The organism is Pelobium manganitolerans (genome assembly GCF_003609575.1).
Lineage (GTDB): Bacteria > Bacteroidota > Bacteroidia > Sphingobacteriales > Sphingobacteriaceae > Pseudopedobacter > Pseudopedobacter manganitolerans.
The window spans coordinates 230,687-346,029 of the sequence record NZ_MBTA01000001.1; the positions used below are offsets into that span (position 1 = coordinate 230,687).

A 115,343-nucleotide genomic window follows, 5' to 3' on the forward strand; every position below is an offset into this window, starting at 1 on the left:
GAGCCCATTGCCAGACCACTTTGTACGCCAAAAAATGTAGCTATCGATGCGTCAATGCGGCCCATCTCTGTGGCAATAATTCCTTCCATCAAAAAAGAACGGTTTGCACAGCCATAACCTTCAAAGGTTAAACCGCAGATGTTTAGCTCGGCCATTTTGGGGATAAGCTCAAAAGGGAATTCTGCGCGGTTCCAGTATCGGTTTACAATGGGTTTTACTTCGGTTTCCATAAACTGCCGAACCTTTAATTGCAAAGCGCGGTCTTCTGCTGATAAGGAACCTGAAAGCTCATAAAAATCGCCGTTAATAGGAGGCAGCTCTTTTTTACCACCGGTTCCTCCGCTCATCATTTTCATCAAACCCTGTAGCTGGCGTTCGTCTAAACGGCTAAACTGATCCATCACTTTAGGCAGATCTACTTTTTTCGAGAGCGCCTCAAGCTGGTTAAAATCTACATTTTTTAAAAGCTGATAAATGTTTTTTGCTTTGTCAAATAATCCTGCCATAGCCTAGGTTTATAGTACAATTTAGTCAATTTTCCTTTGCAAACACACTGCCACTTATACCCGGTCCTTATTTTTTTAATAAAGCATCGCCCTCAAAGGCAATCCCTAGCCATCCGTGCTTCATAAACTGACGGATGTTTTGGTGATCCTGAGCGTCAGGATGTTCTAAAACGGCTTGATAATGCTCTGCAAACAGCTTTAACGTATCTTGTTCCGCAAGCTTGTTCAGTTTAGCAAATGAAAAAACTTTTGCGCTGCCTTGGTTTTGGTCTGCTTGATTATAGGCATCACCGTTTTTAAATGCAGTTGGCTGGTGTAGATATTCTTTATCAATCAAAGCTAAAACATCAGCAAATACTTTTTTACCGGCCTCTATATCGGCAATTAATGAAGAAATTTTTGTGTCCATAGCGCTAATTAAGACTTAAATCGGCTAAAAGCCAAAAGAAGTTGACAAGAGGCGGCTATGAGTTAAACAAGTTTACGATTAAAGAGATTATAGGTTTGGCTTTTGTGCGATTTTTGGAATGTGCATGAAAGGTATAAGTTGGCCGTTAAGCGTCAAAGGAAAGAATTGAAATGCGCGGCATCTAGCTTTAGCTCTTTACTAAAAACATTGGCTTGCAACGTGTTGCGGTTCATTTGCACCTCTGCCTCTACATTAAACACGCTGTAAATATGCTCGGCATTTAGCACCTCCAGAGGAGCACCATCTTTCCATTTCTGGCCGTTTTTGAGCATCAAAATCCTATCGGCATACAAAGCCGCCAAATTAATCTCGTGCAAAATTACCACCAGCATAAAGCCTTTTTTGCACAAAGCTTTTGCAATGGCTAAGGTTTGTTGCTGATATTGGATGTCCATACTTGCTACAGGTTCGTCCATCAATATCAGTGCGCCGGACTGGTCCCAAATCTGCGCAAGCACCCTCGCAAATTGTACGCGTTGTTGCTCGCCACCAGATAAAGTTAAAAACGAACGCCCAGCCAGGTGCAATACTCCGCAAATTTTCATGGTTTCGGCAATTACCCGTCTGTCTTGCTCGGTAGGGCGATTTTTAAAATGCGGATACCGGCCCATCATCACAATCTCCTGGCAGTGGAAATCCATGTTAACGGTATTGTGTTGATTTAATACTGCCCGCTTTAAAGCCAATTCTTTCGGCGAATAGTCTTTCAATTTTTTGCCATACAGGCTGATGTGGCCTTCAGTAGGTTTGCGTTCGGCGCTCAACATGCGCAACAGGGTAGATTTACCCGCTCCATTAGCGCCAATGATGGCCAAAAGCTCGCCCGATGCGGTGCTAAAAGTAACATCGCTTACCAGCTTTCGCTGATTAACCTCATAACTAACATTTTCTACCGTTAACATATCCCAAAAATTAGCGCAGTATCTTCTTTTTGTCTTTAAACAAAATGTATAAAAATACGGGCGTGCCCAGCAAAGAGGTAATTACACCGATGGGCAATTCAATTGGGGCAACCGCCACCCGCGATACGGTATCTGCCAAAGTTAAAATTAACGCCCCAAACAAGGCCGAAGCCGGCACCACGTAGCGGTTATCCACCCCGCCCAAAAGACGGATGATGTGCGGAACCAATAAACCCACAAACCCTATTACACCGGATACAGCTACCGAAGCGCCCACCGCCAAGGTTGATAATAACACCACTTGCAATTTTACCCGGCCGGTGCGCAAACCCAACTGATCGGCCTGCGCTTCGCCCAAGGCAAAAGCGTTCAAAGATTTGCCCAACAAAGGCAAGGTTAAAACCGGCAAAAGCACAAAGGGCAAAAGCGCAGTTACAGTGTCCCAAGTTGCGCCACCTAAACTGCCCAACATCCAAAAAGTGATGGTGCGCAACTGTTGCTCATCGGCCAAATAGGTTACTAAGCCGGTTAAAGCACCGGCAAAAGCATTAATGGCGATACCTGCCAGCAACATTCCGGCAATGTTTGGCCGTCCGTCTGTTTTTGATAGCTGATAAACCAACACAGCGGCCAATGCCGCGCCGGCAAAAGCGCCAAAGGCCAAAAGGTAATATCCTAATAGCTGACTTAAACCTGCCAGCAATGCCGTTTCCAAAGCAATGATAATTACAGCAAATAAGGAGGCTCCGGCAGATATGCCTATTAACCCCGGCTCGGCCAATGGGTTGCGAAAGATACCCTGTACTGCCGCCCCCGAAACGCCCAAAGCCGCGCCCACCAACAAGCCCAATAAAACGCGAGGTAAACGGATTAAATTTATTACGCCTTCAAAAGTTTCATCAACGGCTAAGGAGCTAAACAAGCCCAGTTTCTTGGCTAAAATCAAGCTCACGTCTTTTACTGGGATTTCAACAGCGCCCAATGCCAAAGCAACAATTACCGATGCAACAAGCAACAGGCTTAAGATGAGATAAATGAAAAAACGCTTCCAGTTGCGATGTTGGGTTGTTAACAAGATTTTAAGGACTTAGTTCACCAGTTTTTGGTTCAGTTGTGTAATGGCCTCATCTAGGCGTACGCCAAAATTAATTAAAAGAGGGCCATCCATCGGTACAATGCGATTGCTTTTACCAGCGTTGGTAAGCTTTACCCCGGGCATTTTTAAAATAGCATCGGCACCACCCAAACTGCTCATCCCAAAATCGAACATTAAAATCACATCTGGATTAGCCTTTACTAGGGCTTCGGTAGTGTAGGGTTTAAAATCACTGAATTCTTGAATGGCATTTTTGCCTCCGGCCAGCCGGATGATCGCATCAATGTTGCTGCCTTTGCCGGCAACGCTCATGGTGCCGACGCCACGCGCATAAATGAACAATACTTTAGGCGTATGTTTAGTGCGCAATTTTGCCGCTTGTATTGCTCTGGCAATACTTTTTTCTTCTGCCCCGGCAAGGGCTGCGCCTTTTTGAGCTATATCAAGTGCGTTGGCTACTTGTTTAATAAAGTTGCTAGCTCCTTTAGGCGAATACTCTTGGTCGAACTCAAAGAATTTGACACCGAATTTTTTTAGCTGTTGCTGGATTTGCACGGATACATCGCCTTTTGGGGCCAATACCACCTCAGGTTTAAAGGCTAAAAGTGCCTCTGTAGAAACAGAACGGTTGCGGCTTACCTTAGGTAATTTATTAGCGTAAGCCGGATATATGCTGGTTATATCTGTAGCCACAATGTTTTTGCCTAAGCCCAAAGCATCTACGGTTTCCGTTATAGCCGAACTTAAGGTGATGATGCGCGAAGGTGCCGCTTTTGTATCAAGGGCAATAAACAAGACAAACGCCGCTAAAAAACCTTTAAAACTCCCTATTTTCATTTCGGCTACAAAATAACGTTTTATTTAGACTAATTACAAGCAACGAGTTTATTAGCGACTGTAAAAGAATTATGATGATTGATATATGTTTGTAAACCAAAAGTATAAGCAAATAAAACTCGGGAGCATGACGGCTACATAAACCAAGTGGCAAGATGTTAAAAGACAGCTTTTAAGCCGAAAATCGATTTTGAAAATTGCTGGCTTAACAGGGTTCTGTTTAAAAACAAAGAAAGGCGCCCTCTCGGGCACCTTCTTTCCTATTCTCTAATTAAGAGAATTACTTTTTTAGTCCTATTTCGCGTAAGCGCTCGTCTAAATATTCGCCCGCAGTAATGTTGTTATAAGCTTTAGGATGGGCATCGGTTACACAAGACGGCAAACAGCTTAAATCCATTTTGGCTTTAGGATGTAAGAAAAACGGAACCGAATAACGTGACGTTTTCATAAGCTGGCGCGGTGGGTTAACTACCCTGTGGGTTGTAGAGCGAAGTTTGTTGTTTGTTAAACGCTGCAGCATATCGCCCACGTTTACCACAATATCTTCTCCCTGGGCTTTAATGGCAAACCATTCTCCTTCGCGGGTAAGTACCTCTAAGCCATCTGCGCTGGCACCAATTAAAAGGGTGATTAAGTTAATGTCTTCATGCGCGCCTGCACGCACGGCATCGGCAGGTAAATCGTCTGGGTTTTCTATTGGGAAATAATGTATGGCACGCAAAATGGAATTGCCGTTGTGCACTTTATCTTCAAAATAATCCTGCGACAGGCCCAAATAAACAGAGATGGCGTTCAGCAAGTGTTTGCCTGCTTTTTCCAGTTGCTGATACACCTTTTTTGTAACCTGATTAAACCCAGGGTATTCGCTTACCTCAACGTTATCAGGATAGCTGTTTTTTACCGGATCATCGTCTTCTACAAACTGGCCAATTTGCCAAAACTCTTTCAAATCTGGCGTCTTAGCATCTTTAGCTTTTTCTCTTCCTTTTGAAGTGTAGCCTCTTTGGCCGGCTAACTCAGGTTTTTCGTACTTAAGTTTGGCTTCTTCTGGCAGTGAAAAAAAATTTTTCACCTCAGTGTAAAGTTCCGATATCAGTTCTTTACTTAAGCCGTGGTTGGTAATGGTTACAAAACCTGTTTCATTAAAAGCTTTGCCGATATCGTCAGAAAAGCGTTCTTTCTGCTCTTCAGAACCGTACAAATAATCGTGCAAATCTAAACGCGGAATATTAACCGAAGCAACCATCTGATTTTCAAAATTTAAATAAATGTAATTTAAAAATGTGGATAAAGTAAAACTAAAAATTGAGACAAAGAGGTATATTGCTGACTATTAGTGTCTTGTAATTATTAACATTTTGAAGATACGGTATGGATGGTTTTAACTATTCCCTTTGTTGTTGCCTACTGTTTCAATAAAAAGCAAAAAAGGGACACAGTAATTGCGTCCCTTTCTTATAAGCTTCTTTTTAGCTTTTATGATTTAATCAGTTCGGCATTAAAGAACTCGCGGTTCATGCGGGCAATGTTGGTTACCTTAATTTCTTTAGGGCACTGCGCTTCGCAAGCATAGGTGTTGGTACATCCGCCAAATCCTTCTTCGTCCATTTGCAAAACCATTGCTTCTGCACGTGCGTAACGCTCTGGCTGGCCTTGCGGCAATAAAGCGTATTGCGAGATTTTTGCAGAAACAAACAGCATTGCCGAAGCATTTTTACAGGCGGCTACGCAGGCACCGCACCCAATGCACTCTGCCGAGCTGAAAGCTTCGTCTGCCACTGGTTTCGGTATAGGAATTTCATTGGCATCCGGCACACCACCCGTGCTGATGGACACGTATCCCCCAGCTTGCTGTATGCGCTCGAACGCGCTGCGATTGGTTACCAAATCTTTTACTACCGGGAAAGCTGCCGCTCTCCAAGGCTCAATTACAATGGTGTCGCCATCGGCGAAACTGCGCATGTGTAATTGGCAAGTTGTGGTTGCGCGTTTTGGTCCGTGCGGTTCTCCGTTTATCACTAAAGAACACATCCCGCAAATACCTTCACGGCAATCGTGATCAAAATGTATAGGGTCTTCGGTTTTTTTAACCAAATCCTCGTTTACCACATCTAGCATTTCCAGGAAAGACATGTCCGGAGAAATGTCATTGGCTTTGTAGGTTACAAATTTGCCCGGTGTAGTGCTGTTTTTTTGACGCCAAACTTTAAGCGTCAGGTTCATGTGTCCACTCATAATATATTAGATTTGAGACACGAGATTTGAGATATGAGATTAGCCAAGTTCTAGCTTCTCACATCTCACATCTCACATCTTTACTTATAACTTCTCTGTGTTAATTTAACGTTTTCAAAAACCAGTTGTTCTTTGTGTAGCACTTCCGGCATATTGTTTCCTTTAAACTCCCAAGCGGCTACATAAGCAAACTCGTTGTCGTTACGTAAAGCTTCGCCTTCTGGTGTTTGGTATTCTTCTCTGAAATGGCCTCCACAAGATTCTTCACGGTTTAAAGCATCGTCTACCATTAATTCGCCTAACTCTAAGAAATCGGCAACGCGACCAGCTTTTTCTAACGATTGGTTCACCTCTTCGTTCTCACCCACCACAATTACATTTTTCCAAAATGCGTCGCGCAACTCGGCAATCATGCCTTTTGCTTTCTTTAAACCTTCGGCATTCCGAGACATTCCACAATATTCCCACATAATATGACCCAAATCACGGTGGTACTCGTCAACGGTTTTTGTTCCTTTTAAAGACAATAATTTGCTGATTCGTTCTTCTACCTCTGCCTTTGTTTGTGCAAACTCTGGACGGTTGGCGTCAATTGGCGCAGGGCCGATGTTTGCCAAATAATCGCCTACGGTATAAGGAATTACAAAATAGCCGTCTGCCAAACCCTGCATCAACGCCGATGCGCCCAAACGGTTGGCACCATGGTCAGAGAAATTAGCCTCGCCCAAGGAATATAAGCCCGGCAGGCTGGTCATTAAATTATAATCAACCCAAAGACCGCCCATGGTATAGTGCACCGCAGGATAAATGCGCATAGGAACTTGGTAAGGGTTTTCATCCGTAATTTGCTGATACATATCAAACAAGTTACCGTATTTTGCCGCTACCGCCGGTTGCCCTAAACGGCTAATTGCATCCGCAAAATCTAAATAAACCGCTAAACCAGATTTACCCACGCCACGCCCTTCATCACACACTTGTTTGGCGTTTCTAGAGGCTACATCTCGCGGCACCAAGTTACCAAACGATGGGTATTTACGCTCTAAATAATAATCACGGTCTTCTTCTTTAATATCGCGTGCTTTCAGCTCGCCTTTTCTTAGCCTTTCGGCCAGTTCTACGGTTTTAGGAACCCATACTCTACCATCGTTACGCAAAGATTCCGACATTAAAGTCAGTTTTGATTGATGGTCGCCCGTTACCGGGATACAAGTTGGGTGGATTTGCGTGTAGCAAGGGTTGGCGAAAAAAGCACCTCTTTTATGCGCGCGCCATGCCGCAGTAACATTGCTGCCCATTGCATTGGTAGATAGGTAAAACACGTTTCCGTAGCCACCGGTGCACAATAAAACAGCGTGCCCGCTGTGCGTATCTACCTGGCCGGTAATTAAATTACGGGTAACAATCCCTTGCGCTTTACCATCAACAACAACCAAATCCAACATTTCTGAGCGGGTGTACATTTTTACCTTACCCGCTTGTATCTGGCGGTTTAAGGCCGAGTATGCTCCTAACAATAACTGTTGGCCGGTTTGGCCTTTGGCATAAAAAGTACGTGAAACCTGCGCACCACCGAAAGAGCGGTTATCCAATAAACCTCCATACTCGCGGGCAAAAGGAACACCTTGCGCCACGCACTGATCAATAATGTTAACCGATACTTCCGCCAAACGGTAAACGTTGCCTTCGCGAGAACGGTAATCACCACCTTTTATGGTATCGTAAAATAAACGGTAAACGCTATCACCATCGTTAGGATAGTTTTTTGCAGCGTTTATCCCGCCTTGTGCGGCAATAGAGTGCGCCCTACGCGGGCTATCTTGAAAACAAAAAGCTTTTACATTGTAGCCCAGCTCGGCCAAAGTAGCCGCTGCTGATGCGCCCGCTAATCCTGTTCCTACTACAATAATGTCGTATTTACGTTTGTTGGCCGGGTTAACCAACTTTAAATTGAATTTATGTTTGTTCCACTTTTCGGCTAATGGGCCTTCTGGAATTTTAGCATCTAGCATCATCTTCTCTTAAATTTTATATAAAGCCTCAAATGGGCTGCTATCCAATTATAAATTAGTTAAAAACACGTACAAAGGCATGGCCACATAAGCCAAAGGAATTAAAATTCCGAAGCCCCATAAACCCACAAATTTTGCTATTGGGAAGTATTTGCGATGGTTCCATCCTAAAGTTTGGAAAGCACTTTGGAAACCGTGTATTAAGTGGAACGCCAATGCTGCCATTGCTATCACATAAAATAAAACCAACCACCACTGCTGAAACGCAGTGTAAACTTCTTTATAAAGATCTTCTGATTGGGTGATTTGTATGCCGTTATCTACGTAAGTTACGTACTCTTTAAATTCGCTGGCGTCTAAAACACGGGTAGTGGTTTCGCCGGTTTTTAAGTTGGTTTGATATTCTACAAAGGGGGTGTAGCCTTGGTGGTATTTAAACCAAAAGTTGCTCATGTGCACCACAATAAAAATAAAAATAATGGTGCCTAAAATGCCCATATTACGCGAGGACCAAATGCTGCCATCCTTAGGTTTTATGGCATAGCCGATAGGGCGTGCCGCTTTATTACGACGGGTTAAGATTAATGCCCATACTGAATGCACGATAATGGAAAGGTAAAGCAGGTATGATATGATTTTGATTGGCGGAAAATGCGTCATAAAATGCGCGTACTGGTTAAAGGCCAAGCCATCATCAGCTTTAAAGATTTGCAGGTTTCCGATAAGGTGAACAATTAAAAACACACACAAAAACAAGCCCGTTAAGCTCATAACCAGCTTCTTCCCGAGCGTCGAGGAAAATGTTTTCGAAAAATTACTCATTATTTATTTTAAACTTTTTGGTTTTACGGCTACAAAAATATCTATTAAATGACAATTTAACCGGAAAAGCAAGTGCAAGCCAAGGCTTTTTAACTATTTAGAAACGTTCTAACTCCGTCGGCTAGGTTTTATACAAAAATCCCCGACCTTTTCGAGGCCGGGGATTTTTAAAAACACGGGATACTTTAGTTTTATTTAGCCGGGAAAGTAACCCTAAAGCGGCTGCCATCTGGCACAAATCCTTGTAAAGATACCATCTTGCTATCCTGTTTTAAGGCAGCAATTACTTGGTCATTATTATTAACCGCACGTCCGTTTACGCTGGTAATTACCGTTCCTTTAGGCATATCGTACATATCAAATACTTTACCCGGGGCTACGCTGGTTACCACAACGCCAGAGCTTACGCCGTATTTCTTTTTAGCGGCATCTGTAAGCGGAGAGAAGGTTGCGCCCAAACTGTTTACCACTTCGGTAACCTCTTTGCCTGTGCCTGCCAATTTGTTGCCTTCATCGCCCTTTAAGGTAATATTAAAGTCTTTTAGCTTGCCGTCTCTTAAAACGGTTAACGTTAATTTATCGCCAGGGCGCATAGTGCCCACGCGTTCTTGCAAACGGGCAGATGAAGTAATCTCTTGACCATCTAATTTTTTGATGATATCGCCTTTTTTGATGCCCGCTTTTTCAGCCGCACCACCTTCTAAGGTAGAGTTTACGTATAAACCGTCAATTTCACTTACATTAAGTTCTTTAGCACGGTCGGCATCCAGTTCTTGGAAAGTTACCCCAATATAACCGCGTTTCACCTCGCCGTATTTCAAGAAATCGTCCATTACTTTTTTAGCTAGGTTTACCGGGATGGCAAAGCCGTAACCTTCATAAGTTCCGGTTTGTGAGGCTATGGCCGAGTTGATGCCGATAAGCTCTCCGCGGGCGTTTACCAAAGCGCCACCGCTGTTACCGCGGTTAATTACCGCATCTGTTTGTATAAACGATTCGATAGAAGAGTTGGTGGGTGGATTCTCGGGATCGTAATTTCTCCTGTCAATATCTGGTGCTAAAATACCAATCTGACGCGATTTTGCGCTTACAATACCTGCTGTTACGGTTGATTCCAGTGTTAAAGGATAGCCAACCGCCAGCACCCACTCGCCTACGCGTACATCGTCAGAGTTTCCTAGTTTCACCACCGGTAAATCTGTAGCGTTAATTTTAATCAGCGCTAAATCTGTGTTTTTATCACGCCCTATAACCCGTGCCTGTAACACTCTTTTATCTGATAAAATAACTTCAATTTTCTCTGCATCCTCTACCACGTGGTTGTTGGTCATGATGTAACCATCGCCGGTAACAATTACGCCCGAGCCTTTGCCCATAGGTGGCGGGGTGTTTTGCGGTACAGACTGCCTTCTGCGGCCAAAGAAGTCTTCAAACATATCGCCGAAAGGATCATTAACCTGCGCCTTTGAACGGCTGTAGGTGGTGCGCACGTGTACAACACCTGGCGATACCGCCGCCGCTGCCTGCGTAAAATCTATCGCCCCGGTAGAAGCGGTAATATCTGAAGGGTTGTTAGTAAAATAAACTTTCTGCCTTTCATCTAGGCTTAAGCCAGAAAGATTGTTTGGCTCCATTAATTTGTAAGCTCCAACTGCTACTGCACCGCCAACAAATGCCACTAACAAAGTATAGCCTACTTTCTTGATATTACTATTCATGTTTTTTTGGATTTTGAATGTGAATAAACAATGATGTTCAAAAATAGTACCATTAAGACGCAATTTGCAAGTGCTTGTTGCGTTGCATCTTGTTAAAAATTGTTAAATCTAAGCTACTCAAAACAAGTCTTTTCGCGTTAAAATCAAAATAATGTAACTGCTATTGCTAAATATTGCTTTGGCCAGCTATTTTTTCCACTTTTGCCACATGGCTACAAAAACTAAACTTCCGTTTTACAAATACCAGGGTGCGGGCAACGATTTTATATTGGTAGATAACCGCAAACTGCAATTTTCGCATGCCGATGCCGACAAATTGGCAAAGCTGTGCGACCGCCGTTTTGGTATAGGTGCAGATGGAATCATGTTTTTGGAGCCAGCAAACGGATACGATTTCCGCATGGTATATTACAATGCCGATGGAAAGCCGAGCAGCATGTGCGGTAACGGCGGGCGTTGCATTGTAGCTTTTGCCAAGTTTTTAGGTGTGATAGGCGACAGCACTAATTTTATTGCCGTAGATGGGCCGCATTACGCCAGCGTAAATCCTGCCGGAGATTGGGTTAGCCTGCAAATGATTGATGTGAACGAGATTGAGAAAGACGGGAAAGATTTTGTGTTGAACACCGGATCCCCACATTATGTCAAATTTACGGAGCAAGTAGCCGATAAAGATGTTTTTGCAGAAGGCCGCGCCATCCGCAACAACAGCACTTACCAAAAGGAGGGCATCAATGTCAATTTTGCCGAACCTAAGCTGAACCACTTATTTGTACGCACCTTTGAGCGAGGCGTAGAAGATGAAACTTTTGCCTGCGGAACCGGGGCAACAGCGGTTGCTTTGGCAAATGCTTATGTGAATAACGCGCAAGGTCATAACGTAACACCAATAAAAGTATTGGGCGGCGATCTTAAAATTGTTTTTGATTACGATGGCGAACGCTTTAGCAATATATTTCTAGAAGGGCCAGCAAACCAAAGCTTTAAAGGTGAAGTCGATTTTTAAGCCAAGGCTTATTGTTGTGTAAAATCGTCTTTGAAGTTGAAGGTTCCCGAGCCTTGTTTAATCTCGTAATAGGTAAAATCTTCGTTGGACCAAAAGCCAGGCCCGGTTATTAAATTGGTACCGGTATTAATAGTTACAAGCTGATTAGAGTAAAAACGTTTTAAATTTTCGTCCCAAATCAACTCTTCAGATTTGAAAGTTTTTCCCTCGGCATTGGTAGCTACCACGTTTTTTTTAAGCTCAACTGTTTTTTGGTTTTCTCTGCGGATGGCATAATCCGAAGTAACCGTACTGGTTTGCACTAAATTGGCATCGTAAAACACCACTTTAATGCCCTTTGGCATTTCGTAATACGGATTGCTTGATTTATGGTTGTAAAGGATGGGTGTAGTTAATACCGCCTTTACATGTGCCGAGTCGCTATAAATGATTTTAGCTTCCTTGGTAATTTCCACATCCTCTTTTTCTTGCAGCTCAATAGCTTTCACCTTGCTCAAGTCGTTTTCGCAAGCAACAAAAGCTAAAGCTAAAAAAAGGAAAAGAGACATTTTACGCATAATAATGCTTAGTCGTATTTATACTTCTGAAACCAGCGGTCGTTAATGGTAAAGCCTAAGTGGAAGTTGATGAAGTTTTCTTTCACCAGGTTTTGCTCCAACGTACCACGGGTACCAATTTCTGTGCTGAAGTTAATTTTGTAAAAGGCATTACGGCCAGAGATCAGCGGGAAGCCAAATCCTAAGTTTACAGATTTCACGTCAATATCTTGGCCGGCAATTTTAACATAAGTTTTATCGTAACTGAAGCCTAAGCGGTAATCAATCAGTTTAAAATAGTTGGTGACAGCGTTTACATTAGGCGTAATTTGGCCGCCTACAGAAAAGCCCCATGTGTCGTTCAGTTGGCTGGCACTGCCCGAGCGGGCAAAATCGCTCCAGTTGGCCAAGCGTAAATCGGCGCCTACTAACCATTTGTTATACTTTTCTATACTAAAGCCAAAGTTGTGGCTGGCCGGCAATACCAAATTCCCTTTTACCTCATTAATAAATCGGGTAGTATCTGCGCGGTATTCAGATCCGCTGGATTCCATATAGCGGGTAGAAAGCTGGGAATAAGTGGTGTGCAAATCTGTTTTAGCGTTACCTGTATAGCCGATGGTTATTTTAGCTTTTTTCCCTAAAGCGGCCGTATATTGTGCACCAAAATCAAACACTAAGCCGCCAACAGAATTATTATCGGCTGTTTTTGAATTCAAGAAACCTATGTACTGGTTAAATTCGGTAGTTCTAATCTCTTTTAAATTGCCAAACAAATAGCTCATGTTTGCGCCAAAAGTAAAGTGCTTACCTAAGCCAAAGCCGTAACCGATATAAGCCCGGTTAATGCCACCTTCGCCAGAGTAGGTATGTTCAATTTTAAAAGTATCTACGCTAGAGGAAACATCATCATAACTATATCCAAAATTACTGTAGGGCAATAAACCAAAGCTTAAAGCCGATTTTTTAGAAACCGGAATGCCAATAGCTAAATGGTTTAGAGAAGCGTTAAAGTTACTCTCAGATTTTGAGCCTTTTTTTAAAGTTTGCGAGTGTGTACTTGCGCCGATATCAAACACGGTTAGGCGCATGTTGGCGTAAGATGCCGGATTGGCGATATTGATGTTGTTGTAGCCACCCACTGTGCTAATGCCGTAACCCAAATTGCCCAAAGCACGGTTTTGTGGCAAATAGCTTCCGCTTAAATTGCCCACACCAAATTTAGAGTAGGGCGAATTGATGGTAGACTGCGCCAGCGCACCGTATGCAGTAAACAAACTGATGGCAAACGCTAATAAATTTTTTTTAGATATGATCATTCTGATAGTTAACAACCGAGTTTAAACCTATTAAAACCAAGTTTGGTTCGTGTAAAATCAAGTGGGCAAATATGCTGTTTTTAAATTTTGTATCAAAAAACGCTGCATCGCCACCGCAAAGTATAATTTTTCCTTCGGGATGTGTATTTAAAAAGCGCTGGGCAAAGCCCTCAGCCTCGTAATATGCGCCATTGTTTACGCCAGAGCGCAGGGCATCTTCACTATTTGCACCAAAGGACGCCGAAAAATTGGGGTCAAAATCAACTAATGGCAGCTTGGCGGTAAACTGGTTCATGGCCTCAAAACGCATACGGATCCCGGGCGAGATACTGCCGCCACGGTAAATGCCTTTTTCGTCTATCGCATCGTAAGTAATACAGGTTCCTGCATCTATCACAAAACACGCTTCTTGCGGAAACAAGGCTTTGGCGCCTACAACAGCTGCTAATCTATCCTGCCCCAATGTATGTGGAGTTTCGTATAAATTTTGCACCGGCACCGGGCTTTTAGCATTAAAGCGTACGTAGTTTACATTCGTCGCTAAAATCTCCTCATTTATGCCCGGCAATCCCCGCACGGAAGACAAAATCAAATTTTTTACCTCGTGCTTTTTAATTAACTGCAATAAATTTTCGGTGTCTAAATCGGGCTGTGCCGAGCTATACAGGATATTTTGCCCCTTAAAAACGGCAAGCTTAGCCGCAGAATTACCTATATCAACAACTAAATTAGGCATCCGCTAAATTAAAATAGGGTAAAAACGCAGGCTTAGCCAATAATTGGATGGTATGCTGGCAATTGGCACCCGAGAAAACTAAAACGCCAACTCTCATTATATTTGCTGGTTAAACAAAGGCGGTAAAAGAGCCTAAGGCTTACAAAAATATTAAAAATTAGCAGTTTGGCGTGCTTAATTCTGTTAAATTTAGTTAAAGCACTTACACAAATTGGAAGTAAATAATTACTGCAATTACGGTTAAAAAAAGTGTTTCGTAAACCCACTTCTTTTTGGCGTGCAAAAAATAATAAGCTAAAGACAGGGCCACCGGCACGGCGCATAAAATAAAGTGGTTAATGCGGAAGACCGATTTAATATAGTAGGTAAAAACGGCAATCAGCATGATGAAAATGGCCAGCTGAAAAGATTTGCGCACCAAAACGTAGCTTTTAAAAAAGTTGATGTTAAGGTAGTACAAGCTTAGTAAAACGCATATGACGATGGGAAAAAGCACCACATAATCCATCACTTGGATATTGATGTAAATAGGCATTTTAGATGATAAGGGCTCCCAAATCTCAATAAAATCCAACAATCGGTTGTTCCAATAATAATAAACGCCTAAAATAAATACGAGAGTTAGGTAGCCTACAAGCACGCTCAGCCACTCGCGCCAGTAAAAAGGCTTAAACAGCAATAAGGCAATCCACAAAAGCACCAAAAAGCCAACAAAGGGGAAGTAAAAAAGCGTACCTAAAGAAACTAAAAAACCCAAATCAAACATTGCGGCAACAGAGCTGCTGTTTTTATATTCTGATAAAATGCGGTCAAAAATATACAGCAGCATAAAATTGCACAGCAAAGGCGGGGTAAAAGACAAAAAAGGCGTAAAAACACTGCTAACGATAATATATGACGCTGCGGGCAAAAAAGTGGCTTTGCCTAAAATGGCGTGTTTGTTAATAACTTGGTTAAACCAAAGTGCCTGTGTGTACACCGCCAAAAAAGCAACCAACAGGTTTGCGAAAGGGGAGAGGTAGCTGTCTAAATCAAAATTGAGCAACAGCCTGGAAAAAAACTCGCGAAAGCCCGAGTTAACGGCTTCGGGCATAGTTGCCAACAAGCCTACCCTAAGCAACAACAGCAAAAGGAACAGATAAAACAGGTTAATAAAATTTAAGCTTCTAAACTGCTGTACCATGTGGTTTGTTTACAAAAGCACAATTATACACATATTGCTTTTATTTGTGGATGTTATCGGCGGGTCAGTTTTTTTTTGTGCCGAAGTTTTTAATGAGGCTGTCCACAACCTCGGCAGTTTCGTCTGGAAAGTGGATGTTCACTTTTTCATCACTATCTACCCAGTTGCGCAAGGTTGGCACCAAATCATCATTAATTTGGTGGATGATCGGAATGCCCAGCTCTTCGGCTGCCGCGGCGTTGCAGGCTTGCTCAAACTGGTCTTTCATAGGCATCATAATCACCTTTTTTTTCAGGAAAAGTGCTTCGGCAGGACCTTCAAATCCGCCACCGGTAAATAAGCCGGCGCTGTTGGCTAAACTTTGGTTGAAACCCTCATTATCAATATACTGCACCTTAACGTTTTTAAAGCGGTAAGGCGTGCGCTGGTGTTTGCTAAACACCTCCCACTGCACATCTGGCAGTTGGTGCAGGTATTGTACAATCAGCTTATCATCCACAGCGGGCAAATAAACGGTATAATGCCCTTTGTTTTGCGGTTGCAAACGGCGTATCTCATTACGGATCACCGGCGTGCGGATAAAACTGTCGTAACTTTTAAAGTGGAAACCTATCTGTTGCGTGGTAGGCGCATAATATTTTAAAATCAGCTCGGCCAATAAACCTCTTTTTTTGGGGCGAGGGGTATTTTTTGATAAAAACGAGGCTTGGTGACTTAAAGATACGCTGTGCAGTTTGTAGCGTTTGCAGGCCCAGGCAGTAATAGGTTCAAAATCGTTGATAATGATGTCGTAAGTTTTGAAGGGTACAGATCGCATATCGCGAAAGAAGCGCGGCAAATCCATGCTTTTAAAGGTCTTCCAAAAATCGATGCCACCCTTTTTCCCAAAAACATAGCTGAAACCGTGAAAACGGTACTTAATTTCCTGCGTTAAACTCACGTCTGCCTGCGAACCGCTGATGAGTAAATCTACCGTTCCGTATTGTTCCAATAAGGGCACAATTTCTCTCGCTCTGCTGATATGTCCGTTCCCTGTGCCTTGTATGGCAAACAATATTTTCATTAAGCTTGTTTTCTCTTAGCGCAATCTAAAACTGCAATCCAAAACATGGTCATTTACCATTCCGGTGGCTTGCATGTGTGCATAACAAATGGTTGAGCCAAAAAATTTGAAGCCTCGTTTTTTCATGTCTTTGGCAATGGCGTCAGATATTTTGCTGGTGGCCGGCACCTGTTGGCTGTCTGTAAAATTATTTACAATGGGCTTGCCATCAGGCATAAACGAGTACAGGTAGCTGTCAAAAGAGCCAAACTCTTTTTGTACCGCTAAAAATAGCTTAGCATTGTTTACGGCCGCCAAAACTTTTAAGCGGTTGCGGATAATTCCGGGGTCTTGTAAAATGCGTTCCACATCGGCCTCGGTAAAATTAGCCACCGTTTGCGCGTCAAAATCGGCAAACAGCCTGCGGTAATTTTCTCTTTTGCGTAAAATGGTAATCCAGCTTAAGCCCGCTTGCGCCGATTCTAAGATCAAAAACTCAAAAAGCACCTTATCATCATGCACTTCTTTTCCCCACTCCTCATCATGGTATTTGATGTAAAGTTCGTCTGTACCGCACCAATGGCAACGTTTAAGCTCGCTCATCGCTTTGTTTTTGTAATAAATCCCAATATTCAATAGCGCGACGGTAATGCGGAATTACAATAGAACCGCCTACTAAATTAGCGATCATAAAAACCTCATTCAGCTCGTCGCTGTTTAGTCCCGCATCAAAGCATTTGCCCAAATGGTAACGGATGCAATCATCGCAACGCAAAACCATAGAAGCCACCAGCCCCAACATTTCTTTGGTTTTTACCGGCAAGGCACCTTCTGCATAAGATGTAGCATCTAAAGCCAAAAACCTTTTGAGGTTGGTATTGGCTGTTTCCGAGATGCGCGCGTTCATTTTATCGCGGTAGCTGTTAAAATCGCTTACTAAATCTGCCATCGCCTTATTTTTTACTCCAAGTACTGCCGTCTTTGCCGTCTTTTACCTCAAAACCAATTTCGGTTAAGCCAATGCGTATTTTATCAGAAGTGGCGTAGTCTTTATTGGCTTTAGCTTCGGTTCTCAGTTGCAGAATAAAATCCATCACCGGCTCCAAATCATTATTGCTTTCTACATCTGCTTTTAAACCTAAAACATCGTGCACAAAAGTGTTTAACAAGGCAGTCATTTTTTCTAAATCGCTTTCGCTGATGTTCATTTTACCGTCGTGCACCGAGTTGATGATGCGCGCCGCGTCAAACAGTTCGGCAATTAAAATAGGCGAGTTAAAATCGTCGTCCATAGCCGCTTTAAACTTTTGCGCCATGGCCTCCACGTCTACATCAGAGCTGGCCGAAGTTTTAAGTTTAGGCAATAAGGATAAGGCGTACATCAAACGTTTGTAGCCTTTTTCGCTGGCATCCAGCGCATCGTTAGAAAAATCTAAAGTACTGCGATAATGTGCCTGCAACATAAAAAAGCGCACCACCATTGGGCTGTACCCTTTATGCAACAAAGGATGGTCGCCACTAAAAAGCTCGCGCGGTAAAAAACTGTTACCTAGAGATTTAGACATTTTTTGGCCGTTTACCGTCAGCATATTGGTATGTATCCAATAATTGGCCGGCTGACAGCCACAGGCCGCCACGTTTTGTGCAATTTCATTGGTATGGTGGGTAGGTGCTAAATCCATTCCACCTCCGTGGATATCAAATTGACTGCCCAAGTATTTGTTACTCATAGCCGAGCACTCTAAGTGCCATCCCGGAAAGCCATTGCCCCAAGGCGAAGGCCACTGCATCAAATGCTCGGGTTTAGCTTTAATCCACAATGCAAAATCCAAAGGACCGCGTTTTTCGTCCTGCCCGCCCAAATCGCGCGTGTTGGCCAATAAATCTTCTAGTTTGCGGTTGCTTAAAGCGCCGTAATTTTCACTTTTGCTGTATTTTTCTACATCAAAATAGATGGTTCCATTTACTTCATAAGCCAAGCCGGTTGCTAAAATAGCCTTCACCAGTTCTATCTGTTCAATAATATGGCCCGTGGCGGTAGGCTCAATGCTTGGCGGTAAAACGTTAAAAATATCCATCACCTTATGGAAATCTACGCTGTACTGCTGTACAATTTCCATAGGTTCTACCTGCGCTAGTTTGGCTTTTTTGGAGATTTTATCTTCACCCACGTCTCCGTCGCTTTCCAAATGCCCGGCATCGGTAATATTGCGCACGTAGCGTACTTTATAACCTAAAAAAGTAAGGTAGCGGTAAATAATATCAAAAGAGATGAACGTGCGGCAATTGCCTAAATGCACATCGCTGTAAACGGTAGGCCCGCAAACATACATCCCCACAAAAGGGGTATTTATGGCTTTAAATTCTTCTTTTTTACGACTTAACGTATTGTATATAGATAATGTTGAAGACATGGCTGCAAATTAGGAATTTTATACGTGCTGCGCTTGGCGCGATGATAAATTTAACGTGATAAGACCAGGTTCACCCTCACCGGATAATGGTCCGATAGGTTTTTTTTGATGATGCGATAGCTTTCTACTTCAAAAGAGGGCGAGGCCAGCACATAATCTATCTGGAAATTAGGAAACTCGCCGTTGTAAGTTTTGCCTAGCCCGCTGCCCTTCTTTTGAAAAGCGTTGTGCATACCGTCGCTCATCTGGGCCAAGGCAAAAGAAGCCGGCGTATCGTTAAAATCGCCTAAAATAAGGTAGGGCGTTTTGCAACTGGCCATGTGCGCTTTTAACAGTTTAATCTCGCTGCTGCGGCGCTCAAAAGCAATCTTTAATTTGCGTACAATGCGTTTAGAAGCCCGAACATCTTGTTTGCTGGGCTGCGGATTGTTTTTTACTTCGTTTACAAAAGAATAATCTTCTGGCTGGAAAGATATAGAGGCCAAATGGACTACATACACGCGGATGCTTTGTCCGCGGTAAAGTAAGTCGGCCCAGATGCCTTTATTACCGTTTTCGCCGTTTTCGAATTTAATTTCGCCGCTGCGGCTAATGGGATATTTGCTAAAAAGTACGATGCCGTTGGCTTCGTAATCATTAGAATCTGCTTTGCAGAAATAATACGAGTTAAAGTTTAGCGCGCGGTAAATAGAATCTTTAAAAGCAAATTTACCTCGGCGACGGAAGAAAAACTCTTGCATCCCCAAAATATCCGGCGATTCTTTACGCAATAAAGCCATCATATCTTTGGCTAAAGCGCTATCCAGCTGGTTTTCCTCGCTACGGAAATTATGCACGTTATAGGTCATCAGCTTTAAGCTGCTGCTATCTGTACTATTGTCGGTTTGGGAAGCTAAACGAAAGCCAAAAGTCCGCGTAAGGGGTTTATAACCTGCAATAATCAGCGCAAGCGACAATAAAAAGTAGGCGCGCCGATACATAATCCAGCAAAGCACAAAAAGAATGTTTGCCAGTAGAATGAAGGGATAGGCCAGGCCAAAAAGCGTGAAATACCAAACCTTTAGCGGGTCCACCGCCGTAGCGCAATAACTTAATATTAACGCGATAATTGCTAAACTATTTAAAAACAGAAGGAAGTTGTGCCACCAACTATTTTTCTTTCTCTTCATGCTGTGTGCTGGCCTTAAATAATGTTTCTTTCTCTTTTGCTGTTAAATTATCGTAACCGCTTGTGGATATTTTATCTAAGATAGCATCTATTGTGGCTTGGTTAGGTGTTTCGGTATTTTTTACTTTAAAATTTTGAACGTGGCTTTTAGAAACCACCTTAAGTTTGCTCTTTCTTGTAGGGCGTTGGGTAAAAGGCTTGCTCCAATCGTTGCCGTTTTGCAAAGCTTTAATAAATACGAAGCCAAAAATGGCGCCGCCCAAATGTGATAAATAACCACCGGCATTGCTTCCGGTAATGCTTAATAAATCTATCACTACATAAATTAGGGCAATCCATTTTAAGCGGATAGCGCCTAAAAACAAAAGGTGGATGCTATAATTTGGGACCAACGTTGCGCAGGCCACCAAAATAGCCGTTACAGATGCCGATGCACCAACAGCAGCAGACGTTAAACGGACATCGGCGAAAGCCGGAAACAAGTTGAAGCTGGCGATGTAAAAAAAAGCCCCTGCCAAACCGCCGGCGATGTACACAAAAACCAGCTTTTTGCTGTTTAAAAAATCTTCAAAAATGCGCCCCATCCAGTACAGCCACAGCATGTTAAACAAAATATGGAAGAAACCGGCATGTAAAAACATGTAGGTAAAAGGCGTCCAAAAGCGCGTTAAAAGCTTGGGCAGGTAAGTTGGCACCGCCAGGTACTCGCGGATAAATAAATCGACGTGGTTCTGGCGCGTAATAAGGTATTCGCCCACGTTTAACAAACCGAAAACTAAAAATACCGCCACGTTAATGGCAATAAGCAAGTTGACTTTGGTGCCACTTGCAAAAATCTTCATCTTCAGTTCATCTATGGTGTTCATGTTTTTGCGCGCTTAATAAAAAACATCGGGCCGGCGAATGTTCCACAACTTAATGAGGATGAAGCCAACCAGCATCCCGCCAAGGTGGGCAAAGTGGGCAACATTATCTGCCGGATTATTTGCCATGCCACTATATAACTCAAAAAGGCCGTACAAAATTACTAAGTACTTCGCTTTCATAGGCAAAAAGAAGTAAATGTAAATTAAGGTATTTGGGAAAAGCATACCAAAGGCCAGCAAAATTCCGAACACCGCGCCAGAAGCGCCCACAATTGGCGTGTTCAGTTTTGCGCTTAAATAGCTGTTAACGATGTTTACAGATGCCTCTTTGGCCTCGCTACTTTCGGGGTGGCTGCTCCAATAGGTGGCAATGCGGTTAAAATCGGGCTGTATACTTTCCGGAATTTCATCGCGCACAAAGTTTTGGTAGTTGCTAACGGTAGGATTGGCGGCATAAATTTCGGCGCTTTTTTGCAGAGGCGTAATTTCTAAAGCTTGCACGCCCAAAAATAAAATGGATGCGCCAATGCCGGTAAGCAAGTAATAATTCAGGAATTTTTTAGAGCCCATGAAGTTCTCTAAAACTGCCCCAAACATCCACAAAGCAAACATATTAGAAAAAATATGGCCGATATTGGCGTGCATAAACAGGTGTGTAACCAATTGCCAAATCCTAAATTTATCTGAGCTGATGTAGTATAAGGCCAAGTGCTCGGTTAAATCTAAACCAAAACTGCTTTGAAACACGTAGGTTGCAAAAAACATAATCCCGTTGATGATCAACAGGTTTTTGACTACCGGCGGAAAAAGCGTGTTTCCTAAAGGTCTAATTTCTCTCATTCAAAAGTTTTAATGCTTAGCAAACCGCTCCAGAAGCTCGTCTAGCGTAAGCTTAATTAGGGTTTGTTTACCGCTTAAACTGGCATTTGGCATGGCGCAGGCAAACAACTGATCTATTAAATTATTCATTTCCTCGGTCTCTAATGTTGTGCCAGCTTTTATGGCGGCGTTTTTTGCCAAGGTGCGCGCCAAATTTTCGCGTTTATCCAGCTTTAAAACGGTGTGGTTGTTTTTAAAACCTTCTATCAGTTCTTCCAGCATGGCCGGTAAATCGTTGTTTTCGGGCAAATCTGCGGGCACGCCTTCAATTACCAAAGTATTTTTACCAAACTCGCGGATTACAAAACCCAATGCCTGAAAATATGGCAGAAGCTCGGTAGCCAAAGCAAAATCGGTGGTGTTTAAAGTAACCGTTTGCGGAAATAAACTTTGTTGGCTAGATCCTTTATTTTCATCCAACTGCTGCAAAAAGCGCTCGTACAAAATACGTTCGTGCGCCGCCTGTTGGTCCACCATCAGCAAACCCGATTTAATTTGCGTAATGATATAGCGCTGGTGCAGCTGAAAAACTTGCCTGCTACTGATGGTTTCTACCTTTTCATCTGTGGCGCCCAGGGTATGCTGGTGCTGCAAATCAAAACTCTGTTGCTCAAAAGAAGGCTTTTGCGTAATCTCGTAAAGCGTTTCCCAATTGTTTGGGATGCTCTTGCGCTCGGCAACATCCCGTAAAAACGGAATTTCGCGCGATGTTTTTTTCTCGCTGTGGAAGGGGTTAAAGTTGGGGTTAAAATCTACCGCTGGCGGGTGAATTTCTTCCGGCGCGCTATGGCTTAGCATAGCATCAAAAGCGGTTTCGCGGTTAAAATCTAAGCTTGGCGCGATGTTGTATTTACCTAAAGAACGCTTTACCGCCGAGCGGATAATGGCGTAAATGGCTTTCTCGTCCTGGTATTTAATTTCCGTTTTTGTGGGATGCACGTTGATATCGATCTTCGCCGGGTCAATATCTATAAAAAGCACATACAGCGGAAAGCAGTCATCAGGCAGCAGCTGTTCATAAGCGATGGTAACGGCGTGGTTAAGGTAGCCGTCTTTGATAAAACGGTTGTTCACAAAGAAAAACTGCTCGCCACGGGTGCGTTTGGCAAAAGAAGGCTTGCCAATAAAACCGCGCACTTGGATAATGCTGGTGTCTTCATCCAAAGGCACCAAACGCTCGTTATAATTATTGCCTAGCAAATGCACAATGCGCTGTTTCAGCTGGGTAGCCGGCAGGTGATAAACCTCTTGCCCATCGTGGTGCAGCGTAAAAAATATATTGGGGTGCGCTAAAGCAACACGCTGAAACTCGTCTATAATATGGCGCATCTCCACCGGGTTGCTTTTTAAAAAATTGCGTCTTGCGGGGATATTGTAAAACAGATTTTTTACGCAAAGCGATGTACCGGCAGGCGTAGCGCATGGCTCTTGCGATACCACGGTAGATGCTTCAATGTTTAGGCAGGTGCCCAATTCCTCATCATGCTTGCGGGTTTTTAGTTCTACCTGCGCAATGGCAGCGATAGAAGCCATCGCCTCGCCGCGGAAACCCATGGTGCGGATGGCAAATAAATCTTCGGCTTTTTTAATTTTAGAGGTGGCGTGCCTTTCAAAACACATTCGCGCGTCGGTAGCACTCATGCCACAGCCGTTGTCCGTCACCTGGATTAAGGCTTTGCCCGCATCTTTAACAATCAGCTGAATTTTGTCAGCACCGGCATCAATAGCGTTCTCCAACATCTCCTTAACCGCAGAGGCAGGTCTTTGTACCACCTCTCCGGCCGCAATTTGGTTGGCTACAGAATCTGGTAAAAGTTTAATTATATCTGGCATGTTGCGCAAAAATAAGGAAATTTTTGAGGCATCATTTATGCAAGGGCAATTAAAGCTGAGGCACTTTTTTATTAGTTTCTACCAACAACCGGCCAAGCTGGCAAAGGGTGTCTTATTTCTTAAATCTTAGGTTTCAAATCGGGTGCAGATTGGCGGAAATATTTGGTAATGCTTTGTTATTTTAGCGCGCCAGCACAGGTTTTCCAGTTTTTTGAATGCACCTCAGCGCAATAAAGCGTAGCAGTATCGGTTTTTTATATAGTGCTTCCCGAAATTATGAACATGATTAGAAAGTTTTTGCTCCTCAACATCCTACTATTCAATATTAGTTTTATATCCTGCGGACAAGATCATGCCGAAAGCGAAAGCTGGCTGAACAGTTTTAAGCAGGCTCAAGAACAAACCGTAGTACTTAACAATCAACAGCACGAAATACCGCTACGCAAACTTGAGCAGAAGAAACTTGCTTTGGTGGATTTCGGTTTTGCCTACCACGCCGTTTTAGACAGTATGCTAAACAAATATCAGCACGTTGCTTTTTTTAAATATACCCCAGATGCCACTCAAACACAATTGAACCAGTTGCTGGAAGATTTAAAGTTTTATAATACCGTCATTATCAGCATAGCGGATACCGCTCCTTTAAGCGATGATGTTTTGGCCTTAATGAAAGAGCTGGACCGCAAAAATGAACTGATTGTTGCTTTGTTCGGCTCGGGTAGCCAGCTTACTAAGTTAGATGATATGCAATCGCCTATTATATATTCAGCAGCTACTACTTTAGAAAGCGCCAGTTTTGTAGCACAATTAATTTATGGTGGCGTAAAAACAGACGCTGTATTGGCAAACAGCTTCTCGCCAAAATATCAAGCCGGCGACGGCAGCAAAACAGAGAAAATAAGGTTGGGCTACAGCGTGCCGGAAGAGCTAGGCATCAACATTGAAGATTTAGCACCCATTGATGCCATCGCGGCGGAAGCCATCAGTCAAAAAGCTACGCCCGGACTTGTGGTTTTAGTGGCTAAAGACGGACAAGTGATATTTAACCGTGCCTATGGCAAACACACCTACGATAGCGATGCGCCCTTAGACCAGGTGAACGATATTTTTGATTTAGCGTCCGTTACCAAAACATCGGCTACTACTATAGCCGCCATGCGTTTGTACGAGCAAGGACAGCTAAATTTAGACACCGCCATAAGCACCTTTTTGCCACAGACCCGCAATAGCAGCAAAAAAAGCATCACCGTAAAGGAGTTGCTCTTGCACCAGGCAGGGTTTATTCCGTATATCCCTTTTTATGCCTCCTTGAAACCAGAAGATTACAGTCGGGATTCATCCGAAACCTACAACTTAAAGGTGGCCGACAATTATTACATCAAAAAAAGCTATTACCATGATGTAATGTGGCCGCAGATGTTGCAAAGCCCCTTAAAAACACGCGGACGCTACGTTTACAGCGATTTGAGCATGTACTTTTTAAAAGAAATTTTGGAAACTGTTACCAAAGAGCCGACAGAAAAATATGTTTCGGAGCAATTTTATAAGCCCTTGGGCATGTATACCACCGGTTTTAACCCGCGCTTCCGTTTCCCCAAGGCCAACATTGTGCCTACCGAGCTCGACAGTTATTTCCGCAATACTTTGGTTTGGGGCTACGTGCACGACCAAGGCGCGGCTATGGCCGGAGGGGTTGCAGGGCACGCGGGTTTGTTTTCTAAGGCTTCAGATTTGGCCATTTTGTACCAGATGTTGCTAAACAAGGGCACTTATGGTGGCACTAAATATTTTGAACCTGCAACCGTAGCGCTGTTTACGCGAAAACATTCGGCAGTTAGCCGCAGAGGTTTAGGGTTTGATGGTTACAATGCCGAGTCGAGCTATGGCTACCCTTCAAAATTGGCTTCTCCGCAAAGTTACGGCCACACGGGCTATACCGGCACGGCGGTTTGGGTAGATCCGGCGGAAAATCTGGTTTATATTTTCTTATCCAATCGCGTATATCCTAAAGTAACTAACAAGCTTTCCACGTTAAATATTAGGCCCAGAATACAAGACGTGGTTTACCGGGCGATAGCGAAAGGGAAGAAAAGATAGATAGCTTTAGACAAGAAGTAAACGTTGTGAATTTTAGGTAAACAAGGATAAGTACATTTTTTCGGGATAGATTTTAGCGCCAATATAGAAATATGCTAGGCGAAACTTCCAGAAGTTTAAACTCACGGGAGGTTCTCTCGTGAATCAACTTTCGCCTTCTTAGGCATATTCAAGTGCTTATGATATTCGTTTAAATGTACGTTTACCTTCCCTAGCGTAAATAAAAAAAGCAGCTGTTTAAGCTGCTCCTCTAATTACTGCCAGTAAAACTGCGATAACCGCAATTACCAGCAAAATGTGTATCAGTGCGCCGACAGAATAAACGAAAAATCCGAAAATCCAGCCAATGATTAATACAACGGCGATGATATAAAGTAAGCCTCCCATGTTTGTATATTTTAGTTAAACCATCAGCTTTCGCTGTTAAAGCCTCATAAATACAAACACTATGCCGCCAAAAACCGCCGGCTTATCTTAAGCCACCGCCCGGCATGCCTTTCATCATTTTTTGCATTTTTGCCATAGCCGACGGATCCGAGAATTGCTTCATCATCTTGCGCATATCTTCAAACTGTTTAATCAGCTTGTTAACTTCAGCAATATCGTTTCCGCTGCCTTTTGCGATACGCCCTCTGCGGCTTTGGTTGATAATTTCGGGATTCTCGCGCTCGTGCGGCGTCATAGAACGGATGATGGATTCGATACCTTTAAAAGCATCATCATCAATATCCACGTTTTTCATCATTTTGCCAACACCCGGGATCATCCCCATCAAATCTTTGATGTTACCCATTTTTTTGATCTGCTGGATTTGACCCAAGAAATCGTTAAAATCAAACTTGTTTTTACGGATTTTCTTCTGTAGCGCCGCCGCTTCTTTCTCGTCAAACTGTTGCTGTGCACGCTCCACTAAAGAGATCACGTCGCCCATGCCCAAAATACGGGAAGCCATACGGTCGGGGTGGAAAACGTCTAAAGCGTCCATTTTTTCGCCCGTACCCACAAACTTAATCGGCTTGTTCACCACCGATTTGATAGACAGCGCCGCACCGCCACGGGTATCACCATCTAGTTTAGTAAGCACCACGCCGGTAAAATCCAAACGGTCGTTAAACGCCTTTGCCGTGTTTACGGCATCCTGCCCGGTCATGGCATCTACCACAAAAAGCACTTCTTGCGGTTGTGTAGCCTGTTTAACCTCGGCAATCTCGTTCATCAGGGCGTCGTCTAAAGTTAAACGGCCGGCGGTGTCAATAATAATTACGTTGTTGCCGTTCTGCTTGCCGTGCGCAATACCTTCTAATGCAATTTTTACCGGATCGGTTGATTCGCGGTTGGTATAAACATCAGCGCCAACCTGCCCTGCCAAAACCTCTAACTGGTCGATGGCCGCGGGGCGGTAAACGTCGCCGGCCACCAAAAGAGGCTTTTTATGTTTGTGCGATTTGAGGTGCAAGGCCAGCTTACCGCTAAAAGTAGTTTTACCGGCACCGTTTAAGCCAGCAATTAAAATGACGGTTGGGTTTGCTTTAACATTCAGCTCATCAACATTGCCGCCCATTAATGCGGTCAGCTCGTCGTTCATGATTTTGGTGAGCAACTGCCCTGGCGATACGGCAGTTAGTACGTGCTGGCCTAAAGCTTTCTGCTTCACCTCATCTGTAAAAGCTTTGGCTGTTTTATAGTTAACGTCGGCATCTAAAAGAGCTTTGCGTATCTCTTTCATGGTTTCTGCCACGTTAATCTCGGTGATGCTTCCCTGTCCTTTTAAAACTTTAAACGCCCCTTCGAGCTTATCTTGAAGATTATCAAACATGTTTTAATCCTTTATTTCAAATTATTTGGGGCGCAATTTACCAATTTTTGCTTGATTAAGCCTTGTGGAAATCACGTGGATTTTTTAATGCCGCTTTCGCGGGATGGGGTAAAGGCGGGAATTGGGGGAATTAGAAATGAAAAAAAGATGTACGATTGGTTTTTATGGCCGGCGCTGGTTTGTAACCACTGCCTCCTTATGATAGACCAAAGTTTTGCTCAATGGTAGATGGTTGGTATTGTTAATTTTTCAAAAAACAATTAAAGCACCGGTTGCAAACCGGCGCTAGTTATAAAAATTTATCAATGCCTAGTTTCGTTTCCAAAGTAAATGCTCTGGTAGCTATCGTAACGGCTGGGTTCAATTTCGCCGGCTTCTAAAGCTTTTAACACGGCGCAGCCCGGTTCATTAATGTGAACGCAGTTGTTAAATTTGCAGTTGTGCATTAGCGCGCGCATCTCCGGGAAAAAATGGCTTAACTCCTGCTTTTCAATATCCGTAATACCTAATTCTCTGATGCCCGGTGTATCAATCAGCTTCCCGCCGAATGGTAAATCGAAAAGTTCGGCAAAGGTAGTGGTATGCTTTCCGGTATTGCTCCAGTCGGATATTTCTCCTGTACGCAACTCAACTCCCGGAATTAACTGATTAATCAGACTGGATTTACCCACACCCGAATGGCCGGAGAAAAGAGAAGTTTTATCTTTTAACACGGCTTTTAAAGCGTCAACGTTTGTACCTTCGGTAGCCGAAACGCTGTAGCAAGGATAGCCTAGGCTTTCGTACAAATCAGTATAAATTTGCAAAACCTCCAAGCCTTCTTCACTAAACAAATCCAACTTGTTAAAAATGAGCAAGGCCGGTACGTCATAAGCCTCGGCAGTAACCAAAAAACGATCGATAAAACCTAAAGAGGTGCGGGGCGAAGCCAAGGTAACCACCAAGCAGGCCAAATCTAAATTGGCCGCAATAATTTGTACTTGTTTAGAGAGGTTAATGGATTTACGGATGATGTAGTTTTTACGGTCATGCACGCGCGAAATAACGCCGGTCTGTAAATCGGCTTCTAAATCAAAATCCACAAAATCGCCTACCGCCACCGGGTTGGTGCTTACCAAGCCCTTCATCCGCAGTTTTCCTTTTATCCGGCAATCGTATTTTTTACCGTCTTCTGTTTCAACGCTGTACCAGCTCCCGGTAGATTTTGTGACCAATCCTTGCATCTGCCGTAAAGGTAAATATTGTTTTTGGCTGTTTGTATGCTATTTTAGCGAGATTTATGATGCGCTATTACCTTTTACCCTTTCTGGCACTTGCAGTTTTATCTGGTTCTTGCCAAAGATCAAACCCAAATAACGACCCCACCGAGCGGAAATTCCGTTTTGAACCCATCAAAGGAATTAAGTTTTATGAGGTAAGGCGAACTTTTGCATCAGGCCTGGCTTTTAACGAATTGGGATTTCAGCAAACGCCAGAGTGGGCTATACGCTTTTTATCAGACACTACGGTACAAGCATACAGCCCCATGCTAAACAAAATGCTGGATTTTGAGTTGATTTTTAGTCATGATGGCGTTTACAATTTTGCGCGCGAATGGTTTAGGGTAAAAGAAATTAGCAAAGACAGCCTGCTGTTACAAAGGTTGGAGGTGAATGCCAAAAAGATTGCAAAAGATGTGCGCTCTGAGGTGTTTATGCACTTTTACTCCGAAGATTATTTGAAAAAGACCGGTAAAACTTTGGAGCAACTGCGTAGGCCAAACCAACAGGATTCGGCTTTTGTGAAACAGCGAATTGCCGAGGCCAACGCCGCGATAATGGACAGCAGCTTGTTTTTTGCCGCCAGGAACCCGGTGGTGTTTGAGACAAAAAGTGATTTGGTTAAAATAGAAAAAGTATCAACGGTGGATAAATTAGAGAACCGAAGCGCTTCTTATGATTATTTATATCCTGAATACACGGTGAACATTGCACCGGCCTATAAAGATTTTGCTTACACTATTTCTGCCGTGGTGGACCAGTATGGCAAACTTCACGTGTACAAATTTAACGCAACAGATGATTATCGCGAAAACCGCCGTAAGGTGTTGCAAGGTATTTTAGATTTATATATCGGCCGTTTGGTTAAAGTTACGCCCGGCCATACCCTGGGCATGGCACACAGCTCTTTAGTGGTTTTAAACCTGATCGGAAAAAAATAAAGCAGGTGGTTTAACCTACCTGCTCTACATTTTTCCTGGCTTCTTGTGCTAAACTGGAAGTAGCATCTTGGGCTTTAGAACTGTATTCTGACGCTAATTTTGAAGCTTTATCTGCCAATTTGCTTCCTTGCTCAACCGCGGCATTTTTAGCTTTATCACTAAAGTCTTTAACAGCGTCAATAACGTTGCTAAGCTGTTGCTTACCGTCTTCGTTGGTCATAAAATAATAAACCGCAGCACCGGCCGCAACTCCTAGAATTAGGCCCAAAGCTATTTTAGATTTTGTTTTGCTTTCCATAATTTTTTAAATTTTAATTGTTTGCCTAAGGTTATGCCAATACCTTGCCAATATTGTGCTGTTTATCCCCAAAAAAACTCGAGGACGCAAAATAAAAAAGCCTCAAATCCGAAATTCGGATTTGAGGCTTCAATGCAGTTTACCAGAAAATTACTTCCCTGCTTTCAAGGCTGCTAAAGCGTCTTTTATCTGCTGATTATCTGGCGTTAAAGCCAAGGCTTTGTCAAAATATTCTTTTGCTTTTGCTCTATCGCTTTTAATATAATAGGCACCTAAAGAAGAATAAGCTTCTGAAAGGTTTTTCTTATTGGCATCGGTCAAAGTTTCTTTGGCCAAAGTAATCTCTACAAATTTATCAAAAGCTGCTTTTACCTTATCGTTTTCGTTTACCGGATCAAGGTAATACTCCACGCGGGCTAAATACAAGTAAGCATCTGCGTTATTTGCTTTCTCGGCAACGTAAGTAAACGCGCTGTCTGCTGCTAATAAAGTTTGCTTAATCTCGGCCGTATCTTTAGAGCCTTTATTTACCAAATTAGCGTAGTGGAAATAGTTAGAATAACCTAAATAAAACCAATCAACAAAAGAAGCATTTGGCAATTTAGATAGCTTTCCGTAGTAATCAGCCGCTTTATCGTATTGTTTAGAGGTAAAATACGTTTTTGCGATATTTCCTAAAACCTCTGTATTAGTGGTATCCAATTCGTAACCTTTGATATAATTTAAAATGGCTAAAGAATCTTGCTTTTCAGCCTGATAAGCCTTGCCTAAATAAACATAATCATCAGCAATTAAACGTTTTGCATCAACTTCTGCTATAAAGTTGTTCAAAGTCTCGATACCTTGTTGGTTGTTGTTATCTTCAATGGCCGCGTAACCTTTGAATCTTTTAGCTAGAATATATTCTTTGCTATAACCTGGTGAGCTGATAAATTCAGTGGCCGCTTTCTCTAAACCTGCGTAATCACCGGCGTTCAGCAAGAAAATAAGGTAACGGTATCTCGAGTCAACAGAACGGTCTGTTAAATCCAAGTATTTTGAGTAGTTCTCTTTAGCTTTTGTTAAAAACTCCTCTTTTCTGTTCGGCGCAGCAGAAGTCCAACGGTAGTAGTTTTCTGCTAAAGCACGGTATGCTGGGCCGTAATTTGGGTCTTTTGCAATTACGCCTTTTAAAGTAGATTCTGCCAACTCAAAATTGAAAGCCTGCGTCCAAATTTCACCAATGTTTACCTCTACGTTCAACAAATTGTCTTTTAAATTCATTGCGCGTTGGTATTCTGCAACGGCTTCACTGTTTTTGTTTTGTGCTTTGTAAGCATCGCCCATGGCAATGTGCAGTTCCGGATCTTTTTCGCCGTTTTCTTTGGCTTTATCAAACCACTCAAATGCTTTGGTTAAATCGCGAGATGGCTCATAAGTATAAGCTTTACCAATGTATAAGTACTCGGCGTAATCTTTCTTACGCATGTCATCTGTTGCTTTATTAAAGTTTGCCTGCGCTGCGCTGGCATTTTTGTTAAACAAATCTACCGTACCCAAACCAATAAGGTTTAGTTTGTATTTTCCTTTATCATCTGCAGCAATGCCTTTTTGAAAAACCGCTTTCGCCGAATCTGGCATATCCAGTTTCAGGTACAAATCGCCATAATAAAAATAGTTTTCTGGCGTAGGTTGGTTTTGTGTTAACGTAGCGAATAAAGATTTCGCTTTTTGGTACTGTTCTGCGTTTACCGCTTTTCGTGCATCCTCAAGACTTTGCGCTTGAGTGGCGGAAGCAACAAACAAAACGCTCATTGTCCCTAATGCTATCTTCTTAACTATGTTCATATGCAAATAAAAATATATTAATGTCTGATGTTAATTTTTCTGCTCGGCAAAGAATCTGGCGCTAAACCCGATTTTAGAATGATCCTTTGCCCTAGTTCGCTGGCCAGGAAAGAGGCAAATCCGGTGCCTAAGCCTGCCTTACCTTGGCAATTTATTAAATATAAATCTCTTGTCAACGGGTAAGTTTTAAGTTTTAAGCTGGTTTGCGATGGTTTTTCAAAAGTTCCTTTCTCTGTTTTTACGCTCATAAACTTCAAGTTTTCAACCTCGGCAGCAATATCTGGCGTTGGTCTTTTCATCCAGGCTACGCTCACTATCCCTATACTGTTAGGATGCTCATTAACGTAGCGGATAACTTCTTTGTTAGTTTTTAAAGCATAAACATTCTTTGGAAATACTTTAACGTTTGTAAGTTCCATTAAGTATGAAACCGTGCTGGATTTCGCATTGTCAAAAACAAAAACTTGCTCTTGATTGCCTTTGCCTTCAAAGGCCTGCTTAATTTCTTCTACCGTAATTAACGTGTCTTGGTTGCTTTTTCCCGTGACCAAAGCGATGCCGTCAATGGCAAATTTGGTACTCCTGACGATGATTTTCTTATCCTCAAAATGTTGGGCTTCCTTAGGATTTAACTCGCGCCCTAAAATTGCGATATCGATGCTGTCTGTTAGCAAACTGTTGATAATGTCTTGCTCGGGCTTATAGCTGATGTTGATTTGGGCCCTTTTGTAATTTTCGGCAAAAATCTGGTACTCGTCATCCACAATAGGGTATAAGGATTCATCCGCCAATAGCTTGCTTTCGCCAACTGTAATTTGCTCGGACGATGAGCTTTTTTGCTGTGTGCAAGAAAACAGGATGCTGGCAATAAGGCTTAAAACAGAAAAAAAAGTGAAACAACTTTTTTTATTCATCTCGTTTTTGGTTGATGAGCCTCACAAATCTAAAAAAAGAATAAACAATTAAAAGGAGGCCAAAAGCTATTTTCCATCCTTTTGCCACGCCGTACATCAGCGGAAATTTATCCCAAAAAATGATGGCCGCACCTATAAAAAAATAAAGGGCGAACATCACGAGGCCTAATACAACGAGAAATCGCCTTGCGGGCGATTTCCGTTGTCTTTCTGAAAATTTTTGGTAAACCATTTATTACTACTGGCTCAATTGGAATAAAATTGGGATGGTGTATGAAACACGTACATTTCTTCCGTTTTGTACGCCCGGATTCCATTTTGGGGATTTTTTTAACACCCTTATAGCTTCTTCATCACAACCTCCTCCAATTCCTCTAACTACTTTAATATCGGTTAGAGAGCCGTCTTTTTCTACTACAAAGCTACAGAAAACACGCCCCTGTATTCCAGCTTCGCTTGCCATTGGCGGATATTTTAGGTTCTTCTGTAAAAACTTCCCAAATTGATCTAGCCCGCCAGGGAAACTTGGTAACACCTCTACCGTTGTAAAAATCTGGTTGGTATCTTCTGTTTTCTCCTGGTTAATTGGGCCTTCACCAACGGGGGTATTAATTACAATTTCTGCATTAGGATCCCCTTTGATGGTTTTTTGTCCCGGATCTGCTTTTTCCAATTCTTTAACGGTAGGCGGTTCTTCCTCTACCACTTGGTCGTCGGGTTTTACTACCGGCGGCGGGAAACGCACTTGATCCACTTTTGGTGGTGGTGGTTCTACCGGCGGTGGCGGAGGTGGCGCTTTTTCGTCCACAGGCGGAGGTGTGGCCAACACTACTTCGGTTAGCTTCTCCTTTTTATCTGTATCCTCCGATTCTCCTCCTTGGAGATATTTTACGATGATTGGCGAGGCAATCGCTAAAGCAAATAGCGAGCACCCGATGATAATAGCTTTATTGGTGGTTTTAACATTGTCTTTACGTAGCTGGTAAGCGCCGTATTCTTTGTTTCTACCCGCAAAAACGATATCAATCCAATCTCTTTTTAAGATGTCCAGTTTAGACATGATTGTTATTTTTTTAGGTGTAAAATTAAAACGTTTTTGTTTTCATGATATTTTATTTGAAAACGCCTTGCTCTTTCATCAAGGTTAATTCTGCCGGTTCAATTTTGTTGTTGATACCGTAAGATGGTACACCTGCTATTTTAATTTCGTCTAATATATCAACGAAGTTTTTATAGTTAGATTGGTCGCTAGGTTTAATAATCACCATTAAACCTTTTTCGGGGTTTCCGGTAGTTGCCACCACCTTTTTGTTGTTATCAATTAGTGATTGGCGGATGCCTTTTTTCCCGAAATTATCTACCGTAGGCGCATTGTCTCCAATAACACCCATATACCATACAATTTTGTTGTCGTCTCCTAATAAAACCGTCATTGTTCTGGAGGCTTTCACGTCTAATGTCTCTTCAGGATTCTGCTTGTCCTTATCTGGCATAAACATGTCCATCGCCTGCGGTTTGGCCAGGGTAGTGGTAAGCATAAAGAAGGTAATTAGTAAGAAGGCCAAATCCACCATGGCGGTTAAATCCACCCGGGTTGATTGTTTCTTACTTCTTACTTTCCCGCCTTTCTTATTACCCCCGCCGGAGGTATCTAATTCTGCCATGTTGCTCTGTTCTTAATGTTAGTTAGTCCCTTCTAACGAAGTAATTAAGCTGAATTTGTTAATTTTTTGGTCCTGAAGAATATCGATTACTTTTCTTACCATCGGATATTCCTCTTTTGAATCTCCTTTAATGGAGAATCTTAAGTCCACGTTGTGCAATTCCTTAGTTGCGTAGCGTGCTTGCAAAATCCATTGCTTTAATTCGTTGTTGGCGCCAGAATCGCAAGGGATTCCAGGTTGTTGCAACTTCAATCTGTCTGATTGTTTCATGGCAATAAATTCTTTCAAACTAGCCATAGGCACGCCAAAATTCTCAATTACGGCGAAGCGTTTTTTCTCTTCGTCTGTAAAAGTCATGTTGTATTGCTCGCCCATGCGCTCTAAAGTATTAACTCTAACATCTTGCCCAACAACTCCAAAAAATACTTTTCCTTGCCCTACAGTTAGGGTAGATATATCGGTATCTGGCAATTTGAAGGTTACGGTAGATGATGGGATATCCACCTCTAGCGCTTCCGGTTGCCTTGCAGTTGCCGTTAAGATAAAGAAAGTGAGCAGCAAGAATGCTACGTCGCACATCGCGGTCATATCCGTAACCGTGCTTTTTCTTTTGATTTTTACTTTTGGCATCTTCTTTTATTTAATTGTTTGTCAATTGATTTAAGGCTGTAAAAAGCCCCCGCTTATTGGCCTCTACTATCTGTGAGTAGCGGCGTAAGTTTGTACAATTGAAAAACCAGCTTCGTCAATTGAGTAGGTTAAGCTATCAATTTTAGAAGTAAAGAAGTTATAAGAAAGTACCGCAAATAAAGAGGTAGAGATACCAGTTGCAGTGTTAATCAAAGCCTCAGAGATACCGTTTGCCAATTGTGCTTGGTCTGGTGCACCGGCAGTTGCCAAACCGGCGAAAGCTTTAATCATACCGGTTACAGTACCTAACAAACCGCCTAATGTACCTACAGAAACTAGGGTTGCAATGATGGTTAAGTTTTGCTCTAACATTGGCATTTCTAACGCAGTAGCTTCTTCAATATCTTTTTGGATAGCCAAGCATTTTTGCTCTGTATCCATAGCGGTTTCAAGCTCTACTTCTTTGTATTTTAATAAGCCCGATTTAATTACCGCTGCAACAGAACCTTTTTGTTTGTCGCACTCAGCAATAGCAGCGTCAACGTTGTTGGTAGCTAAGTTGCTTTGTACTTTTCTAACAAAAGCATCTACATTTCCGTTACCTGCAGCTTTGCTGATAACGAAAAAGCGTTCGATTGAAAAAACGACAACCATTAAGAACATAGACATTAAGAAAGGTACAATGTAACCTCCTTTATATACCATCCCGAAATAGTTGCCCGGTAGTGGGTGATTTGCATTATCTCCGCCCTCAAAGTTAGAACCGTCTCCCATCACATATAAGAATAAGAGCCATCCAATTGCAATACATATAATAATTGCTAATCCTGCGAAAATCCCTGAGCCTTTTGAGTTCTCTTTTTTAGCCGTGGTAGGTTTTGGTGCGTTTGCCATTTTTGTTTTTTTAGTTTTTGAAATGTTAATTAATGTGTGTGTTTATAATTTGCTTTTTTTTATGCGAATAACAAATTTATGATTTATCCTTTAAAATCAAATTTTTTTAAAAATTGGTTTAAATAGCTTTTAAACGACGTTTTTAGTTTGGCGTGCAATATATAACGTAAAATTTGAAAAACATTGTTTACTGTTAAACAGGCTTTTATAAAAATTGATTTTTTTGGAGCTGGTTTAACCAAATGCGCGCCAAAAAGAGCTTTACTTGTATTTTAAGCTCAAAAATATTACAATTTAACGCGCCGCAATGATAGTTTACCTATGTTAAGCCAAGATTTAGATAATGTAAAATTAGCCACCGGCGCGTTTGGCTTTGTAGCCATTGGCCAGTAAGATTTCTAATATTTTCTCCCTAAAATCCCCTTGTACCAATATTTCGCCGTCTTTTACGGCGCCTCCTACTCCGCATTTTGATTTCAGCAACTTGCCCAAAGCTTTTAAATCTTCATCTGTCCCTACAAAACCGCTCACTAAAGTTACTGCTTTACCGGCGCGTTGTTTTTTATCTAATTGCACTTTTAGCTGCTGCCGGTTGGCTGCAAGCGTTTCGGTTTCATCATTTAGGATATGATCTAATTGCTGATCCGGATTGGTTGAAAAAACCAGCCCATCAAAGCCGCTGAATTTCTTCGATTTTTTATCTGTTGCCATTAAAATCTTTTTTATATTATAATATTAAGCGCCAATTTTTTTACGCTAACATTCAAAGTTTCGCCCATGTTTAAAGGCTCGCCATCTACATGCACCGGCCCATCCGTTTGGCGCAGCACAGAAAAATCATTCGCCTTTATAATATCAACATATTTAGATTTATGGGCGGTTTTGCTAAACATCCGCCAGCCCAAAATAGGGAAAACTTTTAGCGGAAAAGGTTTTATGATACATATATCCAACAATCCGTCTTTTAAAGATGCGGTAGGCGAGATATGTGCATTATTTCCGTATTGCGATGAGTTGGCCAAGCTTAACATAAACGCATCTACCGATAGTTTCTTATCGCCGATATGGATTTTATAATGCTGTGGCCGGTAGGATGAAACCTCTTTTAAAGTAGATTTAAGGTAGCCAAAAAAACCTCTTTTTTTACTGTTGGCAAAATGGGCGCTAATGTGTGCATCAAAACCCATCCCGGCCATGTTAAAAAACTTTTTATCGTTTAATAAGCCTACGTCAATTGCGGTAAAATTTAAATTGTTGATACGCGCAATGGCTTTTGCGGTATTCAATGGTACGCCTAAGGTACGCGCCAAACCGTTTCCAGAACCGCAGGGCACAATAGCCATGATTTTTCCGGATGATTCTAAAACATCTGCAACCTCGTTAATGGTTCCATCGCCGCCCACGGCTGCCACAATATCAAAGTTTTGCGCCAAGCCTTCGCTGGCTAATTGCTTAGCATGGTGCGGAAAATCTGTGTAAATAATTTCAGCGTCAAATTTATCCAGGTCTAAGTTTTCATCTATCAAAGTTGGGATAGAAATTTTGTTTAAACCGCCCGAAATAGGGTTCACAATAAATAATATGCGTTGTTTCAAAAGAATGTAATCTGGTGGCCGCAAAGTAATTCTTATTTTCCAAGAAATAAAAATTGTATACCTTTGCCACGCAAGTGGAATGATTTGAAATGATTGCAACCACGTTAAAAAATGCTAAACCATTATCCGCAAGGTTAACCGCAATCACCCTCTTTTCTTTCTGCTGTTATTGTTAAACATTATTCATTTAATATGTCGTACTTATTCACATCAGAATCGGTTTCAGAGGGTCACCCAGATAAAGTTGCCGATCAAATATCAGATGCTTTAATTGATAACTTTTTAGCGTTTGACAAAGATTCTAAAGTAGCCTGCGAAACTTTGGTAACCACAGGCCAAGTGGTTTTAGCGGGCGAAGTAAAATCGCAAAGCTATTTAGACGTTCAAAAAATTGCCCGGGACGTAATTCGCAAAATCGGCTACACCAAATCGGAGTATATGTTTGAGGCAAATTCTTGCGGTATTTTATCGGCCATTCATGAGCAGTCTCAAGACATTAACCAAGGAGTGGACCGTGCCAAACCCGAAGAGCAGGGCGCTGGCGACCAAGGTATGATGTTCGGTTATGCATCAAACGAAACAGATAATTATATGCCTTTGGCTTTAGATTTGGCGCATAAACTTTTGATTGAACTGGCTGCTATACGCAGAGAAAACAGCGAAATTAAATATTTAAGGCCCGATGCAAAATCGCAGGTAACGATAGAGTACGATGACAATCACCAACCTATACGTATTGATACAATCGTAATTTCTACCCAGCACGATGAGTTTGACGAGGAAGGCAAAATGTTGGAAAAAATTAAATCCGACATGATATCAATTTTGATTCCGCGCGTTAAAGCATCATTAAAACCAGAATTGCGGCAATTGTTTACCGATGAAATACAGTATCACATTAACCCAACAGGGAAATTTGTGATTGGCGGGCCGCATGGCGATACCGGTTTAACCGGACGTAAAATCATTGTAGATACTTACGGCGGTAAAGGCGCGCATGGCGGCGGTGCTTTCTCGGGCAAGGATCCATCAAAAGTGGACCGTTCTGCTGCTTATGCCACACGTCATATCGCGAAAAATTTGGTAGCCGCGGGCGTGGCCGATGAAGTTTTGGTACAAGTTTCTTATGCTATTGGTGTAGCAGAGCCCTGCGGTATTTTTATAGATACTAACGGTACCTCAAAAGTTAATTTAACTGATGGGGAAATAGCTAAAAAGGTGCAGGAGATTTTTGATATGCGCCCTTACTTTATTGAGCAACGCTTAAAGCTGAGAAACCCAATTTACTCTGAAACTGCTGCATACGGACATATGGGCCGCAAAAATGAAGTGGTGACTAAAACTTTTTATGGATCTAACGGTGAAGAGAAGAAAGTGGAAGTTGAGCTGTTCACTTGGGAGAAATTAGACTTTGTAGATAAAGTTAAGGTTGCTTTCGGCTTATAAAATTACAACACTTAAATACAAAGCCGCGGTGAAACCGTGGCTTTTTTTTTGCACCTGCCATAAACGCAAACCAAATATTAATCATCAAAATTGGTGATATCAATCAACATTCTGGTTATGTAAATTCAAAAATGTTTGTGTTATCTTTAAATAAAACTTAAATATTAATTAACCTAAAATCCTTGTCATGAAAATCAATTCTAAAACCCACGCGATACTTGACTATTTATTGGTTTTATTTGTTTGGCTGGCGCCAAGCCTTTTAGGTTTGCCACATGTTGCCGCTAGTTTAAGCTATGGTTTGGGCGCAATCCATTTAGCATTAACCGTTTGCACGCATTACGAGTACGGGTTAATTAGGTTTATACATTTAAAAGTGCACGGCGGCGTAGAACTGGCTTTGGCAATTATATTGATTCCTATTGCTTTTTATCTGAATACTATTGAAGGCGAATTTGCCCGGAACTATTTCTTTGGTTTAACCATCGTTATCTTGCTGATATGGCTGCTTTCTGATTATACCAACAAGCCCGAGAGCAGCCGTGAAATCCCGTATGTAGAATCAAGCACAGACGGAGGAATGATCTAAAAAAAAGCATGAAAGAAGTTTTTAATCTGGACCGGCTTTTAATGAACGGTTTGCCTTACGCATTTTTGCTTGAGGTACTGTTGCGCTGTGTGGTGATGTACATTACGGCCTTGATTGTGCTAAAATCTGCCGGAAGAAGAGGCGTAAAACAACTTTCGGTTTTTGAATTAGTGATCATTTTAACGCTTGGCTCTGCTGCAGGCGACCCGCTTTTTTATGAAGATGTTGGCTTAATACCTGCTATATGCGTTTTTACTTTTATTTTGGCCTTGTACCGCTTTACCACCTACTTAATCTCCAGATCCGAAAATGTAGAAGTTTGGTTAGAGGGTAAGCCCATCTACTTAATCCGCAACGGGCAGTTTTCTATCGAAGAATTTGCTAAAGAACCGCTGGCTTTAGATGAATTTTTTGCCGAGTTACGTTTGCGCAATGTGAGCCATATTGGGCAGGTTGATTTAGCTATTTTAGAAACCAACGGACAAATTAGCGTGTTTTTCTTTAAAGATGAAGATGTGCGCGCAGGGCTTCCAATTTTGCCCCATCTTTTTAACAAAGAGGTAAAAATTTTTGAGCCCAATAAAGTGTATGCCTGTAAGTTTTGTGCCAATACCAGCAAAACTGCAGCGGTACAAACCGAGCTGGTGTGTAACAGATGCGAGAAAGAACGCTGGGTTTTGGCATTGGACAGCAAACGCGTTGGCTAATACGCTGGCCATTATAAACAGAAAAAGCAACTTGATAGTTGCTTTTTCTGTTTAGATAAACTTTAACTATTATACCACCAAATTAATAATACGGCCTTTCACCACAATCACTTTTTTAGGTGTTTTTCCGTCCAGATATTTCTGAATTTGTTCATCTGCCAGTACTACTTTTTCTACCTCGGAAGGCTCCATTGTTAATGGAAGCAACAAATTGGTTTTTGTTTTTCCGTTTACCGATACCGGATAGGCAAACTCATCCTCTACCAAATAAACAGGATTAAAAGTAGGGAATTGTGCAAAAGACAGTGTTCCTGGCCGGTTGCCCAGCAATTTCCAAAGCTCTTCTGTAATATGTGGCGCATATGGCGATAATAAAATCACCAGCTCTTGAAGCACCGCTTTTTTATTGCATTTTAAATCTGTAAGCTCATTTACCGCAATCATAAAGCTAGAAACCGACGTGTTGAAAGAGAAACGCTCAATATCTTCTTCTACTTTTTTGATGATTTTGTGCAGCGCTTTTAATTCGGCTTTGGTTGGCGCAGCATCGCTAACTTGGAAGTTGAAATTTTCATCGTGAAAAAGTTTCCAAAATTTACGCAAAAACTTAAATACGCCTTCAATACCATTGGTGTTCCAAGGTTTACTTTGCTCTAGCGGTCCCAAAAACATCTCGTACATGCGCAAAGTGTCGGCGCCGTAACGTTCTACCAAATCATCGGGGTTAACCACGTTGAATTTGGATTTCGACATTTTTTCTACCTCGTGCCCACAAATGTATTTGGCCTCGCCCCGGCCGTCTTCGGCGGAGAGGGAGTTGCTGCCGTCTTCGTAAATAAAGACCGCATCTTTATACTCTGGCCTGAAGTTCCTAAATGCTTCAATGTCTAGGGTGTCGTTGTTTACGATGTTAACATCGACGTGAAGTGGGGTAACGGAGTAATTGGACTTTTGCCCGTAAGAAACAAATTCGTTGGTGCCTTTTCCGTCTATATCATTTACACGGTACACAAAATTGCTTCGCCCTTGAATCATCCCCTGGTTGATCAATTTTTTGAAGGGCTCTTCCTCTACCACATAACCCATATCTTTCAAAAATTTGTTCCAAAAACGGCTGTATAAAAGGTGTCCGGTGGCATGTTCGTTCCCGCCGATGTATAAATCCACATCGCGCCAGTAGGCAATTTTGTCTTTATCAGCAAAAGCAGCATCATTGTTTGCATCCATGTAACGGTACCAATACCAGCTACTTCCCGCCCAGCCCGGCATGGTGCTCAATTCGTATTCGTATTCATCTTGGTATTTCCAATCTTTTGCTCTTCCTAAAGGTGGTTCTCCGCTTTCGGTAGGCAAATATTTGTCTATTTCTGGCAATAAAAGTGGCAATTCTTCTTCTTGAATAAGGTAAGGCAAACCGTTTTTGAAGTAAACCGGAACAGGTTCGCCCCAATAGCGTTGGCGGCCAAAAATAGCATCGCGCATACGGTAGTTTACTTTGGCGTAGCCCATGCCTTTTTCTTCAAGTGCAGCCACAATTTTTGCCACAGCCTCTTTGTAAGTTAAGCCGTTTATAATCCCCGAATTAACGTAACGGCCTTCTTTTGTGGGGTCGGCTTCGGTATCGCAAATTTGTGCGTCCAAAATCTGCACTATCGGTAAATTGAAGTGTTTGGCAAAAAGATAATCGCGCTGGTCGCCAGACGGCACCGCCATTACCGCGCCTGTTCCGTAACCTGCCAAAACATAATCAGCAATCCAAACTGGTACTTTTTCGCCACTTAGCGGGTTTATGGCATAACTGCCGGTAAATGCGCCCGAAACGGTTTTAACATCCGCCATACGGTCCAGTTCGCTTTTTTTCTTAGTCGCTAATATATAAGCGTCAATTTCCGCTTTCTGGGCTGGTGTAGTTAATGAAGCAACAAGTTCATGCTCTGGCGCAATGGCCAAAAATGAAACGCCGTAAAGGGTGTCAACTCTTGTCGTAAAAACACTAACCTGTTGGGAATGTCCCTCGAGCTCAAAAGAAACCATTGCCCCTTCGCTTTTACCAATCCAGTTGCGCTGCATTTCTTTCAATGGCTCTGGCCAGTCAATATCATTTAAGCCTTTGAGCAGCCTATCTGCGTAAGCACTAATGCGCATACTCCACTGCATCATCTTTTTTTGCTCAACCGGGTGGCCTCCACGCTCGCTAAAACCGTCTTTTACCTCGTCATTTGCTAGTACAGTACCCAAAGCCGCGCACCAGTTTACGGTGCTCTCTTTCAAATATGTCAGACGGTATTTTAACAGTTCGCTTTGCTTCTCCTCTTCGCTCATCGCGCTCCAATCGCTGGGCAACAGCGGCAAAACGTCGTCGTCGCATACTGCTTTAATTTCCGTGGCCGGGATGGTTTCCAACTTTGCAATCAAGGTAGAGATATGCTCGGCACGGTCCGTTTCTTTATTGTACCACGCATTAAACAGTTGCATAAAAATCCATTGCGTCCATTTGTAATAATCGGGCGAGCTGGTGCGCACTTCTTTGCTCCAATCAAAAGAAAAACCCAGGTTATCCAATTGCTCGCGGTAGCGGTTGATATTGGTTTCGGTAGTTTTTGCCGGGTGTTGTCCAGTTTGTATCGCGTACTGCTCTGCAGGCAAACCGAAAGAATCGTAACCCATAGGGTGCAACACGTTAAAGCCTTTTAACCTTTTGTAACGCGCAAAAATATCTGAGGCAATGTATCCCAGCGGATGCCCCACGTGTAAACCCGCGCCACTCGGGTAAGGAAACATGTCTAGCACGTAATATTTTGGCTTATTGGTATCAACTTCGGCTTTAAATGTCTGGTGCTGAGCCCAAAATTTTTGCCATTCTTTCTCTATCTGCTTAAACTGGTAATCCATCAATCAATTTTTGTGTGTTCTTGCGAAATTAAAAATTTAAAGCTTGTCTGGCTACTTTTTACCGAAAAGAGATTTTGCTATTGCCGGATAATTTTTAATATCGTAATATTGCGATGTTAAATAATCTTATGGGAATTACGAAATCAGATTTACACCCGGACGCTTACAACCGTCTGGCTTCGGTTTTAAAAACCTTGGCTCACCCTGCGCGTATTGCGATTTTACAGTACATCATTAACCAAAAAGCTTGCATTTGTACAGATTTGGTGACCGAGCTGGGTTTGGCACAGGCAACTATATCACAACATTTAAAAGAATTAAAAACCGTTGGACTGATAAAAGGAAATATAGAAGGAAAATCTGTTTGCTATTGCATTGATGAGAACGTTTGGCGCACGATACAGCAAACTATCCATCAGTTTTTTGATCAGGAAGTGAACATTCCAAAATGCTGTTAGCACATTTTTTTAACCCCAATAATCGCAATATTACGATACAAAAATATTTAAAACTTGACAATATGAAACTTTCAGAAATCAAATCTATTTTACCAACATTAGAAAATGTAGCTTTCCAGCTAGAGGATGGCACATTTGTACCCGAACATTTCCATGTTACCGAGGTGGGGCAGGTAAGCAAACATTTTATAGATTGCGGCGGGGTAATCCGTCAAGAAAAAATTGTAAACTTCCAACTGTGGGACGCCAATGACTTTAAACACCGTTTAAAACCTGCAAAATTGCTCCATATTATTGAACTGTCCGAACAAAAACTGGGGATAGAAGACAACGAAATAGAAGTGGAGTATCAAGCAGAAACTATTGGTAAATACGGTTTACAATTTAACGGGAAAAACTTTGTGCTAAAAAACAAAGCCACCGCCTGTTTGGCGTCTGATGCTTGCGGAACAAAAACAATGGCTTTTGAACCAAGCTTTAACAATTTAAGTGTAGAAAATGCAAACGCTTGCGCGCCAGGCTCGGGTTGCTGTTAATAAATGCCATGGTTTATCCAGAACTACAAAAAACCCTAGACGCATTAGATTGGGAACAGCCTAGGCGGGGCGCCCGTGCCGAAGCATTAAATAAACTAATTGGTGTTGTAAAAGATGCCGCCCATAGGGGCAGTACGCTAAATTTGAATTTCATTTGCACGCATAATTCCAGACGCAGCCATTTTTCTCAAATATGGGCCCGGGTAGCGGCAGTTTATTTCGGTTTCGATAAGGTACAATGTTACTCAGGCGGCACAGCCGAAACCCAGGTATATCCTAAGGTGTTAGATACCTTGGTACAACAGGGAATGCAGATTAAAGCTTTAAGCCATTCGTCTAACCCGGTTTACGCTGTCAAATACGAGGGCGACGCTATGCCCATGCTTAGCTTTTCCAAGCTTTACGACCATCCTTTTAACCCCGAACATAATTTTTCGGCTATCATGGTCTGTACCGATGCCGATGAAGCTTGCCCTATTATAGCAGGCGCAAACGCTAAAATCCAGCTGCCTTATACGGATCCTAAAATATCCGACGGAACGCCGGCGCAAAGCGATGTTTATGCGGCCTGCAGTTTAACAATAGCACAAGAAATGTTTTACGTTTTTTCAAAAGCGAAAACTTGATATGCAAACGCAATTAAAATTTTTAGACCGTAACCTGAGCCTTTGGATATTTTTAGCAATGTTGCTGGGTGTGGGCCTTGGATATTTTTTCCCGGACCTGGCTCGCGTAAACAGCAAACTTACCATAGGTTCGACTCATATCCCATTGGCGATAGGCTTAATTTTAATGATGTATCCGCCACTAGCAAAGGTCGATTTTTCGCTGTTGCCCGAGGTTTTTAAGGATGTAAAGGCCGTGAGTACCTCTTTGCTGCTTAATTGGATTGTGGGACCCTTTTTGATGTTTGCCCTTGCACTAATTTTCATGCCGAGGCAACCCGAATACATGGCAGGCCTAATTTTGATAGGCCTAGCCCGTTGCATAGCCATGGTTATTGTATGGAGCGATTTGGCCAAAGCAAACAGAGAGTACACCGCCCTGTTGGTGGCAATGAACAGTATTTTTCAAATGTTCACTTACGGTTTAATGGCCTGGCTTTTTATAAAAGTGTTGCCCGGCTTTTTCGGTTTGGCATCTTTCGATATTAAAATATCTATGGCCGACGTGATGTTGAGCGTGTTAGTTTATCTGGCTATACCATTTTCAGCGGCTTTTTTAAGCAGGTACGTGCTGATCAGGAGTAAGGGTTTAAACTGGTATAACAGGCACTTTTTACCCGCAGTATCGCCAATTACGTTGCTTGCCTTGCTTTTTACCATTGTTTTGATGTTTAGCCTGAAGGCTGATAGCTTGGTTGCCTTGCCTGCGGATGTGATGGCCATTGCGTTACCACTGGTTATTTATTTTGTATTGATGTTTTTTGCTAGTTTCTTCCTCTGCAGATTTCTGAAGCTGCCTTACGATAAGAATGCTTCGGTATCGTTCACGGCGAGTGGCAACAACTTCGAATTGGCAATTGCTGTATCAATAGGCGTATTCGGTATTCATTCTGGGCAGGCTTTGGTAGGTGTAATTGGTCCGCTGGTTGAAGTGCCAGTGCTTATTTTGTTGGTAAAAGCTAGCTTATGGTTAAAAAAGCGTTACTACACGGCGGCGCAACACTAGGCCAATATCTCTTTAATATCAGCTTCGCTAAGCGATTTAATAAAACTGTCTTCGGTAGTAATTAAACTGCTGGCAACCGATTTTTTGCGACTTTGTAAGGCTAAAATCTTCTCTTCCACGCTGTCTTTAGTGATGAACTTATAGATGAATACGTTTTTAGTTTGTCCAATCCGGTGCGCACGGTCAACGGCTTGTTGCTCAACCGCGGGGTTCCACCAAGGATCTAAAATAAACACATAATCCGCTTCGGTAAGGTTTAAACCCACGCCGCCCGCTTTTAAAGAAATCAAAAAAACTTGGATATGGCTTTCTTCCTTGAACTCTTGCACCACCTCGCCGCGGTTTTGCGTACTGCCATCTAAATAAGAGTAAGCAATTTTCTGCTCGTCGAAATAACGACGGTAAATTTCCAGCTGTTTCACAAACTGTGAAAAAACCAGCACTTTATGCCCGGCTTCAATCACGCTTTCCAGCTTATGTATAACGTCCTCAAACTTACCCGAATCGCCCTCGTAACCATCATCAAGCATAGATGGATGGTTGGCAATTTGCCTTAACTTGGTTAAGCCCTGCAACATTTGCACCGGCGATTTAAAGTAGTCGCCACTTTCAATAGATTTTAGCAATTCATTGCGGTAATCAGATTTGGTTTGCTCGTAAATATTGGCCTGCTCTTCGCTCATTTCGCAGTAAACCACGCTTTCTGTCTTCGGAGGCAACTCGGTTGCTACCTGTTCTTTGGTGCGGCGCATTACAAAAGGTTTAATTAATACCTGCAACTTTTGCGCGCGTTCTTCGTCTTTCTTTTTTTCTATCGGTTGCACAAAATCCGTCTGGAAAAACGTTTGTGAACCCAGCAAACCCGGGTTGATGAACGACATCTGCGTCCATAAATCGTTCACCGTGTTTTCTACCGGCGTGCCAGAAAGTATCAGCTTATATTTTGATTTTAATTGCTTAACCGCGCGGTACGATTTGGATGAAGGGTTTTTGATATTCTGGCTTTCATCCAAAATAATATAGTGGAAATAAACCTCGCTCAGCAAATCAATATCAACACGCGTAATGCCGTAGGTGGTAATGATCACATCGTAATTATGGAAATTACTGGCGTCCTTTTCGCGGAAAGCGCCTGTGTAAGTATAAACTTTTAGCGATGGTGTAAACTTTTTAGCCTCATTAAGCCAATTGTAAATTAAAGAAGTAGGCATCACAATTAACGAGGGGCTGTGTATATTTTGCGCCTCTTGCACTTCCTTGCTTTTTTGTATTAAGGCCAAGGTTTGGATGGTTTTCCCCAAACCCATATCATCTGCCAAACAGCCGCCAAAATTATATTTCTGCAAAAAGTGAAACCAATCATACCCGGCTTTTTGGTAAGGGCGTAAAGTTCCTTTAAAATGTATGGGCGCCGGAATGTCTTCCATGTGCTCAAAATCGCTCAGGCGTTGCAACTTACGGTCCATGGTAACGCTTGCCAGCTCGTTATTGGCAAAATCATGCACCAAACCAACGTGCAGTTTTTTAAGCTTTAGGTGCTCGCCACCTTCAGAAAAACTCAAGAGGTTGCCGTACTGCGAAAACCATTTTTCGGGAATAATTGCTACCTCGCCATTAGGCAAAGTAAACTCCCTTTTTTTGTTTAGGATGTGATGTTTAAGCTGTATAAAAGGAATTTTGTAGGCACCAAACTGCACGATGGCTTCAATATCAAACCAATCATTTTTCTCGTTTATGGCCAAATCAACCTTACTGCTGCCGATAACATATTTTTTAGCGCTGGTGTCCTGCTCAAATTCAAAACCTTTGTCCACCAAATCATCGTGATGTTCGCTAATAAAATCAAAAACTGAAAGCGATTTATCGGCTTCATCTGCGGTATAAGCCACTTCTAAATGCACAAACAAGTTCGATTGCTGTTTTAAGCCCATAGCCAAAAGCTCGTCCAGCTTCTTTTTTTCCCAGGTTAAAGAGCGTTTAATGCGATGGAAAGTATAATCATCGCCTTCTTTTTCCATCCGCACGGTAACGGCCAAGTCACTGCCGGCCGCAAAAACGTATTTGCCGTACCTAAAAAACAGTTGCAGTTCCGAGGTGCCTTCGTTTACGTAAACTACTTTTAAAATCGGCACGGCCTCGTATTTTTCGGTGTTTATGGTAAAACCCTCCGCATATACGTGATATTTCTCTATCAAGGGCGATACAAATTTTGAGAAATAAGTTGCTTCCGATGATTTTGGGATAGAGATATAACGTTTGTTTAAAAAAGGCTGTAGCTTTTTACCTTCCAAATCCTGCTCAAAATCGTATAAAGTGTCATCAACTAATAAATAAGCCGGTTTATTGGTAATTATCTGCGCATCTTTAAACATAAAATCAATGCGGTTGCCTTTGTATTTAATGGTTGGGAAGTAGCGGGTTTCGCTTTCATCGCGCCTAAAATGGAAAAGCACGGTAGCGGGTTCTTCGGCAAAATGAATTTCTTTTTCTACCGGCCAGCCTTCTTTGCTCATTAAAAAGAGAGATTTTCCGCGCAGATTTTTTAAAATTTCGGCTAATTTTTTCTCCAGTTTAGGCCGCACAAACTCGTATGATTTATCATCCCACAGCTTAGAAAAGAACTCGGTTGCACGCACATTTTTTTTAAATATTTTTTTGATGATATAATCCTGCTCAATTTCCTCGCACAGTTTAATAAGTTTAATATCGCTTGCGCTGATGCACTGCGGAAACTCGGTTGCAGTGTGCTCAAATACCCGCTGATGCGTTAAAGAAAAATCGCCATCGGGGTTTAGTTGCACAATATGCGGCTCAATTAAAAAACCGAAATAATCGTGTTTGGCGATAGAATACACTAGCTTACAGGGTTTATCTGTTGCAACTCTTAACATGCTTTCGAGAAAAAAATATTGAGAAGGTAGCTAAAGAAAAAATCTAAAAGTATAAAGAGATTTCGAGATTGTGAAGCGCTAAATCAAATTTGGCGGCACTAATAGCGCAAGCGCTTTAAGATTAGGAAATTATTTTTTGGATTGCCAGTGTTTAGCTTTCTTCAGCCTCGCCGTTTAAACGGTAAATATCGCAGAGGTTGCGGCCTAAGCCCTCATAATCTAAACCGTAACCTACCACAAACTCGTTCCCGATTTCAAAACCTACATAATCAATAGCAGGCAAATCAACCTCTAAAGCTTTGGGTTTAACCAACAAACTGGCTATGGCTACGCTGGCAGGGTTTAGTTGTGTTAGCTGTTGTAAAAAATGTTTTAGCGTTTGTCCGGTATCCACAATATCTTCAACAACAATTACATGCCGTCCGGCTAAATCAATATCAAGGGCAAGGTGTTCGGTAACTTGGCCACTGCTTTTTAAGCCTCCGTGGTACGAGGCAAATTTCACAAAAGTAGCTTCGCACGGAATTTTCACTTCCTTCATCAAATCGGCCATAAACATGAAAGCACCGTTTAAAACGCCTACAAAAACCGGTTGTTTGTCTTCGTAATCCACGTTTATCTCAATACCTATCAACCTTGTGCGCTTTTCAATCATGCTGTATTCGATCAGCGTTTCAAAGCTTTTGTTTTTAATTTGGATGGCCATGGTTTTTTATTGTTCTGGTTGATACAGCAAGAGGCTCAAATTTTCCGGCGCTAAAAGCTCGTTGCTGGCAGCTAATATTTCTTGTGCACTAACGGCGTTTATCTTCTCGTAAATCTCTTTAAGCGAATCAATTTTGCCGTAATCGAGCAAACTTTTTGCCATTGATATTAAAACGCCCATACGGTTTTCTTCGCCTAAAGCTATTTGACCGGTAAAGCGCTTTTTGGCTTGCGAAAGCTGAATTTTCCCTAGCGCCTGCGTGCTTAACTTATATATCTCTTTATGGATTAAAGCCAATGCTTTTTCTACCTTTTCGGCATCGGTACCAAAATAAATAGAAAACAAACCGGTATCTGTCAAAGGCGAATAGTTGGATTCTATAGTGTAAGCAATTCCGTATTTCTCGCGTATTTCCAAGTTTAAGCGCGAGCTCATCCCCGTGCCTCCCAAAATATTGTTCAATAGCAATAAGGCAGGTTTTTTTGGGCTGTGAATATCATAAGCCACCGTGCCTAACATGCAATGCGCTTGGTTAATAGGCTTATAAACGGTCTTTTGCTGTGCCAGGTTTTTGGTTACGCTAAGGCGATGTTTAACGCTGCGGTTTTCGGGGATTTGCCCAAAATACCCCTCGGCCAGTTTTTGCACTTTTGCCAAGGTGTAAGGGCCAGAAATGGCAAAAACCATTTCGTGCGTATTATAATTCTTTGCAATAAAATCCATCAGCTGTTGCCTGCGGAATGATTTTACTGATTGCGGAGTGCCCAAAATATTTTCGCCAAGGGTATGGCCGGTAAAAAGCATCGACTCAAAATCGTCATTTATGGCCTCTTCGGGCTGGTCTTCGTAGCTCAAAATCTCGTCAAGCACCACTTCCTTTTCTTTTTCCATTTCACTTTCGGGAAAAGTGGAACAAAAAGCAATATCCTGCAAAAGCTCCATGGCACGCTCTAGGTGCGGTTTTAAAAAAGAGGCCTGCAAGCAGGTATATTCTTTAGTGGTGTAGGCGTTTAAATCACCGCCAACAAGCTCTAACCTGTTTAAAATTTGCGTCGTATTTCTTTTATGGGTTTGTTTAAACAGCAAATGCTCTATAAAATGCGCTAAGCCCGGAGCCCCCACTTCCTCGTCTCTTGAGCCAGCGTTAATAACCAAGCAGCAATGCGAAATAACCGATTTTGCAGGTTGTAAAAGTATGCGGATGCCGTTGGCAAGCTGTATAATCTGGTACGATCTCATTTTGTGGGTGCAAAGATAAGCTTTTTAACAGGGCCAATATTTTAAGTGCAATGTCATATTAAAATGTTGGTGTTAGGTTGCGATGGCTCAATTTTTGCAAGTACCACACACATTATTTACTTTAGAACGTTTAACCTCTTTAATTAAGAAAAACGATGAATTTAAAATTTACGCCGCCGGTTTTTTTTGCTGGCTTAATTGCGTTGGCAAGTTTAGGCGCTTGTACGCAAAACAACAAAACCGCCAACACGCAAGATAGTACAGACAGCGCCAAAGCGGCTATGAGCATTGAACCGCTAACGGATGCGGAAGAATTTCCGAATGCGAAATTGGCCATCACAAATGTAAAAACAGAAAAAGTAGGTGCCGATTCTGTTAAGTTAAGCTACACGTTTAATGTAGAAAACTACGAACTATCTAAACAAACCATGGACGGACATTCTGGCGAATGCGCAAACTCCGAAAAAGGACAGCACATCCATTTTATTATGGACAACAAACCTTATGAAGCGCTTTACAAGCCAGAGCACAGCGTAACTTTACCATTAAATTCCGAGCATTATTTATTGTGCTTTTTATCCCGCTCGTACCATTTATCGGTAAAATCTCCGGGCGCTTCTGTTTTGGTTCATTTTAAAATTGATAAAGACGGAAAATACCAGGCTTTGGATGCGGTTAAAGAACCGATGTTGTTTTACAGCCGCCCAAAAGGGGAGTACGCCGGCAAAGACACGCAAAATGTATTGTTGGATTTTTACGTGAGCAACGCCACCTTAGCGGCTGATGCTTACAAAGTAAAAGTTAACGTTGGCGATACCACCTTTACCGTTGATAAATGGCAACCATATTTTATCAAAAACGCGCCGATGGGCAATTTAGATTTGAAAATCACTTTGTTAGATGCATCTGGCAAAGAGTTAACCGGCGATAATACTTCTGTTTCAAGAAGCATTACTTTAAAAGACTAATAGCCGTATAAAATTTTTAAAAGGTCTTAGCACAAAACGCTGTTAAGACCTTTTTTCTATTACCACCAATCCAGTGGTTTCTATCATTACCACTTCTTGCGAAAACTTCTGTTGCTCAGAAGGCGCCAAAACAAGTTGCTTTAGCTGTTGGGCATTTAAAGTTTCGAGCCTTGCATTACCGTCTAAAACAATCTCTCGCCCTATTAAAGAAGACGGAAAAATCATTGCAGCATCAGCAGTTTTTACCAAAATTTCTTTACCGCGTCCGTTTTCTAGCTCCAGCCAACTTCCATCAGCGTTTACCACGCGCTTAACTTTTGCTTTAACTTTAAACCTTAAACTGTTTTTTGAAGAAACTGCCTCTAATAAACTCGCGAGGTCCTTAACATCGTTATCTAAAACAGATTTTCCTATAACCGTTCCTAAAAGCGGTTGCGGCGCGCGCAAATGGATTTTTTCTGTGTTTTGGCACGATGATGAAAAGACGACTAAAACTGCAACCAGTGAAGTAAATATTTTATTCATGCGTATTGCGTAAGTTCAGATTTTCTGCAAATCTGCTTTTTTTAATTGATAAGCAAAGCGATATTTATCCTGATGCTGATTTTTTACCTGATGCTTACATTTGAACACGAGAGTATGTTTATCGCTAAGCTTAACAAAACAATCACATCCTTTTTGAAACGCAAACCTGCAACATTTTGTAAATTGCGTGTTTAAATTCCGCATATGAAGTTTCTGAAGGTATTTTTCCTAGCTGGTATAACCAGTGTTTTTAGCGCACACGCACAAAAACCGCAAGTCCCAAAAATTATTGACAAGGTAAAAACAGATGTTGCCCGGCCTAAATTGGTAGTAGGTATTGTGGTGGACCAGATGCGCTGGGATTACCTTTACCGCTTTGCCAACCGCTACGGAAATGGAGGTTTTAAACGCCTGTTAAACGAAGGCTTCACTTGCGAAAACACGCAAATCCCTTATATCCCAACTTTTACTGCACCGGGGCATACTTGTATTTATACGGGTTCGGTGCCGGCCATCCACGGAATTGCCGGAAACGATTTTATTATACAAACTACCGGAAAATCCATGTATTGTGCTGGCGATACTACTGTACAAACCGTGGGCAGCAATTCTGCCGCTGGGCAAATGTCGCCGGCTAATATGCTTAGCACCACCATTACAGATGAATTGCGTTTAGCTACCAACTTTCGGTCTAAAGTAATTGGCATTGCTTTGAAAGACCGTGGAGGAATTTTGCCCGCTGGCCACAGCGCTAATGCGGCCTATTGGTTTGATGATTTGACAGGCAACTGGATTAGCAGCACCTATTATATGAAAGATTTACCCAATTGGGTAAGCGCCTTCAACAAACAAAAACTGGCGGAAAAATATATCAAACAAGATTGGAACACCTTGTACCCGATAGAAACTTATAGCCAAAGCACCGCAGATGACACTAAATACGAAGGCAAGTTGACCGGCGAAGAAAAGCCTGTTTTTCCGCATCTGCTCTCAAAAATGCTAAACGGAAGTTATAAAGTCATCCGCACATCGCCGTATGGCAATGATTTAACTTTAGATTTTGCCAAAGCTACCTTAAAGAACGAGCAGATGGGCCGTGGCACGGATACCGATTTTTTAACCCTAAGCTTTTCTTCAACAGATTACATTGGACACAACTATGGCATTAACGCTGTTGAAATTGAAGATACTTATTTGCGTTTAGACAAAAACTTGGAAGACTTGTTTAATACCTTGGATGCACAAGTGGGCAAAAACCAGTACACCGTGTTTTTAAGTGCAGATCACGGCGCGGCGCATAATCCAAATTTTTTGATTGATAATGGCATTCCTGCGGGCTTTTGGCCAACATCTCGGGTTTTAAAAGATTTAAATAAGGCCTTGCAACAGGAGTTTAAGGAGGAGGAAATTGTTTTGAGCCTTAATAATTATCAGGTGAATTTTAATAATCAGATGATTGCCTCTAAACAGCTTGATTTTGAAAAACTTAAAAAGAGTGCCATCCGCTTTTTGCGGGCACAGGATGGCGTTGCAAATGCGATAGATATGGAAAATGCAGCTTTGTCAAGCGCACCGCAGCAAATCCGCGAAAGAATTGTTAACGGTTATAATTACGAAAGAAGCGGCGCGATACAAATTTTGTTAAAACCCGGTTTTTTCTCGGGTTACAGCAGCACCGGCACAACGCACGGCAGCTGGAACCCTTATGATGCACATATTCCTTTGGTTTTTATGGGCTGGGGAATTAAGCATGGCTCGCTTAACCGCCAAACCAGCATGGCAGATATTGCGCCTACCTTGGCCGCTTTGTTGCACATTCAAGAACCAAACGGAAATATTGGTTCGCCTATTGAGGAGCTTTTGGTGAAATAGTATTCTGCAGATTCTATAAATTTGATGTTTTTATTTTAACTTTATTGCTAACGACATCTTATGGCTATAAAATTTATCCATAACCAAAAAGGTAAAGCTACCGGCGTGTATATTCCGATTGCAGAATGGCGAGAAATGACTTTAAAATACGAGGGTTTGAAGGAAAGTGAGATTGAGGCGCCATTAAAAAGCTGGCAACAGGAACTTCTGGAAGAAAGATTAAATAATTATTATTTAAATACAGAACTCACAGAAGATTTCGATAGCGTAATTAACGACATCGAGCATAATTTGTGAATTACAAAATTGTAACTCTTCCTGCTGTACGATTTGATATTATAGATGCAACCGATTTTTATAAAGAAATCAGTCCCAAGTTGGCGAAACAATTTCTTTTCAGAATCCGCGAAGCAAAAGACTACATCTTAAACTACCCGCTAGGGTTTCAACAAAAATATTCCAATGTCAGGATGCTGTCGTTACGCCAATTTCCTTATCAAATCCATTACTTGATAGATGAAGATGCAAAAAGAATTGTTATTCTCGCCGTTGTGCACTCTCATCGTAAACCAACAAATTATTTAAACAGACAAAGCTAATTGCTCATAACCCCCAACCGCTCTACCAATTCCTCAACGCTAACTTTCACCTGTTCGCCACTTTCCATATTTTTTAAGCTTAGTTGCTTGCTCTGCATTTCCTCGCTACCAATAATTACCACAAACGGAATGTTTTTATCATTAGCGTAGGCCATTTGTTTCTTCATTTTTGCGCCAAAAGGAAAAAGCTCGGCGCTAATATCCGCTTTGCGCAAGCGGCTTAAAATAGGAAGTGCAAAATTTTGCTCCTCTTCGCCAAACACACAAATCAGCACTTTTGTGCTTTCACTAACGGCAGCCGGAAACAGGTTCAGTTCCTCTAAAACATCGTAAATCCTATCTGCGCCAAAAGAAATTCCGGCGCCGGTTAAACCTTCTTTACCAAACATACCGGTAAGGTTATCATAACGGCCACCGCCGCCGATAGAACCCATGGCCACTTCGTTGGTTTTTACCTCAAAAATACATCCGGTATAATAGTTTAAGCCACGCGCCAGCGTTAAATCCAGCTCAACTTTGGCATTTTCTAACGTAAAGGACGCCAGGTAGCCAAATAAGGTTTTTATTTCTGCGATACCTTTTTGGCCGCTTTCCGAATTTTGCAAAACGCGTTCTAAAGTTTGCAGTTTTTCTTCGTTGCTTCCGCTCAGCAAAATAATCGGGCGCAAAACGTCTAAATCTGCCGCAGTAAAACCTCTTTCTAATAATTCTCTCTCTACGCCATCTAAACCTATCTTATCTAGCTTATCTATGGCAACGGTGAGGTCCACAATTTGCTGCGGTTTACCAATAAGCTCGGCAATGCCTGTTAGTATTTTGCGGTGGTTTATTTTGATGGTAAAATCACGAAGCCCCAATTTGCTAAGCGCTTCATCGTAAATACAAACAAATTCGGCTTCATTCAATAAAGAATCGGATCCTACAACATCGGCGTCGCATTGGTAAAACTCGCGGTAACGCCCTTTTTGCGGACGGTCCGCACGCCATACAGGCTGTATCTGAAAGCGTTTAAACGGCGAGGTGATTTCGTGCTGGTGCATCACCACGTAACGCGCAAACGGAACAGTTAGATCGTAACGTAAAGCTTTTTCTGAAATAATCGGCAGTAGTTTCTTTGAACTCAGTTCTTCACCTTTTTGCTTTAGGCTTTCGGCTTTGAGCATATAATCTCCTGAATTCAAAATCTTAAAAATTAGCTGGTCGCCCTCATCGCCGTATTTGCCTGTTAAGGTATCCAAGTTTTCCATGGTTGGCGTCTGGATTTCCTGATAACCGTACTTTTTAAAAACTTTTTTGATGGTATCAAAAATATGGTTGCGCTTAACCATCACCTGAGGATTAAAGTCTCTGGTGCCTTTTGGGATTGCCGCTTTTACGTTTGCCATGGCGCAAAAGTAAAACAATAGAAAAGGATTTGAAACTTTAAATATAAGCTTCAAATCCTTTGTAAAGATTGAGAATTAATGTCTTCTTCTATAACCTCCGCCGTCGCCTAAGTTATCCGGCATAGTGCTGTTGCCGGCAAATCTAGAGAAGTTAAAGGTAAAGCTCATCATAAAATAGCGGGATAAGCGGTTGCTCTGTGATAGTGTGGTGGTGTTTCCGGTAGCTAAATAAGATAAGCTGGTGCTTTGGTCCAGTATATCAAATGCCTGAAGTTTAAACGATGCTTTTTTGCCTTTTAAAAACTGCTTTTCTAAAAAACCATTGATTATTAAAGGGTTGGTGCCAATATTGCCGTAACCGCTGTTAAAAGTTTTGTCCAAATTACCGCCAACAATCCAGGTTTTAAGGAAATAAACTTTGGTGCGCACATTAAAACCTACGGAATTTACTTCGGTATTAGCCCTCACATTTAGAGTGTTGTCGTTTTTGCTATAAGTGTAAGTTGCTTCTGGCTCAAACTCTAACCACTCGCCAAGGTTTACCTGCACACCTACGCGCTGACTTAATATCAGGTTTTTACCTGTGTTTTTCTTGTAATCGATAAATGAAATGTTGTTATTGTATATCGCATTCCCCCTGAACCTTAACACATAAGTTTTCTCTTTAAAAGGTTTAGAGAAAGCATAAAAGCCGTTTAAACTGTAATAACCGTCGGCGTTTAAATATCGGTTTTCGCGCAATATGGTCGAGTCTGTTGCTACCGGAAAACTGATAGTATTGGTTACAATTTTGTTTTTGGTATCACTGTAAGATATGTTGGCAAACAGCACGTTTTGGCTTTCAAAATCAAAGTTGGCGTATCTTAAACGGATGCTGTTGCTAAACTCTGGACTTAAATCGGGGTTACCCGTTACATAAAAGTTTTTGTTTGATTGGTCTGTAATCGGCTGCAACTGCTCGTACCCAGGTTGGTTGCTACGGCCATAATAATTAAAGCTGAGTTCACGCGTTTTGGAAAATTTATAGCTGAAGCGCGCGCTAGGGAAAAAATTGGTTTCCTTTTTATCCGTAGCGGTAGTGTTACTTCTTAAAACAGAAGGCTGGGCCGAAAAGCCCACGCTATAGTTGTATTTCTTTTCGTTTACACGATAATTTAAACCAAAACGGTTAGTGATATAATCAAACTGGTATTGGTTGCTTTGTAGCGGATCTAACGCTGGAGCATCTCCTTCTACATCCGTGCTTTCTACCCGGCGGTTATTATCTGTACGGGCAAAGCCATATCTGTAGCTAAACTCCAAATTTTTAGTGTCGGTTAACGGCTCTTGGTACGATACGCGCGCTTCAACATTGTTGTTTTTGTTATCGCCAAATATCAATTGCTTTTGGTAAGTTTCTATTTGTCCGCTTAAGCTATTATCGTCAGACCGGTACAAATAGTTTTGATTTTGGTCTGTTGATGTTGAGTTGAGCTCCACATCAAAGGTCAAATTTCTTGCTTTCGCGCCAAAGCGGTGGTTATATAAAATATCCGCACCAAAATTGGGGCGTGTATAATCTACCATTTCCTTCGAGTTTCCTATAGAAGTGGTTTTCTGCGTATTAATATCAAAATTGGTAAAGGTTTCGCTGTTGCTGTTATCGTAGTTAAACGTCGGCCGAATTTTGAGATAGTTGAGCGTGTCTATTTTGTACTCGAAATTAAAATCTAAACGGTGCCCGTTTGATTTTGCATCCACATCGTTAAAATTATTATTGTAAAAAGTGTTGTCGGCCGTCAAAATCTCCTGCAGGTTACTACTATTGGTGTAATTATCCCGATTGTTAAAGCTGTAGCTTCCATAAGCAGTAATTTTTTCGCCCCACTCATCACGGTAGTTAAAACCAACCGAGTTAACGTTGGTTAAACCGTCACCGCCGCTGCCTCCGCTGTAACCTCTACGGCCACCGCCACCCGTTAAACTAAACACGTTTGCATTGGTATTGTTAAAGTTTAGCAACAGCGCCAGCTGTTGGCTATTGTTAAAGCTTGCTGTAAACGCCGATGCCTGGTAGCGCTCATTGGTGCCGCCACCAATTACGCCGCGTGTTAAAAAGCCCTTATTTGCTTCTGGTTTAATTGTAAAGTTCAAGATTTTATCGGCCTCGCCGTCTTTTACACCGGTGATATTGGCTTGGTCGCCATAGTCATCAATCACCTGCACGTTTTTAATTACATCTGCAGGCAGTTGCTGGGTAGCTGTTTTTACGTCGCCACCAAAAAAATCTTTACCGTTAATGCGTATTTTGGTAATAGTTTTTCCTTGTGCCGTCACGTTGCCGTCTTTGTCTACTTCTAAGCCGGGCAATTTTTTCAATAAATCTTCGGCCAAAGCGTTCTCCTTTAGCTTATACGCATCAGCGCGATATTGTAGCGTATCTTCTTTCACGGTAACGTCGGGCGTTCCGTTTACAACGATTTCGTTCAGCATACGCGAGTCGCTAGTTAAAATAATAGGAGCTAAGGTTTCTGTGCGTACCCCGGCCTTAAAACTATATTTTTTTGATTTGCTTTGGTAGCCCAAAGAGTTTACAGTGATGGTAAATTCGCTTGCGCGGATGTTGCTAAAAGAGAAACTTCCGTCAACATTGGTGCTGGTTAATACGCTATCTGTGGCAGTAGAAAGCTTTACGGCCGCGCCAATTACCGCCAACTGCGTGGTGTCTTTTACCGTTCCGCGAATGGTAAATACGCTTTGCGCTTGTGATAAATGAGAAATAGATACAAATAAGAAGATGTAGAAAAGCTGTTTCATCGGTGTTTTAATGTTATTGACTTCCGCAGAAATAAGGATGTAGATATCCTATCAAATTTGGGCGCGAACATAATAAAGCAGCGACGAAAAAAAAACTAATAGCTACCTAAGCCCAAATTTTGTAGATGAAAGCTAAAACGCTGCAAGTTTGTTACAGATTTTTGTTGTTGATGTGCTGCAGCAAGGCTTCGCGGTAATGGTCCGTAACAGAAATTTCTTTACTAGGCAAAACCACGTGGTTGCGCCTAAAAGCCGTCATGTGGTTTAAAGATACAATGTATGATTTGTGCACCCGCAAAAAAGCGGTTACAGGCAGCTTTTCTTCTAGATACCGCATAGAAAGCCGTGTAATGATGGGGCGGTCCTGATTGACGAGATATATTTTTATATAGTCTTTTAGGCCTTCAATATATTCAATATCATCTAGCTTGATTTTAACATTTGCGTAATCGGCGTTCACAAACAGGTATTCAGAAACGGTGGTTTGGTTTGGCTGGTTACGTAGCTTAAACAGGTCGTAGGCCTTATTTGCCGCCTTTAAAAAGCGCTCCATAGAAACCGGTTTTAACAGGTAATCTACCACATCAAGCTCAAACCCTTCTAATGCGTATTTTTCATAAGCGGTTACCAATATCACCATAGGAGGTTTTGCGGTTAAGCTTTTTAGCATTTGCAAGCCACTTATACCCGGCATTTGAATATCTAAAAAAAGCAAATCTATCGGCGTGTTTTTAATGTACTCCAGAGCCTGCACGGCATTTTTGCAGCAAGCAACCAAATTCAAAAACGGAAGCGATTTGATGTTGTCTTCCATCAGCTCGCGAGCCAAATGCTCATCATCAACAACTAGGCAATTAATCATGCTCTATTATTTTAAGATATACACGGTAGGTGCGTTCGCTTTTTGTAATCTGCAGTTCTTGGTTTTGCCCGTAAAGCAGTTCCAATCGTCTCTTTGTATTCGCCAGGCCTATGCCATGGCTTTTGTCTTTAGTATCTGTTTCGGGCGCAACGTCATTTACCACCTCAAAAGTTAAAACCTTACCCTTTACAGTCAAATCAATTTTTATTTTAGGTCTTTCTACCGTTCCCATCCCGTGTTTGAAGGCATTTTCAACAAACGGAATTAAAATCATCGGCTCCAGCACAAAATCGCCAGTTTCGCCGGTAGCAGAAAATTGCACCTCCACATCATCGCCAAAACGCAATTTTTGCAAATTAATATAGCCTTGCAGGTAAGAAATTTCCTGCGCTATGGTAATACGGCTGTCGTTCCCCTCGTATAGCATATAGCGTAACAAAGTGGATAACTGTAACAGCGCAGGCTCCATTTTATCACTTTTTTTGCGTGCCAAAGAAACCAAATTGTTTAGCACATTAAACATAAAATGCGGGCTTACCTGCGAGCGTAAAAAACTCAGCTCGGTTTTAAGGTTTTCGTTCTCTTTTTCTTTAGCCAGTTTTTGGTTTTTCAGATAATCTACAACAATCCGGTAACTGCAACTAATGCCCACGATAAACAGGTAGCCGAACAAATCAGGGAAGAAAGACCGTTTCCAACGCCGTTTAGGCGGAAAAACATCCGTTTCAACATATTTTGAAATAAAATAGGCCACTACCAAAGTAGCGATAACCAAAACCACATATAGCAACCAGTTTTTGCGTTTAAAAACTACCGGAAACAAATAATAAGCGTTCACATAAAAAATACCGATTAATAAAAGGTTGTTAATCAGCATCCGATAGTAAAAATTGGACGAGAAGCTTGATGGGGCGTTAAGCTTAAAAAAAACTGCCGGCAACAACAGCATACACCAAAAAGCCAGATGAAGAATTAACAAGCCAACATTGGCTTTAATAAATTTAAAAGTTTTCAATGCGATGTAATCTAATTTCCAAAACAATAAAGTTTTGCATTAATGCCCAATTATTTTGGCTTAAGCAACTGTTTTTTTAGACCAACAGCCAAAAAACAGCTATGATAAAAAAAAATACCCGACCTCACGTTCTGAGGACGGGTATTTACACAATAAAACTTAGAAAAGATTTGTAACCCATATTTGTAGGTATTATCAAACCTTTGATAGCCTCAGCACAAGACTATATTTGGTCTTCTACGATAATCTTCCAAATTGGTTTTAAATTCTTAAAATAAAAATAGAAATTATTTTTTAAATCATAGCCGCCCAATTGGTTTATCGCATAATTTTTTACAATGATATAAATCACTTTATGGCTGCAGGCTATTAAAACCAAACCTTTTGCGCTTTTACCACGTAAAAACAACAAAATATTTTAAAAAATGGCTCAGCAAGAAATAAACACTGTTCCAGAAAAAGCGTGTTTTAACTTCGAAAAATTGAATACCTATTTAGGAACAGACAGGCAGGTAATTAAAGAAATTATGCAAGTAGTGCTTGAGGAACTGCGCATTGCGGTACAAAAGCTCGAAGATTTTATCTGTAGTGGCAATTTAGATGCGATACGCGCCATGGCCAAACGCTTAATAAGCACAGCCACTTCAGTGGGCTTAAACCGTATTTGTACGGTTGTAAAAAAGTTAGAGCAACAGCAAACTTTTGATGCGGAGATTTTAGAGCAACGCTTGGCGGTACTAAAAGCAGAAACCGTATCTGTCAAAAAACTAATAACCAACTATTTATAACAAAGAATAAACCTGTTTTGCCATGTAAAAACAATTGGATGTTTTTGCACAGCATCCCTTATCTTTATGGTGCTATTACTGCTGTTTAGCGTAATATAAATTGCCAAACCCAAATAAATGTCAAATCCGCTAGATCCCGATTATGAAAGCCTGCGCTTAGAGGCTTTAGAAAGTTATCAGATATTAGATACTTTACCCGAAAAAACTTTCGACAGGTTTACCGAGCTTGCCGCACTTATCTGCGGTACTCCTATTTCGCTGGTTTCTTTATTAGACGAAAAACGGCAGTGGTTTAAGTCTCGGCACGGCCTGGAGGTAGAGCAAACCGACAGAAAAATTGCCTTTTGCCACTACGCTATCCAGGGAAAAGAAATTATGGAGGTGAGCAACGCTACATTAGACAAGCGCTTTGCGGCCAATCCTTTAGTAACGGACGCGCCAAACATCAAATTTTACGCCGGTTGCCCTTTAATTGATACAAACGGCTTTGCGTTGGGAACTTTGTGTGTGATAGACCAACAGCCCAGAGCATTAAATGATAATCAAAAAAAAGCATTAAGCTTATTAGGCCAGGCTGTAACAGATTTAATTGTGCGGCAAAGAAAGCAACAAAAGGCAGAAAATTTCGACAAGCTTTTTGCACTTTCCAAAGATTTGATCTGCGTATTTAATGCCAATGGCCAATTTAAAACGTTAAATCCGGCGTTCAACACCTTATTGGGCTGGTCACAAGACACCCTTAGCACACTTTCTTTTTACGATTTGCTACATCCGGCAGATGTAGAAGATACCAAAAACACCTTGCAAAAACTAAGCGACCAGTCAAATACGGTTAGCTTTTCGCACAGGCTAAAGGCCGCAGACAATAGCTATCGCATTTTAAAATGGACCGCCACGCGAGAGCCTGCTACTAATGATTTTTTTGCCATTGCCCGTGATATTACCGAAGAACGTGAAAAAGAAATCCGGTTACACAACTCGGAACTACGCCTACGTGCATTTTTTGAAAATTCTACCGGTTTTATGTGCACGCACGATTTGGACGGTAAAATCTTAACCGTAAATACGGCCGGCGCAAAAAGCTTGGGTTATACCCCAAATGAGCTAATTGGCAAAACCCTGTACACCATTATTCCAGAAGACAGGTACGAGTATATGAAACTTTACCTGGCCGCTATTAAAACACAGGGTGCGGTGCACGGAATGATGTATACCATGCACCGCGAAACCGGCGAGGTTTTAACTTGGCTTTTTAATAACGTGTTGCAAAAAGATGCCGACGGTGATGTTTACGTCATAGGAAACGCGGTTGATATTACCGAGCGCCACCGTTTGGAGGCAGACCTGCAGCGTACGCAAGAAATGATGATACGCACCAACGGTGTTGCAAAAATTGGCGCTTGGGAAGTGGACATGACAAGCGAAGAAATTTTTTGGTCAAAAACCACACGAAAACTGCACGAGGTTGATGATGATTTTATCCCAAATATGGAAAACGCGCTCGCTTTCTTCGGCGAACATGCCGAAACGGTATCGATAGCCCTAAAGCGAGCCGTTGAAGACGGAGAAACATATGACCTAGAGTTACCAGTAACAACTGCCAAAGGTAAAATGCTTTGGGTGCGGACGTTGGGAACGCCAGAATTTAAAGACGGGAAATGTGTGCGTCTTTACGGCACTTTCCAAGATATAACCGAAAACTACCTTCACCGCGTGGCTTTAAAAACCGCAAAAATACAAGCAGAACGTGCTAACGTTGCCAAATCGGAGTTTTTAGCCAGCATGAGCCATGAAATTCGCACGCCATTAAATGGCGTTATTGGTTTTACAGATTTGGTTTTAAAAACGGCCCTTAACCAAACGCAGCAACAATATTTAACCATCGTTCATCAATCCGCTAACGCCTTGTTAGCAATTATTAACGACATCCTTGATTTCTCTAAAATTGAAGCCGGAAAGCTTGAGCTAGACATTGAAAAAGCAGATTTATTTGAACTTACCAGTCAAGCATCGGACATTATTACCTTCCAAGCGCAGAAAAAAGGATTAGAGGTGTTGTTAAACATCGATCCTAACTTGCCCCGCTTCGCAGAAATTGACGCGATACGCCTAAAACAAGTACTAATTAATCTTTTAGGCAACGCGGTTAAGTTTACCGAAAAAGGAGAAATTGAGCTTAAAATTTCAGCAGACAGCGATCCGCGCCAAGAGTACGTAGATTTACATTTTGAAGTGCGCGATACAGGTATCGGCATCCAAGAAGATAAACAAAACAAAATTTTTGAAGCTTTCTCACAAGAAGATGCTTCAACCACAAAAAAATACGGCGGTACTGGTTTAGGACTCACCATTTCTAACAGGCTGTTGGGCTTAATGGGCAGCCAACTGCAATTGAAAAGCAAGGTGGGGCAAGGAAGTACTTTCTTTTTTAAGCTGCGCCTAAAAACCGAAGATGGCGATAGTAATTTAGCAGACGACATTAGCTTTATTAAAGAAGTTTTGGTTGTTGATGACAATGAAAATAACCGACTGATATTAAAGCAAATGTTATTGCTGAAGAACATAAAAGTATCCGAAGCTAAAAACGGGCTAGAGGCTTTACAGCTACTTACAGAGGGCAAACACTTTGATGTGGTGCTGATGGATTACCATATGCCGTACATGGACGGACTAGAAACCATCCAAAAAATCCGCCAAAGCTTTGCAAGCCATCCAGAAGATTTGCCAATTATGCTATTGCACAGCTCATCTGATGATGAAAAAATCATTAAGATTTGTGAAGAAAACGGCGTAAACCTAAGAATGGTAAAGCCGATAAAAATGCAGGAGCTGTATGGTAAATTGGCAAAACTACATGCACCAAAAACCACCCTAGAAGAGTATCCACAGCCCGAAAAATCTGCCAATAAAAAGGATTATAAAATTTTAGTGGTTGAAGATAACTTGGTTAACAAATTATTGGCTAAAACGGTAATCAGCCGCATTTTGCCAAATGCCAATATTATTGAGGCCAGCAACGGCGAAGAGGGCGTAGCCGCTTATCAAACAGAAAATCCGGATTTAATTTTGATGGATTTGCAGATGCCGGTAATGAACGGTTACGAAGCCGCTACAAAAATAAGAGCGCTTGAAAACGGTAGAGAAAAAGAGGCCTGTGTTACAATTGTGGCTTTAACCGCTGGCAATGTTAAAGGCGAACGGGAAAAATGCTTAGAAATGGGCATGGACGATTTTGTGACCAAACCTTTTGTTGAAGAAGATTTAGCGGAATTGTTTAGCCGTTGGTTGGTTAACGAAGAAGAAAATTGCGAAGAAAAACAAGAACCAGAACCACAGGTTACTCAGCATTTTAATACCGAAAAATTAAAAGAATTTATGGGCGATGATGTTGAAAGTACCCGATTGGTATTGAGCATCACCATAGATGAACTTTACAAAGCCGACCAGCAGTTAAAGGCGCTGGTAGCATCGCCAAATGTAAAAGAAATTAGCGCATTAGGGCATAAGTTATTTGGTACGGCCTCTGGCACTGGTTTAGAGTTTATGGCAAACATAGCCCGTGATTTAGAAAGTATAGAAACGGTAGACGAAAAGCAATTGGTTTCGTTATATACTCTTTTACACAAAGAAATTGTGCTGGTAAATGATTTGATTCAGGAACATTTACAGCGTTTGGAAAGCCAGAAACTAAACTAAAACGGCTACAAGCATTTTAAACAATAAGCGCGTTTGGATGAGTCCCTAACGCGCTTTTTTTGTAAAATAAAAAACGGTTAAAATTTAAAAAAGTAACCAATTGCCGCAAACACCACGCCTGCTAAGGCTATCAAAAACGCCGAACGGCCAAACACAAAACCCATAATACTGCCAATAACTACCAAGATTAAGCCGGCCCATAACAGGTTTTTACTACGCTGTGCTTTAGCTACGGCTTTTTCCTGCAAATCCGGGTTTTTTTGTTTGATGTCTTTAAACGCCATTTCCCTTATTTCGGAAGCGGCCTGCCCAAAAGAGGCTGATTTTTTTCCCGGTTTTAAGGCTTTAGAATTGCTTGGCATTTTTAAGGCCGCGTTAAGCTCATTGGCATCACTGCTGTTGCTCATTAATGGCTCTCTTGTTAGGTTTGCTGCTACAACCTGCTTGTTGCTGTGGCCTAAACTATTTTTATTTCTGCGAATGTTGCCTTTTGTGCCTGAGGTGTTTTTTATGTTTTGTTGTTGATGTGCCGGTTGTGGTGAAAAAAAACCGTCTGACTCGGGATAATAAACTACACTTCCTTTTTCTTGCAATTGCCAAATTAGGTTTACTTGCTTTACATCTGCGCTATAAGGTTCGCGAGTTTGCGCCAAATTTATTTTATCCGGATTTATCTTAACCCATTCAAAGCCATTTTGCGCACAGGCTGTACTCAGCAAAGCCAGTACAATTAAAAAGCAATATTTACCGGTTTTAATTAGCATGCAATAAAATTAAGAAACATTGTGCCAAAAAGGAAAAAAGCTTGTAACCGTGCGCGTTAAGCGTTTATGCCTGATTCTACTTTTTTATTTGCGCACAAACAATTTCCCAAAAGTCTACAATAAATCAAAACCAATATCTTTTCTAAAAGTTGCACCGTCGTAATAAATACGGCCTGCATCAGAAGTTGCTTGTTGCAAAGCATCAAACATGGTGTTTTGCAAAGTGGTAACTGCCAAAACGCGTCCGCCGTTAGTTTTCACCACACCATTATCCAACTCGGTACCGGCATGAAAAACGATACTTTCTTTTACGTTTTCTAAGCCAGCAATGGCTTTTCCGTTAATGTATTTTCCTGGATATCCGGCAGAAACCAGCATTACTGTAGCCGCGGTTTTATCAGAAACTTTGAGCTGGTAACCGGCCAGTTTTTCATCGGCCACAGCCTGCAACAGCTCCACAAAATCGTTTTCTATACGCGGAAGCACACTTTCCGTTTCCGGATCGCCCATGCGGCAGTTATATTCTATCACGTTTGGCTGGCCATCGGTATTCATCAAACCAATAAAAATAAAGCCTTTATAGTGGATGCCTTCTGTTTGCAGGCCTTTAATGGTTGGTTTTACCACCAATTCTTCTACCTTGTTGATAAAAGCTTCGTCTGCAAACGGAACAGGGGAAATAGAACCCATGCCTCCGGTGTTTAAGCCGGTATCACCCTCGCCAATGCGTTTATAGTCTTTAGCAGCGGGCAAAATCACATAATCTTTACCGTCTGTTAATACAAAAACAGAAAGCTCTATCCCGGTTAAAAACTCTTCTATCACCACCTTTTCGCTGGCATCGCCAAATTTTGCTTCTGCCAACATCAAGCGTAATTCTTCTTGTGCTTCTGCTAGGCTTGTGCAAATTAAAACGCCTTTTCCGGCGGCCAAACCGTCAGCTTTTAAGACTACTGGTAAACTGTGGCTTTGTAAATATGCCAATCCTTCCTCTAAAGTTTCTTTAGTGAAGGTGCGCGACGCTGCGGTTGGCACGCCATACTTTTGCATAAAGTTTTTAGAAAAATCTTTACTGCCTTCAAGCTGTGCACCGTCTTTTTTGGGACCAATTACAGGTACTTTGCTCAATTCCTCATCGGCCAAAAAATAGTCGTGAATGCCTTTTACCAAGGGTTCTTCGGGCCCAACCAACACTAAATTAACCGCGTTTTTCTTCACAAAACTTGCGATACCTTCAAAATCTGTCACTTTAAGGGCAACGTTTTTTCCGTAAGTGCCGGTACCGGCGTTTCCGGGAGCGATAAAAAGTTGGCTACAAAGATTGCTTTGGCTTATTTTCCAGGCGAAAGCACTTTCTCTTCCGCCCGAACCGATGATGAGAATATTCATAGCCCAAAAATAGGATAAGATACGTAGATGAGAAAAGTAATTTTTGAATGACGTTCAACCGCTGAGGACAGCCCTAAACCTTACGCCTTAAACCCGACACCTTAAGCCTCAAAATTTATCCATAATCCCAAAAAGCATCTTCAATATGATGAATGCCGTATTCTTCAAAGCCTTTTTTAAACAGAATGGCGATAATATCAAAACGGATTTCGCCCTCGTGCTGCTGCAAAAACAGATACTCATTAGCAGCAAGCGCCAGTAGCTTTTGCTTTTTTACATCCACAAAATCCTGAGGCAAGCCAAAGCCCGTCCCCGAACGCGCTTTTACTTCTATAAAAACAAGGGTGTTGTTATGCCGCGCAATTAAATCAACTTCTGCACGCCGGTAACGCCAGTTTTCTTCCAGCACCTCATAGCCTTTCGCAATTAAAAACTCTTTTGCAAAACGTTCAGCTCGGCTACCGTCGGTATTATGCTGGGCCATTATTTAATAATTACAGAGCCTAGGTAGCTCGAGATATAACGCTCTAATTCTTTCAGTTCTTTGTATTGCACCATCAAGGTCAATTGCTTTTCGGCGTCTTTTTCTTCCTGAATTTCTTTTTGTTTGTTGGCTAAAATGCTGGCTATTTTTTTCTTCTTGAGGTGAAAAATGGCGCCCATTACCGTCCCTTGTAGCTTCTCTGTTTCTTCTGGCACAGAAATGTTGTGCATATTGTACCAATTCTCGCTCAAGACATAAGGCGTAGAGATTAGCGAAACGGCCAGTTCGGCAATTTTCCTATCGGGATGTTGAATAAACGTTTTTTCGGTGGGCAAACGCCCTTCCTCCAACTCTTTTTTATACAGTTCCACTACTTTCGCATAAAGCGGATTGTTGAAAACTACGTCGTCTAAATGCAAAATAATGTAGGGGCCAATGTAAGAGTCGGTGCTTTCGTCCCAATGAGCCATACGGTCGCCGTACATCAGCAAAACGCGCAGCATATCCCGTTCCTGATATTCGTCTGTTTGTACCGGCGTTTCAATCCCGTACATTGCGGCTTCCACTTCTGGCGGAGGCCCTTCTTCTACAAAAGCTGGCTTGGGTGCTTGTTTTTTGCTGTTGCTTAGGCGGATTTTGTTTAGCTCGGCAATCAAAATCCGCTCTTCCATCTGTAAAATGGAGCTGCACTCGCGCACAAAAATGGACGCTTTAATCGCATCCGGAATTTTGGCAATACTTTCTACCACATCCCTAATTACGCCTGCCTTTTTTATAGGGTCGTTATTGGCATCTTGTAAAAGAATTTCTGTTTTGTAAAAGATAAAGTCTTTTTGATGGCTGTTGATGTGGCTTTTAAACGCCGCCGCACCAAACTTTTGGATGTACGAGTCTGGATCGTGGCCATCCGGAAAAAGAACCACTTTAACATCTAAGCCTTCTTCCAAAATCATATCCAAACCCCGCAAAGATGCTTTTATACCTGCCGTATCGCCATCGTACAAAATGGTTACGCTTTTGGTAAAACGACCAATCAGCTTAATTTGTTCGGTAGTCAAAGACGTCCCGGACGATGCAACCACGTTTTCCACACCGGCTTGCTGTACAGAAAGCACATCGGCATAACCTTCTACCAAATAGCAATTGTCAAAATCTCTGATGGCTTTTTTAGCCTGAAAAAGGCCGTAAAGCACATTGGATTTGTGGTAAATATCGCTCTCGGGCGAGTTGACGTATTTTGGGCTAGATTTATCTGTTTTTAAAGTACGCCCCCCAAAACCTATAACCCTGCCCGTGAAATTGTGGATGGGGAACATCACACGGCCCCGGAACCTGTCGTACACACGGCCTTGATCATTTTTAATAACCAAACCCACCTGCTCTAAAAACTCTTGTTGGTAACCTTCTTTAACAGCCGAATCTAATAAGGCGCTCCAATCATCTGGCGAATAACCTAGCTCAAATTTTTTGATAATGTCATCGCGAAAGCCGCGTTCTTTAAAATAGCTGAGGCCGATGGTTTTGCCTTCCTCGCTGTTCCACATTTTATCGGCAAAAAACTTCGCCGCGTAGTTTGAAACAATATATAAGCTTTCGCGTTTGTCTTGGGCTTCGCGGAAAGCTGGCGTAACCTCTGTTTCCTCAACTTCAATGTGGTATTTGTTGGCCACATATTTTAGCGCTTCGGGGTACGAGTATTTCTCGTGCTCCATGATAAAGTGCACCGAATCGCCACCTTTACCGCAACCGAAACATTTAAAAATACCTTTGGCAGGCGATACGTGGAAAGACGGCGATTTTTCGTTATGAAAGGGGCACAAACCAATAAGGCTGGTGCCTCTCTTTTTCAGTTGCACAAAGTCGCCAACCACTTCTTCTATCAAAGCGGTTTCTAAAATTTTGTCGATGGTTTCTTTCTTAATCACGCCTCACAAATTTGCAGAAAATTACTGGTTTGGTTAACATTTGCAAACCGATTGCTACAAACAATCCACTTTTCCTTTTTGCGCTTGGTACTGCAAAAGTTTGTGATAGCTGCTTAAAATTTCTTCGGGTTTTTGGCAGGCAACGGCCTTGTTTTTAATGCTTGACGGATTAAAATTAGCCTTATCTGCCGAGCGCAAGCGGTATTTTTTTTGCAAACATTGCTGCACGGTTCCGTTCACAAAATAACTACGTGTTTCTGTAACATCATCAACCGTTGCGCCTTCTGCGGCCGTATTCTCTTCGAAAGTCCAGTTGGTGTTTTTATGATAAACAAAAAAAGGGTTTTCCTTATTTATAAAAAACTGGGTTAAACCTTCGTTGTGGCTGTACTCGCCGTAAGTGTGTTCTACCATCACCAAATTTTTCTCTTCGTAAAAGAACTTTATGGTGCCAGATTTTTCGCCGTTACAATCATAAGTAACCGCATTGCTATCTAATGATTTGGTCAAGCGCTGTTGCGCGATTTTATTGTAAAGCGGTTTTATCTGGCTCAAGCTGTCGATGCTGATAGTTGAGCTTTCCTCTTTTGTGGGTTTCGTATCTGTTGTTGAAACTGCTTTTTTATCTTGATTTCCGCAAGAAGCCAAAACCAAACACAGCAACAAACTTTTTAAAAATTGATTTTTCATAGCCCGTTTGTGAAGCACTTATTATACCAAGGCTTAAGTTACCTGCCAAATTTTCAAATCGTACCAAAAACCAAACATCATCAAAAATTAATAGCTTTGTCCTGAATCTAGAAACTGCAAATGAAGCTATCAGGACATGAACTTTATAATAAATTGGTAAACGAATACAAGATTATTGGAGAAAAAGGAATAATCAATTTTACCCTGAAAGACCTTACCATCTCTATTGAAACCAAAGATACTGTTGGAAACCTACTTCAGGAGTGGCTGAAAACTTGGATGATGGTGGAAAAAGTCGAATTTGAAGAAAACACTAATTCACAGGTTTTTCCAGATTTTTATCTTGATAAGCATAATCAAAAATTAGATTTGCTTGAAGTGAAAAGTTTCGACTGGGACAGGGGTCCGGGTTTCGATTTGGCAAACTTCGACTCTTATTGTAATTCGCTTTTAACTACGGCCTACCGGTTAAATTCAGACTATTTAATTTTTTCCTACCAAATGAAGGGTAGCGAACTCACTATTAAAGATGTTTGGATAAAAAAGATTTGGGAGTTAGCTTGCCCCAGCGGAACCTATCCAGTGAAAGTTCAAGAAAAGAAAAGTGTAATTTACAATATCCGACCAGGCATTTGGTATTCTGAACGTTCAAAATTTAAACCATTTAATTCTTTGGAAGAATTTTTATCTGCTTTGAATGAAACACGATACCAATATCCCCAGACACGCCACACAAATGGACATTGGTTACAAAATGTCTTGAAAAATTACGAAGAACATACAGGCGTTAAATTACAGGTTCGCTGATATAAACTTCAGCCAGTTTATTGGCAACAAATTCCACAACTGGAACGGCAACGGTGTTTCCTAACAAATCAAACGCATCATGTTCTTTTGTTGGGATTTCATACCATTCGGGATAACCAAACAACCGCAAGCCTTCACGAATAGTCAACCTACGCAACCCTTTACCATCAGGAACAGCCAAACGAGAAACATCGGTTGCGACTAAAGTCGGTGCAATATCTTTGGGGTCAAGAACTTTATTTACTTCAAAACTCAATTTTCCTGTTACGATGTTGTAGCCTTTCGGTTTAGTTTCGTCATATTCACGTACCGAAATTGAACCGTCAGCAGTTTCAATTTTGACTAGTTTTTTAGGATGTTCTAATTTCAAATATCCTTTTGAAGTCAAATCATCTAACAAAGTTTTTAATTCATTTTTTGACAAGTCAATAAACGTATTGATCTGCTCTAAAGTCAAAGCCATTCCGTCCATCCAATCAATACCGATTTCTTCAGCCCATTGTTTTTTTCGTCTTTGTTTGAACAACTGGTTTAGAATTTCTGCTTGTTGCTTAGAAACACTTCCTTTTATTTCAATATCCCAACTATGAATATTGTTATCACCGCCTCGTTTGTCTTTTATGGACTTTCCGTACAAATCTTTCAAAGAAAAGTGTGACATTAATTTATCAATAAAATCAGATTTCAAAGTTGGCAAACCACTTTCTAAAATACTTTCCAAAGCTTTGAAACGTACTTCGTTTCCGCTTAAATCTATTTGCTCATCTATTGTTCCAACAATAAAAATTCGTTTACGAGATTGTGGCAAACCAAATTCCAAACTGTCAAAAACTTTCCAACTTGTTTTGTAACCCAACTCTTTTTCGAGTGTGTACAAAATCGTTTTTAATGTTCTGCCCATTTCATCATTTTTGTTTTCCAAGTCGTGCTTTACTAGGCCTTCCACATTTTCTAGAATAAAACCATACGGTTTTTTTTCTCTCAAAATGCGTTCAATTTCAAAAAACAAAGTACCCCTTGTATCTAAAAAACCTTTACGTTTTCCGCCGGCACTAAACGGCTGACAAGGAAAACCTCCCAACAAAAAATCAAAATCGGGAATAAACTCATTGCGAATTTCAAAAATATCGCCAGCCAAAAATTCGTGATCAAAATTATGCTTCAATGTTTTTACGGCATACGGTTTTATTTCCGAAGTCATCACACATTTAGTTTCCATTCCAGCATCTTTAAATGCTTTTTCAAAACCCAAACGGATACCACCAAGGCCAGCAAAAAGGTCAATAAATTTCACACAATTGTTTTTCATTTTTTGGAAGTTTTATAAGGTTCGTTTGGTTCAGCAACCATCAACAATTGATTTTCATAATCTTCAATCTCCAATTTATGACAACCTATAACCGCAAGACATTGCAATAAAAAGGTAGCACTAAAACTACCGCGGCTAATTTTGCTGTCTATACTTGCTTTGGTTTCTTCGAGACCAATTTCGTTGAGTAAACCAACCAAATCGGTATTGGTATATCCACGTTTGACCATTTCCGACTTTAGAAGCCGCTTTGCTTTATCATCCCAGTTTGACATAAACAAAAAGATATATTTGCATAAATAAACAACATTTATCATATATGCAAATAAAAAAGCATAAACGACAAATATGTTAGACAAAAATTTCAGCACCGTGATTTAGATACGGATTTAGCTAAGATTCTCTCGTTTACTCTTTAAAAATCAAATATTTGTGCGTTTAATGTCTGTAGCTCGCGAAGCAGGAAAGCATGAACTACAACTTAAAACGGTACTTTTCTCGTTATTTAATTTTTGACCACCTCAATCTGAAACATTTTATCCCATTTTTTACCGGTAACAAACAGGCGCTTGCCGGCCTTATCATACGCAATACCGTTTAAAACGTCTTGTTGTGGGTCTTCCACTTCTGCGTGCGGTAAACCCATCATGTTAATATAAGCTTCTACAGCACCCGTTTTTGGGTCAATAATGGCAATGAGTTCTGACGTAAAAATGTTGGCGTAAATTTTCCCATCTATCCACTCAAGCTCGTTCAGTTGCGTTACCGGGCCTTTATCATCATAAACCTCAATGCTTCCTTTGGGCAAGTAGGTGTTTTTATCCAACTTATAAATATGGTTGCTGCCATCAGAATTGTAAACGGTTTCGCCATCAAAAGTTAAACCCCAACCTTCGGCAGCGTGGTTATAAGGGAAAGTTTTTAGGAGTTTAAAAGTTTCTTTGTCGTACTCGAAACCTACTTTTTCACGATAGGTAAGCTGGATAATTTTATCGCCAATTACCGTTATCCCTTCCGCAAAATATTGCTTATCCACATCGTGCTGTTGCACCACTTTTCCTTGCAGGTTTACTTTGCGCAGGCTCGAAGTTCCATAGTCGCCGGCACTTTCGTAAAAAAAACCATCGTGAAATTCTAAACCTTCTACATAAGATGTGATAGAGTGCGGGTACGTATTTATGATTTTGTAGCTATAGTTTGCTGGTTTTTGCGAACTAATGAGCACAATGTTGCTGGTGATTTCTTCTGCCGTACCCTCGCTAAAAATTTTTGCTGTTAACAGGCGGCTTCCTAAAGGCAAACCTTGGGTGTTATAGTTAAAACGTGCGGTATCTTTTTTGGTAGCAACTCTTAGGGTGTCAATATAATACTGAACAGAATCTACCTGCGCATTGGCAAAATTGATGTGAAACGGAATTTCTTCGCCTGATTTAATAAGTGCCCCAGTTTCTGGAGAGTTGAAGTAGCTTGACTGGCTTTTAGATTTTTGATCTGACGTACATGAAAATAGAAATAAAAAAGCGCCGATTGCTGTTGCGCTGAGGATGTGCTTCACCATTTTTTGTTTTTGCTAAATGTTAAAGGTAAATAATTTTTCAAAAGACGGTTCTTAACCAAAAAGTGCGACTCTAAAATTCAATAAGTCCATAAAATAGGCTTTTTCGCCTATAATTTGGTAAAACTGAGCTATTTGTGCTAAATGCACCGCACCGGAAAATAAAAGCCAAGCAATTTGTTCATCCAAATACAAAATAGCATCCGCTTTAGCGTTAATCGGAGCCTCAAAAGTTAAATGCTGATTAGCAGTGTTGATAAAACAAGAAAAACCTGCTAGGCCCACAATTTGTACTTCAAGCAATAGGCGGTTCTGCGTTTTTAGCGTTGTTTGTTTTTTTACAAAGCTTTGCAAAATATGTTTTAATACCGGCTGATAAAGCTCTTTTTGTAGTAACGAAGCTTTATTTAAGCTATAGCGGATGTGTTGCTGCAATAAAAACAACCTTGTGGTATCGTCATCATTTAGCCCTGCGAAGTCAATTTCGTTATCGTGCTTAAGCTCTTCTAAAGATTGGCCAGCTCCAAAAATTTGAAGTAATTTATGCAAAACAACGGCAACAGTTTTGCCCAGCTCGGTTTGCTTTTCCAGCTCTCGGGGCTTAATTTCTTTGGTTAAGTCCGCAAGATGCAGCCACAGTGTGTTGTTTATATTTTCCACAATTTGCCGTGATAATGCCTAATTTTATAAAAACATCCTAAATTTCTGGGTTAAAAAATGTTAAATCTGATTTTGCTAGCATCAAATTTCCTGATTATTACGTTATTGAGGTTATGATAAAAAGATACTTTTCTGCCATTTTGTTGTTGTTTAGTTTTTCGGCATTTGCACAGTACAAGCCCGATGTGGTAGTTATTGGCGGAAGCGCCGCGGGTACAGCTGCCGCCATACAAGCCGCAAACAGTGGTGTAAAAGCGGTATTAATAGAACCCGGCTCACAGTTGATTGGCGATGCCGTACCCGATATGGAAATTCCGGCTTTCAACCGTGGCATCTGGAAAAAGTGGAAAGATTTGTACAAGTCGAAAATTGACAGCCAGAAAACAGCCACGCCGCAAGATGCTTTGGAAACGCTGGTAAAGCAGACAAAAAACCTTCATTTCTTCAAGAATACGCCCGTACTAGAGATTAAACAGAAAAGTAGCGGCTGGGAAATCCGCATCCCGGTAAACGGAAAAACAGAAAAAATAAAGTGTAAAATATTGGTTGATGCCACAACCGACAGTAAAGCTTCGCTGCTCGCCAGCGGAAATATTTTAAAATTAGACAGCGCCGGCAAGTTTGATGCCTTTGTAAACTATAACAAAGCCCAGCGGGAAAACCCATACCAGCAAGCGCAGAAACTATATAAAACCAGTGGCGCTGCGGGTTTTGGCCATGATAGTTTGTTGCATTTTATCCCTTTGGGCGTATTTATTCCTAAAAACGTGGATAACCTGTTGGTGGTTTCAATGTCGTGTTTTAAAGATTTTGATACCGAAGATTTTAGAAATATTGCTTTATGGACTAATATGGGACAAGCGGCCGGTGCTTTAGCCGCTTATGGCCCGTTTTTTAATGTAAGCCCTAAAAAGGCAAACATCCGGATTACCCAAAACGAAATGCTGGATTACAACAGCTTTTTGTACCCGGTGTTAGATGTTGATACCGCGCGAGTATCTTGGAATCCGGTTCAAAAAATTATCGCCAGCGGCGTTTTACGTTTTGATTTTGTTAAGGGAAAATTTAATCCGGACAGTGCCGTAACTGTTAGCCAAATTAAAAACCAAATGACGCAACTTTATCCGCGCGCTCGTATTTGGTTTATAGAAAACAGCGCTTTAACCAGCTTAAGCACACAAAATTTGGTTTCTATGCTCAGCTTTATCAGTGGCCGAGATCCAGTTTCTATACAACAAGAGATTGAAAATGATTGGAAAAAGAAATACAAATTTAAAACGGCATATAGCGCAGAAAAGACTATTAATAAGTTAGAGTTTGCCTGCATTTTAGAAAATTACATTAGCCCGTACAGCGTAAATGTTGATTTCGCAGGTTTTGATCTTCGTTAAATTTGTGTAAAACGCGCCGTAAAATACGTGCCCAACTTTACAAAATGCTAATTTTTGATACTTTTGCAAAACCACAAAGCAATGGAATAGTTGTTGTTGAACTCTAGCAACCAAAATTCAGATTTTGAAAAAAATTGTCACGCGCATTTCTCAACGGTTTACAAATATGTTCCTGGAGCTGTACCGGGTTCATTTGTTCATCTTAAAATTTTTTAAAGAGGCTTTTACTGCACCTTTCGAAGGGCGCGAGGTTTTACGGCAGTGTTACCAAGTGGGTTACCGCTCTTTAGCGCTTATTTCATTAACCGGCTTTATCACCGGAATTGTGTTTACCAAACAATCACGTCCGTCGCTTGCCGAGTTTGGCGCAACCTCTTGGTTGCCATCTTTAGTAGGTATTGCCATGTTGCGTACACTTGCGCCTTTGTTAACGGCCTTAATATCAGCAGGTAAAGTTGGCTCTAGTATTGGTGCCGAGCTGGGCTCTATGAAAGTAACCGAGCAAATTGATGCAATGGAAGTTTCTGCCACAAACCCCTTCAGCTATTTAGTGGTAACGCGGGTGCTGGCTACCAGCATCACCATTCCAATTTTAACCTTTTACACAGCTTTTGTCGCACTTTTAGGTGCTTTTGTAAACGTAAGCACAAATGAAAGCACCAGTTTTAGTGCTTTTGTACAGTCTTTTTTAGAATCTATCACCTTTTTAGACATCACCGCATCAACGATAAAAGCGATAGTTTTTGGCTTTACCATTGGAATGGTGGGTTGCTATCAGGGTTTCCACTCGTCTAAAGGAACAGAGGGCGTTGGTAAAGCGGCAAACTCTGCGGTGGTTGTCGGCATGTTTTTGGTATTTATTGAAGAGGTTATTGCCACGCAAATCACCTTCTTATTCAGAACGTAATGCTACAAAAAAGTAAAACAGAAAACAGCAAGGCCGTAATCACCATCAGAGACGTTAACAAATCTTTTGGCGATTACCATGTTTTGCGCGGTGCCGATTTGGATTTGTACGAAGGTGAAAACTTGGTGGTGCTGGGGCGGTCTGGAACAGGTAAATCAGTGCTCATCAAAATAATTTCGGGTTTGCTAAAGCAAGATAGCGGTATGGTAAACGTGCTGGGTAAAGATGTAGCAAACCTAAGCCCCAAAGAATTATTGGAGCTACGTTTGCGTATCGGTTTTTCTTTCCAAAACAGTGCTTTGTACGATAGTATGACCGTGCGGGAGAATTTAGAGTTTCCTTTAGTGCGCAACCGCAAAAATTTAGGAAAAGCAGAAATTGCACAGGCGGTAGAAACGGTATTAGACGCAGTGGGTTTATCGCAAACCATTAACCAGATGCCATCAGAACTTTCGGGCGGGCAACGGAAAAGAATAGGCATTGCGCGGACACTAATTTTACGTCCGGAAATTATGTTATATGACGAGCCTACTGCCGGTTTGGATCCGATAACCTGCATAGAAATAAACAATTTAATTAACGAAGTGCAGGAGCGTTTTAAAACCAGCTCTATCATCATCACTCACGATTTAACTTGTGCAAAAGCTGTTGGCAACCGTATTGCGATGTTGTTAGACGGACAGTTTCAGCGTGTGGGCACTTTTGACGAAGTTTTTGACACGGCAGATGAACGCGTGACACCATTTTACGATTATAATTTTATTCAAGAATAATATGAGCCAATTGAAAGAGAATAGAAAGGCGATTACGGTTGGGGTTTTCCTTTTTTTAGGAATCGTGATTTTCTTGCTCGGGGTATTCACTTTGGGCGGGCAGCGTAAAACCTTTGTAAAAAGCTTTATAGTTGAGGTAGTTTTTGATGACATCCAGGGTTTAAAAGTGGGCAATAATGTTTGGTTCTCTGGCGTAAAGGTAGGCACCATCAAAAAAATATCTTTTTACGGAACTTCACAGGTAAAAGTGACTTTAAGTATCGAGGAAGAAGCGCACAAATACATCCATAAAGATGCGAAAGCCAGCATCAGCTCTGACGGATTAATCGGTAATAAAATTGTAGTGATTGATGGAGGCTCACCTAAATTTCCGTTTGTAGAAGATGGCGACCAGCTTGCGGTGAACAAAACGCTTTCCACAGACGATATTATGAAAACTTTGCAGGTGAATAACAAAAACTTGGTAGATATTACCGGCGACTTTAAAGTTTTAGCGCGCAGTTTAGTTGATGGCAAAGGCACCATGGGTGCGTTATTAACAGACGAGCAATTGGCGAACAATTTTAAAACCATTGTGCAAAACCTGGAAAAAACAACCGCTTCTACCAACCGAATGGCTAGCCAATTAAATGCGTTTAGCGTAAAGTTGAATACCAAAGGCGGGCTAGCCGATCAGTTATTAACAGATACCGCAGTTTTTGAACGTTTTAAATCGGCCGTAACAGAACTGCAAAAAACTACAACTTATGCTGCTACACTAACGCAAAATTTAAATGAAGTTACCACGCAGCTTAACCAAACAGACAATGCCGCCGGCTTGTTGTTAAATGATAAAAAAACCGCCGACCAAATACGCAGCATCATGAATAATTTGGAAAGCAGCAGTGGTAAACTAGATGAAGATTTAGAAGCTTTACAGCACAATTTTTTGTTTAGAGGGTATTTTAAAAAGAAAGCCAAGGAAGAGGCAAAAAAGGAATAAACATCCTCAAAAACTAAAAAATCCAGCACCTTTTCAGATGCTGGATTTTTTTTACCCCTTCGGGTTCAAAATTAAATCTATCCGCGCCAAGGCATCATTTAAATGCGCTTTAGTTAACGCGTCATTATATCGCGGCAAGGCTCTTTTAATGCTTTGTTGCAAATTGGTTAAAGCTAAACGGGTCATCGGGCGTATATCCGAATAATCCACAATAATGCGCGTAGGCTCGTTTACGTTACTCTGGTCTTGTGTTAACAGATAACGCAGGCGCTCTATATAAGCCCTTTGCAAATTGCGGCGGTAAATATCAATCTTTTCGCCTGTGCCCAACTCGGTAAAAATACCGTTTTGCAAATCGCTCATTAACTGGTTAATGGTATAGGCTTGGTTACCGTTTTTAGCGGTATTATCAATCACTCGCGCCAAGCGAGAAAATTCCAAAATACTATTTAAAGTAACCAGTTGCATACGCCCAATTCGGGTGCTTAATGTGGCATCGTCAAATTTCTTTACAGATGGTGTAGCTGTTAGCCAAGTTGGCGTTGCAAAAGCTTGTTTGATGATAAAATCCATCGCTTGTTGCTGCACCGCTTTTGGTACCGGCGTATAAACAGCGCCACTTTGTTCATAGGTTTTAAAATTCTCGTAAATACCGCCAATGTTCGATTTTACATGTCCCATGTATCGGGTAAACTGATTAATTACCTCGCCATACAGCTCCTGCAAATTTTCATAAGCCTTGCCTTCTTCATAAGTCCATTTTTCGATATTTGGCAAAATACGTTTCAGGTTTTGGATGCCATAAGCAGATGCTTTCATTGCATCGTCTCCTAAATCTTCTGATTGTGACCGCGGGTCTATCGGGTTAGAGGTTTGCCTTCCGTAAAAATATAAAGGATTGCCTGCTCGCGCCACGGTCCACTTATTTAAAACAACTGTTTCCTCGTCCATGTTTTTGCCGGGAAAGTAAGTATAGCCCCACTTTATTGCCCATTTATCATAAGGGCCAATACCTGGGTACAGCAAAACGCCTTGATCTTGCGGTTGTGCAATGTAATTGAAGCGTGCATAATCCATAATAGAAGGGGCAGTGCCGCCCATACGCTGCGTAAAAGAAGCCGAGCGCAAAGAATCTACCGGATAAGCTACGCTGGAACCAAAATTATGCGCCAAGCCCAAAGTGTGGCCAATTTCATGCGATGACACAAAACGGATAAGCTGGCCCATTACCTCATCTTTAAACTTTGGCATACGCGCTTCTGGGTTTACCGCCGCTGTTTGCACAAAAAACCAGTTACGCACCAAATTCATCACGTTGTGGTACCAACCAATGTCAGATTCTATGATTTCGCCCGAGCGCGGATCCGAGATATGTGGGCCGTAAGCATTGGCTATGTTAGAAGCAAAATAGCGGATAACCGAATATCGCGCATCTTCTGGCGACCAATCCGGATCATCGGTTGGTGCTTCTAAACAAGTAATTGCATTTTTAAAACCGGCTGCTTCAAATGCTGCATTCCAATCTTTTACACCCTCAATCAAGTAAGGTCGCCATTTTTTCGGTGTTGCTGGGTCTATGTAGTAAACAATCTTTTTCTTAGGCTCCACCAACTCACCTCGCGCATAAGCCGCACTATCTTTAGGTTCTAAACGCCAACGCGCCACGTATCTGGTCACGGTCGCTTTTTGCGCATCTATCCCATAATCTGTTTGCCTTCTCGAAAAATAACCCACTCTTTGATCGTATAAACGTGCTTGCATGGGCACCTTAGGCAATAAAACCATAGATGTATTTAGCTCGACCGTTACCGAGCCAAGCGAGTTATCTACCGGTGGATTATTAGCTAAATATGTTTTTACCGTACGGGTTTCAATATTGATAGGAAAAGATTTGATGGTATCAATGTAGGACCTGCTTTCGTCTAAACGCGTAATTTTATAAGCTGTACGAGTATCTGGCGATAAGCCGATGGCGTTGATGTCTTTACTAAAAAAATCGCTCACGTCAATTACCACGCCGTTTGAGTCTTTCCCTAAAGATTTGATGTCAAAAACAGCTAAAATTGGCGCCAGGTTAGAGTTACGTACAGACTGGAACATTTCCGAGCTGTCCGCCGCCACATTGGCGTATGATTGTACGCGCAAAAGCACTTGTTTATCGCGTTTTTCCCACACCCAAACCTGTTCGTTAATTTCTTCGCCGCCATAAACACCATCCACCGCAGGTGTTTTTACATATCGGGTAACAGCCAACATTTCGCGTCCAAAAAGTGTATCAGCTATTTCGTAAAAATACTTTTCATCCACTTTGTGTACCGCAAATAAACCGCTGTCGGTTTTTGCTTTCGCCGATATAATATCCCGATAAGGCTTTAATGCCCCGGGCTTTTGGGTAGCTACCGGTTTATTGACAACCGGAGTTGGAGCGGGCTTTTTTTTCTTCAAAAAACAGCCTGATAAGCTGGTAGAAACTCCTATAAAGGTAATGATACCCAGTTTGTAAATGTTTTTATGCATAAAAATACTGCTATGGTAAAAATTAAATGTAGCCAATAATAAACTTAGTGTTTGCTAAATTTTTGTGACGAGTTCCAAATTCAAAAGGAAAAATTCAAAAGGGGTCAGCTAAGTGTTTCACCTTTTATCGGAGTCTTGGCTCTTTGTTCCTTAAGCTCCACCGCCTTTCATATCTTTTTGTAAATTGCGTTTCATTTTTTATTTAGCGTGGCAAGCAAAGCAGTTTTTTCAACTCCTAAAAAAACAAATTTTACTTTTATCGATTTATTTGCGGGTATTGGCGGTTTCCGTTTGGCCATGCAAAATGTTGGTGGCAAATGTGTTTATAGCAGCGAGTGGAACAAAGACGCACAACAAACCTACCTCACTAATTTTGGTGATTTGCCTTTTGGCGATATCACTTTAGCCGAAACAAAGGCACAGATTCCTAAACATTTTGACGTGCTATGCGGTGGATTTCCTTGCCAGGCATTTTCTATTGCGGGTTACCGTAAAGGTTTTGCAGAAACACGTGGAACTTTGTTTTTTGATATCCAACAAATTGTGGAAAAGCATAGGCCGAAGGCCGTTTTTTTGGAAAACGTAAAGAATCTGGTATCGCACGATAAGGGAAATACCTTTAAAATTATTCTGGAGGTTTTAGAAGAACAATTGGGATATAAGGTTTTTCATAAAGTTTTAAACTCGATGACGCACGCTAATGTGCCCCAAAACCGCGAGCGTATTTTTATGGTAGCTTTTGATCCAGAACAGGTGCCGGATCATCAGAACTTCCAATTTCCGCAAGCTATTGATTTGACAAATACCATTCATCATCTTATCGAAAAAGAAAAGCAAGATGATAAATATTATTACAAAAAAAACCATCCATATTATCCCGAACTTGAAAAAACCATGTTGAAAAATGATACGGTTTATCAGTGGAGGCGTGTGTATGTGCGCGAAAATAAAAGCAACGTTTGCCCAACCTTAACCGCAAATATGGGTGCCGGCGGACATAACGTTCCTTTAATAAAAGATAATTATGGAATCAGAAAGCTAACCCCAAAAGAATGTTTTGCTTTCCAAGGTTACCCGATGGATAAATATGTTTTACCAAAACTTGCAGATAGCAAATTGTATATGCAAGCCGGAAACTCGGTTACTATGCCTTTGGTGCAAAGAATTAGTGAAGAAATTGTGAAGGTTTTAGCTAAATAATTAAAAATCTAACACCTTACAAACTAACAACTACCTAACTCGTCTTCGTCGGTCTAATTTCTATTTTGCTAGGCAAAGTGCGCGGGTGCATCATCAACAAATCGCTTACCAACTGTCCTAAATCTTCTGGTTGTATTTTCCAGGCGTCTTTTTCTTGATTAGGTTGGTGATGATTAAAATGTGTAGCTACAGAACCTGGCATAATGGTACTTACTTTAACGCCATGTTTTCTTAAATCTAACATTACCGCTTGTGTAAAACCTGTTAACCCAAATTTGCTGGCATTATAAGCCGAACCATTTTCAAAAAAGTTAGTGCCTGCTAAGCTAGATATGGTAATGATATATCCCTGTGCTTTTTTTATGGCATCAACAGATGCTTTAATACTGTAAAAAACACCTGTTAAGTTGGTTTCTATCGTTTCGTGCCATTGCTCTAAAGTTATTTCTTCTATAGGTGCAAAATGCCCAACTCCCGCATTGGCTACTAAAATATCTAAGCCTCCAAACTCTTTTATTACCTCATTTACCGCTTGTTGTTGCGATGCAAAGTCTTTTACATCTGCTGCTAAGCCTAGCGTTCCGTTTCCCAGTTTTTTAGCAGCTTCGTCTGCGCTCTCTTGCGTTCTGCTTGTAATGGCCACTTTAACGCCCTGTTTTATTAAAGCTTCCGCAATGCCGTAACCAATTCCTTTAGTTGCGCCGGTTATTAAAGCAACTTTGTTTTTAATGTTTTGCATAAATTTAATTTTTTGTTGTTTGCCCCAAATTTTCTGCCAAGCCCGTTTATTTACTAATTTAGATGATGCTCAATTTCCGATTAGAGGTTTTTTATACTACTGCTAAGCGACTAAACTTTACAAAAGCTGCTGCCGAACTGTTTATCACACAACCGGCGGTAACCAAACACATCCACGAGCTCGAAAACCACTACAAACTTAAACTGTTTGACCGCAACGGCAGTAAAATATCCTTAACAGAGGCCGGAAAAGTTTTGTTGGCACATACCGAAAAACTGAGAGAGTTAGATAAAGCCTTAGAATTTGATATGAATGCCTTAACTCACCAACACAAGGGCATTTTAAAAATAGGTGCCAGCTCTACCATCTCTCAATATGTGCTGCCCGAAATTTTAGCCAAGTTTCATCAAAAATTTACTGATGTAAGAATTCAGCTCATCAGCGGCAATACCGAGCATATAGAACAAGCTTTGTTGAACAAAGAAATTGATTTGGGTTTGATAGAAGGACGCTCTAAAAATCCGCAAATCAACTATACCTTTTTTTTAAATGATGAACTGGTGCTGTTAGCAAACACCGCAAATCCAAACATCAAACAAATCATCAGCTTAACTGAGCTTAGCGAATATCCTTTATTGTTGCGCGAGCCCGGCTCTGGCTCTTTAGAAGTAATTGCACATGCTTTAAAAGAACATCAGCTTAAATTAAACAACCTAAACGTTGAAATGACCTTAGGTAGTATCGAAAGCATGAAAGCTTATTTGCAAAATAGCCATTGTTTAGCTTTTATATCGGTACATGCCGTGGTAAACGAGCTCAAAAACAACAAACTGCGCATTATTGATGTGGAAAACTTAAGTTTAGAACGCCCTTTATACTTTATCCAAAGCCAGGGCGACGTGGGCAACCTGCCCGGATTGTTCATCGAATTTGCCTCTAAGTATAACTTAAAGTAATAGACTATTAATATTTACAATTTAAACATCATCTAAAATACCTCCAAATTTGTATTGTTGTTTATCACAATAAATACAAATAATAATGGAACATATACATCAGCTCACTCATAATCTTAATAAAGAGAAAATAATTTTTATCATTTGCGGATTGCTCTGTTTAACACCATGGGTAAGTCCGCCGGTTGCTTTATTAGGAGGAATATTAATTGCCCAATTTTTCGACAATCCTTTTGCTACATATAGCCATGCCGCGGTTAGCTACTTACTGCAATTTGCCGTGGTAGGTTTAGGTTTTGGGATGGATTTATCTTTAGCTATCCAAAGCGGAAAAACCGGATTTGTTTACACGGTAGCGTCTATTTTTTCGACTATATTGTTAGGTTTATTTTTAGGAAAGCTTTTTAAAACCGAACGTAAAACATCTTTTTTAATTTCTTCTGGTACTGCCATCTGCGGCGGAAGTGCCATTGCTGCCTTAGCGCCGGTAGTTCAGTCTAAAGAAAAACAAACCTCTATAGCATTAGGAATTATATTTGTTTTAAATGCCGTAGCATTGTTTGTTTTCCCTATTATAGGTAAGTATTTCAGCTTATCACAAAACCAATTTGGTTTATGGTGCGCTATTGCCATACATGATACCAGCTCTGTGGTAGGTGCGGCAAATAAATACGGTCCGGAGGCTTTGCAGGTAGCTACAACGGTAAAACTGATGCGTGCCTTGTGGATTATCCCCATCGCGGTAGCAAGCGCTTTTGCCTTTAATAGTCAGTCAAAAAAAATCAAAATTCCTTACTTTATAGGTTTATTTGTTTTAGCTATGATAGCAAGCACTTACATCCCAACGGTAGCCTCAATAGCACCATTTGTAGTTGCCATAGCTAAAATAGCCTTAACATTAACCTTGTTTTTAATAGGTACCGGTTTATCCAGAGCGGTGTTAAAATCTGTTGGTTTTAAACCTTTGTTGCAAGGTTTACTGTTATGGATAACCGTTTCTGCAATAGCGCTATACGCAATTTTAAATTTTGTAGTTTAAAAACCAGTTTCCTATAAAGTTAAAATACCGGTTCAGCAAAACCGCCATTTTTTTATTTTCTACAATCCTAATTTAGCCGAAATATCTAGCATACGCTCAATTGGTAAACGTGCCCTTTCAATAATTTCCATAGGTACATCAATTTCAGGTTGTTCGTTTTTTAAGCACAGATAAAGCTTTTCTAAAGTGTTACGCTTCATGTGCGGGCAATCATTACAAGCACAGGTATTGTTTGGCGGTGCAGGTATAAAAGTTTTATCAGGATTGGCTTTTTCCATTTGGTGGATAATGCCAGATTCTGTAGCAACTATAAACTCTTTTGCCGGGCTATTGATGGTATAATTGAGCAAGCCGGTGGTAGAACCTATGTAATCTGCCATTTCTAAAATGCTTTGCTCGCATTCTGGATGCGCTAAAAACTTAGCTTCCGGATGTCTTTGCTGCAGTTTGGTTATTTTTTCGCGCGCAAATATCTCATGAACCATGCAGGCACCGTTCCACAACACCATGTCACGGCCGGTCTTTTTCATCACATAAGCGCCAAGGTTTTTATCCGGACCAAAAATGATCTTCTGGTCGGCAGGTAAACTGTTCACAATTTGCACTGCATTGCTTGATGTACAAACGATATCGCTTAAAGCCTTCAGCTCTGCGGTACAGTTTACGTAAGTAATTACCAAGTGGTCCGGATATTTTTCTTTAAATTTTTTAAAAAGATGCGGCGGACAGCTGTCTGACAAAGAACAGCCGGCTTTAGCATCCGGCAAAAGCACTTTTTTATCTGGCGATAAAATCTTAGCAGTTTCGGCCATAAAATGCACACCTGCAAACACAATTACGCTAGCATCTGTTTTAGCCGCCTGTTGCGATAATCCTAAGCTATCGCCAATATAATCTGCAATATCTTGGATATCGCCCTCTTGATAGTAATGGGCCAAGATAACTGCGTTTTTCTCTTTTTTTAACCTATCTATCTCTGCGTACAAATCTAGCGTAGGATCTATGGGCTCTTCTACAAAGCCTTTCAAATTTATTTCTTCTGCGATGTTCATTTTCTAATGGTGCAAATGTATAAAATCAAAAATTAGCTTTTTCCGCACTGTAATAACAATTAATCTTTTTTATAAAAAGAAAACTATTATTTATTAGTGTGTTAGTTTAGTGTATAAATCAGCTCGTTTTTATTTTGATTTATGCTTGTTTAAAAGATATTAACAAATTATTAACAGTCTGATTAATGTAACAGATTGATTACTAACTTATATTAGTGATGCAAATAAAACATACATTTTTTTTACCGTTGAATTTAATAAAACTAAAACCGTTAGTTACTTTTAATTCTGTGTAGAGTAAAAACGCAAAGTTCTGTTTTAAAATGTTGGTAAGTGATGATATTAGACATTTATTAAAACTTTTCATTATTTGTTTACACAAAATTAACACCTTTATACAGTTTATTAACAACAAGCGCTCTTAAAGCTTTTTTATTTCTTTTATTTTAGATGAAACCCAAACGTTTTTCGCTTTTAAAATACCTTTTAAATGCCAATAACCTATACCTTGGTTTCAATATTACGCTTAAATATTCAGTCAGATGAAAAATGTGGATTACCTAGTTATCGGTTCTGGTATAGCTGGTTTAAGTTTTGCCCTAAAGGCTGCCCAACATGGTAAGGTTTTGATAGTTACCAAAGCTAATGAAGATGAATCTAACACGAAGTATGCGCAGGGTGGGGTAGCCGTGGTTGTGGATAAAGTTGGGGATTCTTTTGAAAAACACATTAGCGATACCTTAATTGCAGGTGACGGCTTATGCCATAAGGATATTGTGGAAATTGTGGTGAAAGAAGGACCCGATAGGATAAACGAGATTATAAAATACGGAACCCAGTTTGATAAAGACTCCGGAGGGTTTTATGACTTAGGAAGGGAAGGCGGCCACTCTGAAAACAGGGTATTGCATTATAAAGATGTAACCGGTTTTGAAATTGAAAGGGCGCTTTTGCACGAAATTCACCAGAATCCTAACATTGAGATTTTGACCCACTATTTTGTGGTGGATTTGATTACTCAACATCACCTTGGCCAACATGTAACACGGCATTCGTCGGATATACGCTGTTTTGGTGCTTACGCTTTTGATACAAAAACGGGTAAAGTAGAAAAGTTTTTATCAAAAATTACGCTTTTAGCTGCAGGCGGTGCGGGGCATATTTACAGCTCTACAACCAACCCTACTATCGCTACGGGCGATGGCGTTGCTATGGCTTATCGCGCGAAAGCGAAAGTAAGAAATATGGAGTTTATCCAGTTTCATCCTACGGCATTATATAACCCGGGCGAGTATCCTTCATTTTTAATTTCCGAAGCGGTGCGCGGTTTTGGCGGCGTGTTAAAGAGGGCCAATGGAGAAGAATTTATGTACGAGTATGATGAGCGGGGTTCTTTAGCACCGCGCGATATTGTTGCACGTGCTATTGATAATGAGATGAAAAAATCTGGACATGATTTTGTTTATCTCGATATTAGACATCGCAAAAAAGAAGATATTTTAAACCATTTTCCAAACATTTACGCTAAGTGCTTGTCTATCGGCTTGGATATGACTAAAGACATGATTCCGGTAACGCCTGCCTGCCATTATATGTGCGGGGGTGTGATGGTTGACGAGCACGGACAGTCTTCTTTAGAAGGTTTGTATGCTTGTGGCGAGGTAACTTCTACAGGTTTACACGGCGCTAATCGTTTAGCCTCTAATTCTTTATTGGAAGCTTTAGTTTTTGCGCACAGAAGCTATATTTCATCCAGCAGCAAATTGGCCGGTATGACTATTCCAGAAGGCATACCAGATTGGAATGATAAGGATACGCAACTTTCTAACGAAGATATTTTAGTGACCCATAATGTTAGGGAAATGCAGAAGATGATGAGCGACTATGTGGGGATTGTTAGGTCTGATTTTAGATTGGAACGTGCCATGCGTAGGTTACGTTTGTTATACGAGGAAACTGAGGATTTTTATAAAAAAACAAAGCTTTCTGTAAAATTGTGTGAGCTACGAAACCTTATCCAAGTAGCTTATATCGTAATAAAATCTGCCACAGAGCGTAAAGAGAGTAGGGGATTGCATTACACCACAGATTATCCAAAACATCAGTCGCAATTAAAAGATACCGTTTTATAATGCCTTTAATATTACCAGTAAAAGATAAATTGCCACAATGGGGCGAACACTGTTTTATAGCCGATAATGCCACAATTGTTGGCGACGTTAGTATGGGCCAGCATTGCTCTGTTTGGTTTAACGCGGTGATTAGGGGCGATGTAAATAGCATTACCATTGGTGATTATACCAATGTTCAGGATGGAGCCGTAGTCCATGCAACGTATCAAAGGGCATCAACGCAGATTGGTAGCTACGTATCCATAGGTCATAATGCTTTGGTGCACGGTTGTACTTTAAAAGACAAAGTTTTGGTGGGTATGGGCGCTATAGTAATGGATAAGGCTGTGGTGGAAGAATACTGCATTATAGCAGCGGGTGCTATAATTTTAGAGAACACAGTATGCGAGTCCGGATATCTATATGCCGGCGTACCTGCAAAAAAAATTAAACCCTTAACAGCCGAACAAAGAGCTATGTTGGAGCAATTGCCCCACAATTATGTGATGTATGCCGGTTGGTTTGAGTAGAATCAAAGTCTAGTCTTTGACTGTGCTTTGTATAGGCAAAGCATCGGCTATCCACTGCGTAATACCACCATCTAATTCGTAAATGTGCACAAATCCCAATTTTCGCAATTCATCTGCCGCTAGGGCGCTTCTTTTACCGCTACGGCAATAGAGGTAATAGCTCTTGCTTTTGTCTAAAGCGCTAGCTTGTTTAACAAACGCAGTATCTTTTACGTTAAGGTTTATCGCTTTAAAAATATGATTTTCCTTGTATTCTTCTGGCGTTCTTACGTCTATTAAAACAGCATTGGTTTGTGTTTTTAAGCTATCAGAAAATACTTTACTGGTTAGTAGGTGTTGTTCTTTTTCTTGTGCCTTAACTGTTACGGTGGCGCTTAAAAGTAATAATACAGCTAAAATAAACCGTTTCATATTTGACTTTTAAGGATTTTCGCGCATTTGTTTTAAAGCTTTCGTCCATCGCAGTAGGGCATTTAACATGGCATTTGCGCTTTGTTCTAAACGTTCATTGCCGGTAAAAATGCCTTGTTCATTAAGCATGGTGGTGAACATTGGGATGTTTACCGCTTGCGGAATGGGCATCATCCCTAAAGTGGTAATTACAGGTTTTAGCTCTTGCACAGCACGCATCCCTCCAGATAATCCGCCGTAGCTCACAAACGCCAAGGGTTTTTCTGCCCATTCTAAAGACAGGTAATCTAAAGCATTTTTAATGGTTGCTGGGTAGCTGAAGTTATATTCTGGCGTTACAATAACGTAGGCATCTGCGGCGTCTATGCTTTTGCTCCAATTTTTTGTATGTTCATGCTTGTATTTTTTAAGCCGTGGGTGTTCTTCCTCATCAAACAGCGGTAAATCGATTTGCTTAAGATCCAAGACTTCAACTTCAAAATCGCTGTGTTCCTGGGCAATTGTGCTAAACCAATCAGCTACGGCTGTGCCTTTGCGCCCTTGGCGCGTGCTGCCAATTATTATTTTCAGTTGATATGCCATAATGTTTTGTGTTCAAAAATTAATCCAATTTAAAACTCCGCGGGAATGGTCAAACTCTCTTCTCTGTCCCAATTGGCGCGTGTTACTATCTCTTTATCAAAAATGTACACCTTCTCGGGTTGTGTTTTAGTGCTTATATTTCCGGTATCAAATACCCCATTGTTGTTGGCATCTTCTATCACTTTTACGCGGTATTTGTTGGTGGGTATATATTGGTAATGAAGGGTAGTATTTTCTGTAATCCTATTTTCCCGATAGATATCACCTTTTTCATTGATAAGCTGTATCACGTAATTTTTTGCGCTATCAGCTTTTGATATTTTTAGGTCTAAATTGCCGTAGTTTTCTATTTCATCTAATTCAAAGCTTAGTTTCAGCTCTTTATTTGTGGTTCCGTATATATCGGTTATTGCATCGTCCTCAAAAACCAAATTGTACTTTTTCTTAGTACGCCACGGGTAGCTAAGTTCATATTTGCGTTCGGACGGAACTAATTTTCTAAATTTTAAGCCTTCTAATCGTGTAGAATCCACGTAAAGCGCCACTTTGCTGTCATTAATATTAGCGATGGGATAGTTGAAAGTAATGGTCAAAGGTCGTTGGGGAGCTATTTTTCCGGCAGACAGGTTAGTATTAAATAAAATGGTTCTTTTATACTCGTCTTTTTGGCTACGGCGCAGCACAACCGTATCTAACGGCATTTTATTTTCATTGATTTGCACTTTTAGCGAATCAAAAGTCATTTCTCTTAGCCAAATAGATACACTGTCGCCTTTTGATGTAAAGTCTATGATAGGGTCTTTGATATCATTTGAGCCGATAAAATTGATAGAAGGATTATCGATGGGGCGGTTGAAATTCAAGAATATTTTGCCGTCATTTTCTATTTTACGGTCTAAGGTCCTAAAACGCGATGGCACTTCTTTAAATAGCTTTAAAACAATCCCATTGGTGTCTTTGTTAAGGTATATAGAATCTCGCAGAAAAGCTATTTCTTCATCTGGCGAGTTATATATCCTATCGGCGCCTTTCTCTTTTAAGGCGTAAATTCTGTAATCATTTTCTTTAAGGTTTTTTAGCGCGAAATTTCCTGCACTATCTGTTGTGGTGTATATAGACGGTTTCTTTTTTCCGAAAATAGAATCTCTGCTAACAGGAATAATAAATACAGTAACTTCTTTTTCTTCTTTATTATCATTTGAGTTGATGACCTTACCTCGTATTTGTAAAGAGTCAAGCTGATCCCCGGTGGCAAAAACAAAGCTGTAGTTTTTTAAAATATTAGATTCGTTTACGTCTTGTATCGCCTTGCCAAAGTTAATGGTGTAAGTGGTGTTGGCTTCTAAAGAATCTTTAAAATTGATGACCAGGGTTTTCTGTTTAATTTTTAACTGAGGCGGAATTTCTTGCGCTGGCGAAATGCTTACTTCGCTATACTCATTGCTCAACTTAAAATATTCGTCAAAGGTTATTTCTATTTTATTCCCTTTAAAGTTTCGGCTTAAGTTTTTTGGATTTTCATTCAAAACTTTTGGTGGAACCTGATCTCGCGGGCCGCCCTGCGGTGTTTGTAAGCTTGCACAGGCCGCCAGGGTTAAAACGCCTACAAGTACGAGTAAAAAAGCGCTGTTTTTTTCGGTTTTTGAAATAAGGCTATTTTTAAGCGATTTAAGAGTATTTAGGCTTTTCCGGATTAACATCATTAAAATTTAAAAATATTAGCTTAAATCAATTTTATGTAAATTATTGATAATCAGTTATTTATTGATATAAACCATTAAAACTGAAATGTCTGATGGACTTACGCCAGAAATTCGCGAAGCTTGTCCCAGTGTTCTCGGTTTTATACGGATAAGTTTTTCTCGGGCTTCTTTTGAAAGTGATTGAAGTTGGTTATAGTCAAAATCAGGATTGATTTCTTTGTCTTCCATTTTTCTCATCTTATCTACAATCTCCAGCTCTTTTTCAAAATAGCTATCGTATTTAATTTTTATCTCTGCCTGCTCAATAGTTTCTTTGTCAAAAGCAGAAAGATAATCGGAAAAATCTGCAGACATTTCTTTAAGATTGGAGATGCTTATTTGAGGTCGGCCCAATAAATTTGCCAGTTTAGTACTTTGGTTTACTTCAGTGGTGCCTAAATTAGCCAAAATAGGGTTTGCCTTATTTTTATCTACCGAATTTGTTTTAGCGTATTTTATGATGGCTTGTGCGTTCGCCAGTTTTTCTTCTACCTTTTTCATCCGCATATTGTCTACCAAACCTAATTCAAATGCGATAGGCGTTAACCGCTCGTCGGCATTGTCTTGCCTTAAAAGCAAGCGGTGTTCTGCCCTAGAAGTAAACATACGGTAGGGCTCGTCGGTGCCTTTGGTTACCAAATCATCAATTAAAACACCGATGTACGATTCGGACCGCTTTAAAATTAACGCTTGTTTTTCCTTTATTTTTTGATGCGCGTTTATACCAGCTACAAATCCCTGCGCGGCCGCTTCTTCGTATCCGGTAGTGCCGTTTATTTGCCCGGCAAAAAACAGATTTTGTACGAGCTTAGTTTCTAAACTTAAATCTAGTTGGGTTGGCGGAAAAAAGTCATATTCTATAGCATATCCGGGGCGGAACATCTTCGCCTTTTCAAAGCCGGGAATTTTAGTGAGTGCTCGGTACTGTACGTCTTCTGGCAGGGATGTCGAAAATCCGTTTACATAAATTTCCACAGTGTTCCATCCTTCTGGCTCTACAAAGATTTGATGTCTTTCACGTTCAGCAAAGCGGTTAATTTTATCTTCTATAGAGGGGCAATACCGTGGACCCAAACCTTTAATTCTACCGGTAAACATTGGAGATTTTTCGAAACCTTCTCTCAATGTTTCATGTACTTCGCCATTTGTATAGGTTATCCAACAGCACCTTTGTTGCAATGGTGTAACAGTGTCTGTAAAAGAAAACTTGCCCGCTTTTTCGTCTCCCCACTGCTCTTCCATTTTTGAATAATCCAAAGAACGTCCATCTACCCTCGGTGGCGTACCGGTTTTCATTCGGCCAGCTGTAAATCCAAGTTCTACCAGTTGCTCGGTTATACCGGTAGCGGCGCGTTCCGCAGTTCGCCCACCGCCCATTTTTTTCTCTCCTATATGGATAACACCATTTAGAAACGTTCCGTTGGTAAGCACTACTGCGTCAGATGCTATTTCGATACCTAAAGATGTTTTAACGCCACAAACCTTTCCGTTTTTAACCAAAATGCCAACTACCATGTCTTGCCAAAGATCAATATTTGGGTTTCGTTCTAAGGTCAATCGCCATTCTTCAGCGAAACGCATCCGGTCTATCTGAGCGCGGGGCGACCACATTGCTGGCCCTTTCGATCTGTTCAGCATCCGGAACTGTATCATGGTTTGATCCGATATAATTCCAGATTTGCCTCCCATCGCGTCAATTTCGCGCACGATTTGTCCTTTTGCTACACCGCCCATAGCTGGGTTGCAACTCATTTGGGCTATGGTACCCATGTTCATGGTGATAAGCAGAACGCTCGAGCCTAAGTTTGCCGCCGCGCTTGCCGCTTCGCAGCCCGCGTGCCCCGCGCCTACTACAATTATGTCGTATTTTTGAAACATATATTTTGTGATGTTTCACGTGGAACAAAAGGTTAATGTTTCACGTGAAACCTGTTAATTTTCTTTTTCACTTAGCTCTAACCAGCGATTGCTTTTTTGGTCGAGTGTTAAATTTTTTTCTTCTATTTGTTTTGCAAGCTCCATTATCTCTAAATGGTCGCTCATATGGCTCAGTTTTTCGGTTAAACTGTTTATTTCCGCTTCTAGTGTAGCTATTTCAATTTCTGCGTTTTCTAGTTCAAGTTTTTCTTTGTAGCTTAATTTTGTGGTAGAAACGGGCTTAGGAGGAGCGGGTGTTTTAAAATCGGCCTTTTTTGCCTCCTGTCGCTCTTGTTCTATTTCAAATCTATAAGAGCTGTAATTGCCGTTGTAAATCCGCACGTTTCCGTTGCCCTCGGTAATAAATAGTTGTTCTGAAAGCTTATCTACCAAATACCTATCATGTGAAACAATAATTAGCACGCCGCTGTAACTTTCCAAAAATTCTTCCAAAACGTTTAACGTGTCAATGTCCAAATCATTTGTCGGCTCATCCAAAATCAAAAAGTTTGGACTTTTCATCAACACCTTCATTAAGTGTAAACGTTTTTTCTCTCCGCCACTTAGTAAACTAACAAAACCATGCTGTTTTTTGGGCGCAAACAAGAAATGCGTTAACAGTTGCGATGCCGAAACCGTAGAGCCGTCGGACAAAGTAATGTATTCTGCAATGTTTTTTACCACATCAATAACGCGTTCATCTTCTTTAAACGATAGCCCGCTTTGGTTATAGTAGCCGAATACGGTAGTTTCGCCCTTTGTTACCTTGCCTGCATTGGGCGCAAGTAATCCGGTAATTATGTTTAGCAACGTGGATTTACCGCTACCATTTTTGCCCATTAAACCAATACGGTCGCCTTTTTTAAATACATAGCTAAAATCAGTGACGATAGGCGTCTTATTAAACGATTTTTTAATGTGGTCCAGCTCAAGTATTTGTTTGCCTTGGCGGCTTACTTTTACATCTAATTGTATGCTTTCTTGTTTGCCCTTACCCTTTGTTTTTTCTTCTAAATCATAAAAAGCATCAATCCGGGCTTTAGATTTAGTTCCGCGCGCTTGCGGCATCCTCCGCATCCACTCTAACTCCTTTTTTAATAGATTTTTATTTTTTGCGAGACTAGCCTCGTCGGCCAAAGTTTTTTCGGCTTTCTTCTCAAGATAATATGCGTATTTACCTTTGTATTGACTTATTTCTCCAGCCTCTAACTCTATAATTTGATTACAAACATTATCTAAAAAATAACGGTCGTGCGTTACCATTAAAATAGTTTTTGCGCCCGTAGTCAAAAAATTCTCCAACCATTCAATAGTATCTATATCTAAATGGTTGGTTGGCTCATCCAGTACGTAAACATCCGGCTCATCTATCAATAATTTAGCTAAACTCAAACGTTTTTTTTGTCCGCCAGATAATGTGGAAATCTGCTGATCTAAATTGGTAATGCCAAGCTGGCTTAGTATAGTCTTAATTTTATGCTCATACTCCCAAGCCTCCAAATCGCTTAGCTTCTGCGTCAAAAGATTTATTTGCTCTAAATCTGGCTCCGGATTATTCAAGAGTAATTCATAAGCTTTAATAAGCTGTTGTTGCTGGTTATCTATGCTAAAGATAAAATCGCTGATGGTTTGGTTCGATGCAAATTGAGGATCTTGCTCCAAATAACCGAAGCTAATGTCTTTTGCTTTAACAACTTTCCCCTCTAAAGGCTTTATTTTTTCTGCCAATAGCTTTAATAGGGTAGATTTGCCAGCGCCGTTTGGCCCAACTAAAGCAACGCGTTGCCCTGACTGTAAACCAAAAGTGAGGTTTTTAAATAACCAATAATCATTAAATGCGTAGCCTAATTGCTCTGCAGAAACTATACTCACGATAATTGTTTTATCTCTTCAGAATTAAAAATATAGGTGCCTTGTTTTTGTTTAACAGCTTGGTTCAGCATTGCTAATGCCACTTGTTTTGCGCTGATACTCCGATATTTTTTTAGCGGACCGCGCAAAAGCGGATTAACGACTTTCATCGCGGCAATCATCCATCTCTCCAAAGGCCGGTTTTCATTACGTTTCCCAACCAATAAAGAAGGGCGGTAAATGTTTAAGTTTGAGATTCCCACACTTTCCAACGCTTCTTCCACTTCTCCCTTTAATTTAGTGTAAAAATTGCCCGAATGTTTATTGGAGCCCATAGCACTTACCACATGAAATTGTTGCACGTTTTGTTGCTTAGCAATGTGGGCAAAATGTAGTGGGATATGGTATTCAACATACCTATACTGCTTTTTATCAGGCCTGTTTTTATTTGTGGTGCCTAAACAGCTAAAAATAACATTAACGCCTTGAGGCAATGTTAACGTGTTTAAATCTTTAAAATCTGTGACAATCTGATGCAACTTATTATGGCTAATTGGCAGTTTCTTGCGTACATAAATATAGATGTCGGCAAATGCTACATGATCCAGCAATAAAGCCAATAGTTCCGCTCCCACTAATCCGCTAGCACCCAAAACAACCGCATTCAACTTCATTTTACAAAACAAAATAACGTGCAAAAATACATAATAATATTTGGAATAATTTTTGTATGTTTAAACATCTAGTTTTTAGGTCATGAAAAAAATCATTCATCCAGCCAATGAAAGAGGAAGCAACAGCTTTGGTTGGTTAAACAGTAAGCACTCTTTTAGTTTCGGGCATTATCATCATCCACAAAAAATGGGTTTTGGTTTATTAAGGGTATTAAATGACGATCAGGTACAGCCCGCTATGGGTTTTGCTACGCATGGTCACGCCAATATGGAGATTGTGAGCATTCCGCTTTCGGGAAGTTTAAAACATAAAGACAGTACGGGGCGCGAAGAAATTATTAAAACCGGCGAGGTGCAAATCATGTCGGCCGGTTCTGGCATACAACATTCCGAATTTAACGCTTCTAAAGAGGAAGTAGTAGAGTTTTTACAGATCTGGGTTTTTCCTGATAAAGAAAACTTAGCGCCGGGATACCAACAAAAATCATTTGCAGATGCGCTCAAGCCAAATGAGTTATTAACCATCGTATCGCCAGAAGGAGCCGGTGCGGCCGTAAAAATAAATCAGCAAGCCTGGTTTTCTTTGGCAGATATAGATCCAGACATCGAGTTAAACTATAATTTGCACCAAAAGCAAAACGGTTTGTATGTGTTTGTAATAGAGGGCGCTATAAAAATTGCCGAAACGCAGTTAAACCGCCGCGATGCGCTGGGATTGGAAGACGTAAACGCCGTAACCTTAAACGCAACCGAAAAAGCCAAGGTGTTGCTGATAGAAGTGCCCATGCAATAAAATTTGTGGTTGATTTAATTAAAGCCGTGCGATGAATTTTCGCACGGCTTTTTTGTAGGTCAAATGCGTTCCATTTTCCCCAAACCAAAGTGAAGCACTAAAAACACAATAAAATACCAACACCCAGCTATGGCAAAGGCATAGGTATAAGCGCTACCGCCGCTATGGGTGAGCGAATTTCCTAAAGCATAATCACTCACTGCAGCGGTGAGATAACCTACCATGCCTCCAATACCCACCACAGAAGCTGTGGATTTCTTTGGAAAAATATCTGGCACTAAACTGAATAAATTTGCCGACCATGCCTGGTGCCCGCCGGCGGCCAAAGCAATGAGCAACACCGCTACCCAGGCGTTTTGCGTTTGCGGTGCCCAAACTACGGGTAATATCAAAACTGCGGCTAGCATCAAAGCGGTTTTTCTGGCGCGATGCGTTGCTACGCCTTTTTGAATTAAAAAAGAGGAAAACCAACCACCTAAAATGCTCCCGACATCGGCTAATAAATAAATTACGATAATAGGTAAGGCTAAGCCGGTTAATTCTAAACCGAAATTTTTGTTTAGAAAGAAGCCTCCCCAAAATAAATAGAAAAGCCATATTGCATCGGTGGTTTTGGCAAAGGCAAAAATCCATGTAGCTTTCCATTTTGTTACTTTTGCCCATGATGTTTTTTCTTCACCATCTTGCGCAAGCTGTTCTTCTTCCGTGATGTAATTAAGTTCGCTTTCACTTAATTTGGGGTGCTTTGCAGGATGCTGATAGGTTTTAAACCAAAGTACAACCCAGACCGCACTTAATACCGAGGTCATTAAAAAAGCATACTGCCAACGGGTACCATCATCGGCCACTAACAAACTAATGAAAAGAGGCGCCAAAATAGCTCCCACATTTGAACCCGCGTTAAACAGTCCGGTGGCGTAAGCACGTTCTTTCTTGGGGAACCATTCTGCCACGGTTTTTATAGCTGCCGGGAAATTGCCAGCTTCGCCAAAACCCAACCCTAACCGGGCTAAAGCAAAGCCTATCCATCCAACAGATTTGTTAACGAGGGCGTGCGACATCCCGAACAGCGTCCATATCACAATAGCCACCGTGTAGCCTATTTTTGTTCCGTATTTGTCAATGAAAGCGCCCATTAACAGCAATCCTACGGCATAGCCAATTTTAAAAGCAATCTGGATATTGGCATAATCCAGATCTGTCCAATGAAATACATGATTTTTTAAAGTAGGACCTAAAAACCCAATTACGCTGCGGTCCATGTAATTAATTACTGTTGCCATAAAAAGCAAGCTAAGCACCTTCCAACGGTACTTTCCTTTTGGTTTTTCCATTTTATCGAAATTTAGTTTATAAGGTTTTCGCAAACGTTTGCGATGGTAGGCAAGAAGGTGTTTGTAGCCGAAACAAAAAAGTGAATAACGGTTAATTAACTTGTTAAAAATAGCTGTTGATGAAGTATATTGCCCGCTGAAACTAGCCATCATATTTCTCTTAAAAATGGACGATAAACTCTTGGAAAGGGTTTTAGAGAGTAAGACCTTTGCACAGAAAGAAGCACAGAAAGGGTTGCTGAAATTCTTGTTTGATGCTTCTTTGCAAAAAAAACATTTAAAGGAAGCCGATATTGCCATCGGTTTTTTCAACCGGGCGCAGTTTGTGCCCGGCGATGATACCATTGTGAGGGTAAGCGTGCATAAACTACGCACGCAGCTAGAAAAATATTATGCCGACGAAGGCAAAAAAGACAAGTTTATTTTAGAAATCCCACGGGGCAGCTACCTTATTGCGATAAAAGAAAAGCCACGCAAGTTAGGCGCAAAAAAGCCTTTAAGAAATCCGGTAGTTTGGGCGCTGGCAATTATTGCAGCAGGTTCTGTTTTGGTAAACCTTTATTTATTTTCTACTTCACAGAAAGCTAGGCATTATAATAATGTGATTTGGGGCGATTACCTAAAGGCACAAAGCCCGGTTTTTATCACCTTGGGCAACCCCTTTTTCTTCCATGTAAAGCAAGCTGGCGGTAAAGACTGGATGGTAAGGGATTTGGAGATAAACTCTAAAGATGAGCTGGCAAAAGCTCAGCAAATTCACCTGCAAGAACCAAAAAATGATATATCTGAGCTAAACTACCCCTATTTTTCGCGAAATAATTTATGGCCTTTGCCAAACTTAATAGGTTTTTTTGCGAAAGCAGATAAAGAAGTCAGGTTGCAAACCTTGTCTGAATCCAATATTGATGATATCAAAAATAACGACGTCATTTTTATAGCCAACATCAACTCTTTTGGGTGGATGGATAAGTTTTTGTCTAAATCGCACATTAGCATCAGCGCGCATCCGCGCAGTATTTCTTATATCCAGGGTGAGAGGAAGAAAACGTTGCAGGTGCCCGAAGTGGTAAAAGGCAATTATGTTGATTATGCTTTCATCGTAAAAACTGCCGGGCCTAACAATAATTTAATAACGCTCATGGGCGATTTCCACGCCACAGGTCTGCGCGGACTTACCAGCTTTATCAATAACAGCAAAGTTTGGAAAGTAAAAAGCTCGGAAATTACTAAACGTTATGGAGCATTCCCTACCTATTTTGAGATGCTGGTAAAAGTAACCAGTTATAACTATTCTGATTTTGATACCGAGCTGATTTATTTTAAGCAATTATAAAAAAAGCCGGGGATTAAAAATCCCCGGCTTTACTATCTAATATGAGCTATTGCTTATAAATCTGTAATCGGTTTGTATTTAGGCACCAAAGCCTTCATTACCGCCCAGCCAATTAAATAACATACCCCGCATACGCAAAATATAATCATATAACCGCTGTTAATCCCGTTTACTACTTCTTGCCCAGAGGCAGCTAAAGACTTCAAGAACGCGTCCAAGTTAGGGCTGTTTTGTGCTTTTAAGAAAGCCTCTCTGCTTGCTTCGTTTTGCAGCTCCGGATATTTCTCCAGCAAATTTTGGCCGTTAACGGTACTCCAGTTACGTTGCGAAAAATCGAACAGTAAACCCGAGCCTTTATTAATTAACGTAGAGCCGATACCACCAGCTAAACCACCGATACCGGTAATGGTCGCAATAGCTTTTTTAGGAAACATATCGCCTACGGTAGTAAAAATATTGGCGGACCATGACTGGTGCGCTGCACCTGCAATACCGATGATGATTACCGGCAACCAGTAAGATACGTGTCCTAAGGGTTGCGCTACCAAAGCTAACAACGGGAAAAAGGCAAAAATCAACATCGCTTTCATTCTTCCGGCATACGGGTGCATCCCTTTTTTCTCCACAAAATAGGTTGGCAACCAGCCACCACCAATAGATAATAAGGTAATGGCATACAGGATAAACAAAGGGAAAGCCGCTTGTGTAGAGTCCATTCCGTAAACCGAGCTTAAATAAGCCGGTGTCCAAAATAAGAAAAACCACCATACGCCGTCCGTCATAAACTTACCAAAAGCAAAAGCCCAAGTTTGGTTGTACTGGAAGCACTTCCACAAAGAAACTTTAGTTTTAGTTTCAGCAACGTAACCTTCTAACTTACTGTCCGCAATTTCATCTTGGTTAATGTATTCCAGCTCATGTTCGTTAACACGGCGATGCTTTTCGGGTTTGTCATACATAAATACCCAAAAGCCCATCCATACAAAACCTAATGCACCGATAATGATGAAAGACATTTCCCATCCATACCAATCTGCAATAAACGGAATAGTTAGTGGAGCCGCCAAAGCGCCCACTGTAGCACCGGCATTAAAGATACTGGTAGAAAAAGCACGGTCTTTTTTCGGGAAATACTCTGCAGTAGCTTTAATAGCGGCCGGAAAGTTTCCAGCCTCGCCCACTGCTAATACAAAACGTGCAAATATAAATAAGGTAACACTTACAGAAATTACCAATCCCGTATCGTTGACCAGGCGGATAGCCTCTTTTGCGCCTTCAAAACCTACAAACCAGTTTCCGGTGGTGATACCCGAGGTGGCAATACCGCAAAAAGCGTGTAAACAAGCACCTACAGACCAAACACCAATTGCCCAAAGGAACCCCTTTTTGGTGTCCATCCAGTCCACAAAACGGCCTGCTACTAATAAAGAAACGGCATAAAAAAGAGAGAATAACGCGGTAATGTTACCGTAATCGTCATTTGTCCAGTGAAACTCAGGCGCTATAAAGTCTTTCCAAGTTAAGGAAAGCACCTGCCTGTCCATGTAGTTAATGGTGGTTGCAAAAAATAAAAGCGCACAGATTGTCCATCTGTAGCTCGTCATTTTTCCTTTCGTCATGATTTATTTTTTAATTGATTTAATTACGGCAAGCACCTCCTTGGTGTTTTTCGCCAATAGCTCATAATTAGAGTTTTCCATAATGTCTTTGCTAATCAGCTTACTGCCCATACCTACGGCACAAACACCCGCTTTAAACCAGCTTGCAATATTTGCCTCGCTTAAATCAACACCGCCTGTAGGCATAAACAGCTGGCCTCTAAATAATTCTTTGATAGATGAGATAAACTCTTGGCCTAAAATATTTGCCGGGAAAATCTTAATTAAGCCAGCTTCGTATTTTTGTGCCAAGGCAATTTCTGTCGGCGTCATACAGCCCGGAATCCATAAAATGCCTGCTTTGTTAATTAACTCCGCAACTTCCGGAACCACAATTGGACAAACAATAAAATCCGCACCGGCATCAATAAATTGTTGTGCCTCTTCTGTAGTTTTAATGGTACCAATACCCAGTTTAAGCTCGGGCATTGATGTTTTTGCCACCTCTTTTAATTTTTTAAAGTTGGCAAGCGCCTCTTTTCCTCTATTGGTGTACTCAATTACACGTACGCCGGCATCATAAACAGTTTGTGTTAGCTCAACACTTTTTTGTTCATCAGCATGGAAAAATAAAGGAAGCATACCTTGGTCGGTAATTGCCTTAAGAAGCATAGATTTTGTATCCATTTTTTAAAAATATTAGGTTTTTTATTAAAAAGATAACTAATGTAGAGATTAAAAGGCAATTACCGGCAATCCAGGCCTTATTAATTTACGCAATCGATACCGATGATTTTTAGGTAAAAAATCTTTTTAAGTGGGCATTAAGTGTACTTTTGATTTCTTATAGCTAGCAATTTTTACAAACCAAATATTTTTTATTTACTAAACAATAGCAAAGCGATGTCAAAAAAAGTCGTAACCCTTGGAGAGATCATGATGCGATTATCTACTCCAGATTTCAAAAGATTTGTGCAGAGTGATACATTCGATGTAACATACGGAGGCGGTGAGGCCAACGTAGCGGCTGCCTTATGCAACTATGGTTTAAACGGAACATTTGTTTCTAAAGTGCCTGATACCGCAATCGGACAAGCGGCTATCAACCACTTACGCCGTTACGGTGTGGATACAAAACATGTAGCCAGAGGTGGTAAAAGATTAGGAATTTACTTCTTAGAAACCGGTGCTTCTATGAGAGCTTCGCAGGTAATTTATGACCGTGCGGATGCGTCTATCGCAGAGGCTGATGCTTCTGAATTTGATTGGGATGCTATTTTTGAAGGTGCAGATTGGTTCCACACAACCGGTATTACACCTGCGCTAAGCGATAAATCTGCTGCTTTAACTTTGGCCGCCTTAAAAGCCGCTAAAGAAAGAGGCGTAACCACCAGTATCGACCTTAACTACCGTAAAAAACTGTGGAGTAAAGAAAAAGCACAAAAAGTGATGACCGAGCTTTGCCAGTATGTTGACGTTTGTATCGGTAACGAAGAAGATGCAGAAACCAGCTTAGGCTTTGTGAGCAAAGGTACAGACGTAACCAAAGGAGAACTAAACCTTGACGGTTTTAAAGACGTTTGCAAGCAGATGAAAGAAAAATTCAACTTTAAATACATCGCATCAACCCTTAGAGAAAGCCACAGTGCTTCTGATAACGGATGGAGTGCTTTAGTGTACGATGGTAACGAATTCCACCACACTAAAGAGTACAATGTACGTATTGTTGACCGTGTAGGTAGTGGCGACTCTTTCGCTAGCGGTTTCATTTTTGGTTTAGTAACCGGAAAATCAATGAAAGACGCAGCAGAATTTGGTGTTGCAGCTTCTGCATTAAAACACACCATCCCTGGCGATTTAAACCACGCTACACTTTCTGATGTGGAAGGTTTAGTAGGTGGCGACGGTTCTGGCCGTGTACAGCGATAATAAAAGTTCATTAGTTAATTAGTTCATTAAGTTCATCAGCTGAATTAGTATACAGGCCAGTGGGCAATTAGTGAAAAATTAAACGCTATTAAACAAAAGAAAAAGTCCATAATCAATATTTGATTCATGGACTTTTTTTTGGATATTGATAAAACGCTTTTAGTTAAATAAGTTTGAATGTGTGAAGTATAGAAGATACCGATCGACTACTTGCCACTATACAAATCCCTAATGAACCAATGACCAATGAACTAAATAGCCACAACGAAAATCCCCTAATGAACTAATCACCGTTACGCAATCCCTAACAAACTAACCCCTAACAAACTAACAACATGATTATAGACACTTTAGCAAACGCAGAAAAATACATTGGTGTGCATCCGCTTTTTGCGCAGGCATTTCAGTACATTAAAAGCACCGATTTAGCAACAATTGAAGTAGGCAAATACGAGATAGCCGACGGTTTAAAGGCCATTGTTTCTGATAAGCCAGGAATGACTGCCGAAGAATCTGAAGCTAAGTTTGAGTGCCACAACAATAATATCGATATCCAGGTTTGCATCCGTGGCACAGAGCATATCGGTTGGAAAACCAGAAACGAGTGCAAAGACCAAAAAGGCGAATACAACCCAGAAAAAGATGTGTTGTTTTACAACGATAAGCCCACCATGCAGTTTACACTTAACGACAATCAATTTGTAGTGTTTTTTCCAGAAGACGTACATGCACCTATGATTGGCGAAGGCAACATCAAAAAAATGGTGGTGAAGGTGCGCAAATAAGTTGCGCCCGCTAAAAGCAAAAAAACCGATGGCTTTGTTTATTGCCACCGGTTTTTTTATGCGGTTTTTTGCCGTTAAAAGGTATAGCCTAAGCTTATGCCGGCATAATAAGGGATAAAGCCACTGCTGTTAAAAACAGGGGTAAAGCCACCCCTAAAAGAAAAGCCACTATTTACCGGCTGTAAACGGTACATAAAGGCCATTGTGCCAATTACGGTACTGCCACTTCCAAAAATTTCGCTGTCGCTGTTTTCATCTAAACTGGCGTAGGTTGCACCCAAGCCTATCTCAAAAAAGTTTTTGCCGTCGCCTAAAAGGTAATTCAATGAAACAGGTAAGGTAAATAAAGTTACGCCATCGGCGCCAAGCAAACCGAAGCCCACCCGGCCGCCTATACCATTACGTTTTTTGCTAAAACGCGTATCGTAATTTGCGGTAAATAATAAGCCTTGTGCGCCAATTTCTACAAATACGTTTTGCGCCCGTTTTCCGTCGGCAACTTTACTTTTCGAATCAGTAATCGTAAAACTGTCGCTTGTTCCGTTCTCGTAAATAATTTTGCTTACCGCAGATTTATAAATATTGTACTGTGGACCGTTTAGGTTATTAAACAGTTTATATTTAATTTCTTGGTTACCAATTTCTAAAACTTTTGCTTCGATAACTTCGCCGTCGGTTCTGTAAATTTTGTCTTGTGCCAATAAGCTGAACGGAGTTAAAAGTAATAATGCAAGTAATGGTTTTATGATTTTCATTGACGTTGGTTTTTTAGTCAATGATAAATAAAAAAAATAATAAAGCCCTGCTTTCTATCGAAAACAGGGCTTTATTGCTTAAAATGATCGTTTAAGCGCCTATTACAGTTCCGTCTGGAATGTACGCGCTTTTTTTAATTACAATAATTCCTTCTTTTACGGTATGCGTTTCGGCATCAGAATCTGGCAGGTGCGAACCACCTTTAATGACCACGTTATTGCCTATGTAACAGTTTTTATCAATAATGGCATTTTCTATCACGCAGTTTTCACCAATGCCGGTTAAAGGCTTATGCGCCGTGGCTATGCCGTTAATTTCTTCTAATGTTTGGTAATAATCGCAACCCATAATATAGGCGCCGTTTATTTTAGTGCCTTTGCCAATGCGGCTGCGGATACCAATTACCGCTCTTTTAATTTCTTCGGCATGGATGATACAGCCATCTGCAATAATTACATTTTCTAACCGCGTACCGCCCAGTTTGCTTGGGGGCAACATCCGTGCGCGCGAATAAATAGGATCCCGCGCAAAAAGGTTAAATTCCGGAATATCATCGGTTAAGCCCAAATTGGCCTCAAAAAACGAATCAATGTTACCAATATCTGTCCAGTAACCTTCGTATTGGAAGCTGATGATTTTGTTTACCCCAACGGCATCTGGGATAATCTGCTTGCCAAAGTCGTGTCGGTCGTTACCTTCCAACATATTGATTAGGATGTCTTTATTAAACAGGTAAATACCCATCGAGGCCAAGTAGTGGCGTCCGGCGGCCTTCATCTCATCGCCCACCTCAGACTCCCAGCCTATAATTTTCTCGGCATTCGGTTTTTCGGTAAAGCAAGTGATGTTTAAGTCGGCATCGGCTTTTAAAATGCCGAAGCTAGTGCCATCTTTGGCGTTAACCGGTATAGTGGCTATCGTAATTTCGGCGCCTTTTTCAATATGGTTTTTAATCATCACACTAAAATCCATCTGGTAAAGCTGGTCGCCAGAAAGGATAAGTACGTATTCAAAATCGTGCTGTTTAATGTGGTGCAGGCTTTGGCGTACCGCATCTGCCGTACCTTGGTACCAAGCGGTATTGCTGGGCGTTTGCTCGGCCGCCAAAATATCCACAAAAGCGTGGCTAAAGAAACTAAAGTTATAGGTGTTTTTAATGTGTTTGTTTAACGATGCCGAGTTAAACTGGGTAAGCACGTACATGCGTCGCAAGCCCGAGTTGATACAGTTGGAGATGGGGATATCCACCAAACGGTATTTTCCGGCTATTGGCACAGCTGGCTTGGATCGGGTGGCCGTTAACGGGGATAACCGAGAGCCTTGGCCTCCGCCCAAAATGATGGAAATAACTTTAGATTCGTACATAGTTTTTTATTTTAAGCTGTTATATAATTCTATATAGGCGGCGGCAGACTTATTCCAAGAAAAATCTAGTTCCATCATTCTTTTGCGGACTTGGTTTAGCTTTTTGCTGTCGTTATATAAATGCATTGCGCGGTCAATGGCGTGCACCATTTCCATGGTATCTAAGTTATCAAATCTGATACCATATCCGTTGCTTTCGCCGATATCAATAACGGTATCTTTTAGCCCTCCTGTAGAGCGTACAATAGGTACCGTACCGTAGCGTAACGAGTACAGTTGGTTTAGGCCGCAAGGTTCCACGCGCGAGGGCATCAAAATAAAATCGGCACTGCCGTAAATCTGGTGCGATAGCGCCTCGTCATAACCTATAAAGCAATTAAAATTGCGCAGGTAGCGCTGCACTTCTTCTAAACTCATTTCTATGGCTTTCTCGCCCGAACCTAAAATCAAGAAATTGAGTTCGGATTGGTGCCGCAAAAAAACCTCGCGCACCAGCTCTACCAACATGTCGGCCCCTTTTTCGATGACTAAACGGCCAATAAAAGTGAACAGCGGTTTGCTGGGGTCCAAGTTAAAGCGTTCGCATACGGCAGCCTTATTGACGGCTTTTGCTTCGTTTACGTTTGTGCGCTGGTAATGGTGCGTTAACATAGGGTCTGTAGCCGGATTCCAAACCTCTACATCAATGCCGTTTAAAATGCCCTGTCCTTTTCCCTGCTCTATCTCAAACAAAAACTCTAGCCCGTGCGCGTGGTGCTTTATTTCTTCCAGGTAACTTGGCGAAACGGTGGTGTATTTCCAACAGCATTTTATCGCGGCAGCCAAAGGGTTTATACAATTGTTCCATTCTAACACACCACCGCTTTCGGCACTTACTTCTGGCAGGTAATGAAATTTTTCCCAGCCCATCCAACCTTGGTATTCGCCGTTGTGGATGGTGAAAACGCTGGGCGTTTGCGCTAGAGCAAGATATTTGTTAGAGTATTTAATAAGGAACGGAACCAAGCCCGTGTGATGATCGTGACAATGGAAAACATCAATTTTTTTGCCGGTGGCGATAATCCAATCTAAAACTGCCAGTTGGAAAGCTACAAACTGTTCGGTTTCATCTGGGTACGAGTAAATCTCGGGCCGATCCAGCAGTTCGGGGATTTTTACGAGGTATAGCTCAAAGCCTAAGGTGTTGTTCTGCTCTTTTAAAACTTGGAAATCAAAACTCCGGTAACCCAATTTGGAAGAAGCCTGATAAACTGTTTCAAACTGATGGCTTTGGCTAAACTTACGGTCATAAAAAGGCATAGCCACCATAGCCTGCACGCCTAAACCGACTTGGTATTTGGGCAATGCGCCTACAACATCGCCTAAACCGCCGGCTTTTGCCACCGGATAGCACTCCGCACTTAAATGTAAAATATTCATGGTTTATATATAAATCAAGGTAGCGATTTAAAAAGTGAAAAGTAAAAATTAAAAAGCAAAAATTATTGCTCCGTTTTGCCCCGAGGCATCTCGCAGACTTATTCTTAGCAAGAAAAATGCAGTTTTCATTTATAACACGTTAAAAAATGTATATGCCTTATGATGTAAAGACTTTAGAAATGAAGCATAACTTATTTACACTTCACCCGCACTTCACCCGGACATAGCCCGGACTGTACCCGGACGTTACCCGTATAAATCGCGGGTAAGGTCTTAGTTAGGTACGGGTAAAGTCCGGGTTATTATTGAACGTCTGCCGGTGGAGGGTCGGATTAGAAATAGGTTGGTTGGGCACATATATTTTATTTAACCCGCTATTTAAAAGGCATTATTTAACTTTGCGAAAAAAGAATTAAAAATGTTTGAACAGCGCGAGAAGACAGAACTAGCCAATTTAGGAGAATTTGGCCTGATAAAACATTTGACGCAACACATCAAGCTCAACCAAAAAAGCACGGTTAAAGGAGTGGGGGACGATGCGGCCGTGCTCGACTTTGGCAATAAAAAAACCCTAGTTTCAACGGATATGTTGTTAGAAGGCATACACTTCGATTTGGCTTTTACCCCATTAAAGCACTTAGGCTATAAAGCTATCCAAGTAAACTTGAGCGATATTTACGCGATGAATGGCACGGCCAGCCAAGTTACGGTATCCATCGGGCTGTCCAGTAAATTCCCTTTAGAGGCGGTGGAAGAACTTTACGAAGGAATGCTGCTGGCTTGCAAAAAATATCAGGTAGATTTAATCGGTGGCGATACCACCTCGTCTAAACAAGGATTGGTAATTTCGGTGACCAGCATCGGCTATGCCGAAGAAAAAAACATTTGTTACCGTAACGGCGCCGAAGAAGGTGATTTAATTTGTGTTTCCGGCGATTTGGGCGGGGCTTATGTTGGTTTGCAATTGCTGGAGCGCGAAAAGCAGGTCTTTTTAAGCAACCCAAACATACAGCCAGATTTAGAAGGAAAAGACTATATTGTAGAACGCCAACTAAAACCCGAAGCTAGGATTGATATTGTAGATTTATTAGCCAAGCTGGAGATAAAACCGACATCCATGATTGACGTATCAGACGGTTTAGCTTCAGAAATTTTGCACATCACCAGCCAATCTAAAAAAGGCTGTAAAATTTACGAGGAGAAAATCCCTTTGGATCCTATGACGGTGGATACGGCGCGTGAATTTGGTTTGGACCCAACGGTTTGTGCTTTAAGCGGCGGCGAAGATTACGAACTTTTATTTACAATTAAGCAGGCCGATTACGATAAAATGAAACATGATGTGGATATATCCATCATCGGTTATATTACTGAAGAGAGCGCGGGAAATTATTTAATTACAAAATCTGGAAATATACACGAGCTAAAGGCCCAGGGTTGGAACGCATTTAAATCTACAACAGCATAAGATATGATTACGATTAAAAATCACGCGGAGTTTGAATCTTACCTAGGGCAAGAGCTGGGCGTTTCGGAATGGCATCAGATAAGCCAGCAACAGATTAACCTTTTTGCCGACGCTACATTGGACCATCAATGGATACATATTGATGAGGAGCGTGCTAAAACGGACAGCCCCTTCCAAAGCACTATTGCGCATGGTTATCTAACGCTATCGCTTATCCCTTATCTTTGGAAACAGATTATAGCTATCCAAAACCTTAAAATGGAGATTAATTATGGGATTGAGAAATTGCGTTTTGCCCAAGCAGTAAAGGTAAATAGTCAGGTGCGTTTAAAAGTCCGTTTAGCGGCTATAGCAAATTTAAGAGGCGTAACCCGCGCAAATATTGCTATCGAGTTAGAAATTAAGGACGAGAAAAAGCCCGCGTTTACCGGCGAAGCGGTTTTCCTTTATCACTTCAACGCCTAAGCATTTATGAAAAGTTTGTCTCGCTTTCTTTGCCGTTTACCAAAACTGTTTATCGGCAGCGAGACGGATTTTTCATTGGAGCACCGCATATTCCACATCTTTTCTTTTTCGGTTTGTCTTACTACCGTACTTACCTTTTTTGTAAACGTAACGCTCGGGTTTTTTGAGTCGGCTATTATTGGCATTATTGTTTGCCTGATACAGGGGGTAATACTATACATTAGCCGGGTAGAGCGTAAATTGAATTTGGCGGTTGCCATTACCGGTGTAGAGCTACATTTGGCGCTTATATTAAGCTACTTTACCAATAGCGGCATTGCGGGGCCTACGGCCTTGCTGTTGTTGGGTGTTTTATATCTTATGACCTCCGTAGCGCATAAAAAACGCTTGCTGTTTTGGATTGTGCTAAATGTGCTAACTGTTGGTGGTTTATATTATGCGGAGTACAGCCGGCCAGACACGATACTGGTGAGTTACCACACGCGTGCGGCGCAGTACATAGACAATTTAGCTACTTACATTTTGATATTGGTGTTAATGAGCATCAGTATTTTTTATACCCGCCGCGCCTATAACAGGCAACGCGCTAATTTGGAAGAAAAAGCCACCGCCCTTGAGCAGCTAAACGCCAGTAAAAATAAGCTTTTTTCTATTGTATCGCATGATTTGCGCGCACCCGTTGGCGCTGTAAAGCAATACTTGGATTTTTTAAGAACTAATGAGTTAAGTGCCGAGGAGCGAAAAACCATCGAAGACGCTTTAATTAAATCAACAAATGATGCTTATGAGCTTCTAGATAAGTTGCTGATTTGGGCAAAAGGACAATTGGGCGGGACCCGAGCCCATTTGGTTTCTTTAGATGCAGCCGTGAGTTTAGCCAATTTGTTAAAACAAGTAGAAGAAAAAGCCAACGAAAAGCAAATTAGCTTTAAAAGTAGTTTTGCCTGTCCGCGCATATTGGCAGATGAACACATGTTAAACCTAATTATTCGCAACCTGTTATATAACGCCTTAAAGTTTTCTGAAGTTGGCGGAGAAGTGTCTTTGACGCTTAGCGTAGAAAACGGAGAAGCCCTTTTTAAAGTGACAGATAGTGGCATGGGCATTTCGTTAGAAAACCAACAGAAGATATTTTCTTTAGATGTTCAATCCACCCTCGGTACACATAAAGAAAAAGGAACCGGTTTGGGGCTTTTGCTTTGTAAAGAATACGCCGGTTTGCAAAACGGCGCCATCTGGTTCTATTCCGAGCCTAAAAAAGGAAGCGTTTTCTATCTTTCTTTGCCTTTATCTGCTTAGTTCTAAAAAAACATCTTCTAAATTGTAATAAAAAGGAATTATTGGAGATTGTTTGCTCTAAATTCCGTAAAATTCAACCATATTTTGTTGTGGTTTGTGGTAAATATTAAAATTTAATACAAAAAAATCAATAAAGGCTTCTTTTTTTTAGTTTGGTTAGATACTTTTGTCTAAGTTTTTTAATAAAATTGAAATGGCAAAGAAATTATCTAAAATACCCTTCGTTTTTTTAGCGATTATTGTGATTGTGGGTCTTTTTTTTCCGAGTGTTCCGGCAAAAGTAGATACTAGTGCCTATAATTACTCGGATATAGCTTGGATGCTTACTGCATCTGCACTGGTTTTGATTATGACGCCCGGTTTAGCCTTTTTTTATGGCGGAATGGTGAATAAAAAGAACGTCATCTCTACCATGTTGCAAAGCTTTATATGCATGGCAATTATTAGCGTTTTGTGGATGGTTTTCGGCTTTAGCTTGGCGTTTGGAGATACAGTTGGTGGCATTATCGGAAATCCGGCCACCTTTTTTATGATGAACCACGTTATTGATGGCAAACCTTGGCCCTTGGCGCCAACTATTCCTTTAGTCCTTTTTGCGCTTTATCAGCTTAAATTTGCCATTATCACCCCGGCCTTAATTACCGGCGCTTTTGCAGAACGTATCCGCTTTATTTCTTACTGTCTGTTTATATGTTTGTTCTTCATCTTTATATACGCCCCTTTGGCGCACTCCACTTGGCACCCAGACGGGATATTGTTTAAACTTGGCGTATTGGATTTTGCGGGCGGAACGGTAGTGCACATGTCTGCCGGTTGGGCGGCTCTAGCATCGGCACTATATCTAAAAAAACGTAGCGAGCCTAATCATCAGCCGGCGCGGGTAACTTACGTTTTGTTGGGTACGGGCTTATTATGGTTTGGCTGGATTGGCTTTAACGGCGGTTCGGCCTATGCCGCCGGCGATTTAGCCTCCATCGCTTTAGCTAACACAATGGCGGCCTCGGCAGCAGCAGCTTTGGCCTGGATCTTCTTCGATTCATATAAAGGTCGTAAGCCATCCGCAATGGGTACATGTATTGGGGCAGTTGTTGGGTTAGTAGCTATTACGCCGGCGGCCGGTTTTGTAACCATCCCACATTCGCTAATTATCGGCGTAACAGCGGCAGTAGTAAGCAATTTAATTGTAGAGTGGCGTACCCGCACTTCTATTGATGATACTTTGGATGTTTTCCCTTGCCACGGCGTGGGCGGTATGGTGGGCATGTTGCTAACGGGCGTATTTGCCAACCAACATATTAACCCGGCAATTGAAAACGGTAACGGACTAATTTTTGGCGAAACGCATTTGTTTTTGGTGCATTTGCTGGCATTGGTTGGGGTTTCTGTTTTCGCTTTCGGCGGATCTTGGCTGTTACTGAAGCTGACAGATTTTATCAGCCCTTTGCGTGTTTCTTCCGAGGATGAAGATTTAGGTTTGGATATCTCTCAGCACGGCGAAAAACTTTAATTGTGTGTAGCAAGATTGCCGGTTGCCCAAATGGTATTGCCGGCAATTCTTTTAAAAAAATCGTTAGATTCCGGTTTATCCAAATCAACAAAATATACCATTTGCCATTTCTGCGTGTCGATGGCTTGCGCATTATCGGGCGAAACCCAAGGTGGATAAACCCTAAATCCTAATTTTCCGCCATTTCCGTTTTCAGAGATGATATTCTTTTCTAACAATACTGCTTTCGGAAAAACAAACAAACCATCCCAAACACCATCTTCACAAGCAATTAAAAGATAATCTAAGTTTTGAGATGCCAAGGGTACATTTTTATTTGCGACACTTTTATCCCAAATTGCTACAAAAGCGCCGATTTTTTTAGGCGTAACTTTGGCTTTTCTAAAAGCTACCTTATTTGATCCTACACAAAAGGTACATCCGCTGTAAGCGATGTTATCTTTATGCCACGCAAAATTCTCAATTTTTACTGCTAAAAAGGTTTCTAGTTGTTGCGGACTAAAAATCATGCTATGCTTGGGTTACGACAGCATTACGTAGGTTAAATAGCTAGCTACGTAAGCTAATACCAGCATATACACAAATTGGATAACAGGCCATTTGATGTGTTTAGTTTCGCGGTAAACCACCGCCATGGTGCTCATACATTGCATGGCAAAAGCGTAAAACATCATCAAAGAAAAAGCAGAAGCAACCGTAAATACCGGCAAACCCGTCTCGGCGTTTTTGGCGTTGGCCATTTTTTCTCGTACCGAATTCATGTCATCGGCATCGCCTTCTACAGAGTATAATGTAGCCATGGTACCTACAAAAACTTCACGTGCAGCAAAAGAAGTTATTAGTGCAATGCCAATTTTCCAATCGAAGCCAAGCGGTTTAATTCCTGGCTCTATCGCTTTACCCGCCAAACCGGCATAAGAGTTTTCCAGCTTTTCCGAGGCTGCCATACGGTCTATTTCTTCCTCGCTGAACTTTTGGGTATAGGCAGGTCCGCTGTATTTTTGTTCAATTTTCTCAAACCTATCTCCCGGCCCGTAACTTGCCATCACCCACAACACGATAGACACCGCAATAATTACTTTTCCGGCTTCGGTAACAAAGGTTTTTACGCTCTCGTACATGGTTAGGCCCACATTGCGCCAGCGTGGCATCCGGTACACCGGCAACTCCATAATAAAATAGCCTTTAAGCTTGCTCTTTAGGATAAACTTCATTACCCAGGCCACCAAAATAGCGGCAACTATACTCATTACATACAAACCCATTAAAGCTAAACCTTGCAACTGGATAAAGCCGAAAACGATTTTATTGGGCACTACCAAAGAGATTAACAAGGTATAGATGGGTAAACGTGCCGAGCAACTTACCAAAGGTGTTACCATGATGGTGATCATCCGTTCTTTCCAGTTTTCGATAGTCCGCGCACTCATGATAGATGGCACGGCGCAAGCTAAACCGCCAATCATGGGCACCACAGATTTGCCGTTTAAGCCCACCTTGCGCATCAGGCGGTCCATCATAAAGGTTACCCGGGCCATGTAGCCGGTATCTTCCAAAACAGAAATAAATGCAAATAACAGTGCAATCTGCGGGATAAACACCATTACGCCGCTAAGGCCGGCCAAAACGCCGTCAATCAGCAAATCTGTTAAGGCGCCGGCAGGTAAATAATCGTGCCCCAGTTTTTCGAGCCAAACAAATAAGGTCTCGATGAGCATCATCGGATACTCTGACCAGGCAAAGATGGATTGGAAAATGGCAAAAAGAATCCCGATAAAAATTACAAAACCCCAAACTTTGTGCGTTAAATAGTGGTCTATTTTATTGCTGATGCTCTCTTCAATAGCAACGGTGGTGTGTTTTACGGTATCTAGCAATACCTCGTTAATAAAGCTGTAACGGGCTATGGTCTCGCTGGCCTGTATTTTTGGCGAGTGGAAACTGTGCTGTTGTAAAACTTCTTGCACTTCTTGGCGCTCGTCTTTGCTTAAATACTTTAAATTGCCGTGTTGGTGGGCTACCTGCAAAGCCACATAAGGGTTGCTGATGTTTAAGCGCGTGGCAACTTCGCTGATAATTTCTGGAGCAAGTGATTTTACCGCGATGGTTGAAGCCTGTAAAGCAGTTTCGCTTTGGAACTGGATGGCTTTTTTAAGATCATCTAAACCCTGCGATTTACGTGCCGCCAAAGCCACCACCTGCACGTTTAGCCTTTTTGCCAAACCATCAATATCAATTTCGATATTGCCTTTTTTCGCCAAGTCTATCATGTTTAGCGCCAAAATAACCGGCAAACCAAGGTCGGCAATTTGGGTAAACAGCAATAAATTTCTTTTAAGGTTGGTAGCATCGGCCACTACCACTACCATATCTGGGTGCGCGCTGTTTTGCTTATCTGCTAAAACCTCGAAAACGATGGTTTCGTCAGCACTTTTAGGATATAAACTATAAGTTCCCGGTAGGTCGATAACTTCGATGGTTTCGCCATCCGCTAGCTTTGTAAACCCTGATTTTTTATCGACGGTAACGCCGGGAAAATTCCCGATTTTTTGGTTTAAACCGGTTAAGGCGTTAAAAATGGTTGATTTTCCGGTATTTGGATTGCCGACTAAAGCAATTCTCTTCTTGTTTTTCAAACCCTTGGCTAAATCAATTCAATGGTAGAGGCTTCTAGCTTGCGTAAAGATAATTGGTATCCTGCAACAGACACGGCAATTGGGTCGCCAAGCGGTGCAATCCGCTCAAGTTTGATACATTCGCCCGGCAAACAGCCCATTTCCATTAATTTTACAGACATTTCTAAATCTGTAAATTCTTTGATAATTCCTTGCTGGCCTATTTGTAGTTGCGATAGTTTCATTGCCTTAATTGAATGATTTGCCACGAAAATAAACCTTATTTAAATCAATTCCAAATAGGCTCGGCGGAATTTAACGTTTTGCTAAAGGCTGGCTAGCAGGAACAGCCTGTTTTGAAAATTTGGGGCAACGGCAACCGCGCTTAAAGATACTGCAGCTGCTAAAGCACATTAGGGTAGCTAGCAAAAAAGAGTAGGCAATAATTTTTTTCATGATCTTAAAGATGTAGTTTTTAGTGATCTAGATTTACGGTGTAAAAGTAAATAACTAAAAACGCCCATTCCCAAACCCAACATGTCCGAGAAAAAATCCCACCATTCGG

Annotated in this window: 105 protein-coding genes (2 of these 105 running past the window's edge); 34 read left to right on the forward strand and 71 right to left on the reverse strand. The window is 41.2% G+C overall.

What is annotated here, in order from left to right:
* From BCY91_RS01005 to BCY91_RS01050, 10 genes are all read right to left on the reverse strand, one after another.
* Nucleotides 1-506, reverse strand: partial view of an acyl-CoA dehydrogenase family protein gene (locus tag BCY91_RS01005; RefSeq protein WP_120180145.1) — the beginning only. It extends 856 nt beyond the left edge of the window; the window shows 506 of its 1,362 coding nt (coding positions 1-506); its start codon is at nt 504-506; the stop codon falls past the left edge of the window.
* 67 nt (nt 507-573) lie between these two features.
* Nucleotides 574-915, reverse strand: a complete 342-nt coding sequence (locus tag BCY91_RS01010; protein ID WP_120180146.1) for a HopJ type III effector protein — start codon at nt 913-915, stop codon at nt 574-576.
* 152 nt (nt 916-1,067) lie between these two features.
* The gene (locus BCY91_RS01015; RefSeq protein ID WP_120180147.1) at nt 1,068-1,877 is read right to left on the reverse strand and encodes a heme ABC transporter ATP-binding protein; all 810 of its coding nucleotides are present in this window, start codon (nt 1,875-1,877) and stop codon (nt 1,068-1,070) included.
* 10 nt (nt 1,878-1,887) lie between these two features.
* On the reverse strand, nt 1,888-2,952 hold the full coding sequence (locus BCY91_RS01020) for a FecCD family ABC transporter permease (protein ID WP_245988967.1): 1,065 nt from the start codon (nt 2,950-2,952) through the stop codon (nt 1,888-1,890).
* 12 nt (nt 2,953-2,964) lie between these two features.
* Nucleotides 2,965-3,810 carry a heme/hemin ABC transporter substrate-binding protein gene (locus tag BCY91_RS01025; protein ID WP_120180148.1) on the reverse strand — a complete coding sequence of 282 codons (846 nt, stop codon included), beginning with the start codon at nt 3,808-3,810 and terminating at the stop codon, nt 2,965-2,967.
* A gap of 280 nt (nt 3,811-4,090) precedes the next feature.
* On the reverse strand, nt 4,091-5,056 hold the full coding sequence (locus BCY91_RS01030; protein ID WP_120180149.1) for an isopenicillin N synthase family dioxygenase: 966 nt from the start codon (nt 5,054-5,056) through the stop codon (nt 4,091-4,093).
* A gap of 230 nt (nt 5,057-5,286) precedes the next feature.
* Nucleotides 5,287-6,045 carry a succinate dehydrogenase/fumarate reductase iron-sulfur subunit gene (locus BCY91_RS01035; RefSeq protein WP_220699411.1) on the reverse strand — a complete coding sequence of 253 codons (759 nt, stop codon included), beginning with the start codon at nt 6,043-6,045 and terminating at the stop codon, nt 5,287-5,289.
* 80 nt (nt 6,046-6,125) lie between these two features.
* Nucleotides 6,126-8,060, reverse strand: coding sequence for a fumarate reductase/succinate dehydrogenase flavoprotein subunit (locus BCY91_RS01040; RefSeq protein WP_120180151.1), 1,935 nt, complete (start codon nt 8,058-8,060; stop codon nt 6,126-6,128).
* A gap of 45 nt (nt 8,061-8,105) precedes the next feature.
* On the reverse strand, nt 8,106-8,879 hold the full coding sequence (locus tag BCY91_RS01045; RefSeq protein ID WP_120180152.1) for a succinate dehydrogenase cytochrome b subunit: 774 nt from the start codon (nt 8,877-8,879) through the stop codon (nt 8,106-8,108).
* 191 nt (nt 8,880-9,070) lie between these two features.
* Nucleotides 9,071-10,597 (reverse strand): Do family serine endopeptidase, encoded by a 1,527-nt coding sequence (locus tag BCY91_RS01050; protein WP_120180153.1) that lies wholly within the window; start codon nt 10,595-10,597, stop codon nt 9,071-9,073.
* Between the two features lie 208 nt (nt 10,598-10,805).
* On the opposite strand from BCY91_RS01050, the gene dapF reads away from it, so the two are divergent.
* Nucleotides 10,806-11,603: a diaminopimelate epimerase gene (gene dapF / locus BCY91_RS01055; protein ID WP_120180154.1), complete on the forward strand. Its 798-nt coding sequence runs from the start codon at nt 10,806-10,808 to the stop codon at nt 11,601-11,603.
* Nucleotides 11,604-11,611: 8 nt separating this feature from the next.
* On the opposite strand, the gene lptC is transcribed toward dapF, so the two are convergent.
* The 12 genes from lptC to mutL all read right to left on the reverse strand — a co-directional run bounded on the left by lptC (nt 11,612) and on the right by mutL (nt 23,579).
* Nucleotides 11,612-12,151, reverse strand: coding sequence for an LPS export ABC transporter periplasmic protein LptC (gene lptC, locus BCY91_RS01060; protein WP_245988968.1), 540 nt, complete (start codon nt 12,149-12,151; stop codon nt 11,612-11,614).
* Nucleotides 12,152-12,168: 17 nt separating this feature from the next.
* Nucleotides 12,169-13,458 carry a porin family protein gene (locus tag BCY91_RS01065; protein ID WP_120180156.1) on the reverse strand — a complete coding sequence of 430 codons (1,290 nt, stop codon included), beginning with the start codon at nt 13,456-13,458 and terminating at the stop codon, nt 12,169-12,171.
* Nucleotides 13,445-14,194 (reverse strand): type III pantothenate kinase, encoded by a 750-nt coding sequence (locus BCY91_RS01070; RefSeq protein WP_120180157.1) that lies wholly within the window; start codon nt 14,192-14,194, stop codon nt 13,445-13,447. Before BCY91_RS01070 ends, BCY91_RS01065 begins: the two co-directional genes overlap by 14 nt.
* Nucleotides 14,195-14,396: 202 nt before the next feature.
* A complete protein-coding gene (locus BCY91_RS01075; protein ID WP_120180158.1) occupies nt 14,397-15,377 on the reverse strand; it encodes a DUF6427 family protein in 981 nt (326 codons plus the stop codon).
* A 64-nt stretch (nt 15,378-15,441) separates the two neighbouring features.
* The gene (locus BCY91_RS01080; RefSeq protein WP_120180159.1) at nt 15,442-16,440 is read right to left on the reverse strand and encodes a glycosyltransferase family protein; all 999 of its coding nucleotides are present in this window, start codon (nt 16,438-16,440) and stop codon (nt 15,442-15,444) included.
* 15 nt (nt 16,441-16,455) lie between these two features.
* Nucleotides 16,456-17,022 carry a DNA-3-methyladenine glycosylase I gene (locus BCY91_RS01085; protein WP_120180160.1) on the reverse strand — a complete coding sequence of 189 codons (567 nt, stop codon included), beginning with the start codon at nt 17,020-17,022 and terminating at the stop codon, nt 16,456-16,458.
* Nucleotides 17,009-17,368: a carboxymuconolactone decarboxylase family protein gene (locus tag BCY91_RS01090; protein WP_120180161.1), complete on the reverse strand. Its 360-nt coding sequence runs from the start codon at nt 17,366-17,368 to the stop codon at nt 17,009-17,011. Before BCY91_RS01090 ends, BCY91_RS01085 begins: the two co-directional genes overlap by 14 nt.
* Nucleotides 17,369-17,372: 4 nt before the next feature.
* Nucleotides 17,373-18,833, reverse strand: coding sequence for a cysteine--tRNA ligase (gene cysS / locus BCY91_RS01095; RefSeq protein ID WP_120180162.1), 1,461 nt, complete (start codon nt 18,831-18,833; stop codon nt 17,373-17,375).
* A gap of 50 nt (nt 18,834-18,883) precedes the next feature.
* Entirely contained in the window at nt 18,884-20,002 is a 1,119-nt protein-coding gene (locus BCY91_RS01100; protein ID WP_120180163.1) for an endonuclease/exonuclease/phosphatase family protein, read from the reverse strand.
* The gene (locus tag BCY91_RS01105) at nt 19,983-20,867 is read right to left on the reverse strand and encodes a rhomboid family protein (RefSeq protein WP_120180164.1); all 885 of its coding nucleotides are present in this window, start codon (nt 20,865-20,867) and stop codon (nt 19,983-19,985) included. Before BCY91_RS01105 ends, BCY91_RS01100 begins: the two co-directional genes overlap by 20 nt.
* A gap of 12 nt (nt 20,868-20,879) precedes the next feature.
* On the reverse strand, nt 20,880-21,707 hold the full coding sequence (locus tag BCY91_RS01110; protein ID WP_120180165.1) for a rhomboid family intramembrane serine protease: 828 nt from the start codon (nt 21,705-21,707) through the stop codon (nt 20,880-20,882).
* Nucleotides 21,708-21,716: 9 nt separating this feature from the next.
* Nucleotides 21,717-23,579: a DNA mismatch repair endonuclease MutL gene (gene mutL, locus BCY91_RS01115; RefSeq protein WP_120180166.1), complete on the reverse strand. Its 1,863-nt coding sequence runs from the start codon at nt 23,577-23,579 to the stop codon at nt 21,717-21,719.
* A gap of 282 nt (nt 23,580-23,861) precedes the next feature.
* Here mutL and BCY91_RS01120 point away from each other — a divergent pair, with 282 nt between their 5' ends.
* A complete protein-coding gene (locus BCY91_RS01120) occupies nt 23,862-25,676 on the forward strand; it encodes a serine hydrolase domain-containing protein (RefSeq protein WP_120180385.1) in 1,815 nt (604 codons plus the stop codon).
* A 237-nt stretch (nt 25,677-25,913) separates the two neighbouring features.
* Here BCY91_RS01120 and BCY91_RS01125 read toward each other — a convergent pair whose 3' ends face one another.
* From BCY91_RS01125 to rsgA, 3 genes are all read right to left on the reverse strand, one after another.
* Nucleotides 25,914-26,063: a lmo0937 family membrane protein gene (locus tag BCY91_RS01125; protein ID WP_120180167.1), complete on the reverse strand. Its 150-nt coding sequence runs from the start codon at nt 26,061-26,063 to the stop codon at nt 25,914-25,916.
* A gap of 82 nt (nt 26,064-26,145) precedes the next feature.
* Nucleotides 26,146-27,492, reverse strand: a complete 1,347-nt coding sequence (gene ffh, locus BCY91_RS01130; protein WP_120180168.1) for a signal recognition particle protein — start codon at nt 27,490-27,492, stop codon at nt 26,146-26,148.
* A gap of 302 nt (nt 27,493-27,794) precedes the next feature.
* The gene (gene rsgA / locus BCY91_RS01140; protein WP_120180170.1) at nt 27,795-28,715 is read right to left on the reverse strand and encodes a ribosome small subunit-dependent GTPase A; all 921 of its coding nucleotides are present in this window, start codon (nt 28,713-28,715) and stop codon (nt 27,795-27,797) included.
* Nucleotides 28,716-28,771: 56 nt separating this feature from the next.
* On the opposite strand from rsgA, the gene BCY91_RS01145 reads away from it, so the two are divergent.
* Complete coding sequence (locus BCY91_RS01145; RefSeq protein ID WP_120180171.1) at nt 28,772-29,692, forward strand: hypothetical protein; 921 nt, start codon at nt 28,772-28,774, stop codon at nt 29,690-29,692.
* Between the two features lie 10 nt (nt 29,693-29,702).
* Here BCY91_RS01145 and BCY91_RS01150 read toward each other — a convergent pair whose 3' ends face one another.
* The 9 genes from BCY91_RS01150 to BCY91_RS01195 all read right to left on the reverse strand — a co-directional run bounded on the left by BCY91_RS01150 (nt 29,703) and on the right by BCY91_RS01195 (nt 37,514).
* Complete coding sequence (locus tag BCY91_RS01150) at nt 29,703-29,990, reverse strand: YtxH domain-containing protein (RefSeq protein WP_120180172.1); 288 nt, start codon at nt 29,988-29,990, stop codon at nt 29,703-29,705.
* A 150-nt stretch (nt 29,991-30,140) separates the two neighbouring features.
* On the reverse strand, nt 30,141-31,817 hold the full coding sequence (locus BCY91_RS01155; RefSeq protein ID WP_245988969.1) for a tetratricopeptide repeat protein: 1,677 nt from the start codon (nt 31,815-31,817) through the stop codon (nt 30,141-30,143).
* A 17-nt stretch (nt 31,818-31,834) separates the two neighbouring features.
* Nucleotides 31,835-32,731, reverse strand: coding sequence for a PstS family phosphate ABC transporter substrate-binding protein (locus BCY91_RS01160; protein ID WP_120180174.1), 897 nt, complete (start codon nt 32,729-32,731; stop codon nt 31,835-31,837).
* Between the two features lie 238 nt (nt 32,732-32,969).
* Entirely contained in the window at nt 32,970-33,791 is an 822-nt protein-coding gene (locus BCY91_RS01170) for an energy transducer TonB (protein ID WP_120180176.1), read from the reverse strand.
* A 52-nt stretch (nt 33,792-33,843) separates the two neighbouring features.
* Entirely contained in the window at nt 33,844-34,395 is a 552-nt protein-coding gene (locus tag BCY91_RS01175; protein WP_120180177.1) for an ExbD/TolR family protein, read from the reverse strand.
* 18 nt (nt 34,396-34,413) lie between these two features.
* On the reverse strand, nt 34,414-35,025 hold the full coding sequence (locus tag BCY91_RS01180) for an ExbD/TolR family protein (RefSeq protein WP_120180178.1): 612 nt from the start codon (nt 35,023-35,025) through the stop codon (nt 34,414-34,416).
* A gap of 66 nt (nt 35,026-35,091) precedes the next feature.
* Nucleotides 35,092-35,919: a MotA/TolQ/ExbB proton channel family protein gene (locus BCY91_RS01185; RefSeq protein ID WP_120180179.1), complete on the reverse strand. Its 828-nt coding sequence runs from the start codon at nt 35,917-35,919 to the stop codon at nt 35,092-35,094.
* Nucleotides 35,920-36,270: 351 nt separating this feature from the next.
* Nucleotides 36,271-36,630 carry a translation initiation factor gene (locus BCY91_RS01190; protein ID WP_120180180.1) on the reverse strand — a complete coding sequence of 120 codons (360 nt, stop codon included), beginning with the start codon at nt 36,628-36,630 and terminating at the stop codon, nt 36,271-36,273.
* Between the two features lie 11 nt (nt 36,631-36,641).
* Nucleotides 36,642-37,514 carry a diacylglycerol/lipid kinase family protein gene (locus BCY91_RS01195; RefSeq protein ID WP_120180181.1) on the reverse strand — a complete coding sequence of 291 codons (873 nt, stop codon included), beginning with the start codon at nt 37,512-37,514 and terminating at the stop codon, nt 36,642-36,644.
* 192 nt (nt 37,515-37,706) lie between these two features.
* Here BCY91_RS01195 and metK point away from each other — a divergent pair, with 192 nt between their 5' ends.
* From metK to BCY91_RS01210, 3 genes are all read left to right on the forward strand, one after another.
* On the forward strand, nt 37,707-38,960 hold the full coding sequence (gene metK / locus BCY91_RS01200) for a methionine adenosyltransferase (protein ID WP_120180182.1): 1,254 nt from the start codon (nt 37,707-37,709) through the stop codon (nt 38,958-38,960).
* Between the two features lie 187 nt (nt 38,961-39,147).
* Entirely contained in the window at nt 39,148-39,549 is a 402-nt protein-coding gene (locus tag BCY91_RS01205) for a hypothetical protein (RefSeq protein WP_120180183.1), read from the forward strand.
* A gap of 8 nt (nt 39,550-39,557) precedes the next feature.
* Nucleotides 39,558-40,256 (forward strand): DUF421 domain-containing protein, encoded by a 699-nt coding sequence (locus BCY91_RS01210; RefSeq protein ID WP_182995272.1) that lies wholly within the window; start codon nt 39,558-39,560, stop codon nt 40,254-40,256.
* Nucleotides 40,257-40,325: 69 nt separating this feature from the next.
* On the opposite strand, the gene BCY91_RS01215 is transcribed toward BCY91_RS01210, so the two are convergent.
* On the reverse strand, nt 40,326-43,148 hold the full coding sequence (locus BCY91_RS01215; RefSeq protein WP_120180184.1) for a leucine--tRNA ligase: 2,823 nt from the start codon (nt 43,146-43,148) through the stop codon (nt 40,326-40,328).
* 128 nt (nt 43,149-43,276) lie between these two features.
* Between BCY91_RS01215 and BCY91_RS01220 the strand changes: the two genes are divergently transcribed.
* The 4 genes from BCY91_RS01220 (at nt 43,277) to arsB (ending at nt 45,813) form a co-directional block, all read left to right on the forward strand.
* Complete coding sequence (locus BCY91_RS01220; protein WP_120180185.1) at nt 43,277-43,606, forward strand: ArsR/SmtB family transcription factor; 330 nt, start codon at nt 43,277-43,279, stop codon at nt 43,604-43,606.
* A gap of 62 nt (nt 43,607-43,668) precedes the next feature.
* Nucleotides 43,669-44,142, forward strand: a complete 474-nt coding sequence (locus tag BCY91_RS01225; protein ID WP_120180387.1) for a DUF6428 family protein — start codon at nt 43,669-43,671, stop codon at nt 44,140-44,142.
* A gap of 8 nt (nt 44,143-44,150) precedes the next feature.
* Nucleotides 44,151-44,768, forward strand: coding sequence for a low molecular weight phosphatase family protein (locus BCY91_RS01230; protein ID WP_120180388.1), 618 nt, complete (start codon nt 44,151-44,153; stop codon nt 44,766-44,768).
* Between the two features lies 1 nt (nt 44,769).
* Nucleotides 44,770-45,813, forward strand: a complete 1,044-nt coding sequence (gene arsB / locus BCY91_RS01235) for an ACR3 family arsenite efflux transporter (RefSeq protein ID WP_120180186.1) — start codon at nt 44,770-44,772, stop codon at nt 45,811-45,813.
* Here the strand turns inward: arsB and BCY91_RS01240 are convergent.
* The 3 genes from BCY91_RS01240 to BCY91_RS01250 all read right to left on the reverse strand — a co-directional run bounded on the left by BCY91_RS01240 (nt 45,810) and on the right by BCY91_RS01250 (nt 50,649).
* A complete protein-coding gene (locus BCY91_RS01240) occupies nt 45,810-48,704 on the reverse strand; it encodes a DEAD/DEAH box helicase (RefSeq protein ID WP_120180187.1) in 2,895 nt (964 codons plus the stop codon). The genes arsB and BCY91_RS01240 overlap by 4 nt on opposite strands.
* 151 nt (nt 48,705-48,855) lie before the next feature.
* A complete protein-coding gene (hpt, locus tag BCY91_RS01245; RefSeq protein WP_120180188.1) occupies nt 48,856-49,410 on the reverse strand; it encodes a hypoxanthine phosphoribosyltransferase in 555 nt (184 codons plus the stop codon).
* A gap of 6 nt (nt 49,411-49,416) precedes the next feature.
* On the reverse strand, nt 49,417-50,649 hold the full coding sequence (locus BCY91_RS01250) for a M16 family metallopeptidase (RefSeq protein ID WP_120180189.1): 1,233 nt from the start codon (nt 50,647-50,649) through the stop codon (nt 49,417-49,419).
* Nucleotides 50,650-50,804: 155 nt separating this feature from the next.
* On the opposite strand from BCY91_RS01250, the gene BCY91_RS01255 reads away from it, so the two are divergent.
* Nucleotides 50,805-51,617 carry a hypothetical protein gene (locus tag BCY91_RS01255; protein ID WP_120180190.1) on the forward strand — a complete coding sequence of 271 codons (813 nt, stop codon included), beginning with the start codon at nt 50,805-50,807 and terminating at the stop codon, nt 51,615-51,617.
* Nucleotides 51,618-51,659: 42 nt separating this feature from the next.
* On the opposite strand, the gene BCY91_RS01260 is transcribed toward BCY91_RS01255, so the two are convergent.
* Nucleotides 51,660-52,142 carry a DUF4920 domain-containing protein gene (locus BCY91_RS01260; RefSeq protein ID WP_120180191.1) on the reverse strand — a complete coding sequence of 161 codons (483 nt, stop codon included), beginning with the start codon at nt 52,140-52,142 and terminating at the stop codon, nt 51,660-51,662.
* Between the two features lie 204 nt (nt 52,143-52,346).
* Here BCY91_RS01260 and pafA point away from each other — a divergent pair, with 204 nt between their 5' ends.
* Genes pafA through BCY91_RS01275 form a run of 3 tightly spaced genes read left to right on the forward strand, consistent with a single transcriptional unit; the run spans nt 52,347 to nt 54,613 of the window.
* A complete protein-coding gene (gene pafA, locus BCY91_RS01265) occupies nt 52,347-54,014 on the forward strand; it encodes an alkaline phosphatase PafA (RefSeq protein ID WP_120180192.1) in 1,668 nt (555 codons plus the stop codon).
* A 60-nt stretch (nt 54,015-54,074) separates the two neighbouring features.
* Nucleotides 54,075-54,311: a hypothetical protein gene (locus BCY91_RS01270; protein ID WP_120180193.1), complete on the forward strand. Its 237-nt coding sequence runs from the start codon at nt 54,075-54,077 to the stop codon at nt 54,309-54,311.
* Nucleotides 54,308-54,613 carry a type II toxin-antitoxin system RelE/ParE family toxin gene (locus BCY91_RS01275; protein WP_120180194.1) on the forward strand — a complete coding sequence of 102 codons (306 nt, stop codon included), beginning with the start codon at nt 54,308-54,310 and terminating at the stop codon, nt 54,611-54,613. Before BCY91_RS01270 ends, BCY91_RS01275 begins: the two co-directional genes overlap by 4 nt.
* Here the strand turns inward: BCY91_RS01275 and hisS are convergent.
* From hisS to BCY91_RS01295, 4 genes are all read right to left on the reverse strand, one after another.
* A complete protein-coding gene (hisS, locus tag BCY91_RS01280) occupies nt 54,610-55,998 on the reverse strand; it encodes a histidine--tRNA ligase (RefSeq protein WP_120180195.1) in 1,389 nt (462 codons plus the stop codon). The two genes, BCY91_RS01275 and hisS, sit on opposite strands and share 4 nt — an antisense overlap.
* A 75-nt stretch (nt 55,999-56,073) precedes the next feature.
* Nucleotides 56,074-58,794, reverse strand: a complete 2,721-nt coding sequence (locus BCY91_RS01285; RefSeq protein WP_120180196.1) for an outer membrane beta-barrel protein — start codon at nt 58,792-58,794, stop codon at nt 56,074-56,076.
* Nucleotides 58,795-58,945: 151 nt separating this feature from the next.
* Nucleotides 58,946-59,656, reverse strand: a complete 711-nt coding sequence (locus BCY91_RS01290) for a LytR/AlgR family response regulator transcription factor (RefSeq protein WP_120180197.1) — start codon at nt 59,654-59,656, stop codon at nt 58,946-58,948.
* Entirely contained in the window at nt 59,649-60,671 is a 1,023-nt protein-coding gene (locus BCY91_RS01295) for a sensor histidine kinase (protein ID WP_120180198.1), read from the reverse strand. The genes BCY91_RS01290 and BCY91_RS01295 overlap by 8 nt, the downstream gene beginning before the upstream one ends.
* A gap of 425 nt (nt 60,672-61,096) precedes the next feature.
* Between BCY91_RS01295 and BCY91_RS01305 the strand changes: the two genes are divergently transcribed.
* Nucleotides 61,097-61,459, forward strand: a complete 363-nt coding sequence (locus BCY91_RS01305) for an Hpt domain-containing protein (protein WP_120180200.1) — start codon at nt 61,097-61,099, stop codon at nt 61,457-61,459.
* Between the two features lie 117 nt (nt 61,460-61,576).
* The gene (locus BCY91_RS01310) at nt 61,577-65,155 is read left to right on the forward strand and encodes a response regulator (RefSeq protein ID WP_120180201.1); all 3,579 of its coding nucleotides are present in this window, start codon (nt 61,577-61,579) and stop codon (nt 65,153-65,155) included.
* 77 nt (nt 65,156-65,232) lie between these two features.
* On the opposite strand, the gene BCY91_RS01315 is transcribed toward BCY91_RS01310, so the two are convergent.
* From BCY91_RS01315 to BCY91_RS01335, 5 genes are all read right to left on the reverse strand, one after another.
* Complete coding sequence (locus tag BCY91_RS01315) at nt 65,233-65,919, reverse strand: hypothetical protein (protein WP_120180202.1); 687 nt, start codon at nt 65,917-65,919, stop codon at nt 65,233-65,235.
* Nucleotides 65,920-66,033: 114 nt separating this feature from the next.
* Nucleotides 66,034-67,308, reverse strand: coding sequence for a phosphoribosylamine--glycine ligase (purD, locus tag BCY91_RS01320; RefSeq protein WP_120180203.1), 1,275 nt, complete (start codon nt 67,306-67,308; stop codon nt 66,034-66,036).
* 115 nt (nt 67,309-67,423) lie between these two features.
* Entirely contained in the window at nt 67,424-67,792 is a 369-nt protein-coding gene (locus BCY91_RS01325; RefSeq protein ID WP_120180204.1) for a YraN family protein, read from the reverse strand.
* Nucleotides 67,792-69,717: a DNA primase gene (dnaG, locus tag BCY91_RS01330; protein ID WP_120180205.1), complete on the reverse strand. Its 1,926-nt coding sequence runs from the start codon at nt 69,715-69,717 to the stop codon at nt 67,792-67,794. The genes BCY91_RS01325 and dnaG overlap by 1 nt, the downstream gene beginning before the upstream one ends.
* Nucleotides 69,718-69,771: 54 nt before the next feature.
* Nucleotides 69,772-70,407 (reverse strand): hypothetical protein, encoded by a 636-nt coding sequence (locus BCY91_RS01335; RefSeq protein ID WP_120180206.1) that lies wholly within the window; start codon nt 70,405-70,407, stop codon nt 69,772-69,774.
* Nucleotides 70,408-70,527: 120 nt separating this feature from the next.
* On the opposite strand from BCY91_RS01335, the gene BCY91_RS01340 reads away from it, so the two are divergent.
* A complete protein-coding gene (locus tag BCY91_RS01340; RefSeq protein WP_120180207.1) occupies nt 70,528-71,214 on the forward strand; it encodes an NgoBV family restriction endonuclease in 687 nt (228 codons plus the stop codon).
* On the opposite strand, the gene dcm (BCY91_RS01345) is transcribed toward BCY91_RS01340, so the two are convergent.
* The 4 genes from dcm (BCY91_RS01345) to BCY91_RS01360 all read right to left on the reverse strand — a co-directional run bounded on the left by dcm (BCY91_RS01345) (nt 71,195) and on the right by BCY91_RS01360 (nt 74,738).
* Nucleotides 71,195-72,523 carry a DNA (cytosine-5-)-methyltransferase gene (gene dcm, locus BCY91_RS01345; RefSeq protein WP_120180208.1) on the reverse strand — a complete coding sequence of 443 codons (1,329 nt, stop codon included), beginning with the start codon at nt 72,521-72,523 and terminating at the stop codon, nt 71,195-71,197. The genes BCY91_RS01340 and dcm (BCY91_RS01345) overlap by 20 nt on opposite strands.
* On the reverse strand, nt 72,520-72,798 hold the full coding sequence (locus BCY91_RS01350) for a DUF6471 domain-containing protein (protein WP_182995273.1): 279 nt from the start codon (nt 72,796-72,798) through the stop codon (nt 72,520-72,522). The genes dcm (BCY91_RS01345) and BCY91_RS01350 overlap by 4 nt, the downstream gene beginning before the upstream one ends.
* Before the next feature lie 230 nt (nt 72,799-73,028).
* The gene (locus BCY91_RS01355; RefSeq protein ID WP_120180209.1) at nt 73,029-74,081 is read right to left on the reverse strand and encodes a glutaminyl-peptide cyclotransferase; all 1,053 of its coding nucleotides are present in this window, start codon (nt 74,079-74,081) and stop codon (nt 73,029-73,031) included.
* Between the two features lie 51 nt (nt 74,082-74,132).
* A complete protein-coding gene (locus BCY91_RS01360; RefSeq protein ID WP_120180210.1) occupies nt 74,133-74,738 on the reverse strand; it encodes a hypothetical protein in 606 nt (201 codons plus the stop codon).
* Between the two features lie 113 nt (nt 74,739-74,851).
* On the opposite strand from BCY91_RS01360, the gene BCY91_RS01365 reads away from it, so the two are divergent.
* The 4 genes from BCY91_RS01365 (at nt 74,852) to BCY91_RS01380 (ending at nt 78,791) form a co-directional block, all read left to right on the forward strand.
* Entirely contained in the window at nt 74,852-76,129 is a 1,278-nt protein-coding gene (locus BCY91_RS01365) for an FAD-dependent oxidoreductase (protein ID WP_120180211.1), read from the forward strand.
* Between the two features lie 166 nt (nt 76,130-76,295).
* Complete coding sequence (locus tag BCY91_RS01370) at nt 76,296-77,036, forward strand: MlaE family ABC transporter permease (RefSeq protein WP_120180212.1); 741 nt, start codon at nt 76,296-76,298, stop codon at nt 77,034-77,036.
* Nucleotides 77,036-77,809: an ABC transporter ATP-binding protein gene (locus BCY91_RS01375; protein WP_120180213.1), complete on the forward strand. Its 774-nt coding sequence runs from the start codon at nt 77,036-77,038 to the stop codon at nt 77,807-77,809. The genes BCY91_RS01370 and BCY91_RS01375 overlap by 1 nt, the downstream gene beginning before the upstream one ends.
* Nucleotide 77,810: 1 nt before the next feature.
* The gene (locus tag BCY91_RS01380) at nt 77,811-78,791 is read left to right on the forward strand and encodes an MlaD family protein (RefSeq protein WP_120180214.1); all 981 of its coding nucleotides are present in this window, start codon (nt 77,811-77,813) and stop codon (nt 78,789-78,791) included.
* 51 nt (nt 78,792-78,842) lie between these two features.
* On the opposite strand, the gene BCY91_RS01385 is transcribed toward BCY91_RS01380, so the two are convergent.
* Nucleotides 78,843-81,308: a zinc-dependent metalloprotease gene (locus tag BCY91_RS01385; RefSeq protein ID WP_120180215.1), complete on the reverse strand. Its 2,466-nt coding sequence runs from the start codon at nt 81,306-81,308 to the stop codon at nt 78,843-78,845.
* Nucleotides 81,309-81,515: 207 nt separating this feature from the next.
* On the opposite strand from BCY91_RS01385, the gene dcm (BCY91_RS01390) reads away from it, so the two are divergent.
* Nucleotides 81,516-82,508 carry a DNA cytosine methyltransferase gene (dcm, locus tag BCY91_RS01390; RefSeq protein WP_120180216.1) on the forward strand — a complete coding sequence of 331 codons (993 nt, stop codon included), beginning with the start codon at nt 81,516-81,518 and terminating at the stop codon, nt 82,506-82,508.
* 34 nt (nt 82,509-82,542) lie between these two features.
* On the opposite strand, the gene BCY91_RS01395 is transcribed toward dcm (BCY91_RS01390), so the two are convergent.
* Nucleotides 82,543-83,247 carry an SDR family oxidoreductase gene (locus BCY91_RS01395; protein ID WP_120180217.1) on the reverse strand — a complete coding sequence of 235 codons (705 nt, stop codon included), beginning with the start codon at nt 83,245-83,247 and terminating at the stop codon, nt 82,543-82,545.
* 62 nt (nt 83,248-83,309) lie between these two features.
* Here BCY91_RS01395 and BCY91_RS01400 point away from each other — a divergent pair, with 62 nt between their 5' ends.
* Together BCY91_RS01400 and BCY91_RS01405 are read left to right on the forward strand one after the other, a co-directional pair.
* Nucleotides 83,310-84,203: a LysR family transcriptional regulator gene (locus BCY91_RS01400; protein WP_245988970.1), complete on the forward strand. Its 894-nt coding sequence runs from the start codon at nt 83,310-83,312 to the stop codon at nt 84,201-84,203.
* An 85-nt stretch (nt 84,204-84,288) separates the two neighbouring features.
* Nucleotides 84,289-85,242 (forward strand): YeiH family protein, encoded by a 954-nt coding sequence (locus BCY91_RS01405; protein ID WP_120180218.1) that lies wholly within the window; start codon nt 84,289-84,291, stop codon nt 85,240-85,242.
* Nucleotides 85,243-85,301: 59 nt separating this feature from the next.
* Here BCY91_RS01405 and nadA read toward each other — a convergent pair whose 3' ends face one another.
* On the reverse strand, nt 85,302-86,294 hold the full coding sequence (nadA, locus tag BCY91_RS01410; protein WP_120180219.1) for a quinolinate synthase NadA: 993 nt from the start codon (nt 86,292-86,294) through the stop codon (nt 85,302-85,304).
* 542 nt (nt 86,295-86,836) lie between these two features.
* On the opposite strand from nadA, the gene nadB reads away from it, so the two are divergent.
* Together nadB and BCY91_RS01420 are read left to right on the forward strand one after the other, a co-directional pair.
* On the forward strand, nt 86,837-88,426 hold the full coding sequence (gene nadB, locus BCY91_RS01415; protein ID WP_120180220.1) for an L-aspartate oxidase: 1,590 nt from the start codon (nt 86,837-86,839) through the stop codon (nt 88,424-88,426).
* Nucleotides 88,426-88,935, forward strand: a complete 510-nt coding sequence (locus BCY91_RS01420) for a gamma carbonic anhydrase family protein (protein ID WP_120180221.1) — start codon at nt 88,426-88,428, stop codon at nt 88,933-88,935. Before nadB ends, BCY91_RS01420 begins: the two co-directional genes overlap by 1 nt.
* Nucleotides 88,936-88,944: 9 nt before the next feature.
* Here the strand turns inward: BCY91_RS01420 and BCY91_RS01425 are convergent, their stop codons facing one another.
* The 6 genes from BCY91_RS01425 to BCY91_RS01450 are packed head-to-tail and all read right to left on the reverse strand — an operon-like array spanning nt 88,945 to nt 96,112.
* Entirely contained in the window at nt 88,945-89,346 is a 402-nt protein-coding gene (locus tag BCY91_RS01425) for a rhodanese-like domain-containing protein (protein WP_120180222.1), read from the reverse strand.
* A gap of 9 nt (nt 89,347-89,355) precedes the next feature.
* Entirely contained in the window at nt 89,356-89,928 is a 573-nt protein-coding gene (locus BCY91_RS01430; RefSeq protein WP_120180223.1) for an NADPH-dependent FMN reductase, read from the reverse strand.
* 29 nt (nt 89,929-89,957) lie between these two features.
* Nucleotides 89,958-91,631, reverse strand: a complete 1,674-nt coding sequence (locus tag BCY91_RS01435; protein ID WP_245988971.1) for an Ig-like domain-containing protein — start codon at nt 91,629-91,631, stop codon at nt 89,958-89,960.
* Nucleotides 91,632-91,685: 54 nt separating this feature from the next.
* Complete coding sequence (gene mnmG / locus BCY91_RS01440) at nt 91,686-93,548, reverse strand: tRNA uridine-5-carboxymethylaminomethyl(34) synthesis enzyme MnmG (protein ID WP_120180225.1); 1,863 nt, start codon at nt 93,546-93,548, stop codon at nt 91,686-91,688.
* Nucleotides 93,549-93,602: 54 nt separating this feature from the next.
* A complete protein-coding gene (locus BCY91_RS01445; RefSeq protein WP_120180226.1) occupies nt 93,603-95,459 on the reverse strand; it encodes an ABC-F family ATP-binding cassette domain-containing protein in 1,857 nt (618 codons plus the stop codon).
* The gene (locus BCY91_RS01450) at nt 95,456-96,112 is read right to left on the reverse strand and encodes an NAD(P)H-binding protein (protein ID WP_120180227.1); all 657 of its coding nucleotides are present in this window, start codon (nt 96,110-96,112) and stop codon (nt 95,456-95,458) included. Before BCY91_RS01450 ends, BCY91_RS01445 begins: the two co-directional genes overlap by 4 nt.
* An 82-nt stretch (nt 96,113-96,194) precedes the next feature.
* On the opposite strand from BCY91_RS01450, the gene BCY91_RS01455 reads away from it, so the two are divergent.
* Nucleotides 96,195-96,905, forward strand: a complete 711-nt coding sequence (locus BCY91_RS01455) for a pirin family protein (protein WP_120180228.1) — start codon at nt 96,195-96,197, stop codon at nt 96,903-96,905.
* 59 nt (nt 96,906-96,964) lie between these two features.
* On the opposite strand, the gene BCY91_RS01460 is transcribed toward BCY91_RS01455, so the two are convergent.
* The gene (locus BCY91_RS01460; protein ID WP_182995274.1) at nt 96,965-98,239 is read right to left on the reverse strand and encodes an MFS transporter; all 1,275 of its coding nucleotides are present in this window, start codon (nt 98,237-98,239) and stop codon (nt 96,965-96,967) included.
* Between the two features lie 166 nt (nt 98,240-98,405).
* On the opposite strand from BCY91_RS01460, the gene BCY91_RS01465 reads away from it, so the two are divergent.
* Entirely contained in the window at nt 98,406-99,572 is a 1,167-nt protein-coding gene (locus BCY91_RS01465) for a hypothetical protein (protein ID WP_182995275.1), read from the forward strand.
* 53 nt (nt 99,573-99,625) lie between these two features.
* Here the strand turns inward: BCY91_RS01465 and BCY91_RS01470 are convergent, their stop codons facing one another.
* Complete coding sequence (locus BCY91_RS01470) at nt 99,626-101,191, reverse strand: MFS transporter (RefSeq protein ID WP_120180231.1); 1,566 nt, start codon at nt 101,189-101,191, stop codon at nt 99,626-99,628.
* 3 nt (nt 101,192-101,194) lie between these two features.
* Nucleotides 101,195-101,857 (reverse strand): bifunctional 4-hydroxy-2-oxoglutarate aldolase/2-dehydro-3-deoxy-phosphogluconate aldolase, encoded by a 663-nt coding sequence (locus BCY91_RS01475; protein WP_120180232.1) that lies wholly within the window; start codon nt 101,855-101,857, stop codon nt 101,195-101,197.
* 216 nt (nt 101,858-102,073) lie between these two features.
* On the opposite strand from BCY91_RS01475, the gene BCY91_RS01480 reads away from it, so the two are divergent.
* Both BCY91_RS01480 and BCY91_RS01485 read left to right on the forward strand, forming a co-directional pair.
* On the forward strand, nt 102,074-103,099 hold the full coding sequence (locus BCY91_RS01480; RefSeq protein ID WP_120180233.1) for a sugar kinase: 1,026 nt from the start codon (nt 102,074-102,076) through the stop codon (nt 103,097-103,099).
* Nucleotides 103,100-103,434: 335 nt separating this feature from the next.
* A complete protein-coding gene (locus tag BCY91_RS01485) occupies nt 103,435-103,884 on the forward strand; it encodes a YhcH/YjgK/YiaL family protein (RefSeq protein ID WP_120180234.1) in 450 nt (149 codons plus the stop codon).
* A 74-nt stretch (nt 103,885-103,958) separates the two neighbouring features.
* On the opposite strand, the gene BCY91_RS01490 is transcribed toward BCY91_RS01485, so the two are convergent.
* The 3 genes from BCY91_RS01490 to BCY91_RS01500 all read right to left on the reverse strand — a co-directional run bounded on the left by BCY91_RS01490 (nt 103,959) and on the right by BCY91_RS01500 (nt 107,424).
* Complete coding sequence (locus BCY91_RS01490; protein WP_120180235.1) at nt 103,959-104,639, reverse strand: hypothetical protein; 681 nt, start codon at nt 104,637-104,639, stop codon at nt 103,959-103,961.
* A gap of 91 nt (nt 104,640-104,730) precedes the next feature.
* Nucleotides 104,731-106,005, reverse strand: coding sequence for a glucose-1-phosphate adenylyltransferase (locus BCY91_RS01495; RefSeq protein WP_120180236.1), 1,275 nt, complete (start codon nt 106,003-106,005; stop codon nt 104,731-104,733).
* A 6-nt stretch (nt 106,006-106,011) separates the two neighbouring features.
* Complete coding sequence (locus tag BCY91_RS01500) at nt 106,012-107,424, reverse strand: glycogen synthase (protein WP_120180237.1); 1,413 nt, start codon at nt 107,422-107,424, stop codon at nt 106,012-106,014.
* Nucleotides 107,425-107,842: 418 nt separating this feature from the next.
* On the opposite strand from BCY91_RS01500, the gene thiL reads away from it, so the two are divergent.
* The 4 genes from thiL (at nt 107,843) to BCY91_RS01520 (ending at nt 112,163) form a co-directional block, all read left to right on the forward strand.
* Nucleotides 107,843-108,892, forward strand: coding sequence for a thiamine-phosphate kinase (gene thiL / locus BCY91_RS01505; RefSeq protein ID WP_120180238.1), 1,050 nt, complete (start codon nt 107,843-107,845; stop codon nt 108,890-108,892).
* Between the two features lie 3 nt (nt 108,893-108,895).
* Complete coding sequence (locus tag BCY91_RS01510; protein WP_120180239.1) at nt 108,896-109,357, forward strand: MaoC family dehydratase; 462 nt, start codon at nt 108,896-108,898, stop codon at nt 109,355-109,357.
* A gap of 6 nt (nt 109,358-109,363) precedes the next feature.
* Entirely contained in the window at nt 109,364-110,656 is a 1,293-nt protein-coding gene (locus tag BCY91_RS01515; RefSeq protein ID WP_120180240.1) for a sensor histidine kinase, read from the forward strand.
* Between the two features lie 193 nt (nt 110,657-110,849).
* Entirely contained in the window at nt 110,850-112,163 is a 1,314-nt protein-coding gene (locus BCY91_RS01520; RefSeq protein ID WP_120180241.1) for an ammonium transporter, read from the forward strand.
* On the opposite strand, the gene BCY91_RS01525 is transcribed toward BCY91_RS01520, so the two are convergent.
* The 4 genes from BCY91_RS01525 to BCY91_RS01540 form a co-directional block, all read right to left on the reverse strand.
* Complete coding sequence (locus BCY91_RS01525; protein WP_120180242.1) at nt 112,160-112,672, reverse strand: MepB family protein; 513 nt, start codon at nt 112,670-112,672, stop codon at nt 112,160-112,162. The two genes, BCY91_RS01520 and BCY91_RS01525, sit on opposite strands and share 4 nt — an antisense overlap.
* Before the next feature lie 12 nt (nt 112,673-112,684).
* Nucleotides 112,685-114,799, reverse strand: coding sequence for a ferrous iron transport protein B (gene feoB / locus BCY91_RS01530; RefSeq protein WP_120180243.1), 2,115 nt, complete (start codon nt 114,797-114,799; stop codon nt 112,685-112,687).
* A gap of 8 nt (nt 114,800-114,807) precedes the next feature.
* Entirely contained in the window at nt 114,808-115,023 is a 216-nt protein-coding gene (locus tag BCY91_RS01535) for a FeoA family protein (RefSeq protein ID WP_120180244.1), read from the reverse strand.
* Nucleotides 115,024-115,230: 207 nt separating this feature from the next.
* On the reverse strand, nt 115,231-115,343 hold the final stretch of the coding sequence (locus BCY91_RS01540) for a VanZ family protein (RefSeq protein ID WP_182995276.1). The gene runs 298 nt beyond the window's last position; 113 of the gene's 411 nt are visible here — the last part of the coding sequence; the start codon falls outside the window, past its right edge — the gene reads right to left on this strand; its stop codon occupies nt 115,231-115,233.

What these genes read in the sequence shown, in the direction of transcription:
- BCY91_RS01010 (WP_120180146.1), bottom strand. Translation starts at nt 915, where the DNA reads ATGGACACAAAAATTTCTTCATTAATTGCCGATATAGAGGCCGGTAAA.
- BCY91_RS01015 (WP_120180147.1), bottom strand. Translation starts at nt 1,877, where the DNA reads ATGTTAACGGTAGAAAATGTTAGTTATGAGGTTAATCAGCGAAAGCTG.
- BCY91_RS01025 (WP_120180148.1), bottom strand. Translation starts at nt 3,810, where the DNA reads ATGAAAATAGGGAGTTTTAAAGGTTTTTTAGCGGCGTTTGTCTTGTTT.
- BCY91_RS01030 (WP_120180149.1), bottom strand. Translation starts at nt 5,056, where the DNA reads ATGGTTGCTTCGGTTAATATTCCGCGTTTAGATTTGCACGATTATTTG.
- BCY91_RS01035 (WP_220699411.1), bottom strand. Translation starts at nt 6,045, where the DNA reads ATGAGTGGACACATGAACCTGACGCTTAAAGTTTGGCGTCAAAAAAAC.
- BCY91_RS01040 (WP_120180151.1), bottom strand. Translation starts at nt 8,060, where the DNA reads ATGATGCTAGATGCTAAAATTCCAGAAGGCCCATTAGCCGAAAAGTGG.
- BCY91_RS01045 (WP_120180152.1), bottom strand. Translation starts at nt 8,879, where the DNA reads ATGAGTAATTTTTCGAAAACATTTTCCTCGACGCTCGGGAAGAAGCTG.
- BCY91_RS01050 (WP_120180153.1), bottom strand. Translation starts at nt 10,597, where the DNA reads ATGAATAGTAATATCAAGAAAGTAGGCTATACTTTGTTAGTGGCATTT.
- dapF (WP_120180154.1), top strand. Translation starts at nt 10,806, where the DNA reads ATGGCTACAAAAACTAAACTTCCGTTTTACAAATACCAGGGTGCGGGC.
- lptC (WP_245988968.1), bottom strand. Translation starts at nt 12,151, where the DNA reads ATGTCTCTTTTCCTTTTTTTAGCTTTAGCTTTTGTTGCTTGCGAAAAC.
- BCY91_RS01065 (WP_120180156.1), bottom strand. Translation starts at nt 13,458, where the DNA reads ATGATCATATCTAAAAAAAATTTATTAGCGTTTGCCATCAGTTTGTTT.
- BCY91_RS01070 (WP_120180157.1), bottom strand. Translation starts at nt 14,194, where the DNA reads ATGCCTAATTTAGTTGTTGATATAGGTAATTCTGCGGCTAAGCTTGCC.
- BCY91_RS01075 (WP_120180158.1), bottom strand. Translation starts at nt 15,377, where the DNA reads ATGGTACAGCAGTTTAGAAGCTTAAATTTTATTAACCTGTTTTATCTG.
- BCY91_RS01080 (WP_120180159.1), bottom strand. Translation starts at nt 16,440, where the DNA reads ATGAAAATATTGTTTGCCATACAAGGCACAGGGAACGGACATATCAGC.
- BCY91_RS01085 (WP_120180160.1), bottom strand. Translation starts at nt 17,022, where the DNA reads ATGAGCGAGCTTAAACGTTGCCATTGGTGCGGTACAGACGAACTTTAC.
- BCY91_RS01090 (WP_120180161.1), bottom strand. Translation starts at nt 17,368, where the DNA reads ATGGCAGATTTAGTAAGCGATTTTAACAGCTACCGCGATAAAATGAAC.
- cysS (WP_120180162.1), bottom strand. Translation starts at nt 18,833, where the DNA reads ATGTCTTCAACATTATCTATATACAATACGTTAAGTCGTAAAAAAGAA.
- BCY91_RS01100 (WP_120180163.1), bottom strand. Translation starts at nt 20,002, where the DNA reads ATGAAGAGAAAGAAAAATAGTTGGTGGCACAACTTCCTTCTGTTTTTA.
- BCY91_RS01105 (WP_120180164.1), bottom strand. Translation starts at nt 20,867, where the DNA reads ATGAACACCATAGATGAACTGAAGATGAAGATTTTTGCAAGTGGCACC.
- BCY91_RS01110 (WP_120180165.1), bottom strand. Translation starts at nt 21,707, where the DNA reads ATGAGAGAAATTAGACCTTTAGGAAACACGCTTTTTCCGCCGGTAGTC.
- mutL (WP_120180166.1), bottom strand. Translation starts at nt 23,579, where the DNA reads ATGCCAGATATAATTAAACTTTTACCAGATTCTGTAGCCAACCAAATT.
- BCY91_RS01120 (WP_120180385.1), top strand. Translation starts at nt 23,862, where the DNA reads ATGATTAGAAAGTTTTTGCTCCTCAACATCCTACTATTCAATATTAGT.
- BCY91_RS01125 (WP_120180167.1), bottom strand. Translation starts at nt 26,063, where the DNA reads ATGGGAGGCTTACTTTATATCATCGCCGTTGTATTAATCATTGGCTGG.
- ffh (WP_120180168.1), bottom strand. Translation starts at nt 27,492, where the DNA reads ATGTTTGATAATCTTCAAGATAAGCTCGAAGGGGCGTTTAAAGTTTTA.
- rsgA (WP_120180170.1), bottom strand. Translation starts at nt 28,715, where the DNA reads ATGCAAGGATTGGTCACAAAATCTACCGGGAGCTGGTACAGCGTTGAA.
- BCY91_RS01145 (WP_120180171.1), top strand. Translation starts at nt 28,772, where the DNA reads ATGATGCGCTATTACCTTTTACCCTTTCTGGCACTTGCAGTTTTATCT.
- BCY91_RS01150 (WP_120180172.1), bottom strand. Translation starts at nt 29,990, where the DNA reads ATGGAAAGCAAAACAAAATCTAAAATAGCTTTGGGCCTAATTCTAGGA.
- BCY91_RS01155 (WP_245988969.1), bottom strand. Translation starts at nt 31,817, where the DNA reads ATGAACATAGTTAAGAAGATAGCATTAGGGACAATGAGCGTTTTGTTT.
- BCY91_RS01160 (WP_120180174.1), bottom strand. Translation starts at nt 32,731, where the DNA reads ATGAATAAAAAAAGTTGTTTCACTTTTTTTTCTGTTTTAAGCCTTATT.
- BCY91_RS01170 (WP_120180176.1), bottom strand. Translation starts at nt 33,791, where the DNA reads ATGTCTAAACTGGACATCTTAAAAAGAGATTGGATTGATATCGTTTTT.
- BCY91_RS01175 (WP_120180177.1), bottom strand. Translation starts at nt 34,395, where the DNA reads ATGGCAGAATTAGATACCTCCGGCGGGGGTAATAAGAAAGGCGGGAAA.
- BCY91_RS01180 (WP_120180178.1), bottom strand. Translation starts at nt 35,025, where the DNA reads ATGCCAAAAGTAAAAATCAAAAGAAAAAGCACGGTTACGGATATGACC.
- BCY91_RS01185 (WP_120180179.1), bottom strand. Translation starts at nt 35,919, where the DNA reads ATGGCAAACGCACCAAAACCTACCACGGCTAAAAAAGAGAACTCAAAA.
- BCY91_RS01190 (WP_120180180.1), bottom strand. Translation starts at nt 36,630, where the DNA reads ATGGCAACAGATAAAAAATCGAAGAAATTCAGCGGCTTTGATGGGCTG.
- metK (WP_120180182.1), top strand. Translation starts at nt 37,707, where the DNA reads ATGTCGTACTTATTCACATCAGAATCGGTTTCAGAGGGTCACCCAGAT.
- BCY91_RS01205 (WP_120180183.1), top strand. Translation starts at nt 39,148, where the DNA reads ATGAAAATCAATTCTAAAACCCACGCGATACTTGACTATTTATTGGTT.
- BCY91_RS01210 (WP_182995272.1), top strand. Translation starts at nt 39,558, where the DNA reads ATGAAAGAAGTTTTTAATCTGGACCGGCTTTTAATGAACGGTTTGCCT.
- BCY91_RS01215 (WP_120180184.1), bottom strand. Translation starts at nt 43,148, where the DNA reads ATGGATTACCAGTTTAAGCAGATAGAGAAAGAATGGCAAAAATTTTGG.
- BCY91_RS01220 (WP_120180185.1), top strand. Translation starts at nt 43,277, where the DNA reads ATGGGAATTACGAAATCAGATTTACACCCGGACGCTTACAACCGTCTG.
- BCY91_RS01225 (WP_120180387.1), top strand. Translation starts at nt 43,669, where the DNA reads ATGAAACTTTCAGAAATCAAATCTATTTTACCAACATTAGAAAATGTA.
- BCY91_RS01230 (WP_120180388.1), top strand. Translation starts at nt 44,151, where the DNA reads ATGGTTTATCCAGAACTACAAAAAACCCTAGACGCATTAGATTGGGAA.
- arsB (WP_120180186.1), top strand. Translation starts at nt 44,770, where the DNA reads ATGCAAACGCAATTAAAATTTTTAGACCGTAACCTGAGCCTTTGGATA.
- BCY91_RS01240 (WP_120180187.1), bottom strand. Translation starts at nt 48,704, where the DNA reads ATGTTAAGAGTTGCAACAGATAAACCCTGTAAGCTAGTGTATTCTATC.
- hpt (WP_120180188.1), bottom strand. Translation starts at nt 49,410, where the DNA reads ATGGCCATCCAAATTAAAAACAAAAGCTTTGAAACGCTGATCGAATAC.
- BCY91_RS01250 (WP_120180189.1), bottom strand. Translation starts at nt 50,649, where the DNA reads ATGAGATCGTACCAGATTATACAGCTTGCCAACGGCATCCGCATACTT.
- BCY91_RS01255 (WP_120180190.1), top strand. Translation starts at nt 50,805, where the DNA reads ATGAATTTAAAATTTACGCCGCCGGTTTTTTTTGCTGGCTTAATTGCG.
- BCY91_RS01260 (WP_120180191.1), bottom strand. Translation starts at nt 52,142, where the DNA reads ATGAATAAAATATTTACTTCACTGGTTGCAGTTTTAGTCGTCTTTTCA.
- pafA (WP_120180192.1), top strand. Translation starts at nt 52,347, where the DNA reads ATGAAGTTTCTGAAGGTATTTTTCCTAGCTGGTATAACCAGTGTTTTT.
- BCY91_RS01270 (WP_120180193.1), top strand. Translation starts at nt 54,075, where the DNA reads ATGGCTATAAAATTTATCCATAACCAAAAAGGTAAAGCTACCGGCGTG.
- hisS (WP_120180195.1), bottom strand. Translation starts at nt 55,998, where the DNA reads ATGGCAAACGTAAAAGCGGCAATCCCAAAAGGCACCAGAGACTTTAAT.
- BCY91_RS01285 (WP_120180196.1), bottom strand. Translation starts at nt 58,794, where the DNA reads ATGAAACAGCTTTTCTACATCTTCTTATTTGTATCTATTTCTCATTTA.
- BCY91_RS01290 (WP_120180197.1), bottom strand. Translation starts at nt 59,656, where the DNA reads ATGATTAATTGCCTAGTTGTTGATGATGAGCATTTGGCTCGCGAGCTG.
- BCY91_RS01305 (WP_120180200.1), top strand. Translation starts at nt 61,097, where the DNA reads ATGGCTCAGCAAGAAATAAACACTGTTCCAGAAAAAGCGTGTTTTAAC.
- BCY91_RS01310 (WP_120180201.1), top strand. Translation starts at nt 61,577, where the DNA reads ATGTCAAATCCGCTAGATCCCGATTATGAAAGCCTGCGCTTAGAGGCT.
- BCY91_RS01315 (WP_120180202.1), bottom strand. Translation starts at nt 65,919, where the DNA reads ATGCTAATTAAAACCGGTAAATATTGCTTTTTAATTGTACTGGCTTTG.
- purD (WP_120180203.1), bottom strand. Translation starts at nt 67,308, where the DNA reads ATGAATATTCTCATCATCGGTTCGGGCGGAAGAGAAAGTGCTTTCGCC.
- BCY91_RS01325 (WP_120180204.1), bottom strand. Translation starts at nt 67,792, where the DNA reads ATGGCCCAGCATAATACCGACGGTAGCCGAGCTGAACGTTTTGCAAAA.
- BCY91_RS01335 (WP_120180206.1), bottom strand. Translation starts at nt 70,407, where the DNA reads ATGAAAAATCAATTTTTAAAAAGTTTGTTGCTGTGTTTGGTTTTGGCT.
- BCY91_RS01340 (WP_120180207.1), top strand. Translation starts at nt 70,528, where the DNA reads ATGAAGCTATCAGGACATGAACTTTATAATAAATTGGTAAACGAATAC.
- dcm (WP_120180208.1), bottom strand. Translation starts at nt 72,523, where the DNA reads ATGAAAAACAATTGTGTGAAATTTATTGACCTTTTTGCTGGCCTTGGT.
- BCY91_RS01350 (WP_182995273.1), bottom strand. Translation starts at nt 72,798, where the DNA reads ATGTCAAACTGGGATGATAAAGCAAAGCGGCTTCTAAAGTCGGAAATG.
- BCY91_RS01355 (WP_120180209.1), bottom strand. Translation starts at nt 74,081, where the DNA reads ATGGTGAAGCACATCCTCAGCGCAACAGCAATCGGCGCTTTTTTATTT.
- BCY91_RS01365 (WP_120180211.1), top strand. Translation starts at nt 74,852, where the DNA reads ATGATAAAAAGATACTTTTCTGCCATTTTGTTGTTGTTTAGTTTTTCG.
- BCY91_RS01370 (WP_120180212.1), top strand. Translation starts at nt 76,296, where the DNA reads ATGTTCCTGGAGCTGTACCGGGTTCATTTGTTCATCTTAAAATTTTTT.
- BCY91_RS01375 (WP_120180213.1), top strand. Translation starts at nt 77,036, where the DNA reads ATGCTACAAAAAAGTAAAACAGAAAACAGCAAGGCCGTAATCACCATC.
- BCY91_RS01380 (WP_120180214.1), top strand. Translation starts at nt 77,811, where the DNA reads ATGAGCCAATTGAAAGAGAATAGAAAGGCGATTACGGTTGGGGTTTTC.
- BCY91_RS01385 (WP_120180215.1), bottom strand. Translation starts at nt 81,308, where the DNA reads ATGCATAAAAACATTTACAAACTGGGTATCATTACCTTTATAGGAGTT.
- BCY91_RS01395 (WP_120180217.1), bottom strand. Translation starts at nt 83,247, where the DNA reads ATGCAAAACATTAAAAACAAAGTTGCTTTAATAACCGGCGCAACTAAA.
- BCY91_RS01400 (WP_245988970.1), top strand. Translation starts at nt 83,310, where the DNA reads ATGATGCTCAATTTCCGATTAGAGGTTTTTTATACTACTGCTAAGCGA.
- BCY91_RS01405 (WP_120180218.1), top strand. Translation starts at nt 84,289, where the DNA reads ATGGAACATATACATCAGCTCACTCATAATCTTAATAAAGAGAAAATA.
- nadA (WP_120180219.1), bottom strand. Translation starts at nt 86,294, where the DNA reads ATGAACATCGCAGAAGAAATAAATTTGAAAGGCTTTGTAGAAGAGCCC.
- nadB (WP_120180220.1), top strand. Translation starts at nt 86,837, where the DNA reads ATGAAAAATGTGGATTACCTAGTTATCGGTTCTGGTATAGCTGGTTTA.
- BCY91_RS01420 (WP_120180221.1), top strand. Translation starts at nt 88,426, where the DNA reads ATGCCTTTAATATTACCAGTAAAAGATAAATTGCCACAATGGGGCGAA.
- BCY91_RS01425 (WP_120180222.1), bottom strand. Translation starts at nt 89,346, where the DNA reads ATGAAACGGTTTATTTTAGCTGTATTATTACTTTTAAGCGCCACCGTA.
- BCY91_RS01430 (WP_120180223.1), bottom strand. Translation starts at nt 89,928, where the DNA reads ATGGCATATCAACTGAAAATAATAATTGGCAGCACGCGCCAAGGGCGC.
- BCY91_RS01435 (WP_245988971.1), bottom strand. Translation starts at nt 91,631, where the DNA reads ATGATGTTAATCCGGAAAAGCCTAAATACTCTTAAATCGCTTAAAAAT.
- mnmG (WP_120180225.1), bottom strand. Translation starts at nt 93,548, where the DNA reads ATGTTTCAAAAATACGACATAATTGTAGTAGGCGCGGGGCACGCGGGC.
- BCY91_RS01450 (WP_120180227.1), bottom strand. Translation starts at nt 96,112, where the DNA reads ATGAAGTTGAATGCGGTTGTTTTGGGTGCTAGCGGATTAGTGGGAGCG.
- BCY91_RS01455 (WP_120180228.1), top strand. Translation starts at nt 96,195, where the DNA reads ATGAAAAAAATCATTCATCCAGCCAATGAAAGAGGAAGCAACAGCTTT.
- BCY91_RS01460 (WP_182995274.1), bottom strand. Translation starts at nt 98,239, where the DNA reads ATGGAAAAACCAAAAGGAAAGTACCGTTGGAAGGTGCTTAGCTTGCTT.
- BCY91_RS01465 (WP_182995275.1), top strand. Translation starts at nt 98,406, where the DNA reads ATGGACGATAAACTCTTGGAAAGGGTTTTAGAGAGTAAGACCTTTGCA.
- BCY91_RS01470 (WP_120180231.1), bottom strand. Translation starts at nt 101,191, where the DNA reads ATGACGAAAGGAAAAATGACGAGCTACAGATGGACAATCTGTGCGCTT.
- BCY91_RS01475 (WP_120180232.1), bottom strand. Translation starts at nt 101,857, where the DNA reads ATGGATACAAAATCTATGCTTCTTAAGGCAATTACCGACCAAGGTATG.
- BCY91_RS01480 (WP_120180233.1), top strand. Translation starts at nt 102,074, where the DNA reads ATGTCAAAAAAAGTCGTAACCCTTGGAGAGATCATGATGCGATTATCT.
- BCY91_RS01485 (WP_120180234.1), top strand. Translation starts at nt 103,435, where the DNA reads ATGATTATAGACACTTTAGCAAACGCAGAAAAATACATTGGTGTGCAT.
- BCY91_RS01490 (WP_120180235.1), bottom strand. Translation starts at nt 104,639, where the DNA reads ATGAAAATCATAAAACCATTACTTGCATTATTACTTTTAACTCCGTTC.
- BCY91_RS01495 (WP_120180236.1), bottom strand. Translation starts at nt 106,005, where the DNA reads ATGTACGAATCTAAAGTTATTTCCATCATTTTGGGCGGAGGCCAAGGC.
- BCY91_RS01500 (WP_120180237.1), bottom strand. Translation starts at nt 107,424, where the DNA reads ATGAATATTTTACATTTAAGTGCGGAGTGCTATCCGGTGGCAAAAGCC.
- thiL (WP_120180238.1), top strand. Translation starts at nt 107,843, where the DNA reads ATGTTTGAACAGCGCGAGAAGACAGAACTAGCCAATTTAGGAGAATTT.
- BCY91_RS01510 (WP_120180239.1), top strand. Translation starts at nt 108,896, where the DNA reads ATGATTACGATTAAAAATCACGCGGAGTTTGAATCTTACCTAGGGCAA.
- BCY91_RS01515 (WP_120180240.1), top strand. Translation starts at nt 109,364, where the DNA reads ATGAAAAGTTTGTCTCGCTTTCTTTGCCGTTTACCAAAACTGTTTATC.
- BCY91_RS01520 (WP_120180241.1), top strand. Translation starts at nt 110,850, where the DNA reads ATGGCAAAGAAATTATCTAAAATACCCTTCGTTTTTTTAGCGATTATT.
- BCY91_RS01525 (WP_120180242.1), bottom strand. Translation starts at nt 112,672, where the DNA reads ATGATTTTTAGTCCGCAACAACTAGAAACCTTTTTAGCAGTAAAAATT.
- BCY91_RS01535 (WP_120180244.1), bottom strand. Translation starts at nt 115,023, where the DNA reads ATGAAACTATCGCAACTACAAATAGGCCAGCAAGGAATTATCAAAGAA.